At 70.7% G+C, this 112638-nt stretch carries 116 protein-coding genes; 33 read left to right on the top strand and 83 right to left on the bottom strand.

Annotation, left to right across the window (positions count from 1 at the left end):
- Positions 1 to 185: 185 nt before the first annotated feature.
- Positions 186 to 1475 (bottom strand): nitrate/nitrite transporter, encoded by a 1290-nt coding sequence (locus ACIBVP_RS23320; protein ID WP_396108355.1) that lies wholly within the window; start codon positions 1473 to 1475, stop codon positions 186 to 188.
- A 125-nt stretch (positions 1476 to 1600) separates the two neighbouring features.
- Positions 1601 to 2908, bottom strand: a complete 1308-nt coding sequence (locus ACIBVP_RS23315; RefSeq protein WP_396108581.1) for an MATE family efflux transporter — start codon at positions 2906 to 2908, stop codon at positions 1601 to 1603.
- A gap of 59 nt (positions 2909 to 2967) precedes the next feature.
- Here ACIBVP_RS23315 and ACIBVP_RS23310 point away from each other — a divergent pair, with 59 nt between their 5' ends.
- A complete protein-coding gene (locus ACIBVP_RS23310; RefSeq protein ID WP_396108354.1) occupies positions 2968 to 3489 on the top strand; it encodes a CGNR zinc finger domain-containing protein in 522 nt (173 codons plus the stop codon).
- Here the strand turns inward: ACIBVP_RS23310 and ACIBVP_RS23305 are convergent.
- Entirely contained in the window at positions 3486 to 4853 is a 1368-nt protein-coding gene (locus ACIBVP_RS23305) for a Gfo/Idh/MocA family protein (RefSeq protein WP_396108353.1), read from the bottom strand. The two genes, ACIBVP_RS23310 and ACIBVP_RS23305, sit on opposite strands and share 4 nt — an antisense overlap.
- Before the next feature lie 130 nt (positions 4854 to 4983).
- Between ACIBVP_RS23305 and ACIBVP_RS23300 the strand changes: the two genes are divergently transcribed.
- Positions 4984 to 5229 (top strand): hypothetical protein, encoded by a 246-nt coding sequence (locus ACIBVP_RS23300; protein WP_396108351.1) that lies wholly within the window; start codon positions 4984 to 4986, stop codon positions 5227 to 5229.
- Here the strand turns inward: ACIBVP_RS23300 and ACIBVP_RS23295 are convergent.
- The 16 genes from ACIBVP_RS23295 to rimP form a co-directional block, all read right to left on the bottom strand.
- The gene (locus tag ACIBVP_RS23295; RefSeq protein WP_396108350.1) at positions 5212 to 6075 is read right to left on the bottom strand and encodes an SIS domain-containing protein; all 864 of its coding nucleotides are present in this window, start codon (positions 6073 to 6075) and stop codon (positions 5212 to 5214) included. The two genes, ACIBVP_RS23300 and ACIBVP_RS23295, sit on opposite strands and share 18 nt — an antisense overlap.
- A gap of 123 nt (positions 6076 to 6198) precedes the next feature.
- On the bottom strand, positions 6199 to 7317 hold the full coding sequence (locus tag ACIBVP_RS23290) for an ABC transporter ATP-binding protein (RefSeq protein ID WP_396108349.1): 1119 nt from the start codon (positions 7315 to 7317) through the stop codon (positions 6199 to 6201).
- A gap of 155 nt (positions 7318 to 7472) precedes the next feature.
- A complete protein-coding gene (locus ACIBVP_RS23285) occupies positions 7473 to 8399 on the bottom strand; it encodes a carbohydrate ABC transporter permease (RefSeq protein ID WP_396108348.1) in 927 nt (308 codons plus the stop codon).
- Between the two features lie 73 nt (positions 8400 to 8472).
- Entirely contained in the window at positions 8473 to 9402 is a 930-nt protein-coding gene (locus tag ACIBVP_RS23280; protein ID WP_396108347.1) for a carbohydrate ABC transporter permease, read from the bottom strand.
- A 93-nt stretch (positions 9403 to 9495) separates the two neighbouring features.
- A complete protein-coding gene (locus tag ACIBVP_RS23275) occupies positions 9496 to 10719 on the bottom strand; it encodes an extracellular solute-binding protein (protein ID WP_396108346.1) in 1224 nt (407 codons plus the stop codon).
- Positions 10720 to 10855: 136 nt separating this feature from the next.
- The gene (locus ACIBVP_RS23270) at positions 10856 to 11839 is read right to left on the bottom strand and encodes a bifunctional oligoribonuclease/PAP phosphatase NrnA (protein WP_396108579.1); all 984 of its coding nucleotides are present in this window, start codon (positions 11837 to 11839) and stop codon (positions 10856 to 10858) included.
- Positions 11840 to 12120: 281 nt separating this feature from the next.
- Positions 12121 to 12564, bottom strand: coding sequence for a hypothetical protein (locus ACIBVP_RS23265; protein WP_396108345.1), 444 nt, complete (start codon positions 12562 to 12564; stop codon positions 12121 to 12123).
- 243 nt (positions 12565 to 12807) lie between these two features.
- Positions 12808 to 13209: a MerR family transcriptional regulator gene (locus ACIBVP_RS23260; protein ID WP_396108344.1), complete on the bottom strand. Its 402-nt coding sequence runs from the start codon at positions 13207 to 13209 to the stop codon at positions 12808 to 12810.
- Positions 13206 to 13520: a hypothetical protein gene (locus ACIBVP_RS23255; RefSeq protein ID WP_396108343.1), complete on the bottom strand. Its 315-nt coding sequence runs from the start codon at positions 13518 to 13520 to the stop codon at positions 13206 to 13208. The genes ACIBVP_RS23260 and ACIBVP_RS23255 overlap by 4 nt, the downstream gene beginning before the upstream one ends.
- Positions 13521 to 13563: 43 nt before the next feature.
- Complete coding sequence (locus tag ACIBVP_RS23250; protein ID WP_396108342.1) at positions 13564 to 14094, bottom strand: TetR/AcrR family transcriptional regulator; 531 nt, start codon at positions 14092 to 14094, stop codon at positions 13564 to 13566.
- A gap of 25 nt (positions 14095 to 14119) precedes the next feature.
- Positions 14120 to 14569 carry a 30S ribosome-binding factor RbfA gene (rbfA, locus tag ACIBVP_RS23245; protein ID WP_396108340.1) on the bottom strand — a complete coding sequence of 150 codons (450 nt, stop codon included), beginning with the start codon at positions 14567 to 14569 and terminating at the stop codon, positions 14120 to 14122.
- A 22-nt stretch (positions 14570 to 14591) separates the two neighbouring features.
- Positions 14592 to 14885 carry a DUF503 domain-containing protein gene (locus ACIBVP_RS23240; protein WP_396108339.1) on the bottom strand — a complete coding sequence of 98 codons (294 nt, stop codon included), beginning with the start codon at positions 14883 to 14885 and terminating at the stop codon, positions 14592 to 14594.
- Between the two features lie 67 nt (positions 14886 to 14952).
- A complete protein-coding gene (gene infB / locus ACIBVP_RS23235; RefSeq protein ID WP_396108338.1) occupies positions 14953 to 17892 on the bottom strand; it encodes a translation initiation factor IF-2 in 2940 nt (979 codons plus the stop codon).
- A 91-nt stretch (positions 17893 to 17983) separates the two neighbouring features.
- Positions 17984 to 18235, bottom strand: coding sequence for a DUF448 domain-containing protein (locus tag ACIBVP_RS23230; RefSeq protein WP_396108578.1), 252 nt, complete (start codon positions 18233 to 18235; stop codon positions 17984 to 17986).
- 136 nt (positions 18236 to 18371) lie between these two features.
- Positions 18372 to 19415 (bottom strand): transcription termination factor NusA, encoded by a 1044-nt coding sequence (nusA, locus tag ACIBVP_RS23225; protein ID WP_396108337.1) that lies wholly within the window; start codon positions 19413 to 19415, stop codon positions 18372 to 18374.
- Positions 19412 to 19945 carry a ribosome maturation factor RimP gene (gene rimP / locus ACIBVP_RS23220; protein WP_396108336.1) on the bottom strand — a complete coding sequence of 178 codons (534 nt, stop codon included), beginning with the start codon at positions 19943 to 19945 and terminating at the stop codon, positions 19412 to 19414. The genes nusA and rimP overlap by 4 nt, the downstream gene beginning before the upstream one ends.
- A 137-nt stretch (positions 19946 to 20082) precedes the next feature.
- Here rimP and ACIBVP_RS23215 point away from each other — a divergent pair, with 137 nt between their 5' ends.
- A complete protein-coding gene (locus ACIBVP_RS23215) occupies positions 20083 to 20538 on the top strand; it encodes a hypothetical protein (RefSeq protein ID WP_396108577.1) in 456 nt (151 codons plus the stop codon).
- Complete coding sequence (locus ACIBVP_RS23210) at positions 20535 to 21014, top strand: ferritin-like domain-containing protein (protein WP_396108335.1); 480 nt, start codon at positions 20535 to 20537, stop codon at positions 21012 to 21014. Before ACIBVP_RS23215 ends, ACIBVP_RS23210 begins: the two co-directional genes overlap by 4 nt.
- A 3-nt stretch (positions 21015 to 21017) precedes the next feature.
- Here the strand turns inward: ACIBVP_RS23210 and ACIBVP_RS23205 are convergent, their stop codons facing one another.
- Both ACIBVP_RS23205 and ACIBVP_RS23200 read right to left on the bottom strand, forming a co-directional pair.
- A complete protein-coding gene (locus tag ACIBVP_RS23205) occupies positions 21018 to 21767 on the bottom strand; it encodes a hypothetical protein (protein WP_396108334.1) in 750 nt (249 codons plus the stop codon).
- A gap of 61 nt (positions 21768 to 21828) precedes the next feature.
- Entirely contained in the window at positions 21829 to 22854 is a 1026-nt protein-coding gene (locus tag ACIBVP_RS23200; protein ID WP_396108333.1) for an aminotransferase class V-fold PLP-dependent enzyme, read from the bottom strand.
- 765 nt (positions 22855 to 23619) lie between these two features.
- Between ACIBVP_RS23200 and ACIBVP_RS23195 the strand changes: the two genes are divergently transcribed.
- A complete protein-coding gene (locus ACIBVP_RS23195; protein ID WP_396108332.1) occupies positions 23620 to 24003 on the top strand; it encodes a RidA family protein in 384 nt (127 codons plus the stop codon).
- Between the two features lie 12 nt (positions 24004 to 24015).
- The gene (locus ACIBVP_RS23190; protein ID WP_396108331.1) at positions 24016 to 24423 is read left to right on the top strand and encodes a secondary thiamine-phosphate synthase enzyme YjbQ; all 408 of its coding nucleotides are present in this window, start codon (positions 24016 to 24018) and stop codon (positions 24421 to 24423) included.
- Here the strand turns inward: ACIBVP_RS23190 and ACIBVP_RS23185 are convergent.
- Complete coding sequence (locus tag ACIBVP_RS23185; protein WP_396108330.1) at positions 24407 to 25441, bottom strand: ABC transporter permease; 1035 nt, start codon at positions 25439 to 25441, stop codon at positions 24407 to 24409. The genes ACIBVP_RS23190 and ACIBVP_RS23185 overlap by 17 nt on opposite strands.
- A 116-nt stretch (positions 25442 to 25557) precedes the next feature.
- On the opposite strand from ACIBVP_RS23185, the gene ACIBVP_RS23180 reads away from it, so the two are divergent.
- Positions 25558 to 26241 carry an HAD family hydrolase gene (locus tag ACIBVP_RS23180; protein WP_396108329.1) on the top strand — a complete coding sequence of 228 codons (684 nt, stop codon included), beginning with the start codon at positions 25558 to 25560 and terminating at the stop codon, positions 26239 to 26241.
- A gap of 75 nt (positions 26242 to 26316) precedes the next feature.
- Here the strand turns inward: ACIBVP_RS23180 and ACIBVP_RS23175 are convergent, their stop codons facing one another.
- Both ACIBVP_RS23175 and mtnA read right to left on the bottom strand, forming a co-directional pair.
- Positions 26317 to 28065 carry a proline--tRNA ligase gene (locus ACIBVP_RS23175; protein ID WP_396108328.1) on the bottom strand — a complete coding sequence of 583 codons (1749 nt, stop codon included), beginning with the start codon at positions 28063 to 28065 and terminating at the stop codon, positions 26317 to 26319.
- A 68-nt stretch (positions 28066 to 28133) separates the two neighbouring features.
- Complete coding sequence (gene mtnA / locus ACIBVP_RS23170; RefSeq protein WP_396108327.1) at positions 28134 to 29108, bottom strand: S-methyl-5-thioribose-1-phosphate isomerase; 975 nt, start codon at positions 29106 to 29108, stop codon at positions 28134 to 28136.
- A 32-nt stretch (positions 29109 to 29140) separates the two neighbouring features.
- Between mtnA and ACIBVP_RS23165 the strand changes: the two genes are divergently transcribed.
- The 3 genes from ACIBVP_RS23165 to ACIBVP_RS23155 all read left to right on the top strand — a co-directional run bounded on the left by ACIBVP_RS23165 (position 29141) and on the right by ACIBVP_RS23155 (position 32531).
- The gene (locus ACIBVP_RS23165) at positions 29141 to 29500 is read left to right on the top strand and encodes a VOC family protein (RefSeq protein ID WP_396108326.1); all 360 of its coding nucleotides are present in this window, start codon (positions 29141 to 29143) and stop codon (positions 29498 to 29500) included.
- A gap of 211 nt (positions 29501 to 29711) precedes the next feature.
- Positions 29712 to 30686 (top strand): serine protein kinase RIO, encoded by a 975-nt coding sequence (locus ACIBVP_RS23160; RefSeq protein WP_396108325.1) that lies wholly within the window; start codon positions 29712 to 29714, stop codon positions 30684 to 30686.
- Between the two features lie 405 nt (positions 30687 to 31091).
- Positions 31092 to 32531 (top strand): DEAD/DEAH box helicase, encoded by a 1440-nt coding sequence (locus ACIBVP_RS23155; RefSeq protein WP_396108576.1) that lies wholly within the window; start codon positions 31092 to 31094, stop codon positions 32529 to 32531.
- 425 nt (positions 32532 to 32956) lie between these two features.
- On the opposite strand, the gene cobA is transcribed toward ACIBVP_RS23155, so the two are convergent.
- Positions 32957 to 34156, bottom strand: coding sequence for a uroporphyrinogen-III C-methyltransferase (cobA, locus tag ACIBVP_RS23150; protein WP_396108323.1), 1200 nt, complete (start codon positions 34154 to 34156; stop codon positions 32957 to 32959).
- A 40-nt stretch (positions 34157 to 34196) separates the two neighbouring features.
- On the opposite strand from cobA, the gene ACIBVP_RS23145 reads away from it, so the two are divergent.
- The gene (locus ACIBVP_RS23145; RefSeq protein ID WP_396108322.1) at positions 34197 to 34754 is read left to right on the top strand and encodes a thioredoxin family protein; all 558 of its coding nucleotides are present in this window, start codon (positions 34197 to 34199) and stop codon (positions 34752 to 34754) included.
- Positions 34755 to 34786: 32 nt separating this feature from the next.
- Here ACIBVP_RS23145 and ACIBVP_RS23140 read toward each other — a convergent pair whose 3' ends face one another.
- The 8 genes from ACIBVP_RS23140 to ACIBVP_RS23105 all read right to left on the bottom strand — a co-directional run bounded on the left by ACIBVP_RS23140 (position 34787) and on the right by ACIBVP_RS23105 (position 43747).
- A complete protein-coding gene (locus tag ACIBVP_RS23140) occupies positions 34787 to 35587 on the bottom strand; it encodes a S1 family peptidase (protein WP_396108321.1) in 801 nt (266 codons plus the stop codon).
- Between the two features lie 175 nt (positions 35588 to 35762).
- Positions 35763 to 36965 carry an SAM-dependent methyltransferase gene (locus ACIBVP_RS23135; RefSeq protein ID WP_396108320.1) on the bottom strand — a complete coding sequence of 401 codons (1203 nt, stop codon included), beginning with the start codon at positions 36963 to 36965 and terminating at the stop codon, positions 35763 to 35765.
- A gap of 57 nt (positions 36966 to 37022) precedes the next feature.
- A complete protein-coding gene (locus ACIBVP_RS23130; protein ID WP_396108319.1) occupies positions 37023 to 38294 on the bottom strand; it encodes an ABC transporter substrate-binding protein in 1272 nt (423 codons plus the stop codon).
- A gap of 16 nt (positions 38295 to 38310) precedes the next feature.
- On the bottom strand, positions 38311 to 39408 hold the full coding sequence (locus ACIBVP_RS23125; RefSeq protein WP_396108318.1) for a branched-chain amino acid ABC transporter permease: 1098 nt from the start codon (positions 39406 to 39408) through the stop codon (positions 38311 to 38313).
- A 73-nt stretch (positions 39409 to 39481) separates the two neighbouring features.
- Entirely contained in the window at positions 39482 to 40378 is an 897-nt protein-coding gene (locus ACIBVP_RS23120; protein WP_396108317.1) for a branched-chain amino acid ABC transporter permease, read from the bottom strand.
- Positions 40375 to 42156, bottom strand: coding sequence for an AMP-dependent synthetase/ligase (locus tag ACIBVP_RS23115; protein WP_396108316.1), 1782 nt, complete (start codon positions 42154 to 42156; stop codon positions 40375 to 40377). The genes ACIBVP_RS23120 and ACIBVP_RS23115 overlap by 4 nt, the downstream gene beginning before the upstream one ends.
- Complete coding sequence (locus ACIBVP_RS23110; RefSeq protein WP_396108315.1) at positions 42153 to 42956, bottom strand: ABC transporter ATP-binding protein; 804 nt, start codon at positions 42954 to 42956, stop codon at positions 42153 to 42155. Before ACIBVP_RS23110 ends, ACIBVP_RS23115 begins: the two co-directional genes overlap by 4 nt.
- The gene (locus ACIBVP_RS23105; protein WP_396108314.1) at positions 42944 to 43747 is read right to left on the bottom strand and encodes an ABC transporter ATP-binding protein; all 804 of its coding nucleotides are present in this window, start codon (positions 43745 to 43747) and stop codon (positions 42944 to 42946) included. Before ACIBVP_RS23105 ends, ACIBVP_RS23110 begins: the two co-directional genes overlap by 13 nt.
- Before the next feature lie 147 nt (positions 43748 to 43894).
- Between ACIBVP_RS23105 and ACIBVP_RS23100 the strand changes: the two genes are divergently transcribed.
- The gene (locus ACIBVP_RS23100; RefSeq protein ID WP_396108313.1) at positions 43895 to 45034 is read left to right on the top strand and encodes an 8-amino-7-oxononanoate synthase; all 1140 of its coding nucleotides are present in this window, start codon (positions 43895 to 43897) and stop codon (positions 45032 to 45034) included.
- On the opposite strand, the gene ACIBVP_RS23095 is transcribed toward ACIBVP_RS23100, so the two are convergent.
- The 3 genes from ACIBVP_RS23095 to ACIBVP_RS23085 form a co-directional block, all read right to left on the bottom strand.
- Positions 45015 to 45461, bottom strand: coding sequence for a GNAT family N-acetyltransferase (locus ACIBVP_RS23095; RefSeq protein WP_396108312.1), 447 nt, complete (start codon positions 45459 to 45461; stop codon positions 45015 to 45017). The genes ACIBVP_RS23100 and ACIBVP_RS23095 overlap by 20 nt on opposite strands.
- Positions 45462 to 45489: 28 nt before the next feature.
- The gene (locus tag ACIBVP_RS23090; protein ID WP_396108311.1) at positions 45490 to 46269 is read right to left on the bottom strand and encodes a S1 family peptidase; all 780 of its coding nucleotides are present in this window, start codon (positions 46267 to 46269) and stop codon (positions 45490 to 45492) included.
- 157 nt (positions 46270 to 46426) lie between these two features.
- On the bottom strand, positions 46427 to 47026 hold the full coding sequence (locus ACIBVP_RS23085; RefSeq protein WP_396108310.1) for a TetR/AcrR family transcriptional regulator: 600 nt from the start codon (positions 47024 to 47026) through the stop codon (positions 46427 to 46429).
- Between the two features lie 69 nt (positions 47027 to 47095).
- Between ACIBVP_RS23085 and ACIBVP_RS23080 the strand changes: the two genes are divergently transcribed.
- Complete coding sequence (locus tag ACIBVP_RS23080; RefSeq protein ID WP_396108309.1) at positions 47096 to 47641, top strand: peroxiredoxin-like family protein; 546 nt, start codon at positions 47096 to 47098, stop codon at positions 47639 to 47641.
- Entirely contained in the window at positions 47638 to 48234 is a 597-nt protein-coding gene (locus tag ACIBVP_RS23075; protein WP_396108307.1) for a YHS domain-containing protein, read from the top strand. Before ACIBVP_RS23080 ends, ACIBVP_RS23075 begins: the two co-directional genes overlap by 4 nt.
- Here the strand turns inward: ACIBVP_RS23075 and ACIBVP_RS23070 are convergent.
- Positions 48209 to 49357 carry a hypothetical protein gene (locus tag ACIBVP_RS23070; protein ID WP_396108306.1) on the bottom strand — a complete coding sequence of 383 codons (1149 nt, stop codon included), beginning with the start codon at positions 49355 to 49357 and terminating at the stop codon, positions 48209 to 48211. The two genes, ACIBVP_RS23075 and ACIBVP_RS23070, sit on opposite strands and share 26 nt — an antisense overlap.
- Complete coding sequence (locus tag ACIBVP_RS23065) at positions 49338 to 50408, bottom strand: M48 family metallopeptidase (protein WP_396108305.1); 1071 nt, start codon at positions 50406 to 50408, stop codon at positions 49338 to 49340. The genes ACIBVP_RS23070 and ACIBVP_RS23065 overlap by 20 nt, the downstream gene beginning before the upstream one ends.
- Positions 50409 to 50536: 128 nt before the next feature.
- On the opposite strand from ACIBVP_RS23065, the gene ACIBVP_RS23060 reads away from it, so the two are divergent.
- From ACIBVP_RS23060 to ACIBVP_RS23050, 3 genes are all read left to right on the top strand, one after another.
- The gene (locus tag ACIBVP_RS23060; protein ID WP_396108304.1) at positions 50537 to 51073 is read left to right on the top strand and encodes a YbhB/YbcL family Raf kinase inhibitor-like protein; all 537 of its coding nucleotides are present in this window, start codon (positions 50537 to 50539) and stop codon (positions 51071 to 51073) included.
- A 38-nt stretch (positions 51074 to 51111) separates the two neighbouring features.
- Positions 51112 to 52476 (top strand): mycothione reductase, encoded by a 1365-nt coding sequence (locus ACIBVP_RS23055; protein WP_396108303.1) that lies wholly within the window; start codon positions 51112 to 51114, stop codon positions 52474 to 52476.
- 354 nt (positions 52477 to 52830) lie between these two features.
- Entirely contained in the window at positions 52831 to 53751 is a 921-nt protein-coding gene (locus tag ACIBVP_RS23050; RefSeq protein WP_396108302.1) for a choice-of-anchor P family protein, read from the top strand.
- Between the two features lie 240 nt (positions 53752 to 53991).
- Here ACIBVP_RS23050 and ACIBVP_RS23045 read toward each other — a convergent pair whose 3' ends face one another.
- The gene (locus ACIBVP_RS23045) at positions 53992 to 55512 is read right to left on the bottom strand and encodes a cobyric acid synthase (protein WP_396108301.1); all 1521 of its coding nucleotides are present in this window, start codon (positions 55510 to 55512) and stop codon (positions 53992 to 53994) included.
- Positions 55513 to 55547: 35 nt separating this feature from the next.
- On the opposite strand from ACIBVP_RS23045, the gene ACIBVP_RS23040 reads away from it, so the two are divergent.
- Positions 55548 to 56249 carry a hypothetical protein gene (locus ACIBVP_RS23040; protein ID WP_396108300.1) on the top strand — a complete coding sequence of 234 codons (702 nt, stop codon included), beginning with the start codon at positions 55548 to 55550 and terminating at the stop codon, positions 56247 to 56249.
- Between the two features lie 430 nt (positions 56250 to 56679).
- Here the strand turns inward: ACIBVP_RS23040 and map are convergent, their stop codons facing one another.
- From map to ACIBVP_RS23025, 3 genes are read right to left on the bottom strand one after another with little or no spacing between them, the layout of a single operon-like run.
- Positions 56680 to 57537, bottom strand: coding sequence for a type I methionyl aminopeptidase (gene map / locus ACIBVP_RS23035; RefSeq protein WP_396108299.1), 858 nt, complete (start codon positions 57535 to 57537; stop codon positions 56680 to 56682).
- Between the two features lie 10 nt (positions 57538 to 57547).
- Complete coding sequence (locus ACIBVP_RS23030; RefSeq protein ID WP_396108298.1) at positions 57548 to 59332, bottom strand: penicillin-binding transpeptidase domain-containing protein; 1785 nt, start codon at positions 59330 to 59332, stop codon at positions 57548 to 57550.
- A gap of 21 nt (positions 59333 to 59353) precedes the next feature.
- Positions 59354 to 60208, bottom strand: coding sequence for a GNAT family N-acetyltransferase (locus tag ACIBVP_RS23025; protein ID WP_396108297.1), 855 nt, complete (start codon positions 60206 to 60208; stop codon positions 59354 to 59356).
- An 80-nt stretch (positions 60209 to 60288) separates the two neighbouring features.
- On the opposite strand from ACIBVP_RS23025, the gene ACIBVP_RS23020 reads away from it, so the two are divergent.
- Positions 60289 to 60855 carry a dihydrofolate reductase family protein gene (locus tag ACIBVP_RS23020; RefSeq protein ID WP_396108296.1) on the top strand — a complete coding sequence of 189 codons (567 nt, stop codon included), beginning with the start codon at positions 60289 to 60291 and terminating at the stop codon, positions 60853 to 60855.
- A gap of 61 nt (positions 60856 to 60916) precedes the next feature.
- Positions 60917 to 61693 (top strand): alpha/beta fold hydrolase, encoded by a 777-nt coding sequence (locus ACIBVP_RS23015; RefSeq protein ID WP_396108295.1) that lies wholly within the window; start codon positions 60917 to 60919, stop codon positions 61691 to 61693.
- 44 nt (positions 61694 to 61737) lie between these two features.
- Here the strand turns inward: ACIBVP_RS23015 and ispG are convergent, their stop codons facing one another.
- Genes ispG through dxr form a run of 3 tightly spaced genes read right to left on the bottom strand, consistent with a single transcriptional unit; the run spans position 61738 to position 65352 of the window.
- Positions 61738 to 62895, bottom strand: coding sequence for a flavodoxin-dependent (E)-4-hydroxy-3-methylbut-2-enyl-diphosphate synthase (gene ispG / locus ACIBVP_RS23010; RefSeq protein WP_396108294.1), 1158 nt, complete (start codon positions 62893 to 62895; stop codon positions 61738 to 61740).
- Between the two features lie 9 nt (positions 62896 to 62904).
- Positions 62905 to 64131: a M50 family metallopeptidase gene (locus tag ACIBVP_RS23005; RefSeq protein ID WP_396108293.1), complete on the bottom strand. Its 1227-nt coding sequence runs from the start codon at positions 64129 to 64131 to the stop codon at positions 62905 to 62907.
- A gap of 6 nt (positions 64132 to 64137) precedes the next feature.
- Positions 64138 to 65352: a 1-deoxy-D-xylulose-5-phosphate reductoisomerase gene (gene dxr, locus ACIBVP_RS23000; protein ID WP_396108292.1), complete on the bottom strand. Its 1215-nt coding sequence runs from the start codon at positions 65350 to 65352 to the stop codon at positions 64138 to 64140.
- 90 nt (positions 65353 to 65442) lie between these two features.
- Between dxr and ACIBVP_RS22995 the strand changes: the two genes are divergently transcribed.
- The 3 genes from ACIBVP_RS22995 (at position 65443) to ACIBVP_RS22985 (ending at position 67711) form a co-directional block, all read left to right on the top strand.
- Positions 65443 to 65706: a DUF2631 domain-containing protein gene (locus ACIBVP_RS22995; RefSeq protein WP_396108291.1), complete on the top strand. Its 264-nt coding sequence runs from the start codon at positions 65443 to 65445 to the stop codon at positions 65704 to 65706.
- A 176-nt stretch (positions 65707 to 65882) separates the two neighbouring features.
- Positions 65883 to 66617, top strand: coding sequence for a sugar phosphate isomerase/epimerase family protein (locus ACIBVP_RS22990; protein WP_396108290.1), 735 nt, complete (start codon positions 65883 to 65885; stop codon positions 66615 to 66617).
- Positions 66614 to 67711, top strand: a complete 1098-nt coding sequence (locus tag ACIBVP_RS22985; protein ID WP_396108289.1) for a Gfo/Idh/MocA family protein — start codon at positions 66614 to 66616, stop codon at positions 67709 to 67711. Before ACIBVP_RS22990 ends, ACIBVP_RS22985 begins: the two co-directional genes overlap by 4 nt.
- Before the next feature lie 35 nt (positions 67712 to 67746).
- Here ACIBVP_RS22985 and ACIBVP_RS22980 read toward each other — a convergent pair whose 3' ends face one another.
- A complete protein-coding gene (locus ACIBVP_RS22980) occupies positions 67747 to 68346 on the bottom strand; it encodes a TetR/AcrR family transcriptional regulator (protein ID WP_396108288.1) in 600 nt (199 codons plus the stop codon).
- A gap of 16 nt (positions 68347 to 68362) precedes the next feature.
- Positions 68363 to 68719 carry an arsenate reductase family protein gene (locus ACIBVP_RS22975; RefSeq protein ID WP_396108287.1) on the bottom strand — a complete coding sequence of 119 codons (357 nt, stop codon included), beginning with the start codon at positions 68717 to 68719 and terminating at the stop codon, positions 68363 to 68365.
- A 34-nt stretch (positions 68720 to 68753) separates the two neighbouring features.
- Between ACIBVP_RS22975 and ACIBVP_RS22970 the strand changes: the two genes are divergently transcribed.
- The 6 genes from ACIBVP_RS22970 (at position 68754) to ACIBVP_RS22945 (ending at position 73149) form a co-directional block, all read left to right on the top strand.
- A complete protein-coding gene (locus tag ACIBVP_RS22970) occupies positions 68754 to 69251 on the top strand; it encodes a methylated-DNA--[protein]-cysteine S-methyltransferase (RefSeq protein WP_396108286.1) in 498 nt (165 codons plus the stop codon).
- A gap of 31 nt (positions 69252 to 69282) precedes the next feature.
- On the top strand, positions 69283 to 69882 hold the full coding sequence (locus ACIBVP_RS22965) for a sulfite oxidase-like oxidoreductase (RefSeq protein ID WP_396108285.1): 600 nt from the start codon (positions 69283 to 69285) through the stop codon (positions 69880 to 69882).
- Entirely contained in the window at positions 69875 to 70588 is a 714-nt protein-coding gene (locus ACIBVP_RS22960; protein ID WP_396108284.1) for an FAD-binding oxidoreductase, read from the top strand. The genes ACIBVP_RS22965 and ACIBVP_RS22960 overlap by 8 nt, the downstream gene beginning before the upstream one ends.
- 115 nt (positions 70589 to 70703) lie before the next feature.
- Positions 70704 to 71324, top strand: a complete 621-nt coding sequence (lepB, locus tag ACIBVP_RS22955) for a signal peptidase I (RefSeq protein ID WP_396108575.1) — start codon at positions 70704 to 70706, stop codon at positions 71322 to 71324.
- Positions 71325 to 71435: 111 nt separating this feature from the next.
- A complete protein-coding gene (locus ACIBVP_RS22950) occupies positions 71436 to 71909 on the top strand; it encodes an SRPBCC family protein (RefSeq protein ID WP_396108283.1) in 474 nt (157 codons plus the stop codon).
- A gap of 19 nt (positions 71910 to 71928) precedes the next feature.
- Positions 71929 to 73149: a cytochrome P450 gene (locus ACIBVP_RS22945; RefSeq protein ID WP_396108282.1), complete on the top strand. Its 1221-nt coding sequence runs from the start codon at positions 71929 to 71931 to the stop codon at positions 73147 to 73149.
- A 6-nt stretch (positions 73150 to 73155) separates the two neighbouring features.
- On the opposite strand, the gene rlmN is transcribed toward ACIBVP_RS22945, so the two are convergent.
- Positions 73156 to 74259, bottom strand: a complete 1104-nt coding sequence (gene rlmN / locus ACIBVP_RS22940; RefSeq protein WP_396108281.1) for a 23S rRNA (adenine(2503)-C(2))-methyltransferase RlmN — start codon at positions 74257 to 74259, stop codon at positions 73156 to 73158.
- 135 nt (positions 74260 to 74394) lie between these two features.
- Here rlmN and ACIBVP_RS22935 point away from each other — a divergent pair, with 135 nt between their 5' ends.
- On the top strand, positions 74395 to 75108 hold the full coding sequence (locus ACIBVP_RS22935) for a PadR family transcriptional regulator (RefSeq protein ID WP_396108280.1): 714 nt from the start codon (positions 74395 to 74397) through the stop codon (positions 75106 to 75108).
- Here ACIBVP_RS22935 and ACIBVP_RS22930 read toward each other — a convergent pair.
- From ACIBVP_RS22930 to rpsB, 6 genes are all read right to left on the bottom strand, one after another.
- Positions 75105 to 75848: a class I SAM-dependent methyltransferase gene (locus tag ACIBVP_RS22930; RefSeq protein WP_396108279.1), complete on the bottom strand. Its 744-nt coding sequence runs from the start codon at positions 75846 to 75848 to the stop codon at positions 75105 to 75107. The two genes, ACIBVP_RS22935 and ACIBVP_RS22930, sit on opposite strands and share 4 nt — an antisense overlap.
- 30 nt (positions 75849 to 75878) lie before the next feature.
- A complete protein-coding gene (locus ACIBVP_RS22925) occupies positions 75879 to 76775 on the bottom strand; it encodes a phosphatidate cytidylyltransferase (protein ID WP_396108278.1) in 897 nt (298 codons plus the stop codon).
- A gap of 15 nt (positions 76776 to 76790) precedes the next feature.
- Positions 76791 to 77348: a ribosome recycling factor gene (frr, locus tag ACIBVP_RS22920; RefSeq protein WP_396108276.1), complete on the bottom strand. Its 558-nt coding sequence runs from the start codon at positions 77346 to 77348 to the stop codon at positions 76791 to 76793.
- A 33-nt stretch (positions 77349 to 77381) separates the two neighbouring features.
- Complete coding sequence (gene pyrH, locus ACIBVP_RS22915) at positions 77382 to 78104, bottom strand: UMP kinase (protein WP_396108275.1); 723 nt, start codon at positions 78102 to 78104, stop codon at positions 77382 to 77384.
- Between the two features lie 96 nt (positions 78105 to 78200).
- Positions 78201 to 79016 (bottom strand): translation elongation factor Ts, encoded by an 816-nt coding sequence (tsf, locus tag ACIBVP_RS22910; protein WP_396108274.1) that lies wholly within the window; start codon positions 79014 to 79016, stop codon positions 78201 to 78203.
- Positions 79017 to 79051: 35 nt separating this feature from the next.
- Positions 79052 to 79894: a 30S ribosomal protein S2 gene (rpsB, locus tag ACIBVP_RS22905; protein ID WP_396108273.1), complete on the bottom strand. Its 843-nt coding sequence runs from the start codon at positions 79892 to 79894 to the stop codon at positions 79052 to 79054.
- 350 nt (positions 79895 to 80244) lie between these two features.
- Between rpsB and ACIBVP_RS22900 the strand changes: the two genes are divergently transcribed.
- Positions 80245 to 80763 (top strand): M23 family metallopeptidase, encoded by a 519-nt coding sequence (locus tag ACIBVP_RS22900; RefSeq protein ID WP_396108272.1) that lies wholly within the window; start codon positions 80245 to 80247, stop codon positions 80761 to 80763.
- A 17-nt stretch (positions 80764 to 80780) separates the two neighbouring features.
- On the opposite strand, the gene ACIBVP_RS22895 is transcribed toward ACIBVP_RS22900, so the two are convergent.
- From ACIBVP_RS22895 to ACIBVP_RS22800, 20 genes are all read right to left on the bottom strand, one after another.
- Positions 80781 to 81602 (bottom strand): FliA/WhiG family RNA polymerase sigma factor, encoded by an 822-nt coding sequence (locus ACIBVP_RS22895; protein ID WP_396108574.1) that lies wholly within the window; start codon positions 81600 to 81602, stop codon positions 80781 to 80783.
- Positions 81603 to 82161: 559 nt separating this feature from the next.
- Complete coding sequence (locus tag ACIBVP_RS22890; protein ID WP_396108573.1) at positions 82162 to 83133, bottom strand: tyrosine recombinase XerC; 972 nt, start codon at positions 83131 to 83133, stop codon at positions 82162 to 82164.
- A 78-nt stretch (positions 83134 to 83211) separates the two neighbouring features.
- Positions 83212 to 84438 carry a DNA-processing protein DprA gene (dprA, locus tag ACIBVP_RS22885; RefSeq protein ID WP_396108271.1) on the bottom strand — a complete coding sequence of 409 codons (1227 nt, stop codon included), beginning with the start codon at positions 84436 to 84438 and terminating at the stop codon, positions 83212 to 83214.
- A 137-nt stretch (positions 84439 to 84575) separates the two neighbouring features.
- Positions 84576 to 86081 carry a YifB family Mg chelatase-like AAA ATPase gene (locus ACIBVP_RS22880; RefSeq protein ID WP_396108270.1) on the bottom strand — a complete coding sequence of 502 codons (1506 nt, stop codon included), beginning with the start codon at positions 86079 to 86081 and terminating at the stop codon, positions 84576 to 84578.
- Positions 86081 to 86461: a YraN family protein gene (locus ACIBVP_RS22875; RefSeq protein WP_396108269.1), complete on the bottom strand. Its 381-nt coding sequence runs from the start codon at positions 86459 to 86461 to the stop codon at positions 86081 to 86083. Before ACIBVP_RS22875 ends, ACIBVP_RS22880 begins: the two co-directional genes overlap by 1 nt.
- A gap of 127 nt (positions 86462 to 86588) precedes the next feature.
- Positions 86589 to 86912 carry a DUF2469 domain-containing protein gene (locus tag ACIBVP_RS22870; protein WP_396108268.1) on the bottom strand — a complete coding sequence of 108 codons (324 nt, stop codon included), beginning with the start codon at positions 86910 to 86912 and terminating at the stop codon, positions 86589 to 86591.
- Positions 86909 to 87691: a ribonuclease HII gene (locus ACIBVP_RS22865; protein ID WP_396108572.1), complete on the bottom strand. Its 783-nt coding sequence runs from the start codon at positions 87689 to 87691 to the stop codon at positions 86909 to 86911. The genes ACIBVP_RS22870 and ACIBVP_RS22865 overlap by 4 nt, the downstream gene beginning before the upstream one ends.
- 29 nt (positions 87692 to 87720) lie before the next feature.
- Positions 87721 to 88632 carry a signal peptidase I gene (gene lepB / locus ACIBVP_RS22860; RefSeq protein WP_396108267.1) on the bottom strand — a complete coding sequence of 304 codons (912 nt, stop codon included), beginning with the start codon at positions 88630 to 88632 and terminating at the stop codon, positions 87721 to 87723.
- 91 nt (positions 88633 to 88723) lie between these two features.
- Positions 88724 to 89674, bottom strand: coding sequence for a signal peptidase I (gene lepB / locus ACIBVP_RS22855; RefSeq protein WP_396108266.1), 951 nt, complete (start codon positions 89672 to 89674; stop codon positions 88724 to 88726).
- 36 nt (positions 89675 to 89710) lie between these two features.
- Entirely contained in the window at positions 89711 to 90070 is a 360-nt protein-coding gene (gene rplS, locus ACIBVP_RS22850; RefSeq protein WP_396108265.1) for a 50S ribosomal protein L19, read from the bottom strand.
- A gap of 125 nt (positions 90071 to 90195) precedes the next feature.
- Positions 90196 to 90963 (bottom strand): tRNA (guanosine(37)-N1)-methyltransferase TrmD, encoded by a 768-nt coding sequence (trmD, locus tag ACIBVP_RS22845; protein WP_396108264.1) that lies wholly within the window; start codon positions 90961 to 90963, stop codon positions 90196 to 90198.
- On the bottom strand, positions 90964 to 91479 hold the full coding sequence (gene rimM / locus ACIBVP_RS22840) for a ribosome maturation factor RimM (protein ID WP_396108263.1): 516 nt from the start codon (positions 91477 to 91479) through the stop codon (positions 90964 to 90966).
- Positions 91479 to 91718 carry an RNA-binding protein gene (locus ACIBVP_RS22835; protein ID WP_075128707.1) on the bottom strand — a complete coding sequence of 80 codons (240 nt, stop codon included), beginning with the start codon at positions 91716 to 91718 and terminating at the stop codon, positions 91479 to 91481. The genes rimM and ACIBVP_RS22835 overlap by 1 nt, the downstream gene beginning before the upstream one ends.
- Complete coding sequence (gene rpsP / locus ACIBVP_RS22830; protein ID WP_396108262.1) at positions 91715 to 92167, bottom strand: 30S ribosomal protein S16; 453 nt, start codon at positions 92165 to 92167, stop codon at positions 91715 to 91717. Before rpsP ends, ACIBVP_RS22835 begins: the two co-directional genes overlap by 4 nt.
- Positions 92168 to 92314: 147 nt before the next feature.
- Positions 92315 to 93070, bottom strand: coding sequence for a lysostaphin resistance A-like protein (locus tag ACIBVP_RS22825; RefSeq protein WP_396108261.1), 756 nt, complete (start codon positions 93068 to 93070; stop codon positions 92315 to 92317).
- A gap of 61 nt (positions 93071 to 93131) precedes the next feature.
- Positions 93132 to 94196, bottom strand: coding sequence for an amidohydrolase family protein (locus tag ACIBVP_RS22820; protein ID WP_396108260.1), 1065 nt, complete (start codon positions 94194 to 94196; stop codon positions 93132 to 93134).
- A gap of 3 nt (positions 94197 to 94199) precedes the next feature.
- The gene (gene ffh / locus ACIBVP_RS22815; RefSeq protein ID WP_396108258.1) at positions 94200 to 95756 is read right to left on the bottom strand and encodes a signal recognition particle protein; all 1557 of its coding nucleotides are present in this window, start codon (positions 95754 to 95756) and stop codon (positions 94200 to 94202) included.
- Between the two features lie 379 nt (positions 95757 to 96135).
- The gene (locus ACIBVP_RS22810; protein WP_396108257.1) at positions 96136 to 98571 is read right to left on the bottom strand and encodes a [protein-PII] uridylyltransferase; all 2436 of its coding nucleotides are present in this window, start codon (positions 98569 to 98571) and stop codon (positions 96136 to 96138) included.
- Positions 98571 to 98909 carry a P-II family nitrogen regulator gene (locus ACIBVP_RS22805; RefSeq protein ID WP_184814642.1) on the bottom strand — a complete coding sequence of 113 codons (339 nt, stop codon included), beginning with the start codon at positions 98907 to 98909 and terminating at the stop codon, positions 98571 to 98573. Before ACIBVP_RS22805 ends, ACIBVP_RS22810 begins: the two co-directional genes overlap by 1 nt.
- Before the next feature lie 3 nt (positions 98910 to 98912).
- Entirely contained in the window at positions 98913 to 100238 is a 1326-nt protein-coding gene (locus ACIBVP_RS22800; protein WP_396108256.1) for an ammonium transporter, read from the bottom strand.
- A 169-nt stretch (positions 100239 to 100407) separates the two neighbouring features.
- Here ACIBVP_RS22800 and ACIBVP_RS22795 point away from each other — a divergent pair, with 169 nt between their 5' ends.
- Positions 100408 to 101013: a (2Fe-2S)-binding protein gene (locus ACIBVP_RS22795; protein ID WP_396108255.1), complete on the top strand. Its 606-nt coding sequence runs from the start codon at positions 100408 to 100410 to the stop codon at positions 101011 to 101013.
- Here ACIBVP_RS22795 and ACIBVP_RS22790 read toward each other — a convergent pair.
- The 8 genes from ACIBVP_RS22790 to ftsY all read right to left on the bottom strand — a co-directional run bounded on the left by ACIBVP_RS22790 (position 101001) and on the right by ftsY (position 111141).
- Positions 101001 to 102515, bottom strand: coding sequence for a phosphatase PAP2 family protein (locus ACIBVP_RS22790; RefSeq protein WP_396108571.1), 1515 nt, complete (start codon positions 102513 to 102515; stop codon positions 101001 to 101003). The two genes, ACIBVP_RS22795 and ACIBVP_RS22790, sit on opposite strands and share 13 nt — an antisense overlap.
- A gap of 2 nt (positions 102516 to 102517) precedes the next feature.
- Positions 102518 to 103888 carry an endonuclease/exonuclease/phosphatase family protein gene (locus tag ACIBVP_RS22785; RefSeq protein WP_396108254.1) on the bottom strand — a complete coding sequence of 457 codons (1371 nt, stop codon included), beginning with the start codon at positions 103886 to 103888 and terminating at the stop codon, positions 102518 to 102520.
- 58 nt (positions 103889 to 103946) lie between these two features.
- Complete coding sequence (gene alc / locus ACIBVP_RS22780) at positions 103947 to 105047, bottom strand: allantoicase (protein ID WP_396108253.1); 1101 nt, start codon at positions 105045 to 105047, stop codon at positions 103947 to 103949.
- Positions 105047 to 106366: an allantoinase AllB gene (gene allB / locus ACIBVP_RS22775; protein WP_396108252.1), complete on the bottom strand. Its 1320-nt coding sequence runs from the start codon at positions 106364 to 106366 to the stop codon at positions 105047 to 105049. The genes alc and allB overlap by 1 nt, the downstream gene beginning before the upstream one ends.
- The gene (locus ACIBVP_RS22770; protein ID WP_396108251.1) at positions 106363 to 107592 is read right to left on the bottom strand and encodes a DUF6986 family protein; all 1230 of its coding nucleotides are present in this window, start codon (positions 107590 to 107592) and stop codon (positions 106363 to 106365) included. The genes allB and ACIBVP_RS22770 overlap by 4 nt, the downstream gene beginning before the upstream one ends.
- Position 107593: 1 nt before the next feature.
- Entirely contained in the window at positions 107594 to 109159 is a 1566-nt protein-coding gene (aceB, locus tag ACIBVP_RS22765; protein ID WP_396108250.1) for a malate synthase A, read from the bottom strand.
- Positions 109160 to 109237: 78 nt separating this feature from the next.
- Positions 109238 to 109813: a nitroreductase family protein gene (locus tag ACIBVP_RS22760; protein WP_396108249.1), complete on the bottom strand. Its 576-nt coding sequence runs from the start codon at positions 109811 to 109813 to the stop codon at positions 109238 to 109240.
- 11 nt (positions 109814 to 109824) lie between these two features.
- Entirely contained in the window at positions 109825 to 111141 is a 1317-nt protein-coding gene (gene ftsY, locus ACIBVP_RS22755; RefSeq protein ID WP_396108247.1) for a signal recognition particle-docking protein FtsY, read from the bottom strand.
- A 100-nt stretch (positions 111142 to 111241) separates the two neighbouring features.
- On the opposite strand from ftsY, the gene ACIBVP_RS22750 reads away from it, so the two are divergent.
- Positions 111242 to 111745, top strand: coding sequence for a pyridoxamine 5'-phosphate oxidase family protein (locus ACIBVP_RS22750; protein ID WP_396108246.1), 504 nt, complete (start codon positions 111242 to 111244; stop codon positions 111743 to 111745).
- 207 nt (positions 111746 to 111952) lie between these two features.
- On the opposite strand, the gene ACIBVP_RS22745 is transcribed toward ACIBVP_RS22750, so the two are convergent.
- On the bottom strand, positions 111953 to 112456 hold the full coding sequence (locus ACIBVP_RS22745) for a hypothetical protein (RefSeq protein WP_396108245.1): 504 nt from the start codon (positions 112454 to 112456) through the stop codon (positions 111953 to 111955).
- Positions 112457 to 112638: the final 182 nt, after the last annotated feature.

Genomic DNA, 112638 nt, shown 5'->3' with positions numbered 1-112638 from the left:
TTCGAAGGCCGCAACGTCGCAGAGCGCAGGTTCAACCGGCTCAAGCAGTGGCGCGGGCTCGCGATCCTCCGCCAGGCGCCGTTGCGCTGTCGTCGCCGAACAGCCCGTACGCAGCAGCCCACGGCCCTTACCGGCACGCAGGTCCCGCCACGCGAGCCGGTGCGCGCCTGCCACCGGGCACAGCTCTAGGCCGGGGCGAGGTCCCACGCGCGGCGGCGGATCTGCACCGGGACCTCCTCGCCGCGGGACACCGCGTCGAAGACCGCCGCGCGGGCGCGGCGCCACCAGACCGATGTGCGCCACAGTCCCAGCGCCAGCACCGCCACCACGGACAGGAACGCGATCCGGAACGCGGTCGCCGTGGCCAGCGGTTCGGCCAGGTCCAGCAGCACGCCCACCGCCAGCGCCGAGACGGTGATGGCCACGAACCCGCCCACGTTGACCACGCCGGTCGCGGTGCCGACGCGGCGCAGCGGGTTGTAGTCGCGGGCCAGCGCGAAGCCGATCGTCGACGCCGGGCCGCCGAGGGAGAGGAACGCGAAGCCGGTCACCAGCAGCCACAGCGGTACCCGCCCGCCGGGCCAGCCCAGCAGCACCGCCCACACGCCGAGCGCGACGACGAGGTAGCCGACCACCATCGGGGTGCGCCACTCCGGGCGCCTGCTGATCACGGTGCCGACCGTGGGGCCACCCACGATCGCGCCGACGACCAGCAGCGACAGCAGCAGGCCCGCGGTCGCCGTGCCCGTGCCCTGCGCCTGCACGAGGTACGGGTAGCCCCACAGCAGGCCGAGCATCGCCGGCGCGAACATCGTCGAGAAGTGCACCCAGAACCCGAGCCGGGTGCCCGGCGTCCGCCACGCGTGGCTCACCTGCGTGAGCACCGTCCGCAGCGACTCGGTGCGGTCGACGGGCTCGGGCACGGCACCGACGGGGTTGTCCCGCACCCGCAGCACCAGCACGACCGAGTACAGCGCGGTCGCCGCGCCCGCGACGGCGAACGTCGCCGTCCAGCCGACGTTCGTGAGCAGCAGTGTCAGCGGCATCGTCGAGATGAGGTTGCCCAGCGAACCCAGCGCGGCGGTGAAGGCGGCGAGCACGGCGTACCTGCGTACGGGGAAGTGTGCGGCGACCAGGCGCAGCACGCTCACGAACGTCATCGCGTCGCCGACACCGAGCACGGCGCGGGCGAGCAGGCCCAGCGGGTAGGAGGTGGCGAACGCGAACAGCAGCTGCCCCAGCCCCATCAGTGCCGCGGCGACCGTGAGCACGCGCCGCGGGCCGTAGCGGTCGACCAGCATGCCGGTCGGCACCTGCATCAGCGCGTACACACCGACCTGCAGCACCGTGAACGTGCCGAGCGCCGCCGGACCGAGGCCGAACCGCTGGCTCGCCTCCAGGCTCGCGACCCCGAGCGAGGTTCGGTGGAACACCGCGGCCATGTAGACCAGTACCGCGGTCACCCAGATGATCATTGCCCGTCGGTAGTGCTGCGGGGCCAAGACTCTCCGTTCGCAGGGTCGTCGGGGGTTGTCCACCGAGTACAGCGCGACAGACCGCGAAATCGTTAGCGAAGCTAAACGTGCGCTTCACCACACGCTTACACGCGGACCGCTCCCGGCACGGCCCACCGGCCCGACCGGGTGCGGCCGACGACCGTGCCCAGGCGCACCACCATGAACAACGTCAGCCCGGTCCAGATCCCGGCGAGCCCCCAGTCGAACGCGAACGACAACCACACGAACGGCAGGAACCCGGTGATGGCGGCGAAGATCGTCGCCGTGCGGAGGAACGCGGCGTCGCCCGCGCCCAGCAGCACACCGTCCAAGGCGAACACCACTCCCGCGACCGGTTGCAGCGCGACGAAGAACCACCACGCGTTCGGGATCTCGCCGAGCACCGACGCGTCCGAGGTGAACGCGTGCGGCAGCACACCGGCGAGCGCGGCGAACACCACACCGAGCACGCACCCGAACACGAGCCCGTACCCGGTGACCTGCCAGGCGAGCCCGTTGGCGCGCCGATCGTCCTCGGCCCCCAGTGCCGCGCCGACCAGCGACTGCGCCGCGATCGCGAACGAGTCCAGCACCAGCGCGAGGAACGACCACAGCTGCAACACGATCTGGTGCGCGCCGACCGCTGCCGTCGAGTGGTGCGCCGCGACCGTGGTCGCGGACACGAAGCACGCCTGGAACGCGAGGCTGCGCAGCACGAGGTCCCGCCCGAGCGCGAGCTGCGCGCGCATCTTCGCCGGTTCGGGCCGCAGCGGCACCTGCTCCGCACGCAGTGCCCGCAGGAAGAACGTCGCACTGATGACCTGCGCGGTGACGTTCGCGATGGCGGAACCCTCGAGCCCCCAGTCGAACCCGTAGACCAGAAGCGGGCACAACACGGCGGAGATCCCGTTACCGGCCAGCACGTAGCGCAGCGGCCTGCGCGCGTCCTGCACGCCGCGCATCCACCCGTTGCCCGCCATCGTGACGAGGATGAACGGCGTGCCGAACAGCGCGATGCGCAGCCAGCTCACCGCCGCGTCGGCGACGTCCCCCTGTCCGGCAAGGAGGTTCGCGATCGGCGCCGCGAGCAGCTGGCCGACCGCGATGAGCGCGAACCCGACGGCGAGCGCGAGCCAGGTCGCCTGCACGCCTTCGGCCACCGCCTCCGAGCGACGGCCCGCGCCGTGCAGTCGTGCGGTCCGGGCGGTGGTGCCGTAGGACAGGAACGTCAGCTGCGTCGAGACCTGCGCGAGCACGATCGCGCCGACGGACAGCGCCCCCAGCGGCACCGCGCCGAGATGACCGACGACGGCGGTGTCGACCAGCAGGTACAGCGGCTCGGCGGCGAGAACCCCGAGCGCGGGTACGGCGAGGCCGAGCACCTGTCGCAGGGACACCCGCTCGACCACCACAAACTCCCGTAAGGTGTGCACCACACTTTCGCCCCTGACGGTAGCTGTAAGGACCAGGAATGGACAACGCCGATTACCTGGATGTGGCGCTGAGGTTGACGAACGCCACACTCGACGACGTGGCGGACCTGCGTGCGGCACTGCACGAGGAGCCGTGGTGGTCCACGCGCGCGGGCGAGTCCGACCTGGCCGCGCTGCGTCCGGTCGCCGAGGGCCTGCGCAGGACGCTGGCACACGCCGTCGCTGGCGACAACGACGGCGTGCTCAAGGAGGTCAACGCACTACTGGCCACGCACGCACCGGGCCCACGACTGTCGGCGGGCCACTCGGCCGAGCCGAACTGGCACATCCACATGGCCGACCCGGACGCGTCGCCCGCGACGGAGGTGGCGGCCGCGGCGGCGTGGGGCATCGCGCACGGCATCGTCCACCATGGACTCAACCGCTGGGGCCACTGCGCCGCCGCGGACTGCGACAACTACTACCTCGACACGTCGACCAACCGCGCCAAGCGGTTCTGCTCACCGCGCTGCGCGAACCGCGTGCACGTCGCGGCGTTCCGCTCCCGCAAGCGAACCTAGGCAGGCTTTTCCGAGTCGGTGCCCGGGTGCGGGGTCTGCCAGCGGCCGCGGGTGAAGTCGGGGAACTCGACGGACGCGCCCTTGCCCTTCACCGACAGCACCGACAGCGGGTACGGCGCGTTCCACGCGGCGGAGTCGTACACGTCGATGTCCGGCGGCAGTCCCAGCTGGAGCGTCTGCACGAGGCGCCACAGCATGATGTAGTCCATGCCACCGTGCCCGCCGGGGCCGGGGCCGACGTCGGTCCACAGCCAGTGGTCGTAGGTGGCGTACTCGTCGAAGGAACCCCACTGGTCGTTCGACTGCGCGGGCTCGAGGTAGATCCGCGGCGGGTAGTCCTCGAACACGCCCTTGGTGCCGGCGAGGTGGTTGAGCCGCGAGTACGGGTGCGGGTTCGACACACCGTGCACGATGTGGATCACGCGCCCGCGCGCGGTCTGGATCAGGCTCATCGTGACGTCGCCGTTGACGTAGGTCTCCTGCCACGTCGGGTCACCGGCCGGCATGTGCGCGGCGCGGTACTCGGCCAGGCCCAGGGCAGGCGTGCTCATGGAGGTCATCCGCACGAACCGGTCACCGCGGTTCAGGTCCATGTACGCGGCGACCGGGCCGAGGCCGTGGGTGGGGTACAGGTCGCCGTTGGTCGTGGTGTGGAACTTCCTGCGCCACTGGTCCTCGTAGTACGTCTTCGAGAACAGCAGTTCGCGCAGGTCGTGCAGGTAGGCGCCGGAGCCGTGGAGCAGCTCGCCGAAGAGGCCTTCGTGCGCCATGCGCAGCGCGCGCAGCTCGTTCCGCCCGTAGCAGCAGTTCTCCAGTTGGACGCAGTGCCGTCGCGTCCGCTCTGACGTGTCGACGAGATCCCACAGGTCCTTCAGCGTCAGCCCGATGGGGCACTCGACGCCCACGTGCTTGCCGGCCCGCATGGCGGCGAGCGCCATCGGCGTGTGCCACTCCCACGGCGTCGCGACGTACACGAAGTCCACGTCGTCGCGTTCGACCATGTTGCGGAAGTCCTCGTCGCCGCCGGTGTACACGGCGGGAGCGGGCTGCCCCGCGTCGGTGACCACCTTGGCCGCGGCGGCGGCGAACTCGGGCCGGATGTCGCAGAGCGCGGTCACCTTCGCTCCGGGTACGGCCAGCAGCAGCGGCAGCATCCCGCCACCGCGGTTGCCCAGCCCGATGATTCCGAACCGCGGGTTGGCGAACCCCTCGAACGGGACCCCGATCATCGACTTGCCACGCGCGGCGGGAGCGGCGGCGGTGTCCGCGTCGGCCACGCCACCGGTGGTGGCCGCGAGTCCGACACCCGCGATGGCCGCTCCACGCAACATCGACCTGCGTGAGATGCCCGACTGCTCACCCATTGCAAGATCCCCGATCTCTCGTGCGTGAAACCGCGCGCTTTCAAGCACTATCACACAGAAGCTCGTGGGAAAGCTACGGCCAATCGGGGTAGTCGGAAAATTCGATCGCGCACCTGGTCAGACTGGGCCCATGACGTGCGCGAACTGCGGCGGGACCGGCCCGCTCCGCCGGGAGCTGTGCGCCACCTGCGAGGCACGATCCGCCTGGGAAGCCCTGTCGGCGTCCGGACGAGCCGAGTTCGACGCGCTGCTGCGCGGGAAGAAGCACATCCAGGCGATTGCCGCACTCCGCGACCACGTCACCCCGCGCCCCAGCCTGCCCGCGAGCGTCACGCTGCTCGATCTGCGCGCGGCGGAGCTAGCCGAGGATGACTGACCGGTCCAGGTTGCGCGGCCGGTCCGGGTCCAGCCCGCGCGCTTCCGCGACAGCGTCGGCCACCCGGTGGGCACGGACCAGCGACACCAGCGGATCACCGTCGAACAGCTCGACGTGCGCACCGGTCCGGCGCACCTCGTCGACCAGCCCGGCGGGCGCCGTCCCGAACACCCACACCACCCGGCCGGGCGCGGCGATCGAGATCGGGCCGTGGCGGTACTCCATCGCGTAGTACGACTCGGTCCACGACTGCGTGGCCTCGCGCAGCTTCAGCGCCGCCTCGTTGGCCAGGCCGATCGTCCACCCCGTCCCCAGGAACGTCCACTGCTCCGCGTCGAGCAGCTCCGACGGCAGCGGGGTCGCCAGCTCCTCGGTCGCGGCGGCGGGCAGTCCGGCCAGCCGCTCCCCCACCGACGCGCGCAGCAGCACCAGCGCCGACGTGGCGAACCTCGTCTGCACCACCGACTTCTCGTCGGCGAACTCCAGCGCGACCACGGCGTCGGCCGCGGACGAGATCGGAGTCGCCGGGTCGGCCGTCACCGCGACGGACGGCACCGCCGTGTTCGCCAGCGCGGCCAGCACCTCGGTCGTCGTGCCGGACCTCGTCAGCGCCAGCACGCGGTCGTAGCGCCTACTCGCCGGGAACTCCGATGCCGCGAACGCGTCGGTCTCGCCGTGGCCCGCCGCCTCGCGCAGCGCCGCGTACGCCTGCGCCATGTAGTACGACGTCCCGCAGCCGATCACCGCCACCCGCTCACCGGCGGCGGGCAGCGCGTCGGCGGACACCTCCAGTGCGCGCTCCCACACCGACGGCTGGCTGGCGATCTCGTCCCGCAGGTACGTCATGACCCAATCCCCTTCTGCGCGATACTGCTTGTTTCATCCTACCTTCACGCACAATCACGCACATGGTCCCGGGCAGCAAAAAGCCCGGGACCACCAGGTGGCCCCGGGCTCTCGCACAAGGAATCAGTCGGGCAGGCGGTCACCGGTGTCGGCGTCGAACAGGTGCACCGCACCCGGCTGCGGCACCAGGCCGACCTTCTCGCCGCGCTGGAAGTTCGACATGCCCTCCGCGCGGACGGTGATCGGCGGCGGCGCGGCGGACTCCTCGGCACCGCCCTCGTCCGTGGCCAGCTGCGGCGCGCTCGTCGAGCAGTACAGGAACTGCTCGGAACCCAGCTCCTCGATGACCTCGATCGTGGCGGAGACGCCCTCGCCCGCCGGCTTCAGCAGCCAGCCCTCGGGCCGGATGCCGACGACGACCTTCGAGCCGGTCAGCGCGGACTTCTGGGCCGGGGTCAGCTCGATGGCCTGGCCGCCGATGACCGCACCCTCACCGTTCACGGTGGCCGGGATCAGGTTCATGGCGGGCGAACCGATGAAGCCCGCGACGAACAGGTTCTTCGGCTTGCCGAACAGACCCATCGGGGTGTCGCACTGCTGCAGGATGCCGTCCTTGAGCACCGCCACGCGGTCACCCATGGTCATGGCCTCGATCTGGTCGTGCGTCACGTAGATGGTGGTGACGCCGAGCCGCCGCTGCAGCGACGCGATCTGGGTACGGGTCTGCACACGCAGCTTCGCGTCGAGGTTCGACAGCGGCTCGTCCATGCAGAACACCTGCGGACGGCGCACGATCGCGCGGCCCATGGCCACGCGCTGGCGCTGACCACCGGAGAGCTTGGCCGGCTTGCGGTCCAGGTACGGCTCCAGGTCCAGCAGCTTCGCGGCCTCGAGCACACGCTCGGCCCGCTCCGCCTTCGGCATCTTCTTGATCTTGAGGTGGAAGCCGATGTTGTCCGCCACCGTCATGTGCGGGTAGAGCGCGTAGTTCTGGAACACCATCGCGATGTCCCGGTCCTTCGGCGGGAGGTCGGTGACCTCGCGCTCGCCGATGCGGATCGCGCCCTCGTCGACGCCTTCGAGGCCCGCAAGCATGCGCAGGGTGGTGGACTTGCCACAGCCGGACGGACCGACCAGCACGAGGAACTCGCCGTCCTCCACCTCGAGGTTGAGCTGGTCGACCGCGGGCCGGTCGGTGCCCGCGTAGTAACGGCTCGCGCCGTCGAAGGTCACTGTCGCCATGGTGATCCTTTCCATCCGCCGGTCGCAAGACCGCACCTCATCGTCGCGGCCCGGTACGAAACCGGCGCGCGAGCACAATCTAGAGCAACAAACAACTGAATACCACGATTCAGAATCACGAATTCGCTGAGCGGAGCCTGCGGAGCGAACATCGGCTACTTCACTCCGCCCGCGGTGAGGCCCGAGACCAGGTGCTTCTCAATCATCGCGAACAGCGCGACGACGGGCAGGATCCCGATGAGCGAGATGGCGAAGACGTACTGCCACGCCGACTCGTACTGACCGATGAACCTGGTCAACGCCACGGTGAGTGGCTGGTTGGTGTCGGTGGGCAACAGGATGAGGCTCGCGGCGAACTCGTTCCAGCAGGCGATGAACGTGAAGATGATCGCGGTGACGATGCCCGGCCACACCAGCGGCAGCATGATCTGCCGCATCGACTGGGTCCGCGAGCAGCCGTCCAGCCAGGCCGCCTCCTCGATCTCCTTCGGCACGGTCGCGAAGAAGCTGTGCATGATCCACACCGCGAACGACAGGTTGAACGCCGCGTTCACGAGGATCATCGCGAGCCAGGTGTCGTTGATCTCCAGCGTCACGAACTCGCGGAACAGGCCGGACGCCAGCACGGTCGGCTGCAGCATCTGCGTGACCAGCACGAGCAGCATGAACGGCAGCTTCAACCGGAAGTTGTGCCGCGCGGTGTAGTAGGCGGCGGGCAGGGCCGCCAGCAGCGCGAGCAACGTGCCGCCGAGCGAGATCACCACCGTGGACAACAGGTTGTCCGGCAGCGGCGTCTCCGGTGTGCCCCACATGTTGATGAAGTTGTCGAGCTTCACATCCGTCGGCAGGTACTCCGGCGGCACCTTCAGGATCTCCTGACGCGACTTCAGCGAGCCGGTCAGCATGATCAGGTACGGGGCGAGGAACACCAGCGCGACGACCACGCCGACGGCCGTCAGGCCCCAGCGCTTGGGCTCCTTCCTGTGCGGTGCGGCCGACGTGCCCGCACCGGCGACGGTCCTCGGCGGATCGAGAACGGCTCCTCGCGTCGACGTCATTGGTTCGCTCGCAAGCTCGCTCACGACCGCTCCTCGCAGGCTCCGAGCGGCCGCTCGCGGTCGCCCTGGTTCTGATGGTTCGCTCCGCAAGCTCCGCTCACGCCGACACCTCCCGCATTGGCTTGACCACCTTGAGGTAAACGCCGATCACGACGACGATCACGAGGAAGTTGACCACCGACAACGCGCTCGCCGTGTCGATCTGCCGGTCGTTCTGGATGAGCTTGAACATGAACGTGGTCGTGGTGTCCGCGTCGTTGCCGGGGATCGAGCCGGTCATGGTCTTGAGGATCGGCAGCGAGTTGAACACGTTGATGATGTTGATGATCGCGGCGACCGCGAGCGCGGGCCGCAGCATCGGGAACACCACCTGCCAGTACGTCTGGATCTTGCCCGCGCCGTCGATGGACGCCGCCTCCAGCACGTCGTGCGGCACGGTCTGCAGGCCGGACAGCACCACGAACGTCGTGAACGGTACGGACACGAACACCGCGACCGCCATCGCGGACAGGAACCCGGAGGTCGCGCTCTTGAGGAACCCGAACGGCTCGTCGAGGATCCCGATGTCGACGAGGAACTTGTTGATGATCCCGTAGAACGGGTCGAGGCCGTACACGAAGACCGTCGAGGTCATCACGACCGACGCCGCCCAGGGCACGATGATGACCATCCGCAACGTTTTGCGGCCGGGGAAGCGCTTGTTCAGGAACTGGGCGAGACCCAGCGAGATCACCACGGTCACCAGCACGACGCCGACGGTCCAGATCACCGTGTTGGTGAGGACCGTCGGCAGCGGGTCGAGGCCGAACACGCGGACGTAGTTCTCCACGCCAGCCCAGCCGCGGTCCTTGCCGAACCGGGACAGGTCGCGGAACGACGTGTAGATCATGTAGCCGACGGGGAAGATCACCACCCCGACGATCAGGAGCAGTGCCGGGGCCAGCCACGGCAGTGCTTGCAGCGTCGTCTGCCGGCGAGCCTGCCGCCGCAACGCCGCCGAACGAGCCTTGTTACCTGCTGTTGCCACCCGAGCACCCTCCTGGGTACCGGTGCGGGGCCCTGATCAGACAGGGCCCCGCACCGGCCGTCTTACCGTTATACGCCTCTGCCCAGCTTCCGCTCAGCCCTCGGCGTCGGCCTTGGCCTGGATCGACTTGAGGACCTCGTCCACCGACTTGGTCTCGATCTGGCCCACGTCCGACTTGAAGGCACCCGAGGTCTGGCCCCACGCCGGGTTGGTGGCCGGGTAGAACTTCGCGTCCGGCAGGGACTCGAGGAACGTCTTCAGCTCCGGCTTGGCCGCGGCCGCCTCGGCACCCGACTTGGTCGCCGGGATGAAGCCCTCGTTGTCGTTGAACTTGACGTAGTTCTCCTGCTGGTAGAAGAAGTCCAGGAACTTGGCGATCGCGTCCTGCTTGTCCTCGTCCTTGTTGAAGCCGACGAAGTAGTCAGCGACACCAAGGGTGACCGGCTGGCCGTCCTTGGTGGGGCTCGGCGCGATCTCCCAGTCGAGGTCCGGGTTCTTCTCGTTGATCTGGCCGACGATGGGCGGCAGGCCCTCGATCATGCCGATCTTGCCCTGGATGAACACGTCCAGCAGCGGCGTGCGGTCGGTCGCGCCCGGGTTCGGCTGGGTGGCGCCCTCCTTGATCATGCGCTGCATGAACGTGAGGGCTTCCTTGGCCTCCGGCGTCTCGATCGTCATCTTGCCGTCCTTCTCCCAGGACGCGCCCGCGCCGTACGCCCAGATGGACGTCTCGGCCTGGGCCTCCTCGGAGCCGAGCGGCATGCCGTAGCCGTAGACGCCGTTGCCGAGCGCGGAGATCTTCTTCGCCGCGTCGAGCAGCTCGTCCCACGTCTTCGGTGGCGCGCTGATGCCCGCCTGCTGGAAGAGGGTCTTGTTGTAGAACAGGGCACGGGTCGAGGCCACCGAGGGCACGCCGTAGGCGACGCCGTCGATCTTCGCGCTGTCGATGAAGGACGGCTCGATGTCGGCGTACGTCTCGGGCGAGACGATCTCCTCGGCCTTGTAGAGCAGGTCCTCGGACCCGTAGGCCGGGCCCGCCGCGTCGAGTTCGAGGATGTCGGGCGCCTTGTTGTTCTGGATCTTGGTGTCCAGCACGGTGTAGATGTCGTCCCAGCTCTGGGTCTCGAGCTTGACGTCGATGTTCGAGTTCTCCGCCTCGAAGTCCTTGACCAGCTGCTCCCAGTACGGCTTGGTCTTGTCGCCGTAGAGGGGCACGAGCAGCTCCAGGCTGACGTTCTCCCCGTCGCCGCCGCTGCCCGAGTCGCTGCCGCAGCCGGCGAGTCCGAGCGCCGCCGCGGTCACCACCGCGACTGCCATAGTGACGCGCCTCAAGATGTCCTCCGTTTCCGCCTGGCCGGTCCGGTCCGCCTGGCTGGGTCGCCGTCCCGGACCTTGGGACCCGAAACGGCGATTGGTTTATACCACTTGTTCACCCGAACGCCGCCCATCGTCTTCAAGTGGTTACGAGGGGCACCGGTCGGCGCAACATCTCCCGCACCCGCGCCACGACGTCCGCCGCCGTGCCGGTCGTCGTGAACCCGGCCGCGAGCCGGTGGCCGCCGCCACCCATCCCGACGGCGACGACCCGCACGTCGACCGCGCTTTTCGCCCGCAGCGACCCCGACCACTCACCGGGCGCCATCTCCTTGATGACGAGCGCGACCTCGGCCTCCGTCGTCGTGCGCAGGATGTCCACGACGGCCTCGACCTCCTCGAGCCGCACTCCCGCCATGTCGGCCAGGGTCACGGCGGTGTGCACGAGCCCGTGCCCGCCCGCCGCCTCGGGTTCCAGCTCGGCCCGGTCGAGCACGCGCGCCAGCATCGGCAGCCACGAGAACGGGTGCCCGTCCATCAGCTCCCGCGCGATGGCCGACGGGTCGGCACCGGCCTCGACCAGCCGGGCCGCCATCCGGTGGGTCTCGGCGGTGGCACGGCGGAACGAGCTGGTGTCGGTCACGAGTCCGGCGTACAGACACCGCGCGATGTCCGGATCGAGCGGGATGTCCAGTTCGTCGATCAACGCGAGCACGAGCACGGCCGTCGCCTCCGCGGTCTCGTCGACGACGTGGAGCGTGCCGTACCGGGTGTTGGAAGCGTGGTGGTCGACGACCAGCACGCGTCCGCTCGTGCCGACCCGGTCCTCGAGCCAGCCGAGCCGGGCCGCGCTGCCGGTGTCGAGTGCGACGAGCAGCGCGGGCGCGGCGGGCACCTCGGCCGCGGGCACCACCAGCCCGGCCGTGTCGAGCCCGCGCAGCGACTCCGGCACCTCGGCGGGCGGACCGAACGAGACCCGCACGGCCGCGCCCCGCTTCCGCAGGGCGAGCGCCAGCGCGAGGGCACTGCCGAGCGCGTCCGCGTCCGGGTTGACATGTCCGAGCAGGGTCACGTCGGCCGCGTCCCGGAGCAACTCCGCGGCGGCACGAAGATCGGCGGTCAGCACTCGGACAGCCTCACGCAACCACGCGGGTGGCGTCCAGTGGAAAGTCAGGGCACTCGCTCGACCAGGAAGTCGACGACCTCCGGGAGCACACGCGTCCAGGGCCTGACCAGGCAGTCCGTGCGACAGACCACCGACAGCCTGACCACGGACGGCATGTTCACCGACAACCCCGCCGATCGCCGCGCCCGGCTCATGACATTGACCGCCACCGGCCGCACCGCGGCGCGTGGAGGCGCGGCAGGCTCACCGACGCCGAACGCGATCAGCTGTCCGACCTGCTACTGGGTGGCGACACAGGGGGACTCGGCATCGAGCAGTAGGCCGTCCTTCTCGTTGTCCCGCAACGACATCCGGAAGCCGTCGGCCGGGCTCTCGACCCACACGTAGTGGCGCTCGGGGCGCAGATCGTCCAGCACCTCGAAGTCGTGGGTCTTCCACCAGCGCACCATCGCGTCGAAGGGGCGGTCGGCGTCGGTCAGGCCGCGCACCCGGTACGTGGTGCGGACGATCGCGCGTCCGGCGGGCTCGCCGCGGCACGGTCCGGAAACGGGTGCGGCAGCGGCCTCGAGTCGCGCCTCGGGCAGCGCGGCGGCGGCACGCTGGATGTAGCTCTCGACCCGTTCGTAGGCCTCGGACTCCGTCACCTGGTCGACCTCGCCGCCGCTACCGCACCCGGCGAGCACGATCCCGGCGGAGAGCACCGCGGGCAACAAGCGCTTCATGGCTCGCGGCGCGGTCCGCGCAGCGCCGTCGTGGGCATCGCTGTATGCCGAAACACTGCAACCACAGGGCACAACCCGCCTTCGTTGTGGTGCCGTCGCCCCCGGGACGGCACAGCACCTCGGATTCCGTAGTGGACACGTCCACCGCGGTGTGACGAGGATAGCCGCGCCGTGGTGCCAGAATCCGGGGAAATCGCGGAGAACGGCCGGCTCGCGGCCGCATCGTTGCTCACGACGTCGCGTTCAGTGACGGGATCGAGCCCCGTCGCCGAACGGCACCGGGCACTCCGGCTGTTCCGCGCACGCGACGAGGTCGTCGCACCCCGCCTCGAGCGCGGCCCGCAGGGTGTCGCGGACGACGGTCAGGTCGGCGATCCGCGCCTCCACCTCGGTGAGCTTCGACGTCGCACGCTCCGCCAGACCCGCCTGGACGCCCAGCAGCTCCGCCACCTCGTCGAGCGTGAAACCCAGCCGCTGCGCGGCTTTGATCACGCGCAGCACGGTCACCGCCGCCGGTTGGTACACCCGGTGCCCACCCAGCGTTCGCGCCGGTGCGGCCAGCAGCCCGCGGCGTTCGTAGTACCGGAGGGTCTGCGGGTTCACGCCGGCCGCGCGCGCGACCTCCCCGCTGCGCAACCCGGTCATGACGGCACCCGCGCCGCGAGCGCGTCCAGCACCTCGGTGTGCTGCTCCCCCACCGACACCACGAGGGTGAACTCGCCCGCCGCCACGATCAGGGTGAACGTGAAGAACGAACAGCACCGCGTTTCCCTGGCCGCGAGGCTTGCCGCGGTGCCCGCCAGTTCCTCGGACGCGGGGAACGCGATCCGCAGCTCACCGGGCGATGGCCGCGTCACCCCCGCAGCGGACGCGAACAGCGCCGTGAACTCGGCCTCCCGCAACGGCTGCTCCGCCGTCGGCAACGTGCACGCGGACGGCGCCCATGCCAACTCCATGACCTCACGGTAAGCCTGTACCCGGGTACCGGGTGCAAGCCTTTCAGTCGAGGAAGAGCGTTTTCGCCACGCCGCGGGCCGCGGCCGTCAGGTCGTCGCCGAGGCTCGCGGGTAGCGCGCCGGTCAGCCAGAGCGTCGCGAAGCCGTGCATCAGGGACCAGGCCGCGACCTCCGCGTAGTCGCTCGGCTTGTCGCGGGCGCCGCGGGCCAGGATCGCGCCCGCCCGGGACCGCGCGGCCGACAGTGCCGGATCGTCGCGGTGATGGGTGTCCGGGCGGAACATCACCTCGAAGTGCGCCGGGTGCGTCACCGCGAACCGGACGTACGCGACCCCCATCTCCACGAAGTCGTCACCCGCCGCCGCCAGCCCCTCGGCCAGGAGGTCGAAGCCCTCCTCGGCGAGCGCGGTCAGCACACCCGCCTTGTCACCGAAATGGTGCACCGGCGCCGCGTGGGACACGCCGGCCCGGCGGGCGAGGTCACGCAGGCTCACGTTGGCCGACCCGCCGGCCGTGATCGCGTCGACCGCGGCGGTCAGGACGGCGCGCCGCAGGTCCCCGTGGTGGTACGGCATGCAGGCGATCTTAACGCCGACAAGATCAGTCCTCGTCGTCGTCCTCGCGCGGCACGCGGTACGGGTCGGGGTCGCCGGCCGGTTTCGCGCCGTTGGCGAGCCGCGCCACTTCAGCGTCCGCGGCGGCCGCACGGGCCAGCAGGTCGTCGATGTGCTTGGCGTCCTCGGGCACGGTGTCGGCGACGAACGTGAGCGTCGGCGTGAACCGGACACCGGTCCCGGCGCCGACCATCGACCGCAGCACACCCTTCGCGGACTCCAGCGCGGCGGCCGCACCGGCCATGTCCGGCGCCGCGTCCAGCTTGTCGCCGAGCACGGTGTAGTACACGGTCGCGTCGTGCAGGTCTGCGGTCACCTTGGTGTCCGTGATCGTCACGCGGGCGAGCCGCGGGTCCTTCACCTCGTGCTCCAGCGCGGACGCGACGATCTGCGCGATCCGCTTGGCGAGCTTGCGGGCGCGTGGTGCGTCAGCCACGGCGGTCTCCTTCTACAGAAAGTCAGTCTTCGGGGCCCAGCCACCGGCGGCGCGCCGACAGGAGGTCCAGCTCCGGCCGTCCCGCGACCAACCGCTCGCACGCGTCCAGCACGTCGTCCACGTGCGACGCGTCGGCGGCCACCACGGCGACGCCGATCAGCGAACGCCGGTGCTTGTCCAGGTGCCCTGCCTCGGCGACGGTCACCTCGAACCGCTTGCGCAGCTCCGCGATGACCGGCCGCACGGCCGAACGCTTCTCCTTCAACGAGCGGATGTCGCCGAGCAGCACATCCAGCTCGAGAGCCCCCACATACAACGGAAATCCTCGACAGCGAGTAGATCCCGGCGCCGCCGCACAGCGGGCGGCGCCGGGATGAGCCAACTCAGTCGCGCGGCTTCTCGCGCAGCTCGTAGGTCTCGATGATGTCGTCGACCTTGAGGTCGCCGTACGAGCCGAGCGTCAGACCGCACTCGAAGCCCTCGCGGACCTCGACGGCGTCGTCCTTGAACCGCCGCAGCGAGCTGACCGGCAGCCCTTCCTGGACGACGACGCCGTCCCGGATGAGCCTGGCCTTCGCGTTGCGCCGGATCTCGCCGGACAGCACCATGCAACCCGCGATCGTGCCGACCTTCGAGGACTTGAACACCTCGCGCACCTCGGCGCGACCGAGCTCGACCTCTTCGTAGACCGGCTTGAGCATGCCCTTCAGGGCCTGCTCGATCTCGTCGATCGCCTGGTAGATGACCGAGTAGTACCGGACGTCGATGCCCTCGCGGTTGGCCTGCTCGGTGACCTTGCCCTCGGCACGGACGTTGAACCCGAGGATGATCGCGTCGGACGCGATCGCCAGGTCCACGTTGGCCTTGGTGATGCCACCGACACCGCGGTCGATGACCCGCAGCTCGACCTCGTCGCCCACGTCGATCTTCGTGAGCGCGTCCTCGAGTGCCTCGACGGTACCCGAGTTGTCGCCCTTGATGATCAGGTTGAGCTGGCTGGTCTCCTTCAGCGCGGAGTCCAGGTCCTCGAGGCTGATCCGCTTGCGGCGCTGGGCGTTGGCCGCGTTCCGCAGCCTGGCCGCCCGCCGCTCGGCGATCTGCCGTGCGGTGCGGTCCTCCTCGACCACCAGGAAGGTGTCACCGGCGCCCGGCACCGACGTGAAGCCGATGACCTGGACGGGCCGCGACGGCGTCGCCTCGGTGACGTCCTCGTTGAACTCGTCGACCATCCGCCGCACGCGGCCGTACGCGTCGCCCGCGACGATCGAGTCGCCGACCCGCAGCGTGCCGCGCTGGACCAGCACCGTGGCGACCGGGCCGCGACCGCGGTCCAGGTGCGCCTCGATGGCGACGCCCTGCGCCTCCATGTCCGGGTTGGCCCGCAGGTCGAGCGCCGCGTCCGCGGTGAGCACGACCGCCTCGAGCAGCCCGTCGATGTTGATGTTCTGGCGCGCGGAGATGTCGACGAACATGGTGTCGCCGCCGTACTCCTCGGCCACGAGCCCGTACTCGGTGAGCTGCTGGCGCACCTTCTGCGGGTTCGCGCCCTCCTTGTCGATCTTGTTCACCGCAACCACGATCGGCAGGTCAGCGGCCTGCGCGTGGTTGATGGCCTCCACCGTCTGCGGCATGACGCCGTCGTCGGCGGCGACCACGATGATCGCGATGTCCGTGGAGTTCGCACCACGGGCACGCATGGCGGTGAACGCCTCGTGACCCGGGGTGTCGATGAAGGTGATCAGGCGGTCGTTGCCGTCGACGTTGACCGCGACCTGGTAGGCGCCGATGTGCTGGGTGATGCCGCCGGCCTCGCCCTCGTGCACCGTCGTCTTCCGGATCGTGTCCAGAAGTCGCGTCTTACCGTGGTCGACGTGACCCATGACGGTCACGACCGGCGGCCGCGCCTGCAGCTCCTCCTCGCCACCGGCGTTCTCGCCGTAGGAGATGTCGAAGGAGTCGAGCAGCTCGCGGTCCTCCTCCTCCGGGGAGACGACCTGCACCTTGTAGTTCATCTCGGTGCCGAGCAGCTCGAGCACGTCGTCGGAGACCGACTGCGTCGCGGTGACCATCTCACCGAGGTGGAACAGCACCTGCACCAGCGACGCCGGGTTGGCGTTGATCTTCTCGGCGAAGTCGGTCAGCGAGGCGCCACGCGGCAGGCGGATCGACTCGCCGTTGCCCTTGGGCAGGCGAACACCGCCGACGCTGGGCGCCTGCATGTTCTCCATGTACTCCTGGCGCTTCTGCCGCTTCGACTTGCGGCCACGCCGGGACGGCCCACCGGGCCGACCGAACGCACCCGCCGCGCCACCGCGACCGCCACCGGAGCCGGGACGGCCACCGCCGCCACCGCGGAAACCACCACCGCCACCGGCCGGGGCACCGCCACCGCCGCCACCGGGACCGCCGCGGTAGCCGCCGCCACCGCCGCCACCACCGGGACGGAAGCCGCCGCCACCGCCACCGCCGCGCGGGCCGCCACCGGGACCGCCACGCGCGCCGCCACCGGGGCCACCGCGGGCGCCGCCACCGGGACCGCCACGGCCACCACCGGCCGGACGGGCAGGCCGAGGCGGCATCATGCCCGGGTTCGGCCGAGGCGGCATCGAGCCGGGCGAGGGCCGAGGACCGGACTGGGTGCCACCGCCACCGCCGCCCCCACCGGGACGCGGTCCGGACGCGGGCCGGTTCTCACCGGGTCGCGCGGCACGGTCGCCACCAGGGGCGCCCTGCCCACCCGGCCGCGGGCCGGGCGTCGGCCGTGCGGGCGGCGCACCCGCGCCGACACCGAACGGGTTGTTGCCCACCCGCGGCGCACGCGGGCCGGGCTTGGGCGACTGCGGCTTGGGCGGCACGACCTGGCCGCCCTGGTTGCCGCCGGGTTGGTTGTTCTGGGCGGCAGCGGGCTGCTGCTGCGCGGGCGCCGGCTTCGGGCCGGGCTTGGGCGCCGGGCGAGGCGCCTCGGTCGGTGCCTTCGCCGCGGCCGGCGCGGGCGCGGGCGGCTTGGGCGCAGCCGGACCGGGCTTGGCCGCCGGCTTCGGGACAACGGTCTGTGCCACCGGTTCGGTGACCTCCGGCTTGCTCGGCCTCGGCGCCGGCTTGGGCTGCGCTGGGGTTGGGGTGGATGACTTACGAGCGGGCTCGGACTTCGCCGACCCGCCTGCCTTGGGGTACGCGTCCCGCAACCTGCGGGCGACCGGGGCCTCCACGGTGGAGGACGCGGATTTCACGAACTCGCCCAGCTCCTTGAGCTTCGCGAGAACGTCCTTGCTGGTAACACCGAGCTCCTTCGCGAGCTCGTGTACTCGGGCCTTGCCTGCCACTGCTCTCCTCGTCCGAGTGAGGCCGGCGGCACTAGACCCGCGCGACCTCGTCCTATCGTCTGGCGTTCATGGCTTCAGCTTCACGGCTGACTCATGACGGGTCGACCTGCTTTCGTTCGTCCAGCCCGGTCCGGGAATGTCCCGTGCCGGTCGTGCGGTGAACCTGCGCCTCCAGCTGGCCCCGGAGGCGACCGGTGTCGAGCGGTTGGGTGACGCGCAACGCTCTCGCGAACGCACGCCGCCGCTCGGCTTTGCCCAGGCAACCGAGATCGGGATGTACCCACGCCCCGCGACCCGGAAGTGATCTTCGCAGATCGAGGGCGAGTTCCCCATCCGAAATCACGATCCGGAGCAACTCACCGGCCAACGCCCTGGTCCGGCAGCCGACGCAGGTACGCACCGGGCCAGTGGCCGGTGCGGACGCGTGCGTGGTCGCCGGTCCAGATCGATGAACCACTGATGAGTCTATCCCGTCCGTGTCAGTCAGCCGAACCCGATGCCGGTGCGACCTGCCCCACGTCCTTCGCGGGGGCCTCGTCCGGGTCAGCGGGTGCCGCGTCGCTGCGGATGTCGATGCGCCAGCCGGTCAGGCGCGCGGCCAGGCGGGCGTTCTGGCCCTCCTTGCCGATCGCCAGCGACAGCTGGAAGTCCGGCACGACGACTCGAGCGGTCTTCGCCCGTTCGTCGATCACGCGGACGGAGATCACCTTGGCCGGCGAGAGCGCGTTGCCGACGAAGGTGGCCGGGTCGTCCGAGTGGTCGATGATGTCGATCTTCTCCCCGAGCAGTTCGCTCATCACGTTGCGCACCCGCGCCCCCATCGGGCCGATGCACGCGCCCTTGGCGTTGACGCCGGGGACCGTGGACCGGACCGCGATCTTGGAGCGGTGGCCCGCCTCGCGCGCGACCGCCGGGATCTCGACGGTCCCGTCGGCGATCTCCGGCACCTCGAGCGCGAACAGCCGCCGCACCAGGTTCGGGTGCGATCGTGACAACGTGATCTGGGGTCCGCGTGTTCCCCGGCTCACCCCGAGCACGTAGCACTTGATGCGCGTGCCGTGCTCGTAGCGCTCACCGGGCACCTGCTCGACGGCGGGCAGCACGCCCTCGGTGTCGCCGACCTGGACCACGACCATGCCGCGGGAGTTGGCGCGCGCGTCGCGCTGCACGACACCGGCGACGATCTCGCCCTCCTTGGCGGAGAACTCGCCGAAGGTCTTCTCGTTCTCGGCGTCCCGCAGCCGCTGCAGGATGACCTGGCGCGCGGTGGTGGCGGCGATCCGGCCGAAGCCCTCCGGCGTGTCGTCCCACTCGTTGGCGGGCTCGCCGTCCTGCCCCACCTCGAACGCGATCACGCGGACGATGCCGGTGCGCCGGTCGATGTCGATGCGGGCGTGGGGCTGGTGGCCCTCGGTGTGCTTGTAAGCGGTGAGCAGCGCCGTCTCGATCGCCTCGATCACCGTGTCGAAGGGGATGTCCTTGTCACGCTCGATCGCACGCAGCGCCGCGATGTCGACATTCACCTCGACCCCTCCTCTTCGTGTGTCAGTTTGGCGATCTCGGCCGCGGGCGGCTCGGAGAACTCCACCTCGATGACGGCGTGCTCGACGTCTGCGTATGCCACGCGGCGTAACTGTCCGTCCACCAGCAGCTCGACCCCGTCGTCGGCGGCGTCGCCGACCCGGGCGAGGAACTTGGTGTCCGCCTGCTTCACCGCGACCTTGCGCAGGCGCGCGCGGCGCCAGTGCCTCGGCTTGGTCAGCGGGCGGTCCAGGCCGGGCGAGGTGACCTCGAGCGTGTAGGCACCGGAGAAGACGTCGTCACTCGCGTCGAGGGCGTTCGACACCGCCCGCGACACGTCGGCGATCTCGTCGAGGCCGACGCTGTTCTCGCCGTCGCCGGTGGCATCGACGACGACCTTGACCAGTTGCTTGCGGCCCGCCTGCTGGACGGCCAGTTCCTCGAGTTCGAAACCGGCGCGTGCCACGGCGTCCGCGACGACCGGCTCCAGCTTCTCGCCGGCGCCGCCTGCGCGTTGTCGCTGACCTGGCACGTGCCGCTCCCTGCTGTTGTGGACCTTCACCTTGCGTGGTTGCCAAGCGTATCTCGTCTGCCCCGACGCCCTGGCCCCGAGCAGGCCTGGTGCGTCCGACCGGGTGGCGGACCGGGCTGGCAGTATGACCGCCTGTGATGGTCACCCGTCGTGCCGCGCTGCGCCTCGGCGCACTCGCGGCCCTGGTCCCCGTGGTGGCGGCGTGCACGGAAGAGCCGCCCGCCCCGCCGCCTCCCGACCCGTTGGCCGACCTGGCGGCGAAGGCACGTGCCGACGCGGCGCTAGCCACCGCGATCGCGTCCGCGCAGCCCGCTGTCGCTGCGGCGGCGCAGGAGGTCGCGGCCGCGCGGACCGAGCACGCGAAGGTGCTGCAGGCCGAGGTGGACCGGGCCCGGCCGCCGGTCTCCTCGTCCGCGACGAAGCCGCCGGCCGCGCCCGACGTGCCGGCCGACGGGGTGGCCGCGCTGGTCGACGCGCTCACGACGGCGGAGAAGCAGGCCGCCGACCTCGTCCCGACCGTGCCGCGCCACCGCGCCGGGATGCTCGGCTCGGTGGCCGCGTGCTGCGCCTCTCTGCGGGTGGTGCTGACATGACCACACCGACGCCTGCCCCGTCGCAGGGACCGCGGTCGCTGCCCGACGACGCGGCACAGGCCACGCAGGACGCACTGGGCGCCGAACACGCCGCCCTGTGGGTGTACGGGCTGGTCAGCGCGTTCCTGCCCGCCGACTACGACAACGCGCTGCGGGAGGGGTCGAACGCCCACCGGGCCCGCCGGGACGCGACCGAGCTGCTGCTGAACGGCGCCGGGCAGAACCCGAGGTCCGCCGAGCCGGCGTACGTGCTGCCCCAGGAGGTGACGGACGAGGCTTCGGCGCTCGCCGTGCTGGTCGTGGTGGAGGCGGACGTGACGGTCGCGTGGCGCGCGGTGCTGGAGCGCACGGACGACAGGACGCTCCGCGCGGCCGGTCTCGCCGGGCTCACGGACGCCGCGGTGCGGGCCACGCGCTGGCGGGGCGCCGCCGGTCAGACACCGCGGACGCCGCCGCTGCCCGGTGCGCCCGGCTGAGTCTCAGCCGCCCGCGTCGCTCTCGACCTTCGCGGCGAGCCGCAGCGCGTCCTCGCAGGCCGGGTCGAGGATCTCGTCCTCGTCCTTCTTCTGGCCCGCCTCGTCGGCGCTCTGGTCCTTGGGGTCGAGGTCGGCCTCGACGATGACCACCTCGCGGCCGTTCTGCTTGGCCGCGTAGCCACCGCCGCCGGAGAGCCGGTCGAGCCCCTCGATCGTGACGGCGCCGTCACGCACCACGTCGCTGACGTTGCCGGACCCGTCCTCGTCGGTCAGGGCACGCAGCTGGGCGGCCTTCTCCTCGTCGGGCATGGTGACCACGGAGACGGACGCGTAGACCGTGCGCCCGTCGACCTCGGTCACGAACAGCTGCTGCGCGAGGTGGTCGCACGGGGTGGACTGGAGGTGCTTCTGGATGCGCCCGTAGGCGTGCGCGGCGCAGTCGGTGTCGGTCTGCGGCTCGGCCATGTCCGGGTGCGGTCCGAAGTCGAACGCGCCCTCGCTCCGCTGCTCGGTGCCGGGGTCCTGGTTCGCCGTGTTCTGCGGCTTCCCGTCGTTGATGATGTAGTACCAGACGACGCCGGACACGATCGCGACCGCGACGAGGCCCAGGATCCGCAGCCCCCACAGCAAGGCGGGATTCCCCGCTGGCCGGGGTTCGTCCTGCCGGAACTGGATCGGCGGTGGACGATCGGGGTTCCGCTGGGGACCGTTGGCGGGCCACTGGGGTTGCCCGGGGCGGTAGGGAGCCGACACGGGAGGCACGGTAACCGGACATACGTTTGTAAACCAGGGCGAGGTCCCGTTCGGGGTCCGGTCAGGATCTGGTAGCCAGCGCGTCCAGCACGCGGTCGACGTCGTCCTCGGTGTTGTAGAGGTGGAACGACAGCCGTGTCCTTCCCGCGCGCACACTGCTCACGACGTCCGCCGCGGACAGCCGTTCCCGCTGGTCACCGGTGAGGTCGAGGGAGATGATCGCGGATCCCGCCGGTGCCTGTCCCATCTCGGCGAGCACGGTGCCCGCGAGCTTGGTGCAGTGGCCGCGGATCACCTCCATGTCCTGCGCGGCGAGCCACTCCGTCGAGACGGCGGCGCCCAGCTGCGAGAACCAGGCGGGTGAGAGGTCCAGCCTGCGGGCATCGTCGGCGAGGCGCAGCGGCAGCCCGTAGACGCCTTCCCACGGGTCCTCCGCCGCGTACCAGTTGGCGAGGTGCGGAACGAGCGGTCGCGCGTCCGGGCGCACGGCGAGCCAGGCCGCGCCGCGGGGCGCGAACAGCCACTTGTAGCTGCCGCCGACCACGTAGTCGGCCCAGTCGAGCCGCGACGGCAGCCAGCCGACGGCCTGTGTGGCGTCCAGCAGTACGGGCGTACCGGCGGCACGGAGCGCGTCGAGGTCGGCGACCGCCCCGTCGGCCGACTGCACGACGCTCACGGCGACGAGGTCGGCGTCGGTGGCCGCGTCCGCGAGGCGGTCGTGGGGTACCTCGGTGACCGTTACCCCGCGGTGGTGTTGCGCGGCGAACGGGAACGTGACGCTGGTGAACTCGTTGCCGGCGGTCACCACCCGTGTTCCGTCCGGCACGCTCGCGGCGACCAGCCCGACCAGCTGCGAGACGCTGGCGCCGCTGGCCACGTGCTCGGGCGCCACACCGGTGAGCCTGGCCCAGGCGTTCCTGGCGGCGGCGACGTGGCGGTCGTACCGCGGCGGACGGGCGGCCCCGGTCCGCCATTCGTGGATCGCCTCGGTCATCGCGTCGGCGACCGCCGCGGACGGGATGCCGATGCTGGCCGTGTTCAGGTAACCGGTGGGCACATCGAACGCCTGATCTTCCCAAACACGCATCCCGTCTCCCAACAGGTTCCTGAAGCGACTGCACCACAGGCTCGCAGAAGGCTGCGTGTACACGCAGCCTCTTCAGCCTGCTTCGTCAACGCCTTTGGCGGACCAGCAGCACAGGCTCAGCACGAGACGGCCGCTTAGCGGTACTCTGGTACTCGCTCTGCTAGTGCTCTTGGGCTTACCAGCCCGGAGACGATGGCAATGGGCTTGCCAGCCCGCTCGGCGGAGCGTTGCACTTGGGTGTGCACACACGCGTCTGGCCGGACAGCTGTCTCGGCCCCCGAGAGACACGTGTGGTCCGGCGAGGGTGTCGATTCTGCAGAGAACCCGGACGCAATCCGGCTCGTCAACTCGGGTGGCGTGTCCGGGATAGGTGCGCCCGTGTGGGACCTCTTCAGGCAAGACCCGTGGCTGGTGCCAACCTCTCTTGGTCTGGTGCTGCTCGCGCTGGTGTGGCTCGTCTGGTTCCTCGTTCGGCATGCTGAACCCGACGACGACGTGACCATCTGGGCTCTGCCAATCCGCATCGCCATACGACGCGGGCGCAAGCAACGCGGTGCACGACGCAGACGCCGCACAGTCCGTCGGCGCTCCGGACTGTCCAGTAGTTCGGAGCAGAGAGGCGAATCCGAACAGTAGCCATGCCTGCGGCGTGCATGCCGAGCTGGCCAGAGGCGTACATGCCTCATGTCGCTAGAGCGTCAGGCACATCGAACTCAGCGCCGAAAACCTCTCGCACGATCCGAACCTAGCAGCGAAAATGCGGCCGTGATCACACCACTGGACCCGGCGGGCCTCCCCGCAGCGACCAGCACGTACACGCACGGAACCCTCGTGACCGGCGCGAGCCGCACGGTGTTCGTCAGCGGGCAGGTCCCGTGGGGCGACGAGGACGGCAAGGTCCCGGACACCTTCGTCGAGCAGTGCAGGATGACCTGGCGCAACGTGCTCACCGTGCTCGCCGAGGCGGACATGTCGGTCACCGACCTCGCCAAGGTGACCTGCTACCTCTCCGACCGCCGCCATCGCCAGGAGTTCATCGACGTCCGCGCCGAGTTCCTCGGCGACCACCGGCCCGCGCTGACGATCATCATCACCGACATCTACTCGCCGGAGTGGCTGCTCGAGATCGAGGCGATCGCGGTGGCGTGAGGTAATGGGGGCATGGAGACCACCGAGATCGAGGTGCGTACCGGCGGCCGGGAGGTCGTGCACGACCTGACCGGGGAGTGCGAACAGTTCCTGTCGTCGGTCGGCGCGGCCGCGGGGTTGCTGAACGTGTGGGTGCCGCACGCCACCGCGGGCATCGCGGTCATCGAGACCGGCGCGGGCAGCGACGACGACCTGCTCGCCGCGCTGCGCGACCTGCTGCCCGCCGACGACCGCTGGCGGCACAAGCACGGCTCGCACGGTCATGGGCGGGACCACGTGCTCCCCGCACTGATCCCGCCCTCGACCACGGTCCCGGTTGTCGATGGCCGCCTCGCGCTCGGTACGTGGCAGTCGATCTGCCTGGTCGACACGAACGTGGACAACCACACCAGGAACGTCCGGCTCAGCTACCTGAGCTGACCAGCTCCCGCGACTCGACCGGCGTCTCGACAGCCTTCCCCCGGCCCGGCCACGCCATCACGACGAGCCCGGCGACCGTCATCGACACGAGGACGATCACGCCGGTCCGCACGTCCGGCGCGTCCGGCACGCCCTGCAGGAGGCTGCGGAGGCCCTCCGTGGAGAAGCGGAACGGCGTCCACGACCACAGCAGCGTGCGGTAGGCCGGGTCGAGCATTTCCGGCACGCTGCCCGCGACGGCCGGCGCGAGCAGGTACAGCGGGCCCAGGATCGCGGCGGCGCGGAGGTGGAGCAGCCGCAGCAGCGCGCCCTGCACGGAGGCGAACGCGACGGCGGTCAGGAGCATGAAGCCGAGGACGTCGCCGCTCAGGTTCAGCGACGAGTCCCAGAGCTTCATCAGCCCGGCCACCGCGGCGGTGGCGAGCACGCTGACCGACACCACGAGCGTGAGCCGCGCGCCCGCGCCGGGACGGGTGCCGGGCCGCACCACCAGCAGGCCGAACGCCATGGCGGCGACCAGACCGCCGACCCAGAGGAGCGCACTGGCGGCCAGCGGCGCGGTCCTGCCCGCGGTGCCGGCGGCGTGGATCGTCTCGACCCGCGGCGGCGCCAGCCGCACGTTCTGCTGGGCCAGCGCCCCCGCGAGGCCCTGCGCGGCCCCGGTCAGCACCTGCTGCGCGACCTGCGTGCCCTGCGGGTTGACGGCCCCGGAGGTGACGATCTTCAGCGCGGGCCCGGCGTTCAGCTCCAGGATCCCGTAGATCTCCTTGTCCTCGAGCAGGTCACGGGCGCGTGCGGGGTCGGTGACCTGCCATTCGACGGCGTCGCCGCCGTGGCTCGCGATCCGGTCCGCGGCCTCGCCGAGCTGCGGCGGCGCGCCCTGCGGGACGGCGACCGCCAGCGGCATGTGGTCGGGCGCGACTGTCGCCTGCGCGCCGAAGGTGAGGAAACCGAGCACCGTGGCGACCACCGCCCCCACAAGGCCCAGCCCCACCGCGACTGTGGTCGGGTTGCGCATCTTCCCCTCGATTCATCGTTCGTTGAATTCAAGGGAGACCGTACGCCCGTCCCGCAACGTGGGTCAACTGATGTTGAATTTCTCTCGCTGTCGGTGGTGCATGTCACGATGGCGGAGTGAGAACGCTCGTGCTGTGGGACATAGACCTGACCCTCGTCGACTACTCGGGTATCGGCAGGCGCTGGTACGCGGACGCGCTGGCCGAGGTGGCCGGCGTGCCACTCGCGCACCTTCCCTCGTTCCCCGGCCGGACGGAACGGTCGCTGGCCCGTGAGTTCCTGACCGCACACGGCTTCGAGCACTCGGACGAGCGGGTGGAACGGTTCTTCGCGGCGCTCACCGCGCTGGCCGAACAGGACCGCGAGTCGTTGCCGCGGCTGGGTCGGGTACTGGCCGGGGCCCGGGAGATCCTGACGGAGCTGGCGTCCCGCGAGGACGTGGTGCAGTCCCTGGTCACCGGCAACCTCCCGGTGCTGGCGGGCTACAAGCTCGAGGCGTTCGACCTGCACCACCACATCGACTTCGAGATCGGCGGCTACGGCTCCCTGTCCGAGCACCGCCACGACCTGGTCGAGGCCGCGATCAGTCAGGCGGCGTCCAAGCACGCCACGGCCTTCGATTCGGTGGTCGTCGTCGGCGACACCCCGCACGACGTGGCAGCGGGCCTGCACCACGGCACGACGACGGTCGGCGTGGCCACGGGCCGCTACACGGTGGAGGAGCTGACCGAGTCGGGCGCACACGTGGCGCTACCGGACCTGTCGGACACCCCCGCGGTGGCGAAAGCCCTGCTGGCGTAAGGGGGTTTGGCCGCCTCTCCCCACGCAGCGAAACGGCCGCCGAGCGCGCTGCCCGGCGGCCGTTCCACAGTGTCGTCAGCCGCGCACCAGCGCGGTCAGGTGCGCCACCGCGTCGTCGACCGCGACCTCGGTCCGGTCCCCCGTGCCGCGGTCCTTGACCTCGACGACCCCGTTGGCCAGGCCACGCCCGACCACGACGATCGTCGGCACGCCGATGAGGTCCGCGTCCGCGAACTTCACACCGGGCATCGCCGTCCGGTCGTCGAGCAGCACCGAAAGACCGGCGGCGTCGAGGTCGGCGGCCAGCTTCTCGCCACCCTCGCGGATCTCGTCGCCCTTGCCCGCGATCACCACGTGCACGTCCGCGGGCGCGACCGAACGAGGCCAGATCAACCCCTGCCCGTCGTGCGACTGCTCGGCGATCACGCCGACGAGCCGCGACACCCCGATGCCGTACGAACCCATCGTGATCCGGATCGGCTTGCTGTCCGCCCCGAGCGCGTCGAGCCCGAACGCGTTCGCGTACTTGCGCCCGAGCTGGAAGATGTGCCCGATCTCGATGCCGCGCGCGGCGACGAGCGTGCCCTGCCCGTCGGGCGAGGGGTCACCCTCCCGCACCTCGGCGGCCTCGATCGTGCCGTCCGGTGTGAAGTCGCGCCCGCACAGCAGGTCCACCACGTGGTGGTCGGCCTTGTCGGCGCCGGTCACCCACGCGGTGCCGGTGACCACGCGGGGGTCGACGACATAGCGGACCCCGTTCTCCTGCAGGGCCTTCGGCCCGATGTAGCCCTTCACGAGGAAGGGGTGGGCGGCGAAGTCGGCCTCCTCGAGGATGGCCACGTCGCGCGGCGACAGCGCCGCCTCGATGCGCTTCATGTCGACCTCGCGGTCGCCGGGCACGCCGACCGCGAGCAGCTCCCACTTGTCCTCGCCGGGCCCACGGGTCTTCAGCAGGACGTTCTTGAGCGTGTCCGCCGCGGTGAACTCCCGGCCCAGGTCCGCGGAGTTGAGGAACGCGACCAGGGTCTCGATCGTCGGCGTGTCGGGCGTGTGGTGCACCTGCGCGGCGGGCCTGCCGTCGATCGGCTGCGCGGCGGGCGCGGGCGTCACGACGGCCTCCACGTTGGCCGCGTAGCCGGACTCCGTGCTGCGCACGAACGTGTCCTCACCGGTCTCCGCCTCGGCGAGGAACTCCTCGGACGCGGACCCGCCCATCGCGCCGGACATGGCGGACACGATCACGTACTTCAGGCCGAGCCGGTCGAAGATCCTGATGTAGGTGTCGCGGTGCTTCAGGTAGGACGTCGCGAGCCCGTCGTCGTCCAGGTCGAACGAGTACGAGTCCTTCATGAGGAACTCGCGGCCGCGCAGGATGCCCGCGCGGGGCCGTGCCTCGTCCCGGTACTTCGTCTGGACCTGGTACAGCACGACCGGGTAGTCCTTGTACGAGCTGTACTCCCCCTTAACGGTGAGCGTGAACAGTTCCTCGTGGGTGGGGCCGAGCAGGTAGTCCGCCTTCTTGCGGTCCTTGATGCGGAACAGGGCGTCGCCGTACTCGGTCCAGCGGCCGGTCGCCTCGTAGGGTTCGCGGGGCAGCAGCGCCGGGAACTGGATCTCCTGCGCGCCCATCGCGTCCATCTCCTCGCGGACGACGCGCTCGACGTTGCGCAGCACCTTCAGGCCCAGCGGCAGCCAGGAGTAACCGCCCGGTGCGACGCGGCGGACGTACCCGGCGCGCACCAGCAGCTTGTGGCTGGGCACCTCGGCGTCCGCCGGATCCTCACGCAGCGTGCGCAGGAACAGCGACGACATCCTGGTGATCACGGCAGTACTCCTTGTGCGGGAAACGTGCAGCAAAGGGTAGTGAACGACCCCCTGCCAGCGCAGGCGGGTTATGCGAGGCGCTCACCGGCGGCCGGCCGCACGAGCCGGTCCTCGGTCACGATCGCGGTGACGAGGTCGGCCGGGGTGACGTCGAACGCGAGGTTGAGGGTCGGCGTGTCCGGCAGCCCGCCCAGGATCTCCCGGCCGTCCCGTACCTCGATCTCGACGTCCGCGCCGGACGCCAGCGCGGGGTCGACGGTCGACTCCGGCGCGGCCACCAGGAACGGCACCCCGGCCCGAGCGGCGGCCAAAGCCAGCGGGTACGTGCCGATCTTGTTGACCACGTCCCCGTTCGCGGTGATGCGGTCCGCGCCCACCACCACCGCCTGTGCGAGCCCCCTGGCCAGCACGGTCGCGCCCGCGGAGTCGACGACGAGCGTGTGCCCGACACCCATCTCCGCCAGCTCCCACGCCGTGAGCCGGGCACCCTGCAGCAGCGGACGGGTCTCGTCGACGTAGACGTGGCGGAGCCGGTTCCGCAGGTGCAGGGACCGGACCACGCCCAGTGCCGTGCCCCACTCGACACACGCCAGCGCGCCCGCGTTGCAGTGCGTCTGTACCGCGATGGGTCCGTCGACCTGGTCGACCAGCCAGTCGGCACCCCGCTCGCCCAGCGCCCTGTTGCGCGCGGCGTCGGACTCGAGGATCGCCAGCGCGGTGGTGACCACGGCGTCCGGCCCGTCCGGCAGGTGGGCGACGACCTGGTCGACTCCCCAGGCGAGGTTCACCGCGGTCGGCCGCGCGGCCCGGAGAGCGGCCAGGTCGGCGTCCCGCCGTCCGGGGTCGCCGAGCACCGCCATGGCAGCCCCGAGGGCACCCGCTACTCCCAGCGCGGGAGCCCCCCGAATGGCCAACCGCCGGATGGCGTCGACCAAGTCCTCGACGGTGAAGATGTCCAGGACGACGACTTCGTTGGGTAGCTTCGTCTGATCGATCGCCACGATGTGGTGATCCCGCCAGTCAATGGTCCGCACGAGAGCCATTTTTGTCGGTGGTCGCCCGTAGCGTGCGCGACATGAACCTCGACATCGGCGGAATCACCATCGACAGCGCCGAACCCCGGCAGCTGGCGGAGTTCTGGACGAAGGCGCTCGACCTGGAGGTCGTGTTCGACGCCGACGGCTGGTACGTGCAGCTGCGGTCCCGCGGCGACGGGCGACAGGTGTACGTCGGCCTGCAGAAGGTGGCGGAGAAGCGGACGGGCAAGAACCGCGTGCACCTCGATCTAGCGACCGGCGACAGGGAGGGCGAGGTCAAGCGCCTGGAGTCGCTCGGTGCGACGGTGGGCGAGACACACGAGATGCCCAGCCTCACGTGGACGGTCTTACAGGACCCCGAGGGCAACGAGTTCTGCGTGGGGTCGCCACACGACTGAATAAATCGGTTGCTGCACGGCAGCGGGTCCTGAGAACCTGCGTGCCGTCGTTGACAGGCGCCGGTCGGTGATCGGCGGACAGCAGGGAGGTGCCAGTGGCTAGCAAGGTCGCCTGGACGTGGCACGCCCTCGTCCGCCCGTCCCACTGAGCAGTCGTCGCGACGCGCGCCTTGGTGGGGCGCTCACACATCTTCTTGAGGAGAACCCACCAGTGCGCAGGCACGATTTCGAAGACTTTCTGGACGACGAAAGCCCGTACGAGGAGCGCCGCTCCCGCCCACGCAGGCCGCGCCGCACGGAAGCCGAGTCCGACCCGATCCAGACGCGAGCGGGCCGGCTGACCGAACAGGAACGCATCCGGCTGGCGGCGGTCCGGGAGAACGCGGAGGCAGCCCCACCACTACCGGAGGGCGCCGACCGCTGGTCCACCTGGGCCGACAGCGAGCAGGGCCCGAGCCCGAGGCCGGGCTGGGTGGTGACGGAACTGGCCGCGGCCGACAGCGAGTTGGGAGTGCTGAAAACCGGCAAGGAAGCAGATGTCTACCTGATACAGCGGGCGGTGCCGGACACCGACCGCGGCTGCCTGATGGCCGCGAAACGCTACCGGTCGAACGAACACCGTCTGTTCCACCGAGACGCGGGCTACCTGGAAGGCCGCAGAATGCGCCGGAGCAGGGAGATGCGCGCGATGGCCAACCGGACGGCGTTCGGGCGCAACCTGATCGCGGAACAGTGGGCGGTGGCGGAGTTCGCCGCGCTGTCGCGCCTGTGGTCGATCGGTGCCCCGGTCCCGTACCCGGTTCAGCGCAGCGGCACCGAGCTGCTGATGGAGTACCTGGGTGACGAGGACGGTTCGGCGGCCCCACGCCTGGCGGAACTACGCCCGGCAGGCGAGGCGCTGGAGGACCTGTGGCACCAACTGACCGGCGTGCTGTCCCTGCTGGCGATCGAGGGCGTGACCCACGGCGACCTGTCGGCATACAACCTCCTGGTCCACGAGGGCAGGCTCGTCCTGATCGACCTGCCGCAGATCGTGGATCTGGTGGCGAACCCGAGAGGGCTGGAGTTCCTGGCCAGGGACGTGGCGAACGTGTCGGGCTGGTTCCGCTCGAAGGGCCTTCCGGAAGACAAGGCCAACCCCACGACGTTGACGGAGGAGCTGATCGAGGCAGCAGGCCTGGACTGACCAAGACCCGGGGGAGGTGACCCCCGCCGACCGGCACCACCCGGTCGGCGGGGCCCCCACCCACCCGCGGTGTGGCGAACGTCATGATCCGCATGCCGAGCCCGGAGCCGGGAATCAAACGCACGGTCCGGCCGTTCGTGCAGGGGGCGGGCCGTCCGGCCCCATGACCCGTCCTGGCAGGTGGCACGCGGTGCCGCGCGCCGTTCGACATCGGGGTCAAGGTAAACTGGAGATCGCACCGCGAGCGGACCCTGTGCCGCTCCCCCGCCCGGCGGAGAAGCGCCGGATCGGCAAGCGGTGACCACCACGTATTTCGGCGTAACGTGCGCCGGGCTCGTCCGTGCCCCTGATCAGATCAGGGTTCTCCGAGACGCGCCAAGTCCCGAGAGGACCTTAGTGACCACGATGCACAACCGGTCGGCGTCTGCCGGCCACCGCTCACGCAAGCCTCGCAGCCGAGTGAGCAAGAACAACTTCGACCGCCGCCCGCACGTCGACCACGCGCTGGCCTCGGCGTTCGACGAGATCCCCACCAGCCCCATCCCCGACATCGACTCGTTCGACGAGCTGGGGCTGCCCGCGAAGCTGTCCGCGGAGCTGGCGAAGGCCGGCATCACCAAGCCCTTCCCGATCCAGGCCGCGACGCTCCCCGACGCACTCGCCGGGCGGGACGTCCTGGGCCGTGCCCAGACCGGCTCCGGCAAGACGCTCGCGTTCGGACTCGCGCTCCTGTCCCGTCTCGACGGTGGCCGGGCCCGCCCGAAGCACCCGCGCGCGATCGTGCTCGTGCCGACGCGCGAGCTGGCCATGCAGGTCAGCGACTCACTGATGCCGCTCGCGAAGGCGCTCGGCCTGTGGTGCCGCACGGTCGTCGGCGGCATGTCGTTCGTGAAGCAGTCGGACGCGCTGCGCCGCGGTGTCGACCTGCTGATCGCCACGCCCGGCCGCCTGTCCGACCACGTCCGCCAGGGCACGTGCGTCCTGGACGAGGTCGCGTTCACCGCGATCGACGAGGCCGACCAGATGGCCGACATGGGCTTCCTCCCGCAGGTCCGCGCGATCCTCGACCTGACGCCGGACGGCCAGCGGATGCTGTTCTCGGCCACGTTGGACGGCGACGTGCAGCAGCTGGTCACCCGCTACCTGCACGACCCGGTGACGCACTCGGTGCAGCCCGCGAAGGCCAGTGTGACCACCATGGACCACCACGTGCTGCTGGTGTCCAAAGAGGACAAGCCGGCGGTGATCGCGGAGATGGCCGCCCGTGAGGGCCGCACGATCATGTTCCTCCGCACCAAACACCACGTGGACCGCCTGACCGCGAAGCTCCGCTCGATCGGCGTGCGCGCGGGCGCGCTCCACGGCGGCAAGACGCAGGGCGCCCGCAACCGAGTCCTCGGCGACTTCAAGGAAGGCTCGCTCCCGGTCCTGATCGCGACGGACGTCGCGGCCCGCGGCATCCACGTCGACGGCGTGAGCCTCGTCGTGCACGTGGACCCGCCCGCGGACCCGAAGGCGTACCTGCACCGCGCGGGCCGCACGGCCCGGGCAGGCGAGTCGGGCACCGTGGTCACGGTGGCGACCCACCAGGAACGCCGCACGGTGTTCCGCATGACCGAGCAGGCAGGCGTCCGCCCGAAGAGCACCAAGGTCACCCCGGGCGACGACGACCTGGTCCGCATCACGGGCGCCCGCGTCCCGAGCGGCGAGCCGATCGTCGAGCAGGAGCAGACGAAGCGCCCACCGCGCGCCCGCCAGGGCGGTGGCTACCGAGGCCAGGGCAACCGCAACCGCGAACGCTTCAACCCGCGCCGCGCCCGCTCGGACCGCAACCGAGACCGCTGACCCACCACACACGCGTCGGCCCCCGGCCCCCGAGCCGGGGGCCGACGCGCATCATCGACCCTCGCCCGCGAAGCGACACAACGAGCTGCGCCGATGCCCCGGAGGCGTCTTTCAGGACATCGAAGCGCTGCAGCACCCCGCGCAAGCCGGGCGCAAGCCCACAAAGACGGCCTGCCAAAGAAACCCCGAGACCCAAATCGGAAGGCCCCTCCCCGAGATCAGCCCTCCGGCGAGGAGGCCCGTCCGGCGGACCCCCACGGCCTCCGGCCCCCGAAATCCACGCTACCGAACGGCACCGACAATCCGGCGCGGTCACGCGACGAATGTGGACAACCGACCCCGCTGTGGACAACCAGCCAATCGACGACCGGAACTGTCGTTCCCCAACGGTACGCTGGAAATCGGGGGCCGGAGGCCGCCCAAGGTCACCCGCCCAGCGCGGCAACGGACCCGATCACGATGATCGCGGGCGGCCGAATCCCCTGTGCGACAACCTCATCCGCCAGCTTGTCCAAAGTAGACTTCACCACGCGCTGGTTCGCCGTCGTCCCCTCCTGGATCACCGCGGCGGGCGTGTCCGGCGCGCGACCGCCCTCCAGCAGCGCGGCGACGATCGCGCCCGCGCGTTCCACCGCCATCAGCAGCACCAACGTCCCCTTCAGCGCCGCCAACGCCTGCCAGTCCACCAACGAGGTCGGATGCCCCGGCGGCACGTGCCCCGACACCACCACGACCTCGTGCGCCACCCCCCGGTGCGTCACCGGCACACCGGCCACCGCCGGCACACCGAACGCCGACGTCACGCCCGGCACGACGGTCACCGGCACGTCCGCGGCCGCGCAGGCCAGCAGCTCCTCGAAACCCCGCCCGAAGACGTACGGGTCGCCGCCCTTGAGCCGCACCACGAAACGGCCTTCGCGGGCGTGGGAGATGAGCAGTTCGTTGATCGCGTCCTGGGACGCCGCGCGCCCGTACGGGAGCTTCGCCGCGTCGATCACCGTCACCGACGGGTCCAGTTCCTCCAGCAGTGCGCCCGGCGCCAGGTGGTCGGCCACCACCACGTCGGCCAACCCCAGCAGCCTGCGGCCGCGCACCGTGATCAGGTCCGGGTCGCCGGGGCCGCCACCGACGAGGGCCACCCCGTGCGGGCGCGTGCCCGCCACCGGGACGGCACCCGCCCGCAACGCGGACAGCAGCCCGTCCCGGACGGCGGCCGACCGGCGGAACGCGCCACCGGCCAGCACTCCGACGAGCAGGCCGTCGTGGTTGCCCGTCGCGGGGGTGACCGCCGTGCCCGCGGCGCCCTCGTCGGCGCGGACGCAGAAGACGTGCCGTCGCTCGGCCTCCGCCGACACGGCCTCGTTCACGGACCGGGACGACGTGCAGCACAGCACGTACCAGGCGCCTTCGAGGTCACCGTCGGCGTACGGGCGCTCGTGCCACCCGACCTGGCCGGACGTCGCCATGGCCTCCACCGACGGCGTCACCGACGGGGAGATCACCTCCACCCGGGCACCCGACGACACCAGCCTCGGCAGCCTGCGCTGCGCCACCGTCCCGCCGCCGACGACCACGACCCGGCGACCGGCCAGGTCGAGTCCGGCCAGGTAGTGCGACTCACTCATGGCCGACAGCATGCCCCACGGGCGTCGGTATCGTCGGGTCATGGTCGCCACACCTTCGACGATGGCCCCGCTCGGCAGCCCCGCACCCGCGTTCGAACTCGCCGAGCCGGACGGCACGACCTGGTCGTTCGACCGGGTCGCGGGCCCTCGCGGCACGCTCGTCGCGTTCGTCTGCAACCACTGCCCCTACGTGAAACACGTCGGGCCGCGGCTCGGGGCGCTCGCCGCGGCATGGCGGCGGCAGGGGCTCGGGGTGATCGGGATCAACCCCAACGCCGGTGTCCGCGACGACGAGGCACCCGAGCACATGGCGGCCAACGCCACGGCCTGGCAGTGGACGTTCCCGTACGTCGCCGACCCCGAACAGACCGCCACGCGCGACTTCCACGCCGCGTGCACGCCCGACTTCTTCCTCTACGACAGCGCGCGCACGCTCGTCTACCGCGGCCGCCTCGACGCCGCACGCCCCGGCAACGGGGTGCCCGTGACCGGGGACGAACTGGGCGACGCCGTCGCCTCGGTGCTCGCGGGCGAACCGGTCGACGTCGGACAACTGCCGAGCATCGGCTGTTCCATCAAATGGAAGGACCGCCCCTGACACCAGGAGCGGTCCTTCGCCTGAGGAGATGATCAGCCGATCTGGCCCTGCAGTTCGTCGTGGAACGCGGAGACCCGGCCGTACACGCCGTAGTAGTTCGGCTCGGCGCAGCCCTGGCCCCACGACACGATGCCGATCAGCTTGCGGGTGCCGTCAGCCGTGACGCCCACCAGCGGGCCACCGGAGTCGCCCTGGCAGCTGTCCTTGCCGCCCTCGGCCAGGCCGGCGCACACCATCGAGGCGGCGTCGAACTGGTCCGCGTACGACTCCGCGCAGGTGTCGTCCGCGACCACCGGGACGTCGACCTTGCGGAGCACGTCCGACGTGGACCCGCTCTCGGTCGTGCCCCAGCCGAGCACCGTGCTGTTCGCGCCTGCCGCGTACAGGTCCGCGTCGTCCGGCGACGCGAGCGGCAACGGCGCCTCGGCCAGCTCGGTGTCGAGCGTGAGGACCGACGCGTCGTTCTGCAGTGCACTGGAGTTCCACTCCGGGTGGATCCAGATGTCGGTGACACCCGCCGTGGTGCCACCGCCCGCGGACAGCGAGGTCCGGCCGGCCACGACCTGGATGTCCGCGGGCGAGCTGCCCTCGGTGCAGTGGGCCGCGGTCACGACCTTGTTCGGCGCGACGATGGTGCCGCCGCAGAACTGGAAGCCGTCCGGCGTGGTCAGCGCCACGGCGAACGGGTTCTCCTCGATGGTGGTCTCCTCGCCACCGATGATCATCGGCGTGACGTCGTCGGCGGCCGCGGTGGCCGTGCCGGCGATGCCGACCGTTGCGAGAGCCGCTGCGGCAACCCCGATCAGGCGTAGCAGGCGCCTTGCCTCAGCCATGCCTCTTCTCCCTTGTTCAGGCTCGTTGTGCCCACGAGCTGACTTATGGCTACAAGGCGCTCACAGCCCGCCACAACGGCAGAAGGTTGTAGGCCGGATGGGTGAACGCGGCCGAGAACAAGGCTGTGACCAGCGGGTTCGTCGCGTGGGATCGGCACCCGACGATCGGATGGACTTACCGCCGGGTGCCCCACAACAGCAACGTTGACGTGGCCGTTTCCACCGCGGCGCCACCGCTCGCGAGGCCGAGCAGTGGCGCCGAGGACAGCAGTCGCCCGTCCACCGCGTAGCCGCCGTCGGCGAGCGCGTCACGCGCGGGTCCGATGCTGCCCAGATCCTGTACCTCGACCACGATGCGGTCGGCACCGGCCGCCACGCACGTCTCCACCACGTCGGCGCGCGCGGTCCCCAGGTACACCCCGTCCGGTCGCGGCAGCCCGTACAGCGCCTCCGGCACGCTCCCGTCGATCAGCCGGATGTCGGCCCCGTGCCGTTGGGCGTTCGCGCGGAGCCGCACCAACCGGCCGGAGTCGTGCTCGACGGCGATCACCGCCGCACCCCGGCGTGCCGCCTCGATGGCGATCCCGCCCGCGCCCGCCACGACGTCCCACACGAGCGAGCCCGGCCGCGGCGCCAGCAACGCCTGTGCCAGCGCACACGCCTCCGGTGCGGCGCCGAGGTCCTCCTGGCGCACGGACGGCGCCCACCCCGCGAGCCAGCCCGGTGTGCCCACCCGGTCGAGGTAGGACAGGCACAGCACCACGTTCGGGAAGCGCCACGCGCGCCCGGCCGCCTCCGTGGGGTCCACGATGGACAGCTCCTCGGCGGGCCCGCCGACGTCCTCCAGCACCACGAGGGTCCTGCGCCAGCCCGCGAGCGCGGTGGCCAGTTCGGCGGGCCCGGCGTCCGGCCCGGTCAGCACACCGACCGCGGGCCGTGCCCGGCACAGGTTGGCCGCCTTGCGGAAGTCGACACCCCGCGCACTGACCACGCACACGTCGTCCCATGGCCGCTGGATGAGCGCCGCGACCCGTTGCACGTCCGTCACCCCGGGCAGGCACTCGGTCGGCAGTCCCCGGTCCCGCAGCGCACCCAGCGCGCCGAAGTACCCGGGGTCGCCGGGCACGAGCACCACGGCGGGCTCGCCCGCGGCGACCGCGGCCGCGAGCGCGTCCAGGGCCGTGTCGGGCAGGCCCGGCGCGCGTGGCACCTCGATGGTGCGTGGCGCTCCGGGTCCGCCACCCACTCGCGCGGTCGCGCGCACCGTGTTCAGCGCTGCCGCGAACCCGACCACCAGCCGCGCCGACGCGAGCGCCGGAGCGGCGCCGCACGGGAGCTGCCCCCCGGCGAGCCCGATCAGGGTCACGGTCGCCGCCATGTACCAATTCGACCACGAACGACATGAACGCGCGTGAAATTTTCGGACTAATCGTTATCAGAGATCGGCTTTTTTGAACTCGAACTCCTTGGCGGCGTCGGAGGAGAAGTTGTACTTGATCTTCTTCAGGCCGAACGGCTTGGCCGGGTCGACTCCGAAAATGGTGCTCGACCTGGGCGGGTTCCGGTCGGCCGCGGGCCCGTACCGGTAGTCGCCCGTCAGCCCGTCGAAGCTCACCGTGCCCAGCTCGGCCGACGCGCGCAGGATGCCCTCGCGGGACAGGTCACCGAGCTCGACGGCCTTCTCCAGCACGGCGGTCATCGCGCGGGCCTGGTTGTAGCCGAACGCGAAGTAGTAGTCCGGTTCCTGGTCGGGCGCGTGCTTCTCGGCGTCGCCGACCATCTGCGTCATGCCGGGCACGGAGCTGTCGCCCCATTCGGTGCCCTCGGACACGATCAGCACGGACTGCTGCATGTACGGCGCCACCGCGGACTTCGCGAGCGCACCGGTGTAGCTCGGCGACTGCCCGAACCACTGCGGCGCGAACCGGGCCTGCGCGGCGGTGCCCCAGATCTTCGCGGCGTCCGACGGCGTCGCGACGAGGAACACCATCTGGCAGCTCGCGCCCGCGAGCGCGCCGATCTGGCCGGCGTAGTTCTCGGTGCCGACCTTGAACCGCTGCGTGTTGGTGACTTTGAAGCCGTACTTCTCGGCGGCGAAGTCGATGCCCTGCTGGCCCGCCTCGCCGTACACGTCGTCCTGGATCATCGTGCAGATCCGGTCGCTCGTGGTGCCACCGCCGTCGTTGAAGTAGTACTCCATCGCGTTGATGGCCTGCACCTGGTACGGGCCGCCCACCGGCAGCAGGTTGTCCTCCCGCACCCACAACGCGTCCAGGGACGCGGGCGCGGCGAGGATCTTGTCCGTCCTGAGCTGCGGCAGCACGGCCAGGGTCGGCGCGGTGCCGAGCACCTGGGTGAACGCGACCACGTCGCTCTTGATCTTGTTGTACTTCTGGACCGCGATGTCCGTCTTGTACTGGGTGTCCTCCTGGACCAGCTCCACCTGGTACTTGCCCGCGACGCCGCCCTTGTCGTTCAGCGCCTCGAACCACACCTCGTTGCCCGCGGTCAGCGGCTGCCCGATCACGGCGACCGTGCCCGACAACGGGGTCAGCACCCCGAGCTTGATGGTCTTGCCGTCGAATCCGGCGGTGTTGCCGGGCGCGCCCGCCGAACCGCCGCCACCGCCGTCGTCCTCTCCGGCTCCCCCGCAGGCCGTGAGGGTGAGTGCGAACCCCAGTGCCAGGGCCGCGACCTTCCGTGCCATGTGACGCCTCCTTGCGTCAGTAGGAAAAGGGCCAGGCCTTGAAGTACGCCTTGACCCGGAACCAGATGCCGGCGAGGCCTCTGGGTTCGAAGACGAGGAACAGCACGATCAACAGGCCGAAAATGGCCTGGTTGAGGGCGAACACGGAGATGAACCCGTCACCGCCCGCCTCGGTGGCGACGCCGGGGATGGCGGAGCTGTACTCGTCGATGAGCGCGGGCAGCGCCCCGACGAAGATCGCGCCGAGGATCGACCCGAAGATCGTGCCGAGGCCGCCGACGATGATGATCGCGATGTACTGGATGGACAGCAGCAACGTCCAGTCGTCGGGGCTGACGTGCTGCTGGTAGGACCCGAAGAGCGCGCCCGCCATCGCGGCGATCGCGCTCGACACCATGAACGCGCCGATCTTGTACCGGCCCGCGCGCACGCCGATGACCTCGGCGGCCTGGTCGTGGTCCCGCACCGCGCGCAACGCACGGCCGGGACGGGTGCGGACGAGGTTCTTGGCCAGCAGGGCGATGATCGCGACCAGCGCCCAGACGAGCCAGAAGTAGCCCTGGTTGCGGGAGTAGTTCTCGCCCGCGATCTCGAGCGCGCCGAGGTCGACGGGCCCGATGGTGGCCTGCGCGCCGACGGACGTGCCGTTGTTGCCGCCGGTGACGTCGCGCAGGTTCCGCCAGAGGTGCTCGCCGATGAAGATCAGCCCGAGCGTGACGATCGCGAGGTAGTGGCCGCGCAGCCGCAGCGCGAACGGTCCGATGAGCCCGCCGAGCACGGCGCCGAGGGCGGCGGCGGCCAGCAGCCACACGGGAAGCGGCAGTTCGAGGTCACCGCCGACGACCGCGGCCACGTACGCACCGGCACCGATGAAGAACGCGTGGCCGAGCGAGATCTGCCCGCAGTAGCCGGTGAGGAGGTTGAGCCCGATCGCGCCGATGGCGGTGATGCCCGAGTAGATGAGGACCGAGAGCCAGAAGTCGTCCTGCACCACGGTCGGCAGGACGAGCAGCGTCACGAGCATCAGCGCGAGGCCTGCCTTGGCCATCGGCGAACCGAACAGCCGCAGGTCCTGCCCGTAGGAGCGAACCATGTTGCGGTGCGCCTTGCTCACGACTCCCCCTCGCAGGCTCCGGGGAGCCGCTCGCGGTCGCCCTGTGTCCGATGATTCGCTCCGCAAGCTCCGCTCATATCCGCCTCACGTCCTTGGTGCCGAGCAACCCGTACGGCCGGATCAGCAGGATCACGATCATGAGCAGGTACGGGACGATCAGCGAGACGTTCGCGCCCGCCCAGGAGAACAGCTGGTCCTGGTAGCCGCGGGTGAGCGCCTCGGCGAGCCCGATGATCACGCCGCCGAGCACCGCCCCCGCCGGTGAGTCGAGCCCGCCGAGGATCATCGCCGGGAAGGCGGCCAGCGCGATGAAGCTGATCGACGGTGACAGCCCACCCGGCCCCGCCGCGAGCGTGATGCCCGCGAGCGCGGCGAGCGCGGCGGCGATGGCCCACGACGTGGCGTACACCCGGCGCGCGGAGATCCCCTGTGCGAGCGCGGCCTCGGGGTCGAACGCGGTGGCCCGCATGGCCAATCCCATACGCGTGTACCGGAAGAAAAGGAAGAACGCGACGACGACCGCGGCCGTGATGCCGATGGTCCACAGGTCCCGGACGCCGAGCACGAGCCCGCCCGCCTCGACGGTCTGGATGTTCCACGGGTTCGACAGCGGGAGGTTGTCGAACCCCCAGATCGCGGTGATCAGCGGTTCGATGACGAACAGCAACCCGATGGTGATCATGATGACGGCGAACGGCGGCTGGCCCACCATCCGCCGCAGCACCAACCGTTCGACGCTCGCGCCCACGATGGCGGCGGCCGCGCACGCCAGCAGGATCGAGACCGCGAACGCGATGGCGAGGTTGTCGGCGAACGTGTAGCCGAGGTACGCGCCCAGCGCGAGCAACCCGCCCTGCGCGAAGTTGATGACGCCCGTCGACTTGTAGATGACGACGAACCCGAGGGCGACGAGCGCGTAGGTGGACCCGAGCGCGAGGCCCGCGAACACGTTGGTCAGGAAACCGGTCACCGGTACATCGCCTCGATCTCCGGTTCGAAGCGCAGCGCGAGCGCCGTGCGTTTCACCTTCTGCGTCGCGGTCAGCTCACCGTCCTCGTGGTCCAGTTCCTTCGCGATCAACGTGAAGCGCTTGACGCGTTCCACCTGCGCCAGTTCCTCGTTCACCGCGCGGACGACCTCGTCGATCAGCGCCCGCACCTCGTCCTTCGTGGTGAGGTCGGCGTACGTGGTGTACGGGATGCCCTTGCGGGACGCCCAGTTGCCCACCGTGTCCAGCTCGATGCCGATCAACGCGGTCAGGTACTTGCGGCGGTCACCGATGACGACCGCCTCACGGACGAACGGGGACACCTTCAGCCGGTTCTCGATCTCCGACGGGGAGACGTTCTTGCCGCCCGCCGTGATGATGATGTCCTTCTTGCGGTCGGTGATCCGCAGGAAGCCGTCCTCGGTCAGCTCGCCGACGTCGCCGGTGCGCAGCCAGCCGTCCTCGTCCACTGTGGACTTCGTGGCGACGGGGTCGTTGAGGTAGCCCTGGAACACGCCCGCCGAGCGGGTCAGGATCTCGCCGTCCCGCGCGATCCGCACCTCCACACCGGGCAGCGCCCTGCCCACCGAACCGAGGCGGATGTCGTCCTCGGGGGTCAGCGTGCAGATCGCGGTGTTCTCGGTCTGCGCGTAGCCCTCGCGGACCGGGATCCCGATGGCCCACAGGTACTCCAGCACCTGCGGCGCGATCGGCGCGGCGCCGGACAGCGGCACCCGCACCCGCGACATGCCCAGTTTCTCCCGCAGGGCGCGGAAGACCAGCACCTCGCACAGGCCGGCCACGACCCGGTCCACCAGCGACAGACGCCCGGCCATCCGGCGCGGTGCCACGCGGCGGCCCTGCCGCAGACACGTCCGGTACAGCATCCGCTTGAGCCGCGACGCGTCCGCCATGCGGATCTCCACCGTCGCCAGCATCTTCTCCCACACCCGTGGCACGCCGAGGAACACGGTCGGCTGCACGTCCCGCAGGTCGTGCGGGAACGACGGGCCGCCCTCGCCGAAGTTGACCACCGCGGGCACCCACACGCCGTCGATCACCGAGATCAGCCGCTCCGCCACGTGGCACAGCGGCAGGTAGCTCAGCACCTCGTCGCCCTGCCGCGTACCCAGCGCGACCGCCGTCTCGCCCGCCGCCACGAGGTTCGCGTGCGAGATCATCGCGCCCTTCGGCGGGCCGGTCGTGCCGGACGTGTACACCAGGATCGCGGTCGCGGCCGGGTCGAGTGCCGTGACCGATTCCTCGTACGCCGTAACGGAATCGGGTTCGTCCTTCTCGATGTCGGCGAACGTGAGCACCTCCGCGCGCACGCCGCGCGGGTCCATCACCACCACGTGCCGCAGCAACGGGAGCCGCTCGCGGACCTCCAGGGCCTTGTCCAGCTGCTCCTCGTCCTCGGCGATCAGCACCGACGTCTCCGAGTGCGCCAGCACGTACTCCACCTCGGCCGCGGGCGACGTCGGGTACACGCCCACCGCGCACGCGCCCAGCCCCTGCACCGCGAGGTCGGCGATCACCCACTCCGGCCGGTTCTCCGCGTGGATCGCGACCCGGTCACCGGGACCGACGCCCAGCGAACGCAACCCGGCCGCGGTGTTCGCGACCCGCCGCGCGTACTGCGCCCACGTCCACTCACGCCAGATCCCGCGGTGCTTCTCGCGGATCGCCACCTCGTCCGGCCGCTCCCGCGCGTGTTCGAGCAGCCGGGCGCAGAGCGTCCGTGCCGGTGTCCCCGTCATGCCGCACCCCCGAGATACGCCTCGACGACCTTCGGGTCGCGCTGGATCTCCTCGGGCGCACCCATCGCGATCGGCGTGCCGAAGTCCAGCGCCAGCACCCGGTCCGCCAGGTCCATGACCAGCCGGGTGTCGTGCTCGACGAGGATCATCGCCAGGTCCAGCTCACGGCGGACCTCCACCAGGTAGCGGGCCATGTCCTCGGTCTCCTCGACGTTCATGCCCGCCACCGGCTCGTCCAGCAGCAGCAGCGTCGGCGCCATCGCCAGCGCGCGGGCCAGCTCCGCGCGTTTCGCCACGCCATAGGGCAGCAGCCCGGCCGGGGTGCGGCGGTAGGGCTCCAGCTCCAGCAGCTCGACGATCTCCTCGCACGCCGCCCGGTGGTCGACCTCCTCGCGCCTGGCGCGGCCCCACCACACCATCCCGGCGAGCATGCCGGTGCGCATCAGGTGGTGGCGGCCCAGCATCAGGTTCTCGATCAGCGTGAGCTGCTCGAACAGGCCGAGGTTCTGGAACGTCCGGGCGACGCCCATGCCGGCGATGGTCGCCGGTGAGCGCCCGTTGAGCCGTTTCCCGTCGAGGGTGATCGTGCCGCGCTGCGGGCGGTAGACGCCGTTGAGGCAGTTGAAGATCGACGTCTTGCCCGCGCCGTTCGGGCCGATGACCGCGAACAGCTCACCGCGGCCGACGGTGAAGCTGACACCGTTGAGTGCCGTGACGCCACCGAACCGCAGCGTCAGGTCCCACACCTCCAGAAGAGGCGCGCTCACGGCGTCCTGGTTCGCCCCGCTCACGCGCTCCATCGCTTCTTCCTCCGGTAGCTCTTGACCTCGGCGAACGACCGACGACCCGAGTCCGGCGCGGACCCGAGGTAGAACTCGCGGATGTCCTCGTCGTCCAGCAGCTCGGCGGCCGGGCCGTCCCGGACGACCTTGCCGACCTCCAGGACGTAGCCGTAGCTCGCGATGGACAGCGCCATCACGGCGTTCTGCTCGACCAGCAGCACGCTCGTGCCCTGCCCGTTGATCTGCACGACGATGTCGCGGACCTGCTCGACCAGCCGGGGCGCGAGCCCCAGCGACGGCTCGTCCAGCAGCAGCAGCCTCGGCCGGGCCATGAGCGCGCGGCCGATCGCGAGCATCTGCTGCTCGCCGCCGGACAGGTACCCGGCCGTGCTGCGGCGGCGCTGCGCGAGCACCGGGAACAGATCGAAGACCCTGGTCACGTCCTCGCGGTACTCGGCCTTCTTCCTGGAGTGCCCGCCCGCGCGCAGGTTGTCCTCGACCGACATCTCGGCGAAGACCCGGCGTCCCTCCATGACCTGGGCGACGCCCCTGCGGACGACGTCGGCGGGGTCCGCGCCGGTGAGGTCGTCGCCCGCGACGGTCACGGTGCCCTTGGTGATCTTGCCGCGGTGCGCGACGAGCAGGCCGGTGACGGCCCGGAGCAGGGTGGTCTTGCCCGCGCCGTTGGCGCCGAGCAGCGCGACGATCGCGCCGTCGGGCACGTCGAGGGAGAGGCCGCGGAGGACGAGGACGACGTCGTCGTACACGACCTCGAGGTTGTTGACCGACAAGACCGGCACCATTGCCATCGCCACTCCGGGGTTGTGACGTCGATCACGGCAGAACCGGACGGTAACCGCCCAAATCCCCCCGGGCAAGGATCACGCCGAACTGTTATCCACCTGCCAACAAGGGCTCGATCAGGTCGCGACGGGCGGGGTGTCAGACTCGACGGCGTGACCTCGGTTTTCGACTGGCTCGACACCCGCGCGGACGAACGCCGCCGCGCCGGGCTCACGCGGCAGCTGCGACCCCGCCGCGCCGACTCCGACGTGCTGGACCTCGCGGGCAACGACTACCTCGGCCTGTCCCGCGACAAGCGGGTAACCGGCGCCGCCGCGGCCGCCACGCTGCGCTGGGGCGCCGGTGCCACCGGGTCTCGCCTGGTCACGGGTACTACCGAGGCGCACATCGAGCTGGAGCACGAGCTGGCGAAGTTCTGCGGCACACAGGCCGCGCTGGTGTTCTCGTCGGGCTTCATGGCGAACATGGGGGCCGTGACCGCCCTGTCCGGCAAGGGCTCGGCGATCGTGACCGACGCCTACCTGCACGCGTCGCTGATCGACGGGTGCCGCCTGTCCCGCGCCGACGTGGCGGTGATGAAACACGGCGACGTGGGGGCCGTCACGCACGCGCTCAAGACACGCCGCACCGAACGGGCACTCATGGTGACCGACTCGGTGTTCTCTGTGGACGGTGACCTGGCTCCACTGCGCGAACTGCACGAGGCGTGCCGTGCGCACGGCGCCGCACTCGTGGTCGACGACGCACACGGCCTCGGCGTGCTCGGCGACGGGGGCCGTGGCGCGGTGGCGGACGCGGGCCTGATCGGCGAGCCGGACGTGGTGACCACCGTGACGCTGTCGAAGGCACTCGGCGCGCAGGGCGGCGCGGTGCTGGGCCCGCGCCGGGTGATCAAGCACCTGATCGACTCGGCCCGCAGCTTCATCTTCGACACGGGCCTGGCCCCGTCGAGCACGGCGGCCGCGCTGACGGCGCTGAACCTGCTGAAGGAGGACCCGGCGCTGCCGGAGCGGGTGCGCGAGGTGGCGCTGACCTTCGCGTTACGGCTGCGCGACGCGGGCCTGAAGGTCACCGACCCGGCCGCGGCGGTGGTGTCGGTGCTGGCCCCGTCCCCGGAGCAGGCGGTTCAGTGGGCGGACGACTGCCGCGCGTCGGGCGTCTGGGTGGGCTGCTTCCGGCCCCCGTCGGTCCCGGACGGCATCTCCCGCCTACGCCTGACCGCCCGCGCCGACCTGTCGGATGCCGACATCGACCGGGCGATCGACGTCATCGTCAAGCACGCGCCCCGGTGACCGCGGCACGGCGCATCGTCTGGTGTTCGATGCCGTCCTCGAGGTAGCGGTCGCCTTCCGGGACGAAGCCGAAGCGGGCGTAGAAGTCGAGGGCGTACGTCTGCGCCGCCAGCACGGCGGCCTCGTCGCCGACGCGGTCCATCGCCGCCTTCATCAGCAGCGCGCCAAGGCCGCTGCCGCGGGCGGACAGCGCGGTGCAGACGCGGCCGATGCGGTGCGTACCGTCGTCGTCGCGGAGCAGGCGGAGGTAGCCGAGCACCTCGTCGCCCGGCCGCCACCACACGTGCACGGTCGACGCCGACAGGTCGCGGCCGTCCAGCTCGGGGTACGGACACTCCTGCTCGACCACGAACACGTCCACCCGCAGCCTGAGCAGCGGGTACAGTTCGGCGGCGGTGATCTCGTCGCCCTTCGCGGAGTACAGCACGAACCCTGGATATCAGATCCGCCGACCGTCACGCACTCGCCGGCCGTGGAAGGGCGTCCCAGACCTGGTCCTCCAGCACGTCCCGGTAGACCGCCAACCGCGTGTACACGCCCGGTTTGCCCGCCGCCGCGCAGCCCTCGCCCCACGACGTGATGCCGGCCAGCTTGCCGTCCACGACCAGCGGGCCGCCCGAGTCGCCCTGGCAGGAGTCGACCCCACCCTCCGGGAGCCCGGCGCACACCATGCTCTGCGCCTTGTACCCGGGGTAGGCCTTGGCGCAGGCGGTGTCGGCCATGACCGGCACGCTCGCCTTCAGGAGGTACCGCGACGGCTGGCCGTCGGCGGCGACCCGGCCCCAGCCGAGGATCAGGCCCGGTTGCCCGACCTTGTACAGCTCGGCGTCGTCCTTCCTCGGGAGGGCGAGCGGCTCGTACGGCACCCGATCGGTCAGCGTCAGCACCGAGACGTCGTTGCCGGAGCGGACGTCGGCGAAGTCCGGGTGGACCCAGATCTGCTTGGCCGGAGTGGCGATGCCCGCCGTGCTCTCCTTGTCCTCGCGACCGGCGACCACGACGATGTCGCTCGGCTGCTTGCCCACCGTGCAGTGGGCGGCGGTGACGACCTTGTTGTCGTCGACGAGGGTGCCGCCGCAGAACTGGAAGCCGTCGGCGGTCGTCAGGTACACGACGTAGGGGTGGTCGGCGATGCTGGCCCGGTCGCCGCCGACGATCTGCTGGTTTCCCTGGTCCGCGTTCGCCTGCGTGATCCCGACCGCGACGGCGGCCGACGCGAGCACGGCGGCGAACATTAGGCGAGTGACCCGCGAGGTCGCCCCCATGTGTCGTCTCCTCACTGTTGGGTCTCTCGACCCTCTCGGTTGGGCGTGGCGATGGTCAACTCGACCTTGTAGCTGGACCGGGTGAACTTGCGCTCGGCGACCGCCGGACCTTCACCGCGACCCACCCCTAACCGAGACCGCGCAGCACGACCTCCAGTCCCTGGTGGAACTCCGCGTCACCGGTCACCTTCCGCGCCTGTGCCGCGGTCTCCGCCAGCAGCGGGAACCGCTCCTGTGCGGCCATGATCGCCGTGCCCGCACCGGACAGCGGGCCGTAGTGCTCGTTCTGCAGCATGCCGAACAGGTACGCGATGATCGTCCGCTGCGCGATCACGCGCCGCTCCCCCGCGAACCCCGCGTCGGTCAGGATCGCAAGTGTCGCCTCGATCAGGACCATGGACGACGGCACGGCGTGGCGGTGCCGCAACAGCAGCGGCACGACCGCCGAGTGCGCGAGCACCTCCTTGCGCATGCGCGAGAGCAGCTCGGTGATCCGTGCCCGCCAGTCCCCGGGCGGCACGGTCAGGTTGACACCGGACAGGACGTGGTCGACGACCAGGACCTCCAGCTCGTCCCTGTCGGTGACGTAGCGGTACAGCGACATGGTCGCCATGCCCAGCTCCTTCGCGACCGCGCGCATGGTGAGCGCGTCGAGGCCGTCGCGGTCGACCACCGCGAGGGTGGCGGCCGCGAGGCGGTCCGGGGTGAGCGAGCGCGGCCGGGGCACGAGTTGACAGCGTACGCGATACGCGCATACTCGTAGATGTACGTTGTACGCCTACACGAGGAGGACCACATGGAGCACGTTGCTCCCAGACGGCTCGTGACGGTCACGGGCGGGCCGGTGCGGGTGCCGGACCCGGATCGGCTGACACACCTGCAGTTCCGCCGCTTCGCGGGCTGCCCGGTGTGCAACCTGCACCTGCGGTCGTTCGTGACCCGGCAGCGCGACGTCGAGGCGGCGGGCGTCCACGAGGTCGTGCTGTTCCACTCGACCGTCGCCGACCTGCGCCCACACGTCGCCGACCTGCCGTTCGACGTGGTCGCCGACCCGGAGAAGGCGCTGTACCGCGAGTTCGGCGTCGAGTCCGCGCCGAGGGCACTGCTGCACCCGAAGGCGTGGCCCGCGATCGTGCGTGCCATCGCGGTCGCGCTGCCGGACGTGGTGCGCAAGCGGAAACCCGCCCCCAGGCCCGAAAGCGGGCGTTTCGGGTTGCCCGCGGACTTCCTGATCGCGCCGGACGGCCGCGTGCTCGCGAGCCACCACGGCACCCACGTCTACGACCAGTGGTCGGTCGACGAACTGTTGAACCTGTTGCCAGTGAAGGAGAACAAGCCATGATGACCGTCGAGGTGTTCACCCGCCCGGGCACACTCACCGCGGCACAGCGCGAGCGGCTGGGCAACCTGCTGCTGACCGAGTTGCTCGCGGGCGACAGCGCGCCGGACGCCGTGCTCGACAAAGCCCGCACGCTGACCAACGTCCTGGTCCACGAGCCGGCGGCGTGGGTGACCAACGGCGAGGAGCCGCGCTACCTGGTCCGCCTGACCGTGCCCGGCTCCTGGAACAACAAGAGCTTCGGCGAGTACATGATCCCGAAGATCACCGAGGCGATCGCGGCGACCGAGGACGATCCCGGTCGCCTGTACCGCGAACCGCACTGCCAGGTGCAGATCGTGGGCCTGAAGGAGCACGCCGTCGGTGCCCTCGGCCGCCCGACGAACTCGGCCGACATCACCCGCCTCATCACCGACGACTACCGCGCCTCCGGCGAACACCGGGAGGCCGCGCCGGGCACGGCGATCGACCCGGTGTGCGGTATGACCGTCGACCTCGCCACGGCGACCCTCACCCTCGAGCACGACGGCACGCTCTACGCGTTCTGCGCGCCGGTCTGCAAGAAGGTGTTCAGCGAAGAGCTGGCAGCGCGCTGATCACCTCGTCGAGGTAGCGGTCCCGCTCACCCGGCGGGCCCCAGTTGTCCTCCAGGCGCGTCACGAACACCGCCCGGGCGGGGACGCCCGCCTCGGCGTAGGCGACCAGCTTGTGGTGTCCGTCGAGCACGACGGACACGAGGAACCGTTCCGGGTACGCCATCTCGACATGCCGGTCGTCCACCCACCCCCACAGCAACGCGGCAGGCCGGGCGCCGTGCTCGATCGCGGCGCGGTGGACGGCCACGGTGTCCGGGTCGCGCCGCTCACTGGACGGCATGACCACGCCGTAGGTGGGCACGGGGCCCGGTATCCGGCGACGCAGCTGGAAGTGCCCTGTGCCCGGCCAGAACGGCTCGTCGTCGGTCTCTTGCCGTTCGTCGTGGCGCCGCTGCCACCACGACGCCGCGGGGTCGTGCACCAGTTCCAGGTCGAGGTCGAGCAGGTGGAGCCGGTAGTGCCCACTCGGCAACGCGACCAGCATCGGTCGCAGCGCGTCGACGAGGTCGTCATCGAGCGCGGTGACGTCGGCGATCCGGTCACGCAGTCGCGCGGACACGGAGGCGACCTCGCCCGCCGGCCAGCCGGTGAGCGCGATCAAGGTCTCGCAGGTGCCGCACGTGGATCCGACGTCGTAGACCGGCACTCCGTCGATCAACAGCGACCTGTTCCAGCGCGGCCACGCCTTCTGACGGAAGCCGACGCGGAACCTGCCGAGACCGTCTCGGAGCGTGAGGTCGGCGCGGGTGGCACCGACCGCGCCCACCCTGATCTCGGGCCGGGCGGGTGCGGTGAGGTCGATGTTCGCCCACGCCTGCCGCAGGTTGTCCGGATCGGTCACCAGCGGATCGCGACCGGTCAGCCGGACCAGCGCGTGGTGGGCGGCCCAGTCGACGTGCTCCAGCAGCGCGGGCACGACCGACGGGTCGCCCAGCATCTCCAGCGCCACCACGAACGCGGCATGCTCGGCCCCCTTCAGCGTCGGCAAGACCGCGGCGATCGGCCCGCTGTACTCCCGCGCACCGCGACGGCCCAGCGCGATCGCCGCGTCCGCCCGGCGTTCCGGGTCCGTGAGCAGCTCACCGAGCCGGCTGGTGGTCAGGTCATCGATCGTCGCTGACATTCGGCTCGTCCTCGCTCCGGCCGCCGAAGCGGCTGAACACCTTGCCCGCGGCACCCGACATCGCCTCGCCGACGTCGGCGAGGACCTTGGCGAGCGGGTCGGTCGAGTTGGACCAGGACTCCTTGTACGACCGGCCCGCCGACTTGATGTCGTCCATCATCGACGACGACGGCTGGTCGTCGCTGCGCCGCAGGTAGTCGCCGGCCAGGATCGCGCGGTACTCCTCCGACGCGGCCCACCGCTGCAGCTGCGCGGCACGCACGACGGCGAACGGGTGGCTCATGTTCTCGACCGTCATCAGCTTCAGGATGCTGTCGCGGATGTCGTCGACCTCTTCGTACTCCTTGGCCTGCTGCATGAACTCCGGGATGTCGATGTCGGACATCGACGTGCCACCGGCCATGTAGACGTGCTGGCGCAGCGCCGCGGCCGGGTCCTGCGAGCACAGCAGACCGGCGCGGTCGGCGGTCAGCTCCGCCTTGCGGTACCACTCCATGAGCGCCGCGATGACCGCGCGCAGGCCGAGCGCGCCGATCGGCACCCACTGGACGGTGGCCTGCAGGCGCAGCAGGCGCATGAGCAGCGTCCGCAGCACGTTGTGCCCGGACAGCACGTGCCCGGTCTCGTGCCCGACCACCACCCGCAGGCTCTCCAGGTCGAGCGCCTCCACCAGCCCCGTCGTGAGCACGATGAACGGCTTGTCGATGCCGATCGCGTACGCGTTGGCGACCGGGTGCCGGGTGACGAACAGGTCCGGCGTGGTGTCCAGGTCGAGCGTCTCGGCGCAGTCGAGCCGCAGCCGGTTGATCTTCGGGTACTGGTTCTCCCCGACCCGGATCGCCGACGCGACCGCGAACAGCCGCTCGGCCCGTTCGTTCCACATGCCCGCGACGGCCTTCAGCACCGACGCCACCCCCGGCACGGCCCGCAGCGTCGCCATCGCGCCGCGGTCGGCGGGGTGCTCGTAGGCCCGCGGGCTGATGCCGCGGAAGCGCACGCGTGTCGACGAGGTGGGCTCGATGTCGGTGTTCGTGTCGCTGTTCTCGGTCACTGTCGTCTCCCCTCGATCCGTGCGGCCCAGCCTATGCCCGACGAGGTGAACAGCGAGTCGGTTCGCGCGGGGCTAGGGTGGACGCGCCCCCGAAGTGATCATCGGAGTGATCCCCGAATGGAGATGCGATGAGCCTCGAGCGTCCCACCGCACCGGACCCGTACTCCCTGCTCCCCGCCACCGGCTCGTTCACCGTGACGTCGGCCGACGTGGCGGACGGACAGCAGCTGCCCGACAGCGCCGTGCACGACAGCGCGGGCGGCCAGAACTCCTCGCCGCAGCTGTCGTGGGAGGGCGCGCCGGACGGGACGAAGAGCTACGTGGTCACGTGCTTCGACCCGGACGCGCCCGTGCCCGGCGGTTTCTGGCACTGGATCGCGGTGAACATCCCCGCGTCGGTCACGTCGCTGGCCGCGGGTGCGGGCGCCGACGACGCGAGCCTGCCCGGCGACGCGTTCCACGTGCGCAGCGACTTCTCCACCCGCGCCTACGGCGGCGCCGCGCCGCCACAGGGCGACGTGCCGCACCGCTACTACTTCGTGGTGCACGCGGTGGACGTGGAGAAGCTGGACGTCGACGAGAACGTCTCGGCCGCCGTCGTGAGCTTCAACCTGGCGTTCCACACGCTGGCGCGGGCCGTCATCACACCCACCTACCAGCACTAGCAGGAATCCCCGCGAGCCGGTGCGGGTTGAATGACCATGTGACGAACTACGACCTGGTCATCATCGGCACCGGCTCCGGCAACTCCATCCTCGACGAGCGGTTCCGCGACTGGCGCGTCGCGATCGTCGAGAAGGGCACCTTCGGCGGCACGTGCCTGAACGTGGGCTGCATCCCAACGAAGATGTTCGTCCACCCCGCCGACCTCGCCGCCACACCGGCCGCCGCGGCACGGCTCGGCGTCGACGAGACGCTCGACGGCGTCCGCTGGGCCGACATCCGCGACCGGATCTTCGGGCGGATCGACCCGATCGCCACCGGTGGCCGCGAGTACCGCGTCACGCACCCGGACAACGCGAACGTGACCGTGTACGAGGGCACCGCGCGGTTCACCGGGCCGCGAGAGCTGGACGTCGACGGCACGCGGATCACCGCGGACCGGGTCGTGCTCGCCGCCGGGACGCGGCCGGTGCTGCCGGACGTGCCGGGCCTCGACGAGGTCGGCTACCACACCAGCGACACGATCATGCGGCTGGAGACGTTGCCGCGCAGGCTGGTGATCATCGGCAGTGGGTTCGTGTCGGCGGAGTTCGCGCACGTGTTCTCGTCGTTCGGCGTCGAGGTGACCGTCATCGCCCGGTCCGGCGCGCTGCTGCGGCACGAGGACGGCGACATCAGCTCGCGGTTCACGGAGCTGGCCGCCGGAAAGTGGGACGTGCGCCTGAACCAGAAGGTGCTCGGCGCCTCCCGCGACGCGGACGGCATCCGGCTGGACCTGGACGGCGGCTCGCTGTCGACGGACCTCGTGCTCGTCGCGGTCGGCCGCACCCCGAACTCGGACCTGCTGAACCTGCCCGCCGCCGGGATCGAGGTGGCCGACAGCGGGCACGTCGTCGTGGACTGCTTCCAGCACACCACCGCGAACGGCGTGTGGGCGCTCGGTGACATCAGCTCGCCGTTCGAGCTGAAGCACGTCGCGAACCACGAGGCCCGCGTCGTGCAGCACAACCTGCTGCACCCGGACACGCCGATCGAGTCCGACCACCGGTTCGTGCCGCACGCGGTGTTCACGTCGCCGCAGGTGGCGTCGGTGGGGATCACCGAGGAGGAGGCGCGCGAGCGCGGCGTGGAGTACGTCACCGCGAAGCAGGACTACGCCGGCATCGCGTACGGCTGGGCCATGGAGGACACGACCGGATTCGCGAAGCTGATCGCCGACCCGGCGACCGGGCAGCTGCTCGGCGCGCACATCATCGGCCCGCAGGCGTCGACCCTGATCCAACCGTTGATCCAGGCCATGAGCTTCGGGCTGGACGCGCGAAAGATGGCACGCGGCCAGTACTGGATCCACCCGGCGATGCCGGAGCTGGTGGAGAACGCGCTGCTGAACCTGGCGCTGGACTGAGTCCTTATCAGAACGGTTCCGACGCCATTCCTCGGGCTCGGCCCTTCTTGTCGATTCAGAACAATTGAGAGTGATCCGCGTCACGTAAACGTGACGCGTTCGTGATCGAGCGCGTCACTCCTCCGAGTGAGCAGGACACCCGATTGGCCCAGCGCAACCGCCCGCGGAGCAGAGTCGCCTTCCGCATAGTCGCTGATCATCGTACAAATATAACGAATCGATAACGGTGATCGGAAATTGTGGGTGACACTTCTGAGCAAACACTCACTCCTGTCCGTGAATTGACTTCACCGTCGGTAATCACAATTCTGAGGACCTTCCGTCGGGGAACCAATCCGCAGACGAACCCTGGAGATGACCTTGCGTCGTACCCGCATGCTCGCGACCGGATGCGGCCTCGTGGGCGTCGCCGCGCTGGCAGCGGTCCTCACCGCGCCGGCGGCCGCCGCCGACAAGGGCCCGACCGGCTCGGCCTACGCGCTGTCCGTCAAGACGACCCTGCTCGACAAGCCGCTCGTGAAGATCGACCCGCGCCCGGTCGCGGTGTACCCGCGCGGCGGCCGCGACTCACTGGTCGAGGTCGGCCCCAACGTGGCCGGTCTGGTGACCGCGAACGTCCTCAACGCGTCCTCCGTCCTCAAGGGACGCAGCCTGGTCAGCGAGGCCAGCATCGCCGAGGTGGTGGTCAGGAACATCCTGAGCGCGTCGATCGTCGAAGCCGAGTGCGTCGCGGGCCCGTCCGGCGTGAGCGGCACGTCCGCCATCGCCGACCTGACCGTGCTCGGCCAGAAGATCGACGTCACCGTGCCGGGCGAGATCGACGTGCTCGGCATCGCGAAGGTCCGCATCAACGAACAGATCCGCAAGGGCGGCGCCCTCACGGTGAACGCCGTGCACGTGATCATCGGCGGCCCGGTCGGCAACGTCACGAGCGCCGACATCGTGCTGTCGCAGGCGAAGTGCGCGTGGGCGGGCGGCACCGTCCCGACCACCACCACGAAGCCGCCCACCACCACGACGACCCCGCCCGGCGGCACCACGGAGCCGCCGACCGGCACGACCGAGCCGAGCGAACCGACCTCGGGCACCACGTCGGACGACGCCGGGCCGAGCACGTCGACGCAGGGCTTCACCAAGACGGCGAACGACGACGACCTGGCCGAGACCGGCGCGAGCGGCATCCTGCCGATCTCGTTGGCGGGCCTGACCCTCCTCGCCGCGGGCGGCACCGCCCTGGTCATCACGAAGCGCAGGCGCGCCGCGAACCAGGACTGACGTCGCGACCAGCCGCGGCGGTGGGCCCCGGTCCCCACGGACCCCACCGCCGTGGCTTCCGCTTGCGTCGGTGCCGTGGCCTCCGGCCCCCGGTTTCCATTCTCCCAGAGGCCACCGACATCACCCCGGGCTTGACAAGCCCGGAACGTCGGTTGTCCACAAGTCCTTACTTAGAACCAAAAACTGTCACCTGGTCCCGGTAAGCTGGCAACCGGGGGCCGGAGGCCACTCGTGGCATCGTCAGCGGAGCGCTCCCGGCACCTCGTGCCGACTCACCACAAGCCCCGGCAGGTCACGCCGCGGACCGTCCTCGATGAGCCGCGCCAGCGCCGCCGTGTCGAGGTGCTCCGCGACGAGGTCGCCGAGCACGTCGAGCTGCGCGGCCCGCGCGGCGGCGGCGGACGTGTCCGGGGCCGGGACGAACCCGTCACGGCCCGCCCGTTCCGCCGCCCACCGCAGTACGTGCCTGCGAAAGGCGTCGTTGTCGAGCAGCCCGTGCCAGTGGGTGCCCAGCACACGATCGGTCCAGGCCCCTTCCTCTGTCCCGTCGGCCCGCTCGACGAGCGAGGGCGTGCCCTGCCGGACGACCCGGCCGTGGTGGATCTCGTAGCCGCTGACCGGGTGCCCGCACGCGGTCCCGGCCGGCCGGGCCAGGGTCTTCTCGACGGCGAACTCGACGTCGAGGTCGAGCAACCCGAGCCCGGCAACCTCCCCCGCTCCGGACTCGACGTGGTCGACGATGCGGGTGCCCAACATCTGGAACCCACCGCAGATGCCGACCACCGGGAGGTTCGAGCCGACGATCGCGTCGGCGATACCACTGTCCCGCAACCACTTCAGATCATCCACAGTGGACTTGGTGCCGGGCAGCACGACGAGGTCGGCGTCCGCCAGCCGGGACGGCTCGGTGACGAACCGGACCGCGACGCCGGGTTCGCAGGCGAGCGCCTCCACATCGGTCGCGTTGGAGATCCGCGGCAACCGCACGACAGCGACCCGCAACCACTGGTCCCCGTGCGGCGGACGTGGACGTCCGATGACGCCGTCCGCCGCGTACGACAGGGAGTCCTCGGTGTCGAGCCACAGCTCCTCGCGCCACGGCAGCACCCCGGCCACCGGCCGCCCGGTGACGCCGGTTAGCCAGTCCAGGCCCGGTCGCAGCAGGCCGGGATCGCCGCGGAACTTGTTGATCACGAACGCCTGGATCATGGCCTGGTCGGCCGGATCGAGCACGGCGAGCGTGCCGAAGAGGTGCGCGAGCACCCCACCGCGGTCGATGTCGCCCACGACGAGCACGGGCAGGTCGGCGGCACGCGCGAGCCCGAGGTTGGCGACGTCACCCGCGCGGAGGTTGACCTCGGCCGGTGAGCCGGCGCCCTCGCAGACCACGACGTCGAACTCGCACCGCAGTCCGTCCAATGTGGACAGCACGGTGTCGCCGAAATCACGCTGCCGGTAGTCCCGCAGCGTGCCTGCGGGCTTACCGAGGAGCACCACCTGCGAGCTGCGGTCCGAGCCGGGCTTGAGCAGAACGGGGTTGAAGCGAACGCTGGGTTCGAGCCCGGCCGCCCGGGCCTGCATGGCCTGCGCCCGCCCGATCTCCCCGCCTTCGACGGTGACGGCCGAGTTGTTGGACATGTTCTGCGCCTTGAACGGCGCGACCCGCACGCCCTGCCGCGCGAGCCACCGGCAGATCCCGGCGGCCAGCACGCTCTTGCCCGCGTCGGACGACGTCCCGGCGACCAGCAGCGCTCCCCGCATCCGCGTCCTTCCGTTCACCTGCCATCATCGCGGTCATGCCCGCGACACCGGTCACCGCAGTTCTGGTGCACAGCCCGTTCCTCGGCCCGGCGAGCCTACGTCCACTGGCCGACGCGCTCGCGTCGCTGGGTCACCCGGCGGTGCTGCTGGACCTGCGACCGTCGGTGGTGGCGCCGCCCGTGCACCAGGTGCTGCTCGGCGCGTTCGCCGACGCGATGAGCGGGGAACCGCTCGACGGCCCGGTGGTACTCATCGGGCACAGCGGGGCGGGGCCGCTGCTGCCCGCGTTCGCGGACTCCCTCGAGGACGAGGTGGCGGGCCTGGTGTTCGTGGACGCCGGCCTGCCGACCCCCGGCCGCTCGTGGCGGGACACGGTGCCCGCCGCGCTGTACGCGGAACTGCGGGCCCTGTCACGGGAGGGCCAGTTGCCGCGCTGGCAACGGTGGTTCGACCCGGACCCACTCGAGTCGCTGGTCACGGACCCGACCCTGCGCGCGGAGATCGCCGACGAGGCACCGGAGGTACCGATCGCGTTCCTGAAGGAGGAACGCCCGGACGTGACGTGGACCGGCCCCGCAGGCTACGTACAACTGTCGGCCCCCTACGAACAAGACGCGACAACGGCGGAATCAAGAGGCTGGCCAACCCGCCGCCTGCCCACCCACCACCTGGCCCCCGCAACAAACCCAACCCCAGTAGCAGAAGCAATCCTAGAACTCCTAAAAACCCTGCTATAACCCCGCGAGTCACGCGGCAGAACACACCGAGTTGCACGTTTCGTGCAGAGAGAACCAGCACAAAACACACAACACACCCCGCCCGACAACGCGACTCGCGCTTCACAGACACCGCGAGTCACGTCCTTATACACACCCAACCGTCGAGTTCGTGCAGAAGGAACCCGCACGAAACGTACGACTCACCCTGTCCGAGAACGCGACTCGCGCTTCACAGACACCGCGAGTCACGTCCTTATACACACCCAACCGTCGAGTTCGTGCAGAAGGAACCCGCACGAAACGTACGACTCACCCTGTCCGAGAACGCGACTCGCGCTTCATAGATACTGCGAGTCACGTCCTTATACACACCGAACTGTTGAGTTCGTGCAGGGCGGGTCTGCACGAAACGTGCGGCTCGGCATGTTCTGGGGCGTGACTCGCGGGGTTACGGGAGGGTTAGGATTTCTGCGCCGTTGTCGGTGACTACCAGTGTGTGTTCGAACTGGGCGGTCCAGCTCTTGTCCTTGGTGGTGACGGTCCAGCCGTCGTTCCAGATGTCGTAGTCGATGCCGCCCAGGGTGATCATCGGCTCGATGGTGAAGGTCATGCCCTTCTCGATGACCGTGTCGACCTTGGGCTCCTCGTAGTGGAGGATCACCAGGCCGCTGTGGAAGCTTCTGGCGATGCCGTGGCCGGTGAAGTCGCGGATGACGCCGTAGTCGAAGCGCTTGGCGTACGACTCGATCACCCGGCCGATCACGTTCAGGGCGCGCCCGGGCCTCACCGCCTTGATGGCGCGCATCGTGGCCTCGCGTGTGCGTTCCACCAGCAGGCGCGCCTCCTCCGACACGTCGCCGGCGAGGAACGTCGCGTTCGTGTCGCCGTGGACGTCACCGATGTACGCCGTCACGTCGATGTTGACGATGTCGCCGTCCTCGATGCGGGTCGTGTCCGGGATGCCGTGGCAGATCACCTCGTTGAGCGACGTGCAGCACGACTTGGGAAAGTGCCGGTAGCCGAGCGTCGACGGGTACGCGCGGTGGTCGAGCAGGAACTCGTGCACGATCGCGTCGATGTCGTCGGTGGTCGCGCCCGGCTTGACGGCCTTGCCGCCCTCCTGCAGCGCCTGCGCCGCGATCCGGCCCGCGACGCGCATCGCCTCGATCACCTCGTCGGGCTGCACCCACGGGTCCGTGTTCCGGGCAGGCGCGGGTTTGTCGACGTACTCCGGCCGCGGGATGGACGACGGGACCGGGCGACGCGGTGACTGGACACCGGGCTTCAACGGGGCGCGAACGGGCATGCACCCCAGCCTAAGACAGGCCCGACAGGAACCTGGTCGCGGCCACCACGGCCTTGCTCGACTTCTCCGCCCCCGTCAGCAGCACCGCGAACGCCAGGTCACCGCGATACCCGACGAACCAGCCGTGCGCGTGCGTCCCGTCGCCGTACTGGGCGGTGCCGGTCTTGCCGTGCAGGTCCGGGAACACCCGCAGCGACGGTGTGATCCGCACCATCTCCCGCATCATCCCCCGCACGCCGTCCAGCACCTGCGGTGACACCGGCTCGACCTGCGTGTCCGCCTCGGTCGTGGCACCGCGCAGCAGCGTCGGCGTCGGCATCTTGCCCGTGGCGACCGTCGACACCAGCAACGCCATCCCGAACGGGCTCGCCACCACCTTGCCCTGGCCGAACCCGTCCTCGGCCCGCTCGACCACGTTCGACGCGGGCGGCACCGAGCCGGTCACCGTGGTGGCGCCGGGCATTACGAAGTCCACGCCGAGACCGAGGCTCTTCGCCATGTTCGTCAGCTCCGACGGCCCCATCCGCGTCGCGAGCTGCGCGAACGTCGTGTTGCACGAGTGCGCGAACGCGCTGGACAGCGGGATCGTGCCCTTGTCGAACCTGCCGGAGTTGGGGATCACGCGGCCCTCGACGGTGATGGTCGCCGGGCAGCCGACCTTCGTCGCGCCGGTGACCTTGCCGGTGGCCAGCGCCGACGCCGCCGTGACGATCTTGAACGTCGATCCCGGCGGATAGCGGCCCATCAGCGCGACCGGGCCCTCCTTGTCGGCGACCGCGTTCTGGGCGACCGCCAGCAATTCCCCCGTCGACGCCTGCATGGCGACGATCATCGACGGCGTCTTCTCCAGGTCCACCGCGGCCTGCGCGGCGTTCTGCGTCGCGACGCTCAGCGTGGTGGTCGCCGCCTTCGCCGGCTCGGCGGCCTTGGCGTACAGCTCCTCGACCTCCGCACCGGTCGGGTCGGTCGTGATCACCCGCCAGCCCGCCTTGCCGGTCAGGTCGGCCTCGACGACCTTGCGGAGGCCCGGCAGCAGGGTGGGCGCGAACTTCTTGTCGTCGGCGAGCAGCCGCGGCGCGGACGTGAACCGCACCCCGGGCAGGTCGTAGATCCTGGGTTTCACCAGGTCGTAGTCGCCCTGTCGCAGCGCGACCACCTGGTAGGGCTGCCCGGCGGGAGTCTTGCCGGCGCCCGCGAGGATCGACGCCTGCGTGATCGTCCGGTCGAACCCGTTCAGCGCGGTCGCGAGCGCACCGGCGACGGACCGCACGTTCCCGGCCTTCTCCTTCTCCAGCAGCACGGAGATGACCCGGTTCGGCGCGAGCACGAGGTTGCCGTCCCGGTCGAGAACCGGCGCCAGGTCCGGCTCCTCGCCCTGCACGGCGATCGCCTGCTGCTGCGACAACTTGGGGTGGATGACCGTCGGGGTCCAGTGGACCTGCCATTCGTCGTTCGACTCACGCAGCTCGATGTGGCTCTCGTAGGTCCACTGCCTGCCCGCACCGAGGTCCCAGGTGACCGAGTAGGCGACGTTCGCGGTCGACGAGCCGTCGGCCTGGTTGACCTCCTCGACCTTCGTGCGCACCGACTTGGGCTCCAGGGCCGCGCGCACGGCGGCCATCTGGTCCTTCGCGCTGTCCGGCGAGTCGGTCTCCCCGGCGGCCCCGTCGAGGTCGCCCTTGGCGAACGCGCTGAGGAAGGCGTTCGCCGTGTCGCCCGGTTGCGGGCCCGACATGCTGCAGGCGACGAGCGGTGTGACGAGGACCAGAACAGCCGCCAGACGGGTGACACGCACGACGGCGAGTATGCCGGAAGATCAGAACAGAACGGTGGCGTACTGGCCCACGCGAGTGAAGCCGATACGTTTGTACGCCGACAGGGCGACCACGTTGTAGGCGTTCACGTAGAGGCTCGCGGTCCGCCCCAGCCCGCGCACGAGCCGGTCCACGACGGCGGCCGTGCCGGTCGAGCCGAGGCCGTGACCACGACGGTCCGGGTGCACCCAGACGCCCTGGATCTGGCCGACCGCCGACGACAGGGCGCCGATCTCCGCCTTGAACACGACCTCGCCACCCTCGAACCGGGCGAACGCGCGGCCAGCGGCGATCAGCTCGGCGACCCGGGCGCGGTAGCTCGCGCCACCGTCACCCGCGCGGGGGTCGACGCCGACCTCCTCGATGAACATCGCGACCGCGGCGGGCAGGTAGCGCTCCAGCTCGTCCGGACGGACGGGCCGCACCAGCGGGTCCGGCGCGATGGCGGGGACCTTGCCGGTCGACATGAGCGGCTGGTCGTCCCGCACCTCGCGGGCCGGGCCCCAGTCCAGCTCCAGCTCCGACCACAGCCCCATCACCTGCTCGGCGGGACCGACCACCGACGAGCACATGCGCCGCCGCCGCAACGCCCGGTCGGCGAACGCGCGCAGCGCCGACCGGTTGCCGTGCAACGGGATCAGGTTCGACCCGACGAAGCACAGCGAGTCGAGGCGGCCACCGCGGAACCCACGCGGCTCACAACCCCACAGCTCACCGCCCAGCCGCCAGGGATCCATGCCGAGGTTCTCGATCCGAGACGCGACCATGCACGACGCGACGGGATCCGCCATGAGCATCGCGCGCACGGCCAACCGATCCCGCTCGTCGAGCAGCCGCGCTCCAGCAAGCCGCAACACGTACTCCAGCGTGCCAGATGAACGGTCGGCAAGACAGTCGACCCGCGATGAGTTCCGCGCGCCGCGGCAGTCTGACAGGCATGGGCAAACTCACCTACGGCATGAACGTGTCGCTGGACGGCTACATAGTCGACGCGAACGGCAACTTCGACTGGAGCGAACCGAGCGCCGAACTGCACCAGTACTGGAACGACCGGGAGCGCGAGATCGCCGTCGCACTGTACGGGCGGCGGATCTACGAGCTGATGTCCGCGTACTGGCCGACGGCCGACCAGGACCCGGACGCCGACGAGATCACCCTCGACTTCGCCAGGGTCTGGTGCGCGATGCCGAAGGTGGTGTTCTCGAAGACCCTGGAGTCGGTGGACGGGAACTCCCGGCTCGAACGCGGGGACGTCGTCGAGGTCGCGACCAGGCTGAAGGCCGAGACCGACGGCCTCATGGAGGTGGCGGGCGCGACGCTGGCGGCCCCGCTCGTGCAGGCGGGGCTGGTGGACGAGTTCCGGGTCGTGGTCAGCCCGGCCGTGGTGGGTGGCGGCACGCCGTTCTTCCCGGTGCTGTCGTCGCACATCCCGCTGCGGCTGGTGGAGCACCGCGCCTTCGCGGGCGGGAGCGTCCTGCTGGGGTACGAGGCGGTACGCGGCTGATCGGACATACTGCCGTCCATGACCGGAACCACTGAACCCGGCACGGGCTACGCCGAGCTGGGTGACCTGCGGATGTACTACGAGGTCCACGGCGAGGGCGGGACACCCCCTGCTCCTGCTGCACGGTGGCCTGTTCGACATCGACCAGCAGTTCGGCGCGGTGCTGCCCGGGCTCGCGGCGGGTCGCCAGGTCATCGCGTGCGACTTCCAGGCGCACGGCCGCACCAACGACGTCGACCGGCCGCTGCGCAGCGCGGACCTGGCCGGCGACGTGGTCGGCCTGCTGGGGCACCTGGGGGTGTCGACGGTCGACGTGTTCGGCTTCAGCGTGGGTGGCGCGGTGGCGCTGTACCTGGGGATCCACCACCCGGAGCTGGTGCGCAGGCTCGTGGTCTCGTCGGTGTCGTTCCACCCGGACGGCGACCGGCCCGAGAACAGCGAGGCGGTCGGCGAGATGACCGTCGACATGATCGCGGGCACCCCGATGGAGGCGGCGTACCTGGCCAAGTCGCCGCACCCCGACAAGGAGCACCTGCAGACGCTGCTCACCAAGCTGGGCGGCTACGACAAGGGCTTCGCGGGCTGGTCGGACGACCAGATCGCCGACATCCAGGCGCCGACCCTCATCACGGTCGGCGACTGCGACGCGGTGAAGCTCGAGCACGCCGTGAAGTTCCTGCGGCTGCGCGGCGGCGACGTGAACGGCGACTTCGTCGGCGTGCCGAGGTCCCAGCTGGCGGTCTTCCCCGGCACGACCCACTTCTTCGGCCTGGCGAGGACCGAACTGGTGGTGGACGTGGTGACGACGTTCCTCGACGCCCCGGAGCAGGCGGACTAGCCGCGCGACCGCGCCCCGGCGGCGAACGGGCTGGTCGGCCCGTCCTAGGAGACCGTGACGGTCGGGGTGCCCGCTTCGGCGGCCTCCCCGGCCTCCTCCGCGATGCGCATGGCCTCCTCGATCAGGGTCTCCACGATCTGGTGCTCGGGCACGGTCTTGATGACCTCGCCCTTCACGAAGATCTGGCCCTTGCCGTTGCCGGACGCCACGCCCAGGTCCGCCTCGCGGGCCTCACCTGGCCCGTTCACGACACAGCCCATGACGGCCACGCGCAGCGGGATCTCCATGCCATCGAGGCCCGCGGTGACCTCGTCCGCCAGCTTGTAGACGTCCACCTGCGCGCGCCCGCACGACGGGCAGGACACGATCTCCAGCTTGCGCGGCCGCAGGTTCAGCGACTGCAGGATCTGCGTGCCGACCTTGACCTCCTCGACGGGTGGCGCGGACAGCGACACGCGGATGGTGTCGCCGATGCCCTGCCGCAGCAGCGCGCCGAACGCCACCGCCGACTTGATCGTGCCCTGGAACGCCGGGCCCGCCTCCGTGACGCCGAGGTGCAGCGGGTAGTCGCACTGCTCGGCCAGGATCTCGTACGCCCGGACCATGATCACCGGGTCGTTGTGCTTCACCGAGATCTTGATGTCGTGGAAGTCGTGTTCGGCGAACAGCGACGCCTCCCACAGCGCCGACTCGGCGAGCGCCTCAGGCGTGGCCTTGCCGTACTTCTTGAGCAGCCGGGGGTCCAGCGAACCGGCGTTGACGCCGATGCGGATCGGGGTGCCGTGGTCGCGCGCGGCGGCCGCGATCTCCTTCACCTTGTCGTCGAACTTCTTGATGTTGCCCGGGTTCACGCGCACGGCCGCGCACCCGGCCTCGATGGCGGCGAAGACGTAGCGCGGCTGGAAGTGGATGTCGGCGATGACCGGGATCTGCGACTTGGCGGCGATCGCGGGCAGCGCCTCGGCGTCGTCCTGCGACGGGCACGCCACCCGCACGATGTCGCAGCCCGCCGCGGTCAGCTCGGCGATCTGCTGCAGCGTCGCGTTGACGTCCGCGGTCAGGGTGGTGGTCATCGACTGCACGGAAATCGGGAACTCGCTGCCGACCCCGACCTTGCCGACCATCAACTGACGGGTCTTGCGCCGCTCTGCCAACACGGGCGGAGGCGTACCCGGCATGCCCAGCATGATGCCCTCGGTCATACGTTCAGCCTACTGGCCGATACGGATCGGGTTCACGATGTCCGCTGTGATGGTCAGCAACATGACCGCGCCACCTATGAAGATGAACACCATGGTGACCGCCGACAACTTTGTGTAGTCGACCGGGCCGCCCGCGGGTTTGCCGCGGAGCTTGCGCAGCCAGTCGCGGATCTTCTCGTAGAACAGCACCGCGATGTGGCCGCCGTCCAGCGGCAGCAGCGGCAGCAGGTTGAACACGCCCACGAAGAAGTTCAGCGTGGCCAGGAGCAGCAGGAACAGCTCCCACACGCCCCGCTCGACGGCGTCACCACCGATGATCGACGCGCCGACGACGCTGACCGGGGTGTCGGGGTCGCGCTCACCGCCGCCGATGGCCTCGATGACCTTCGGGATCTTCTCCGGGAACGCCAGCAGGCCCTCCCAGACGCGGACGAACATGGTGCCGGTGAACTCGAGCGACCCGCCGACGGCGCTGGCCGCCGTGTACTGGTAGACGGGCGTGCTGGTGACGCCGATCGCGCCGACCTCGACGAGCTTGTTGTCCTCGGTGTTGTCCGGGGTGTCGTCCGGTGCCACGCGCTGGACGGTCTGGATGTCGATCGTCACCGTGCGCTCGGTGCCGTCGCGGAGGATCACGAACTCGTGCGCACCGGAGAGCTGCTGCACCCGCGCCACCACGTCCGACCAGGTCGGGGTGGCCTTGCCGTCGATGCTGACGATCTCGTCGCCGGGCCGCAGGCCCGCGTCCCGCGCGGGCGCCGGGTCGCTCGGGCCGCACTCGGCGTACTCGTACGTCTTCACGTCCTGGGTCGACGCGGCGCAGTCGGTGCCGCTGATGACCGGGGTGCCCGCCACGTTCGGCAGGCCCATGGTCGCGGCCATCAGGTACAGGATGATGAACCCGAGGATGAAGTGCGTCACGGAGCCCGCGACCATCACGACGAAGCGCTTCCACGTCGGGTAGCGCCACATCGCGCGCGGCGCCTCGTCCGGCGTGACCTCGTCGAGCGCGGTCATGCCGGCGATGTCGCAGAAGCCGCCCGCGGGGATCGCCTTCAGTCCGTACTCGGTCTCACCGCGCCGGAAGGACCAGATCTTCGGGCCGAAGCCGATGAAGTACCGCCGCACCTTCATGCCGAAGGCCTTGGCGGCCCACATGTGCCCCGCCTCGTGCAGTGCCACCGACACGCAGATCCCGAGCGCGAACAGCACGACCCCAAAGAGCCATGTGAGCAAGTTCCGTCAGTCCTTTCCTACCCCGCCGCGAGACAGCAGCTCACGGGCGCGGGCACGGGCCCAGTCCTCCGCCGCGAGCACCTCGTCGACGCCTGCCGGCTCACGGTGCCAGTCGGACGCGTCGTCGAGGACGTGTTCGACAGTGTCCACAATCGCGGTGAAGGCCGTGTGTCCTTCGACGAAGCTCGCGACGGACTCCTCGTTCGCGGCGTTGTAGATCGCGGGCAGGCAGCCGCCCGCCGTGCCTGCCTGCCGGGCGAGCCGCACCGCCGGGAACGTGTCGTCGTCCAGTGGCTCGAACGTCCACGCGGTCGGCTCGGCGAACGTCGCGGGCCGCGCCGCGCCCGGCACCCGGTCCGGCCAGCCCAGTGCCAGCGAGATCGGCAGCCGCATGTCCGGCGGGCTGGCCTGCGCCAGCGTGGAGCCGTCGGTGAAGGTCACCATCGAGTGGATCACCGACTGGGGGTGGACGACCACGTCGATGCGCTCGTACGGAACGCCGAACAGCAGGTGCGCCTCGATCAGTTCGAGGCCCTTGTTGACCAGTGTGGCCGAGTTGATCGTGATGACCGGGCCCATGTCCCAGGTCGGGTGGGCCATCGCGTCGGTGACGCCGACACCGGCGAGGTCGGCGCGCCTGCGGCCGCGGAAGGGGCCACCGGAGGCGGTCAGCACGAGCCGCGCCACCTCGTGGTCCTGCCCGCCGCGCAGGCACTGCGCGATCGCGGAGTGCTCGGAGTCGACCGGCACGATCTGGCCCGGCTTGGCGGCCTTCAGCACCAGCGGACCGCCCGCGATCAGCGACTCCTTGTTCGCCAGCGCGAGCGTGGCGCCCGTGTCGAGCGCGGTCAGCGTCGGCGCGAGGCCGCGGGACCCGGTGATCGCGTTCAGCACGATGTCCGCCGGAACGGTCTCGATCAGCTCGGTGACCGCGTCGGGCCCGGCGAGGACGCGCGGCATGGCGAACTCGCCGCGGTCGTAGCCGCGTTTCTGCGCCTCGGCGTAGATCGCGAGCTGGACGTCCTCGGCGGCGGTCGCCCGTGACACGGCGACGGCACGGACCCGGTGCGTGAGCGCCTGCGCGGCGAGCGCGGCGGGGTCCGCGCCGCCGGCGGCCACGCCGACGACGTCGAAGCGGTCGGGGTTGGCCGCGATCACGTCCAGGGCCTGGACGCCGACCGAGCCCGTGGACCCCAGTACGAGCACGGTGCGTTGGTTCATCGCACCCCATTGTTCCCGACGCCCTCGAACGCGCCGGTCCGGGGCGTTGTGGGAGCATGAGCACGAAGTTCCGAACGCCGAGGAGGGGACGTGGCAGGCTCACAGCTGCAGAAGCGGGCCAAGAACGCGGTCGACCCGCACGAGGAGCCGTCGGCGCCGTGGGGCTGGCACGGCAGCTTCCCCCGTGGCCGTGAGATCGGCGGCTGGATCACCGCGATCGCCGTCTTCGCGATGGCCTTCATCGGCAACCACATCGCCGAGACCGAGCGGCTGTGGCTGCTGGGCATCGGCGCGTTCCTCGTGATCTACCTGATCTGGGCGCGCGTGCGGCAGCGCACGGCCTGGCGCCGCTGACATCTCTTGACAGCACCGGCCAGCCCGCGGCACGTGTCGCGGGCTGGCCGGTGCTGTGCTTCGCGCTCACTCCCCCGACCTTCCCCCGAGAAAGTTCTGGCGTGAATTTCTACCACCTGGTAGAAAACTATGAGAGCGCTTCCATACCGCGGGCACAGTCCTAGGGGAGAGTGGTCATGAGCAAGCTTTCGGTACAGCTGTACTCCGTCCGGGAGGCGTTCGGCGGTGATCCGGACGGCACCCTCGCCAAGCTGGCGAGCATCGGATTCACCCAGGTCGAGCCGTTCGGACTGGTCGAGCGCGCGGACGTGCTGCGCACGGCGCTCCCCGAGCACGGGCTGACCGCGCCCACCGCGCACGCGAAGCTGATCGGGGTCGACCAGGACGAGGTGTTCGCGGCGGCCGTCGCGTGCGGGGTCGCGACCGTCATCGACCCGTTCGTGCCCGACGAGCAGTGGCGCACCGAGTCCGACGTCGCGGCGACCGCCGCCGCGCTGAACGCGGCCGCCAAGCGAGCCGCGGACCTCGGCCTGGCCGTCGGCTACCACAACCACTGGTGGGAGCTGCGGAACACGATCGGCGACCGGACCGCGTTCGAGGTGTTCGCCGACCAGCTCGATCCGGAACTGGTGCTGGAGGTCGACACGTACTGGGCCGCCGCGGGCGGGGCGGACGTGCCCGCGCTGCTGACCGCGCTTGGCTCGCGGGTCACGGCGCTGCACGTCAAGGACGGTGACCTCGCCACCGACGCGAGCGGTCAGGTGCCCGCCGGGCAGGGCCGTGTGCCCGTCGGCGACGTGCTCGCCGCCGCGCCGGACGCGCTGCGCGTCATCGAGTTCGACGCCTACGCGGGCGACATCTTCGAGGGCCTCGCCGCGAGCCACTCCTACGTCACCGGCCTCGCGCGATGACGGGGCCCGTGGGCGTCGGCATCATCGGTGCCGGCGTCATCAGCGACACCTACCTCGAGAACCTCACGTCGTTCCCCGACGTCCGCGTGCTGCGGATCGCCGACCTCGACACCGCCCGCGCGGCGGCGCAGGCGGACAAGCACGGGGTCCCCCACTCCGGCACGACGGCCGAGCTGCTGGCCGACCCCGAGGTCGAGCTGGTCGTGAACCTCACGATCCCGGTCGCGCACGTGGAGATCGGTCTCGCCGCACTCGACGCAGGCAAGCACGTGTGGGCGGAGAAGCCCCTCGCCCTGGACCGCGCGTCCGGCCGCAAGCTGCTCGACCGGGCGCGGGAGAAGGGCCTGCGGGTGGCGAGCGCACCGGACACCGTGCTCGGCGCGGGCCTGCAGACCACGCGCCGGGCGATCGACGAGGGCCGCATCGGCGAGCCGAGGACGGGGCTCGCGATCTTCCAGACCCCGGGTCCGGAGAGCTGGCACCCGGCGCCGGAGTTCCTGTTCCAGGCGGGCGGCGGGCCGCTGCTCGACATGGGCCCGTACTACCTGACAGCGCTGGTGCAGCTGCTCGGCCCGATCCACCGGGTCACCGGCGCGGGCGGCCGGAACCGGGAGACCAGGGTGATCGGCTCGGGGCCGCGCGCCGGCACGGAGTTCGCGGTGACGGTACCGACGACGGTCACCGCACTGGTGGACTTCGAACGCGGCGGGTCGGCGCAGGTGGTGCTGAGCTTCGACTCGGCGCTGCGGCGCATCCTGCTGGAGGTGACCGGCACACGGGGCGCGGCGGTGGCCCCGGACCCGAACGGGTTCGACGGCCCGACGCTGGTCCACCCGCTCGGCAGCACGGAGCTGACGGAGCTGCCCGCGGTCGGCCACGGCGCGTCGCGGGGCACGGGCGCGCTCGAACTGGCACGCGCGATCCGTGCCGGCGTACCGGAACGGGCGTCGGGCGAGCTGGCCTACCACGTGCTCGACGCGATGCTCGCCATCGAGGAGTCGATCGGCTCCGGCGAGCCGGTACGGGTGGAGAGCACGGTGGCGGTGCCGCCCGCGCTCCCGGAGGACTGGGACCCGTACGCGCGAACCCTGTGACCGGACCGCGCTGAAGGGGTCCTTCAGTGCGTCCGCTACAGGGGATCGGCCAGCACGCTGTCCAGGAAGTGGCGCAACGTCCCGACGAGGTCCACCTCGTCCGGGACGGTGAGCCACTGCACCTGCAACCCGTCCATCAACGCGACGAACGTGAGCGCCGCGGCGGCGGGGTCGACGCCGTCGCGCAGCTCACCCAGCTCGGCGAGCACCCGGAACGACTCGAAGGTGGACCGGCGGGCGATCCGGTAGTGCCGCACGAAGTAGCCGTGCGCGGGGTGGTCCGGCGCGACTGCCTCCGCCGCGAGCCGGGAGTACAGGTCGACGATCCCGGGGTGGGTGACGTTGTGCTCGGCGAGCGCGATGAAGTGCCGCAGCACCTCCCGGCCTGGTGGCGCGTCGAGTTGCTCCCGTTCGGCGTCCTCGGCGTCCCGCCGCTCCAGGACCGCGGCGAGCAGGGCTTCCTTGGTGGGGAAGTAGTACAGCAGACCCGCGTGCGTGATCCCGGCCCGTTTGGCCACCTCCCGCAGCGACGACCCGTGGTACCCGGCCTCCCCGTACACGGCTACGGCCGCCGTGAGGATGTCCTCCCGGCGGATCCGGCCCTTGGGGTAACCCCCGCCCTCGGCGGTGCGCACCCGCCCATCATGCCGGTCATGGCAGGACCGAACGCACTGCCTCCTCGCTGCGGCCCACGACGGTGGTGCCGTCGTCGGCGGTGATGATCGGACGCTGGATCAGCTTCGGGTTCTCGACCAGCGCGGTGATCCACCGGGCACGGTCGGCCGGGGTGCGGGTCCAGGACTTGAGGCCGAGTTCCTTGGCGACCGGCTCGGTCATGCGCGTGATGTCCCACGGCTCGAGGTCGAGGCGCTTCAGGACCTTCGTGATCTCGGCGGCGGTCGGCGGGTCCTCCAGGTAGCGGCGCACGGTGTACCCGGCGCCCGCCGCGTCCAACATGGACAGCGCGGACCGGCACTTCGAACAGGCGGGGTTGACCCAGATCTCCATCTCACGTCTCCGTGCGTCGGGGCGTCTACGAGGCATGAAGGTATACGCGACGCCCGGCACGATCACGCACACCGTCCTCGACTCCCCCATCGGCGGCCTCACGGTGATCGCCGACGACGGGGTAGTGACCGGGCTCTACTTCCCCGACCACTGGGGGCGGCCCGACCCTCAGATGGGTGTGCGCGACGACGACGCCTTCGCCGAGGTGGCGCGGCAGCTCGGCGAGTACTTCGCCGGGACACGCTCCTCCTTCGACCTCCCCATGCGTGCCGACGGCGACGACTTCCAGCGGGCGGTGTGGGCGCAGGTCGCGAAGATCCCGGCCGGTGGGACCACCACGTACGGCGACATCGCCGCCGCGCTGGGCGCGCGGGCGCGGGACGTGGGCGCGGCGGTGGGCCGCAACCCACTGTGCGTGCTGGTGCCGTGCCACCGGGTCGTCGGCCGGGACGGGAAGCTCACCGGGTACGCGGGAGGGTTGCGGCGCAAGCGTTTTCTGCTGGATCTCGAGGACTGGGGCCGACTGTGGTGACGCGTGTCCGCGAGGGGTAGCGTCTGCCTCGATGAGCATTGTGAGCAGGGGTTTTCACGGTCGTCGCGAACCGGCGGCGGCCGATCTCCCGCCCGGCCAGTACCTCACGCGGGACTTCCCCGTCCTGCAGGCCGGGCCGACGCCACGGGTCGACCTCGACACATGGCAGTTCACGATCAGCAACGAGGCTGGCGCGAAGTACACCTGGTCGTGGCGAGAGCTGCTCGCCCTCCCGAGTGAGAAGACCACCACCGACATCCACTGCGTGACCAAGTGGTCGAAGCTGAAGACGACGTGGGAGGGCGTGTCCCTCGACACGCTCTTCGAGAACGTCGAAATCGCCGCGGACTACGCGCTTGTCCACTCCTACGGCGGCTACACCACGAACATGCCGGTGGCGGACCTGCTCGACGGCAGGGCGTGGATCGCCTACCGCTACGAGGGCGAGGACCTCACGCCCGAGCACGGCGGCCCCGCCCGGTTGCTGGTGCCGCACCTGTACTTCTGGAAGTCGGCGAAGTGGGTCACGGGCATCGACCTGCTGCACGACGACGAGCCGGGGTTCTGGGAGCAGCTGGGCTACCACAACTACGGCGACCCGTGGCGCGAGCAGCGCTACACCGATGACTGAGGCGCCGGTGCGCCGCCGCACCCGGTGGCTCGCGGCGACCGTGCACACCGTCCGTTCCGAAACGTCGGTCGCCCGCACGATCGTGCTCGACGTGCCCGGCTGGCCAGGGCACGTCGCCGGTCAGCACGTCGACGTGAAGCTGACCGCCGCCGACGGCTACAGCGCCCAGCGCAGCTACTCGCTCGCCGCGCCCGCCGACGGCGAGCGGATCGAGCTGACCGTGCAACGGGTCGAGGACGGTGAGGTGTCGCCGTACCTGGTGGACGAGGTGCTGCCGACGGACCAGATGGAGATCCGCGGTCCGGTCGGCCGCTGGTTCACCTGGCACGCGACGGAACCCGGCCCGGTGCTGCTGGTGGCGGGCGGGTCGGGGATCGTCCCGCTGATGGCGATGGTCCGCGCACGCGCGCGGGCCGGGAGCAGGGCGCCGTTCACGCTCGTCTACTCGACCCGCGGACCGTCGGACGTGTTCTACGCGGACGACCTGGCGGCAACGGACGTCGACACCACGATTCTGTACACGCGTACCGCCGTGGGCACCCGCCCGGCGGGCCGGATCACGGCGGCGGACCTGCCGGAGGTGACGAACGCGCGCGTGTACGTGTGCGGCCCGACCGGTTTCGTCGAGACGGTGTCGGACCTGCTGCTGGCACGCGGCCACGACGCGGCGCACATCCGGACGGAGCGGTTCGGCCCGACCGGATGACGACATGGTCGTCGACGCGTCTCCGGCGAACACGAGGCAGGTTCATGTCAGGTGAGTCGGACGCCAGCATGTCGTTAGAGATTGGTGAGGCCGCACCGCTACCGTCCGTGAAGTGATGAGGATCGTGCTCGCGGCGGCTGTGACGCTGGCCGGGTTGATCGTGGTGCTGGGGGCGATCGTGCTCGCGCGCCCGAGTTACGTCGATGTCGAGGTCGCGGGCGCGGCGATGGCGCCGACACTGCGGGCGGGCGACCGGGTGGCGGTCGACACCGAGGCCGGACCGCGCCGCGGCGACATGGTCGTCGTCGACGTGGCCGCGCTGTCGGACCGGTCCGAGGGGCTGAGCATCCTGCGGGTCATCGGCGTCGGCGGGGACCGGTTGGAGTGCGCCGACGGGCGGCTCACCGTCAACGGCGCGACCGTCCGCGAGCCGTACGCCAGCGGCAAGGGCCCCGACTTCACCGTCACCGTGCCCGACGGCACCGTCTTCCTCGCGGGCGACGCGCGTGACAACGCCGTCGACTCCCGCATGTCCACCGGCGACGCGGACCGCGGTGCGATCCCCGTCGACGCCGTCGAGGGCCGGGTCGTGGCCGTCAACGGCACGGTGCTCGACGGCAGCCAGGGCTGGCTCGTCTGGGTCGCAGGCGGAGCGGTCGTCGCGCTCGCCGGGCTCGGGTGGCTCATCGTCGGCCTGCACCGCAGGACCGCGCTCCCCGCCCGGCCGGCCGACTGACACCCCCGTTGACCTCGGGCGCGGGGAACTCCGCACGTTGGAATGTTCCGGTGTGACAAGCCTTCTGGCTACCTTGCGGTGACGGTTCCCCTTCGCCGCAACGGAGATGTCGTGATCATCAAGCCGAAGCACACGATGTACCAGACGACCGTCCTCGAAGCAGGCCCGGACACGGTCTGGGCAGAGGTCCGCAACGTTCTCAACCTGGTGAAGATCCTGTTCGGGGACACGGTCGGCGACATGACCTGGGTCGACGGCGGCTCGCCGGACCTGGTGCCGTCGCGGTACGAGTTCAGGATGCTGCACAACGGGGGTCTCGTGCAGCAGGAGGTCGCCGGGCGCAACGAGGTGGAACGTTCCCTCACCTACCGGACCACCGCGCCGGTGCTGTGCCTCTACGACTACGTCGCCACCTACCGCATCCTGCCGGTCACCAACGACCCCGGCCGGAGCTTCATGGAGTACTCGCGGGAGTTCATGGTCACCGACGACGCCGAGCCGGAGATCGTCGAGTCGCTCATGACCATGATGGACCACCAGATCAGCGCCGTGCGGGACTACTTCGCCACCCCGAAGCCGCAGTGACCCGAGCGGGGGCGAAACGATGTCGATCACCGTGGACGCCACGTCGTCGAGCGAGGTTCCGTTCCTGAACGTCGTCGACCCGGGGTTCACCTTCGGCGCGCCGGAGGTGGCCGAGGCACAGGCGAGGAACTGGTACGCCGACAGCCCGGTCGGGCTACTCGTACTGGGCTACGCCGAGTCGCACGCGTTGCTGCGGGACCAGCGGCTCGACCACAACGGCAAGCGCTTCATGGAGATGAACGGCGTCCTCGACGGACCGATCTTCGACTGGTTCGTCCCCATGATCATGAACCACGACGGGGAGCACCACCGCAGGCTGCGCAGCCTGGTGGGCAAGGCCTTCACCCCGAGGATGATCAGCGGGCTGCGGCCGTTCGCCCGGGCCGAGGCGCAGCGGCTGGCCGAGCACCTGGCGTCCGCCGGGGAGTGCGACTTCATCGAGGAGTTCGCCAACCCGCTGCCGCTCGCGGTCATGAGCGAGATGCTGGGCGTGCCACCGGAAGACCACGACATCTTCCACACCTGGACGACGGACATCGGCCTGGTGTTCGGCATCGCGGTCGACCCCGGCGTGCGGCCTCGCGTCGAGTCCGCGCTCGTCGGCCTGAACGGGTACATCGACGGGCTGATGGCGGACAAGCGGGCCAGGCCGGGCGACGACCTCATCTCCGCGCTGGTGGCCGCCCAGGACGACGACCAGCTGATCACCAAGGAAGAGCTGCGCAACCTCATCGTCACGTCGGTGTTCGCGGCGCACGACACGACCCGCCACCAGCTCGCGAACGCGATGGTCGCGTTCGCCGAGCACCCCGACCAGTGGCGCCTGCTCGGCAGCAGGCCCGAGCTGGCGGACCAGGCGGTCAACGAGGCCATGCGGTGGCTCCCGTCGTCTCCGACCATCTACCGGTTCGCCGCGCAGGACTTCGACTACCAGGGCCTGCACATCGCGAAGGACACGTTCCTCACGATGTGCGTCGCCGTCGCCCAGCGCGATCCCCGCGTCTTCCCCGGCGGCACGACGTTCGACATCACCGCCGGCCACGACGCGCCGCTCCTCCAGTTCGGCGCCGGTCCGCACCACTGCCTCGGCATCGCGCTCGCCAAAGCCGAACTCGCCGAGGCACTGCCCGCACTCGCGCACCGGCTGGGCCCACCGGAGTTCGCGGGTCCCTTCACCTGGCGGCCAGCCATCGGAATCCACGGCCCGAACACCCTGCCACTGTGTTTCGGCCGTTCCTAGGGTGCGTCAGCCCTCCGCGGCGAGCTGACCGCAGGCGGCGGCGATCTCCTGCCCGCGCGTGTCGCGCACGGTGCAGGCAACGCCACCCTCGTTGACGCGGCGCACGAACTCCCGTTCCACGGCCTTGGGCGACGCGTCCCACTTCGAGCCCGGCGTCGGGTTCAGCGGGATCACGTTCACGTGCACGTACTGCGCGAGGTGCTTGCGCAGGCGCTTCGCCAGCAGGTCAGCGCGCCACGGCTGGTCGTTCACGTCGCGGATCAGCGCGTACTCGATCGAGACCCGCCTGCCGGACGCGTCCGCGTAGTACCGCGCCGCCTCCAGGACCTCGTCCACCGACCACCGGGTGTTCACCGGCACCAGCGTGTCGCGCAGCTCGTCGTCCGGGGTGTGCAGCGAGACCGCGAGCCGGACCTGCATCTTCTCGTCCGCGAGCTTGCGGATCGCCGGGGCGAGGCCGACGGTCGACACGGTCACCGATCGCTGCGAGATGCCCAGACCGGACGGGGCGGGCTCGGTGATCCGGCGGACGGCCGCCACGACGCGCTTGTAGTTGGCGAGCGGCTCGCCCATGCCCATGAACACGATGTTCGACAGGCGGCCGGGGCCACCCAGCTCGCCGTCACGCATCGCGGCCGCCGCGGTGCGGACCTGGTCGACGATCTCCGCGGTCGACAGGTTGCGCATCAACCCGCCCTGGCCGGTGGCGCAGAACGGGCACGCCATGCCGCAGCCCGCCTGACTGGACACGCACAGCGTGGTCCGGTCGGGGTACCGCATGAGAACGCTTTCGAGCAACGTGCCGTCGTGTGCGCGCCAGAGCGTCTTGCGGGTGGTGTCGTCGTCGCAGCTGACGTGGCGGACCACGGTCAGCAGCGGCGGCAGCAGCGCGTCGGTCAGCTGCGTGCGGGAGGCCGCGGGGATGTCGGTCATCGCGGCGGGGTCGGCGGTCAGCCGGCCGAAGTAGTGGTTCGACAGCTGGTTCGCGCGGAACGGCTTCTCCCCCAACTCGGCGACGGCAGCGCGCCGCTCCTCCGTGGAGAGGTCGGCGAGGTGACGGGGTGGCAGGCCGCGCTTGGGCGCGTCGAAGACCAGAGGCAATGCGGTCATAACCACTCCATTGTCCCACGGCCGCCGAACTGCCCTGGTCAGAGGCCAATTTCGTGCCGAACGTTGCATCGCGATAGTTTCCGATATATCGTGAACCTATCGCGATACCACGCGATACATCCACAGGGAGGAACCATGCGACACCATCACCACTTCAGGGGTGATCCGGGCGCCTTCGGTGACCCGCGCCCCCACTTCCACCCGGCCGAGGCACGCGGGGGCGTGCCCTTCCCGCCGTTCCCGCCCGGGCCGCCCGGTCCCGGTGGTCCGTTCGGCCCCGGTTTCGGCGGGTTCCCGGGGTTCCCCGGCTTCCCCGGTGCCGACCGCATGCGGCGAGGCCGCGGCGGCCGCGGTCACGACCGGCAGGGCAGGGGCCGCCGGTCCCGTCGCGGCGACGTCCGCGCGGCGATCCTCGCGCTGCTCCTCGAGCGGCCCATGCACGGCTACGAGATGATCCAGGAGATCAAGGAGCGCAGCGGCGACCTGTGGCGGCCAAGCCCGGGCTCGGTCTACCCGACGCTCCAACTCCTCGCCGACGAGGGCCTGATCAACGACGAGGGCCAGGGCTCGCGTCGCCTGTACGCGCTCACCGACGAGGGCCGCACGGCCGCCGAGGCCATCGAGACCCCGCCGTGGGAGGAGATCGCCCGCGACGCCGACCCACGTGACGTGAACCTGCGCGACGCGATCGGCCAGCTCATGGGCGCGACCATGCAGGTCGTCCAGGCCGCGAGCGACGAGCAGAAGAAGCGGGCCATCGAGGTCCTCAACAACGCCAGGCGCGAGCTGTACGCGATCCTCGGCGAGGCCCCAGCCACCGATGAGGACGACGAGACCGACGAAGACTAGGTGATCAACCCGGTCGGCTTTCGCCTGGTGAGCAACCGGTAGCCGACGGGGAACTCCAGCCCGGGGACCTCCCGGGCCGCTCGGTCCGCCACGCGTGACGAGAACTCGATCCGCAGGACGGACTCCAGGCTCGTCCGGTCCGCGAACCGCCACCGCGTCTCGACGGTCCGGCAGTCGAACCCCATCCGCTCGAAGAACCGGTCGACCTCGACCGGGTCGTATTTCGGCAGGTCGGCGCGCATCCAGTCGCCGTAGGGCCGGTGCCGCACGTCGAGGTCGACGACCACCAGTACGCCGCCGGGGCGGAGCACGCGCTCCGCCTCGGCGAGCCCCTGTTCACAGCCGGGGCCGAAGAAGTACGCGGTCCGGGCGTGCGCCACGTCCACACTCGCGTCCGGCAGCGGCAACCGCTGCGCCGACCCGGTCAGCACCTCGATCGTGGGCAGCAGCGTCACCCGGTCCTGTGCGAGCCGGACCAGCGGCTCGTGCGGCTCCACCCCGATGACGCGCCGCGCGGTCGCCGCGAACCTCGGCAGGTGGAAACCGGACCCGCAGCCGATGTCCAGCACGTCGCGACCGCGCCAGTCGGCGATCGTCGTCAGGACACGCCAGATGTCGTCGTGGACGTCCTGCGCCCGGTTCTCGATCTCGTAGACGTCCGGCCAGTGCCAGATGTTCGGGCTCGGCAACGTCTCGGCGCCGCGACGTACCGCGGCGAGGCGCTCACGGGCGCGCGACATCAGTCCCACACCGTCCAGCAATACCACCGGCTAGCCGGTGATGAACAGGCTCAGCAACAACCAGGACACCACGGCGGACGGCAGCAGCGAGTCGAGCCGGTCCATCAGACCGCCGTGGCCGGGCAGCAGCGTGCCCATGTCCTTGATCCCCAGGTCCCGCTTGATCAGCGACTCCACCAGGTCGCCGACGGTGGCCGTGCACACGATCGCGGCGCCGAACACCGCACCCTGCCACCACTGGCCGTCCAGCAGGAACGTCACGGCGAGCGTCCCCGCGAGGGTGCCGACGAGCATCGAACCCGCGAAACCCTCCCAGGACTTCTTCGGGCTGATCGTCGGCGCCATCGGGTGCCTGCCGAGCTTCGCGCCGGTCGTGTAGCCGCCGACGTCGTTGCACACCACCACGATCATGAAGCACAGCACCCGCGCCACGCCGTCCTCGGCGACCACCAGCATCGCCGCGAACGACGCGAACAGCGGCACGTACGCGGCGGTCAGGATCGACGAGCTGACGTCCCGCACGTAGTTGTCCGCGCCACCGCGGAACCGCCAGACCAGGCAGGCGAGGATCGTCACGACGAACGCCGCGAGCAACCCGTTGCGGCCGAACGGCCACGACAACCAGACCATCGCCTGGCCGCCGACCAGTACCGGCCACAGCGTGACGCGGATGTCCGCGCCACGCTTCAGCGCACCCGCCAGCTCGTAGGTGCCCATGGCGACCGCGACCGCGACGATCCCGACGAAGATCTGCCGCACGGTCAGCAACGACACCAGCACAGCGCCGCCGAGCAGAACGCCGACGGCGATCGCGGCCGGCAGGTTGCGCCCGGCCTTCTGGGCGGGGGCGGGCGCCGGCTCGGCCGCGTCGCCGGTCGTCACACGGTTCTCCTCGACGGGTTCTGACCCGGTGGGTGCGCTGATCATGTCCATGTACCGGGCTCAGACCTCGAGCAGTTCCGCTTCCTTGTGCTTCACCAGCTCGTCGACCTGCGCGACGTACTTGTCGGTGAGGTTCTGCAGCTCCTTCTCGGCGCGCGTCACCTCGTCCTCACCCGCCTCGCCGTCCTTCGCGATGCGGTGCAGCTCCTCGTTCGCCTTGCGCCGCACGTTGCGGATGGCGATCTTCGCGTCCTCGCCCTTCGCCTTGGCGACCTTCACCATCTCCTTGCGGCGCTCCTCCGTCAGCTGGGGGATGACCACGCGGATCAGCGCGCCGTCGTTGGTCGGGTTGACCCCGAGGTCCGAGTCGCGGATCGCCTTCTCGATGGCGGCGAGCTGGGTGGCGTCGTAGGGCTTGATCACCGCCATCCGCGCCTCCGGAACGTTGACACCGGCAAGCTGGTTGAGCGGGGTCGGTGCACCGTAGTAGTCGACGACGATCCGGGAGAACATGCCGGAGCTGGCGCGGCCCGTGCGCACGGAGGCGAGCTCCTCCTTGGCGTGCGACACCGCCCTCTCCATCTTCTCCTCGGCGTCGAAGAGTGTTTCGTCGATCAAAGCCTGCTCCTGTTTCTCATCAGCTCCGCGCGGTCAGGGAGTACTGACCACGGTCCCGATCCTCTCACCACGCACCGCGCGGGCGATGTTCCCCTCGGTGAGCAGATTGAACACGATGATCGGCATGTTGTTGTCCATGCAGAGGCTGAACGCCGTGGCGTCGGCGACCGCGAGCCCGCGCTCGAGCACCTCGCGGTGCGTGATGTGCTCGAACATCTTGGCGTCGGGGTCGGTCTTCGGGTCGGCGGTGTAGACGCCGTCGACCGCCTTGGCCATCAGCACGACCTCGCAGCCGATCTCCAGCGCGCGCTGGGCGGCCGCGGTGTCGGTGGAGAAGTACGGCATGCCGACGCCGCCCGCGAAGATCACGACACGGCCCTTCTCCAGGTGCCGCTCCGCGCGGCGGGGGATGTAGGGCTCGGCGACCTGGCCCATCGTGATGGCGGTCTGCACGCGGGTGTCGATGCCGAGCTTCTCCAGGAAGTCCTGCAGCGCGAGGCAGTTCATGACGGTGCCCAGCATCGCCATGTAGTCGGCGCGGTCGCGGTCCATGCCGCGCTGCGACAGCTCGGCGCCGCGGAAGAAGTTGCCGCCGCCGATGACCACGGAGACCTGGACTCCCTCGCGGACGACGTCCGCGATCTGGCGGGCGACCGTCTGGACCACGTCGGGGTCGACACCGACCTCGCCGCCACCGAACATCTCGCCGCCCAGCTTGAGCAGCACCCTGCGGAATCCGTGTCGGGTCAGTTCCATGTGTCTCCCCTCAGTGGTCGGTCTTCCTACAGGCGAATGCCCCGCCCTCAGTGCTGCATCGAGGGCGGGGCACCGCCTGGTGTCCAGGCTGGGAGATCAGGACTGGCCGATCTCGAAGCGGGCGAACCGGGTGACCGTCACGCCCGCCGCGTCGAGGAGCGCCTTCACGGTCTTCTTGGAGTCCTGCACCGAGGCCTGCTCGTTCAGCACGACGTCCTTGTAGAAGCCGTTGATCCGGCCCTCGACGATCTTGGGCAGCGCGGCCTCCGGCTTGCCCTCCTCGCGCGAGGTCTCCTCGGCGATGCGGCGCTCGGCCGCGACGACGTCCTCGGGCACCTCGTCACGGGTGACGTAGCGCGGCTTCATCGCGGCGACCTGCATGGCGGCGCCGCGAGCGGCCTCCGCGTCGTCACCGGTGTACTCGACCACGACGCCGACGGTCGGCGGCAGGTCGGGGTCGCGGCGGTGCAGGTAGGTGGTGACGGCACCGTCGAAGACGGCGACCCGGCGCAGCTCAAGCTTCTCACCGATCTTGGCGGACAGCTCCTGCACGGCGTCCGCGACGGTCTTGCCGTCGAGGTCGGCCTTGAGGAGGGTGTCCAGGTCGGCCGGCTTGGTGGCCTTCGCGGCGGCGACGATGCTGTCGGCGAGACCGGTGAAGTCGGCGTTCTTCGCGACGAAGTCGGTCTCGCAGTTCAGCTCGATCATGACACCGCCGTCGGCCGCGACCAGGCCGTTGGCGGTGGTGCGCTCGGCACGCTTGCCGACGTCCTTCGCACCCTTGATGCGCAGGAACTCGACAGCCTTGTCGAAGTCGCCGTCGGACTCGTCGAGGGCTTTCTTGCAGGCCATCATGCCGGCGCCGGTGAGCTCACGGAGCCGCTTGAGGTCGGCCGTGGTGTAGTTAGCCATTGTGGCTCTGTCCATCCTTCTTTCGGGTAGGTCGCTTACTCGGAGGCGGCAGGCTTCTCCGCGGCGGCGTCGCCGCCACCGGCGGGGGCGTTCTGGCCGACGAGGAGCTCCTGCTCCCACTCCGGGAGCGGCTCGTCCGAGACGCCCGGCTGCGGCTTCTCCTCGCCGTCCGGCACGCCGTTGCGGACACCCGAGCGGGCCATCAGACCCGCGGCCGCGGCCTCGGCGACGACCTTGGTGAGCAGCGCGGCCGAGCGGATCGCGTCGTCGTTGCCCGGGATCGGGTAGTCGACCTCGTCGGGGTCGCAGTTGGTGTCGAGGATCGCGACGACCGGGATGTTCAGCTTGCGAGCCTCACCGACGGCGATGTGCTCCTTCTTCGTGTCCACGATCCACACGGCCGAAGGCACCTTCGCCATGTCGCGGATACCGCCGAGGGTCCGCTCCAGCTTGTCCTTCTCGCGGGTGAGCATCAGGATCTCCTTCTTGGTGAGACCCTGGAAGCCGCCCGTCTGCTCCATGGACTCCAGCTCCTTGAGGCGCTGGAGACGCTTGTGGACGGTGGAGAAGTTGGTCAGCATGCCGCCGAGCCAGCGCTGGTTCACGAAGGGCATGCCCACGCGGAGCGCCTCGTTCGCGATCGCTTCCTGCGCCTGCTTCTTCGTGCCCACGAACAGGATCGAACCGCCGTGCGCGACGGTCTCCTTGATGAACTCGTAGGCGCGGTCGATGTACGACAGCGTCTGCTGCAGGTCGATGATGTAGATGCCGTTGCGCTCGGTGAAGATGTAGCGCTTCATCTTCGGGTTCCAGCGGCGGGTCTGGTGCCCGAAGTGCACGCCGGAGTCGAGCAGCTGCTTCATGGTGACGACGGCCATGGCCTGGTTCGCACCTTCTTCTTCTCTTGCGCGCCGGAGGGTGGTGCCGACGCGGTGTCGGTTGCCGCGGAGAGCGTTTTGCCGTCCGCCCTGGTGCCGGTGCCGGCAGCCGGACCCTCGACTGTGGTGCTGCGTCTCGGGACCGCCGGATGCCGCTGCCGCGAGGCAAGCGCACTGGCACGCGAAGTCGACCCGCGTTGCCACGAGCCGCGCAAGCAGTGTACGCGGTCCGCCCGAGGCCCGCCGACACCGGCCACCGCTAACCGGGCAGTTGTCCACAGCCCACCCGGTTGTCCACAGGCCGCCCCCGTCACCCCGCCCCTGTCGGCCCTCCCGTGCATCGTTGACCCATGCCGACCTTCCTGCTCGTCCTCGCCCTCCTCGTCCCCACGACCAGCGCTTTCCCGCCGAGCGCGACCGGCCCGGAAACCGCACGCCACCAGCCGGTGGACCGATTCGTGTGGCCGCTCGCCCCTCCGCACCCGGTGGTGCGGCCGTTCCGGCCACCGACCACCCCGTACGGCCCCGGCCACCGCGGCGTGGACCTGGCGGGCCGCCCCGGCGACCCGGTCTCGGCGGCGGGCGACGGCGTGGTCGTCTACGCGGGTCAGCTGGCGGGACGGAGTCTGGTGTCGATCAGCCACGCGAACGGCCTGCGCACCACGTACGAACCGCTGACCCCGGCGGTGTCCGTCGGCGCCCGGGTCCGCGGCGGCACGGTCATCGGACACCTGGCAGCCGGTCACGTGGGCTGCGAGGACGCGCCGGCCTGCCTGCACTGGGGCGCACGCCGCGGCGACGAGTACCTCGACCCGCTCGGCCTGCTGTCCTCCGGCCGTGTGCGGCTGCTGCCGTGGGACGGCGGCTAGCCGCGTCCAGGGCTCGGCTACGTCTCGGTCTTCTCCAGCAGCTTCGCCCGCAGCCGGAGCACCGCACGGGTGTGGAGCTGGCACACGCGCGACTCCGTCACGCCGAGGACCCGGCCGATCTCCGCGAGGGTGAGGTTCTCGAAGTAGTACAGGGTGACGACGACCCGGTCCCGTTCGGCGAGGTGGGCGATGGCCTGCGCGAGCTGACGCCGGTTGTCCTGGTCGACCAGCAGCGCGACCGGGTCGAGGGCCTCCTGGTCCTCGAGGATGTCCGCGAGCGGCGTCGACCCGCGGCCGGCGGCGGCGAGCTCGTCGAGCGCGACGACGCTGGTCAGCTGCAGCTGGGCGTACACGTCCCGCAGCTCGTGCAGCGACAGCCCCAGCTCCTCGGCCAGCTCGGCGTCGGTCGGGGTGCGGCGCAGCTGCGCGCCGAGCCGTTCGAGGGCGCGTTCCACCTCGCGGGCGCGGCCGCGCACCGAGCGGGGCACCCAGTCCTGGGCCCGGAGGTCGTCGAGGATCGCACCGCGGATGCGCTGCATCGCGTACGTCTCGAACTTCAGCCCGCGCTCGGGCTCGAACTTCTCGATGGCGTCGACCAGCCCGAAGATCCCGGACTGGATGAGGTCGGCGACCTCCACGTGCGCGGGCAACCCGGTGCCGACCCGGCCCGCGACGTACTTCACCAGCGGCGCGTAGTGCAGCACGAGCCGGTCGCGCAGCCGCTGTTCGCGACGCTCGCCGTACTGCCGCCACAGCGCGACGATGCCCGCCTCGACGTCGTCGAACGTCCGTTGGTCGCCGGGCAGTACCCCGGCGGTCTGCCCGAATCCGAAGGTCACCGAGTGCCCGTTGACCTCGATCACGTCCCGCTGCGAGGCGCCGTTCACCGCGGCGTCCCCGGCGAGCGGCGCCCCATCCAGCGCGGCACCAGCACCAGCGTCTCCCCCAGACACGTGCGCACTGTCGATCCCGTCCCCGCCCCCGGAGACGAGCCCTTCACCAGCCCTGCCACCTCCACCCAGATCGTCCGCGACCACTCCGCCGCGCGACTCCCCTGCGCGGGTGTGGTCGGTTCCAGTGTCAGGCACGTTCCGCTTCCCGGCAGCTTCGCCGACCTTCCTGTCGAGGTGCTTGCCGTTCGGCGGGGCGCCCGTCGTGCCGTTCGCGCGCGCGGTCGGGCCGGGGTGCCGAGTGCCGTTGCGGTGTGTGCCGTTGGTCTGGCCGTCACCACGCGCCGTGTCACGTTCCGTGTTCCGCCTCGGCTGGGCATCGCCGTGCTCGCGCGGCCCCGATGTGCGTGGGCCGGGCGCGACGGCCGTGCGCACGCCGCCGCGCCGCGCGTTGTCGACCTGCGCCCTGCTGCCGGGCGCCGAGGACGTCCGCAAACCTTCCCCGGGCTCATCGGGAACGGGGGTGGGTTCGGTCATGGATTGCCTTCAGCCGTTCGACGGTCACGTGGGTGTAAAGCTGCGTAGTCGCGAGCGTAGCGTGACCGAGTAGCTCCTGGACGCTACGAAGATCAGCACCACCTTCGAGCAAATGTGTCGCAGCAGAGTGACGCAGACCATGCGGTCCCATGACGGGAACACCCGGAATTGCGTGCAACGCCTCGTGCACGATACGTCGAACGCTGGCCGGTTGGAACCGGCCGCCGCGTGCGCCCAGTAACAACGCGGACGGTGACGTCGGCCTCGCGAGAGCAGGCCTGCCGTGCCGCAGCCAGTCGGCAACCGCACGCGCGGCGGGCTCGCCGAACGGCACGGTGCGCTCCCTGCCTCCTTTCCCGAACACCACGACCAGGCGCTTTTCGAGGTCGACGTCGGCGACGTCCAGACCGCACAGCTCGGACACGCGGATACCCGTCGCGTACAGCAACTCCAACAGAGCGTGGTCACGGAGAGCGACCGCGTCCCGTTCGGCGGCGCCCTTCCTCGACGCCTCCATGATCTCGCCCGCCTGGTCCTGCCGCAGCACCGACGGCAGCGTGCGGTGCGGCCGCGGCGACGCGAGCCGTGCGCCGGGGTCGTCGGCCAGCCGCCCCCGCTGGTGCGCCCACGCGGTGAACGTCCGCGCGCTCGCCGATCGCCGCGCCATCGTCGTGCGGCTCACCCCGGCCGTCCGCTGCGCGGCCAGCCACGCCCGCAGTGCGGTCAGGTCCAGGGCCGCGAGGCCCCTCCCCTGGCTCCGGTCGATGCTCCGGTGGCCGCCGACCGTCGGCAGCCCGTGCAGGAACCCGAGCAGCGACACCACGTCCGCCACGTAGGCGCGGACCGTGTGCGCGGACAGGCCGCGTTCCAGCCCGAGGTGCCGTTCGTAGTCGGCGACCACCTCACCGACGTCCGGGGGGAGTTCCTCCCTGATTCGGTGCAGGTCGACCCGCGCGCGTGACTCGGACACCCATTTCACGCTGGGGCATCGCGTCGGTGCGGTCAAGTACCGCCACGCACGTCACACGTGCCGGGCACCTCCCTTCAGTTTCCGCCAGCCCTCGTCGCCGCGTTCGGCGTGACCGGTGATCTCGAGTTCGATCAGCAGCGTGCGCACCCGGTCGAGCGGGATCCCGGAGTCGACCGCGACCTGCTCGGGGTACTTGTGTTTCCCCAGGTTGAGCGCGTCGTGGACTCGCAGGGCCTGGTCACCGAGCCCGTCGGTGTCCCGCTTGGGTCTCTCCGGTGCGGGGTCGAGGTTCGCGCCGACGGGGCCCGCCGCCTCGATGATCTCCGCGATCGATCCGGCGACCACGGCCCCGCCGGTCCGCAGCAGGTCGTGGCAGCCGACGGACATCTTGGAGGTGATCGGTCCGGGCACCGCCATCACGACCTTGCCGAGGGCCGCCGCCGTCGTCGCCGTGTTGCGGGCGCCGCTGCGGTCTCCGGCCTCGACGACCACCGTCGCGGACGACAGGGCCGCGATGAGCCGGTTCCGCACCAGGAAGCGGTGCCGGGCGGGCGTGACGCCCGGCGCGTACTCACTCACGATGAGCCCGGCCGCGGCGATCCTGTCGATGAGGCTGCCGTGCGGGGCCGGGTAGGCGATGTCGATCCCGCAGGCGAGCACCGCCACGGTCGGCCCGCCGCCGACGATCGCGCCGCGGTGCGCGGCGGCGTCGATCCCGTAGGCCGCGCCGGACACCACCGTCATGCCCGCCTGGATGAGCTGGTGCCCCAGCTCGGTCGCGACGTACTCGCCATAGGGAGTGGCGGTCCGCGCACCGACGACCGACACCGCACGGTCGAACAGGTTCGCGACCTCCGCGGTGCCACGGACCCACAACCCGAGCGGCTGCCCGGACCCGCGCAGCCCGCGGTCGGTGGGTGGGGCGAGGCACAGGAGCTGCCACGCGGGCCAGTCGGGATCCTCGGGCACGACGAGGCGCCCGCCCATCTTCTCCGCGGCGGCGAGATCCGCCCCGGCGAGATCGAACTCCCGCCGGGCCTCGGTCTCGTGCAGGACGGCTTCGGGCACCTCGCCCCGGCGCACACGGTCGGCTGCCTCGACCGGCCCGACGACGTCGACGAAGGCGTGCAAGGCCAACGCCGGCGGCTCGGCGACACGCGTGAGGTAGGCCCGGGCGAGCATGACCTCCTCGCCCACCGAGGCGGTCATGCCGCTCTCCTGCTGCCCGGTGCGGCGGAGGCGGCACAGCAGGTCACGGGACCTGGCGGTGGTAGCCACGGGTGCGTGGAGCGTCGACACAGACGCGGGCAGAAGCTGGGCGTGGTGTCGAGCCGCGGGGACTGGTTGCTGGCGGGGATTCGCATGGACGGTTCCTTTCCGGTCGTTGTGCGGAGGTGTCGTTCTGGTCAGGCGGCTCAACGTTCGCGCAGGTCCAGGGCTTTCGCGACGTGTTCGGCGCCGGGTTGGCCGGCTCCGGCGAGGTCGGCGAGGGTCCACGCCACGCGGAGACAGCGGTCCGCACCCCGGGCGGTCACCGCGCCGGAGTTGAGGCTCTGGTCCAGGAGGGCGTTGACCGCTCTGGGCAAGCCGAACTCGCGCCGCAGGGTCGGGCCGGGTACCTCGGCGTTCGTGAGCCAGCCGTACTTCTGCCAGCGTTCCGCCGCGCGGGCCCGCGCCTCCAGGACGCGAGCACGCACGACGGCGGTCGACTCCGGCAGCGTCGGGTCGGCCCTGGACAGCGCGGTGATCGGACGCATCTGGACACGGAGGTCGACCCGGTCCAACAGCGGGCCGGAAAGCCGGGACAGGTACCTGCGTTTGGTGTTCGGAGCGCAGACGCAGTCGAAGTCGCGTGCGGGAGCGCATGGGCACGGGTTCGTGGCCAGCACGAGCTGGAACCGCGCCGGATAGCGGGCCACGCCGTCACGCCGGGCGAGGCGGATCTCGCCCTCCTCCATCGCCGTGCGCAGGGACTCCAGTCGATTCGGGGCGAACTCGCACGCCTCGTCGAGCAGGAGCACGCCACGGTGCGCCGCACTGATCGCACCCGGTTTCGCCAGCCCGGTGCCGCCACCGACGAGTGCGGGCACCGTGCACGAATGGTGCGGAGCGATGAACGGCGGTGTGACGACCAGGGGCGACTTCGGGGACAGCAGCCCGGCGATCGAATGGACCGTGGTGACTTCCAGCGCCTGTTCGTGCGTCAGCGCGGGCAGCAGCCCGGGGAGCCGGCGCGCGAGCATCGTCTTCCCGGTGCCCGGTGGACCGATCAGCAGCAGGTGGTGGCCGCCCGCCGCCGCGACCTCCAGCGCCGACCGCGCTTCGGGTTGGCCGAGCACGTCCACCAGGTCCGGTGCCTGCTCCGCCTGCGCGGGCGGGTGTGGGTGCGCCTTCCTGAGCGTGTCGGGTTCCCCGCGGAGCCAGTCCAGGACCTCGGTCAGGTGCTCGGCTCCGAGCACCTCCAACTCGGTGACCAGCGCGGCTTCCGCCAACGTCTGGGCAGGCACGATCGCTCGCCTGATGCCGGCTCGCCGAGCGGCGATCAACGCGGGCAGCACGCCTCGGGCCGGCCTGATCCGCCCGTCCAGGGCCAGTTCGCCGAGGAGCACGGTCCGGTCGAGCCGCTCCGGCGGCTCTTGGTCCGCTGCCACCAGGACAGCGCAGGCCAGCGCCACGTCGTAGCCGGAGCCGCCCTTCGGCAGGGCTGCCGGGGACAGGGCGAGTGTGACCAGTTCGTCGGGCCACTTGCGTTGGCTGTTGCGGACGGCCGCCCGGACGCGTTCCTTGGCCTCGTTCAGGGACGCGTCCGGGAGGCCGACGATCTGGGTTCTCGGGCGGCCACCGCCGATGTCGGCCTCGATCTCGACGAGGACGCCGTCCACGCCGAACAGGGCCACGGACCAGGCTCGTGCCAGGGGCATCACAGAACGCCCCTCAGGTGGCTGACCTTCGGGTCCTCACCCGGCGGCCAGAGGATCGACACGATGTCGTGGCGCGTCGGGACGTGGGGCACGCCGTGGTCGGCGCGCCAACGCCGGGTCAGCCTGCGTATTCGGGCCGCCTTGGCGTCGTCCACCGCTTCCGCCGGTGGGCCGTAGTTGTCGGTGGTCCTGGTCTTGACCTCGCAGACCACGAGTGTCGTGCCGTCGGTCAGGACCAGGTCCAGCTCGCCCTCCGGGCAGCGCCAGTTCCTGGACAGGACCGTCAGGCCCTGTTCTTCCAGGTAGCGGGCCGCGAGTGTCTCACCGCGGTCGCCCGTGCGCAGATGTGCCGGTCTCGGGTTCGTCGTCTCAATCGCCATGCCCATGACCTTGCCCCGCGGGCACGGTCACGGCCACGAGCCGATGATCAACTGTGGACAACTGCTCGGGCTGTGGACAACTCGGCTGTTCGCAGGTCGCGGCGACCGGTTCTGTCGGTGGGGCGTGCTATGAGCCGAACGGGCCCTCTTCTGGCAGGCGCAGCTCCGGCTTGTCCAGTTCCTCGACGTTGACGTCCTTGAACGTGATGACCCGGACATTCTTCACGAAACGGGTGGGCCGGTACATGTCCCAGACCCAGGCGTCGGACATCCGGACTTCGAAGTACACCTCGCCGTCGGAGTCCCGCACCTGCACGTCGACGCCGTTGGCCAGGTAGAACCGTCGCTCGGTCTCCACCACGTACGAGAACTGCGCGACGATGTCGCGGTACTCCCGGTAGAGCTGCAGCTCCATCTCGGTCTCGTACTTCTCGAGGTCTTCCGCACTCATGCGGTTTCGCGCTCCTCCTGGTCGACGGGCGTCGGCGCCTGGCCCGGCAGACTCCCGACCCGACCATTCTGGACCACGGCGGCCGCGGCCACACTCAAGGCCACCGGGTGTGGCGCTCGCAAGCCGTGCGCCATGCCCGCCGACGCCACGTTCACGAACGACCACCGGTGCGCACTGCTCGGCCCGTGGACCGTCAGTGCGGCACTGTGAGAGCCGGTGCAGTAGCCCTTGTGCTCGTCGAAGCCGTACTGCGGGAACTCCTCGTGCAGGTCGGCCATCATCCGGTCCCTGGTGACCTTGGCTAGGACCGAGGCCGCCGCCACGCACGCCACCGCCTGGTCACCCTTGATGACCGGCATCGACGGCGCGGTCAGGCCGGGCACGCGGAAGCCGTCCACCAGCACGTATCCCGGGTGGGTCCGCAGCCGTGCGATCGCTCTGCGCATGCCTTCGATGTTGCAGACGTGCACGCCCTTGACGTCGACCTCCTCGACCGGGATGACCACGATCGCGTAGTCGAGGGCCCGCCGGACGACCAAGTCGTACATCTTCTCGCGGGCCGCGGCCGTCATGAGCTTCGAGTCGGTCAGCCCTTCGAGTCGCGCAGAATCACCCGGTCGGAGGACACACGAGGCCACGACCAGCGGACCGGCACACGCGCCCCTGCCCGCCTCGTCGACCCCGGCGACCGGGCCGAGCCCACGCCGGTCGAGCGCCGACTGCAGCGCCCAGTTGCCCGACTCGCGGCGCAGCACCGGACGCGGCGGGCCGGGTTCCAACCACCCCGGACGCACCCGTCGAGCCACTCTCACTTGCGCACTCCAGTAGATCTGATCGCCCTGCGGACCCGCTTGCCGAGCCACACGGTCGGGAACGCGGCCGCGAAACCCAGGCCGAGCGGCACGAACGGCATCGCCGCGTTCGTCACCGCGCTCTGCGGGTTGTGGTCGCCCACGCCGCGCCAGCGCGACGGCGGCAGCACGATGTAGCGCGCCTTGCCGATGACATTGTCCACCGGCACGAGACCGTTCTCGCCACCACCGCCCTGGTAGCGCGAGTCACTCGAGCCGTTGCGGTTGTCGCCGAGCACCCACAGCATGCCCTCGGGCACCGTGATCGGCGGGAACGGCTCCTGCGTGTTGTCGCCTGGACCCCAGTAGATGTACGGCTCGTCGAGCGGCTTGCCGTCGACCACGACCCGGTTCTGCTCGTCACAGCACTCGACGGTCTGCCCACCGACCGCGATGATCCGCTTCACCACGTCGTCCTCGTTGGGGGACGCGAGACCGAACGCGGCGCCGACGTCCTGCAGCCACGACACGAAGCCGTTGCTGGACCGGTCGGCGGTGAACTCGGACTCGTTCCACGTGCTCGGCCGCTCGAAGACCACGACCTCGCCCGGCTCGGGGTCACCGAAGCGGTAGACCAGCTTGTCGACGAGCACCCGGTCGCCGTAGCACCCGGGGCAGCCGTGCAGCGTTTCCTCCATCGACTGGGAGGGGATCACGAACACCCGCGCGAGGAAGGTCTGGATGAACAGGGTGAGCAGCAGTGCGACCCCGATCAGGATCGGGAGTTCCTTCCAGAACGAGCGCTGCTTCTTCTTGCCCTTGGCTTTTCGCCCCGAGGTGGTGGGATCGCCGGGTTTGTCCTGATCAGCCGGGCCGTCCCCCTCATCCTCGTTGTCCCTGCTGTCTCCGGAGCGTGCGACGTCGACCACTAGAGCAGGGTACCGGTGTGGATGTCGGGCGCCGTGGAGCGCATGCAGGGGTGTTGCCTACCAGCGACGGAGCGACGAGCCGGGCTCACCGCTACGTGCGGCGGCGGATCTTGCGGGTCAGCCACAGCGTCGGCCACGCGGCCAGCAGCCCCAGGCCCAGCGGGGCACCCTGCTGCCAGGCCGGGGCGCCCAGAGCCACGACCTCGGACGTCTGCGGGTTGTGGTCGCCGACGCCCCGCCAGCGCGACGGCGGCAGGACGATGTAGCGGGCCTTGCCGATCACCTTGTCGATCGGGACGACGCCGCGGAGACCGCCACCGCCCTGGCAGCGGGAGTCACACGAGTCGCTGCGGTTGTCACCCATGACCCAGAGGGTGCCCGCCGGGACGGTCACCGGGTCGAACCGTTGACGGGCGTCCGGGACGCCGTTCTGCCAGTAGACGTACGGCTCGTCCAGCGGCTCGCCGTCCACCAGGACGTGCCACTCCTCGTCGCAGCACTGGACGGTCTGGCCGCCCACCGCGATGACGCGTTTGACGAAGTCGCGTTCGTCCGGCGGGGCCAGGCCGATGAGTGACCCGACGTACTGGATGCCGCGGACCAGGACGTTCTCCGACTTCGGGGCGTGGACGTCGTTCTCCGTCCAGGTCGCCGGACCTTCGAAGACGATCACGTCGCCCGGTTCCGGGTCGGAGAAGTCGTAGACGAGCTTGTCGACCAGGACGCGGTCGCCGGTGCAGCCCGGGCAGCCGTGGAGGGTCTGCTCCATCGAACCGGACGGGATGGAGTACACCCGGCCCAGGAACTGCTGGATCAGGAACGTCAGCACCAGGGCGACCGCGAGCAGCGTGAGCAACTCACGCCAGAGCGGCTGCTTCTTGGGTGGCCTGCGGTGCTTGCCGTGCGGCTTGCCGATCTTCCGGTCCGCCGTGCCGCCCCCAGGTCGCGACGCCGGAGTGGCTTCGGCGTCGCGAGCCTTGGGGATCAGGTCGGTGCGCTCCGGATCGTCCTCGGGAGTCGGAGCGTGCACGGGATTGGCCACACGACCCAGGCTACCGGGCTGTACGGAAAATGCAGGTCAGGCCGTGGGGGCCGTCTCGCGCTTCTCCTTGATCTTGGCGGCCTTGCCGCGCAGCTCACGGAGGTAGTACAGCTTGGCGCGACGGACGTCACCGCGGCGGTCGACCTCGATCTTGGCGATGTTCGGGGAGTGCACCGGGAAGGTGCGCTCGACGCCGACGCCGAAGGAGATCTTGCGGACGGTGAAGGTCTCGCGGATGCCACCGCCCTGGCGACGGATCACGACGCCCTTGAACACCTGGACGCGCTCACGCGAGCCCTCGATGACGCGGACGTGGACCTTCAGCGTGTCACCCGGGCGGAAAGCCGGGATGTCGGAACGCAGCGACTTGGCGTCCAGGGCGTCCAGGGTGTTCATCGGTGTATCCGTCCTCAACTGTTGTTCGTTCATCCCAAGGCGCGGCACTGGCACGTGGTCAACCTTGGGGAGTCCGTGTGAGTGCGCCCAGGCATCACCCCGGTCGCAACAACCGGTCCAGTATGTCAGACCGATTTCCCCGGGTCGTCATCGGGATCTCGGACGCGTGCCAGATGGGCCAGGTCGTGCTTGTCGAGCGCGTCCGTCGGCAGGGCCGCCAGCAGGTCGGGGCGGCGGTCGAACGTCCTGGTCAGGGCCTGGTCACGCCGCCAGCGCGCGATCGCGCCGTGGTTGCCGGAGCGGAGCACCTCCGGCACCGGGAGGTCCCGCCAGATCTCCGGCCGCGTGTAGCTTGGGCCCTCGAGCAGGCCGTCGGAGAACGAGTCCTGTTCGTGGGACGCGGGGTTGCCGAGGACGCCGGGCAGGAGCCGGGCGACGGCCTCGACCATCACCATGACCGCGACCTCGCCGCCGACCAGCACGTAGTCGCCGATGGAGACCTCGTCGACGGTCATGCGGCGGGCGGCGTCGTCGAGCACGCGCTGGTCGATGCCCTCGTAACGGCCGCACGCGAACACCAGCCAGTCCTCGCGGGCGTACTCGTGGGCCATGGCCTGCGTGAACGGGCGGCCCGCCGGCGTGGGCACGACCATCCGGGGTGTCCCGGAGGCGCACAGCTCGTCGAGCGCCTCGCCCCACACCTGCGGCTTCATCACCATGCCGGGACCGCCGCCGTAGGGGCTGTCGTCGACGGCCTTGTGGACGTCGTGGGTCCAGCGGCGCAGGTCGTGGACGTCGACGGACAGCAGGCCGCGCTCGATCGCCCGGCCGAGCAGCGCGTGGCGGAGCGGGTCGAGGTACTCGGGGAAGATCGTGACGACGTCGACCCGCATCTAGAGCAGGCCTTCCGGCGGGTCGATGACCACTCGGCCCGCCTTCACGTCGACCTCGGGAACGATCGCGCGGACGAACGGGACGAGGGCCTCCGTGCCGTCCTCTTTCCTGACCACCAGCAGCTCACCGGCAGGGGCACGCGCGATCTCCGACACCGTGCCGATCGGCGTGCCGTCGGTGAGCACGGCGGCGAGGCCTTCGAGCTCGTGGTCGTAGAACGCGTCCGGGTCGTCCGACGGCGCCAGCTCCGCCGCGTCGACCAGCAGCTGGGCACCACGCATCGTCTCGGCGACCGTGCGGTCGGGGACCTCGTCGAAACGCACGAGGAGACGCCCGGAGTGGGGACGGGCCGTCGTCACCGTCACCGGGCGGACAGAACGGTCCCGGAGCCGCGCCGTGAGCACGGCTCCGGGAGCGAAGCGTTCGTCGGGCACGTCGGTGTGGATGTCGACGGCCAGCTCACCGGAGATGCCGTGAGCCTTGGCCACCCGCCCGACCAGGAGCAGGTCAGCCATTACTGGTCGGTGTCGACGACGTCCACTCGGATGCCTCGGCCGCCGATACCGGCCATGACGGTGCGCAGCGCGGTGGCGGTGCGGCCGCCCCGGCCGATCACCTTGCCGAGGTCATCCGGGTTGACGTGCAGTTCGAGCGTGCGACCACGGCGGGTGGTCACCAGCTCGACGCGCACGTCGTCCGGGTTGTCGACGATGCCGCGCACGAGGTGCTCAAGGGCGTCCGCGAGGAAACTCACGCGTCTTCCTTGGCACCCTCATCCGACTTCTCGTCGGCCTTCTTGGCGTCGGCCTTCTTGGCGCCACCCTTCTTCTTCGGGGTGGTGGCCTCGGTGGTCGGCTCGCTGCCGGCCTCCTTGAGGGCCTGCTCGAACAGCTCCTGCTTGGAGGTCTTGGCCTCGGCGACCTTCAGCGTGCCCTCGGCGCCCGGCAGGCCCTTGAACTTCTGCCAGTCACCGGTGATCTCCAGGATCCGCTGCACCGACTCGGTCGGCTGCGCGCCGACACCCAGCCAGTACTGCGCACGCTCGGAGTCGACCTGGATGAAGCTGGGCTCCTCCTTCGGCCGGTACTGGCCGATCGTCTCGATGGCCTTGCCGCTGCGGCGGGTGCGGGCATCCGAGACGATGACGCGGTAGTACGGCGCCCGGATCTTGCCGAGACGCTGCAGCTTGATCTTGACTGCCACGGGTTGTGGTGCTCCTCTTGATCATGTTCGGGCATCGGTGAGCCGCGTGGGGATGCGGCCCGCTGGTGCCCCAAGTTGATGGCGCCCTGGCACGGTGAGAGGGTCCGGCCACGACGGACAGCTAGCCATTATGCCAGGACGGCATATTCAGGCGGGCATCGCCCCGACGGCGACGAGCAGCGTCGCCACCGCGGGCAGGAAGTTGTTGACCTGGTGGGCGACGATGCTCGCGCCCAGACGGCCCGTGAACAGCCTGGCCAGGCCGATCGGGATGCCGATGACCAGCAACAACGACGTGCGCAGCGGTTCGAGGTGGCTGACCGCGAAGATGATGGTGGTGAGGACGAACACGGCCCAGCGGCCCCACTTGAGCCGTTCGAGCGCGCCCCACAGCAGGCCGCGGTAGATGATTTCCTCGCAGACCGGGCCGATCAGCCACACGAACAGGAACATGGCGATCGCGAGCGCGATGGGCATGCGCTGGTTGTCCACCAGGGCACCGACCGCGGACTGGGCGTTCTGGTCGCCGACCAGGTTGGTCCACAGGAACGCGGCGACCGTCGTGCAGATCAGGCCGATGAGCCCCCACTTGAACCCGGCCCTGACGTCCTCGGCACGCATCGACCAGCGCAGGTCGATCCGCGGGCCGTTGCCGCGCAGCTTGGTGACGAGCAGCGCCACGCCGGTCGCGAGCACCGTGGGCACCATCGTGCCGATCACGATGACCGAGGGTGACCCGACCGCTTGCGGCGCGACCGCGCTGACCAGGGCGCCGATGACGACCGCCGACAGCACGAAGACCGCGAACACGAAAAGGAACGCGCCGAAGCCCCATTTGTGGGTGCGTACCTCCGAGGGTTCGGCGACGTCGGGCGTGGGCGTCGCTTCCCGCTCGGTCGTCACCTACCTCAGGGTAGTGCGTCATCGACCGCCGAACCCGATGGATCAGGCGTCAAATGACGGTCTAAAGAATGACACGGCCGCGCAGCACGATCCGGCTCGGCGCCCGCAGGGCCGCCAGATCCGCGGTCGGATCGGTGTCGTAGACGATGACGTCGGCCGCCGCGCCCTCCTCGATGCCGCGGAAACCCAGCCAGTCGCGTGCCTGCCACGACGCGCTGGCCAGCGCGTCCGTGCGGGACAGGCCCATCTCGTGCAGGGCGACGACCTCGTCGACGATCCGGCCGTGGGCGATGCCGCCGCCCGCGTCCGTGCCCGCGTAGACCGGGACCCCCGCTTCCACGGCCGCGCCGACGGTCTGGCGGACGCGGGCGTACAGGTCCAGCATGTGCCCCGCGTACACGGGGTACTTGCTGGCACCGGCCGCGAGGCCGGGGAACGTCTCGATGTTGATCAGCGTGGGGACGAGCGCGGTGCCGTGGTCGACCATGAGGTCGATCGTGTCGGCGGTGAGGCCGGTGCCGTGCTCGATGCAGTCGATGCCAGCGCGGATCAGGCCGGGTAGCGCGTCCTCGCCGAACACGTGTGCGGTGACCCGGGCGCCCGCGTCGTGGGCGACCTTGATCGCCTCGGCCAGCACGTCGTCCGGCCACAGCGGGGCGAGGTCGCCGACCTCGCGGTCGATCCAGTCGCCGACGAGCTTGACCCAGCCGTCGCCGTCGGCCGCCTGCTCGGCGACCGCGGCGGGCAGCTGCGCCGGGTCCTCCAGCTCGTCGCTGACGTACCGGATGTACCGCTTGGGCCGTGCGATGTGCTTGCCCGCGCGGATGATCCTCGGCAGCTCCAGCTTCTCCTGCAGCGGCCGGGTGTCGAGCGGGGCGCCGCAGTCGCGGACCAGCAGCGTGCCCGCGTCGCGGTCCATGAGCGCGTGCTGCTCGGCCTCGTCCAGGTCCTCGGCGGCGAGGCCGATGTGGCAGTGCGCGTCGACGAGACCGGGCACGAGGAAGCCGCCGTCGGAGATCGTCTCCGCGTACGGGACCGGGGTCAGGCGGATGCGTCCGTTGACGATCCACAGGTCGCGGGTCTCGCCTTCGGGGAGCACCACGCCCCGCAGGTGCAGAGCCGGCATGCCTCAGTTGTCCTTGGGCTTCTTCGGGAACTTGAGCTTCGACGGGTCGAAGCCGGGCGGCAGGCCCTGGTCCAGCCCGGCGAGACCCGGCGGCAGCTCGCCCTGGCCGGGCGGCATCTTCGACAGGTCGGGCATACCGCCGGGGAACGCGGGCATCCCGCCGCGCACCTTCGGTGGCGTCGGGCCCCGCCCCTTGCCCTTCTTGCCCTTCTTGCCCTTGCGCGACTTGCTGCCACCGCGGTTGCCGCCGGGGAAGCCGAAGCGGCCCGCCATCTGCTGCATCATCTTGCGGGCCTCGTAGAAGCGGTTCACGAGGTCGTTGACCTCGCGGATCGCGACGCCGGAACCGCGGGCGATACGTGCGCGACGGGACGCGTTGATGATCTTCGGGTCGTTGCGCTCCGCCGGGGTCATGCCGCGGATGATCGCCTGCAGCCGGTCGAGGTGCTTGTCGTCGACCTGCGCGAGCTGGTCCTTCATCTGGCCCGCGCCCGGGAGCATGCCGAGCAGGTTCGCGATCGGGCCCATCTTGCGGACCGCGAGCATCTGCTCCAGGAAGTCCTCCAGGGTCAGCTCGCCGGTGCCGATCTTGGCGGCGGCGGCCTCGGCCTGCTCCTTGTCGAACGCCTGCTCGGCCTGCTCGATGAGGGTGAGGACGTCACCCATGCCGAGGATGCGCGACGCCATCCGGTCGGGGTGGAAGGCGTCGAAGTCCTCGAGCTTCTCGCCGTTGGAGGCGAAGAGGATCGGCTGGCCGGTGACCTCGCGGACCGACAGGGCGGCACCACCGCGGGCGTCGCCGTCGAGCTTGGTGAGGACCACACCGGTGAAGCCGACGCCGTCGCGGAACGCCTCGGCCGTCGTGACGGCGTCCTGACCGATCATGGCGTCGACCACGAACAGGACCTCGTCGGGCTGCGTGGCCTCGCGGATGTTCGCGGCCTGCCGCATCATCTCCTCGTCGACACCCAGCCGGCCGGCGGTGTCGATGATGACGATGTCGTGCTGGGCGCGCTTGGCCTCGTCGATCGAGCGGCGGGCCACGTCGACCGGGTCGCCGACGCCGTTGCCCGGCTCCGGCGCGTAGGTCGGGACACCGGCGCGCTCACCGACGACCTGCAGCTGGTTCACCGCGTTGGGGCGCTGGAGGTCGCAGGCGACGAGCAGCGGGGTGTGGCCCTGGCTGGTCAGCCACCGGGCGAGCTTGCCGGCGAGCGTGGTCTTACCGGAACCCTGCAGACCGGCGAGCATGATCACCGACGGCGGGTTCTTCGCCAGGTTCAGCCTGCGGGTCTCGCCGCCGAGGATCTTGACCAGTTCCTCGTTGACGATCTTGACGACCTGCTGGGCCGGGTTCAGCGCGCCGGAGACCTCCGCGCCCTTGGCGCGTTCCTTGACGGCGGCGATGAACGTCCGGACCACCGGAAGCGCGACGTCCGCCTCCAGCAACGCGATCCTGATCTCGCGCGCGGTGGCGTCGACGTCGGCCTCGGACAGCCGGCCGCGGCCGCGGAGGTTCTGCAGGACCGACGTGAGCCGATCGGAAAGAGTGTCGAACACCCTGTCGAGGGTAGCCGGTTGGGTGATCCGGTCGCCGGGATGGGCCCGACCCCTCGACGGGCCCAACCCCGGCCTACCCAGTCGCGCACCCTCCCCGATGCGCAGGTGAAGCCTCTCCTTTCGAGCACCGAGAGGGCAGCGCGAACTCCCCCGGTTCGAGGTAGGGGTAACTACTCAACTCCGCGAGTCGCGCCCCAGACACCGCGAGTCGCGCTCTGGAACACCGCGAGTCGCGTTCCCGGACACACCGAGTTGGTGGTTCCGTGCACACGCAGATGGCCCGGCACCTACACGAAACCGACAACTCGCTATGCCTGGGCACGCGACTCGCCCTGTCTGGGAACGCGACTCGCGGTGTTTGGGGGCGTGACTCGCGGGGTTAGCAGGTGGTTAGGACTGCTTGTTCTACTTGGGTTCGCCAGGTTTTGTTTGTGGTGTCGCCTGTGGTGTTGGCCAGGCTGAAGCTTGAGATCGCTGTGCCGCCTACCTGCATGGCGCGGGCCCACAGGACGTTCGCGCCGCAGCGTTCCAGGGCGTCCGCGACGCCGTGGAGGAGGCCCAGGCGGTCGGCGGCCCTCAGTTCCAGCACCACGTCCTTGCTGTCGGCGCCGCCGTCCGCCTCGTCGTCGAACCAGAGGATCCGGGGCTCCGGGGGGTCGTCCTGTTCCGAGGCGTAGTCGCGTTCCTTGGCGGCCAGTTTGTCCGCCAGCGGGAGGGAGCCCGTCACCGCACGCGTGAACTGTTCGCGCAGCAGCGCCGCGTCCGGCAGGGAGCCGAAGCGCGGGGACACCGAGAACACGTCCACCGCCGCGCCGGCGTGGGAGCGCAGTTCCGCCGCGTGGACCTTCAGTGAGTGCAGGGCCAGCACGCCCGCCGCACGGGACAGCAGGCCGGGGCGGTCGGGGGCGACGAGCGTGATCGTCGCGTAGGAGCGGTCGGCGGAGATGATCACGTCCGGGGTGCCGGACGCGGCGACCCTCTCCGCCAGTGACCGCTGTTCGTCGGTCAGCGGGGCGGGTGGTTCGTGCCGCTCCCCCGCCATGAGCCGCCGCGCCCTCGCCACCAGGTCGGCGACCAGCGACGCCTTCCAGTCCGTCCACACGCCGGGGCCGGTCGCGAGCGAGTCGACCTCCGCGAGGGCGTGCAGCAGCTCCAGCAGCACCGGGTCGCCGTCGAGGGTGTCGACGACGCGCTTGACGGTCGCCTCGTCCTCGATGTTGCGGCGGGTCGCCGTGTGCGGGAGCAGCAGGTGGTGACGGACCATCGCCGACAGCGTGGCGACGTCCGGGGCCGCCAGCCCGAGCCGCTCGCCCACCTGCTTCGCGAGTGCCGCGCCCACGACCGAGTGGTCCTGGTGGCGGCCCTTGCCGATGTCGTGCAGGACGGCGCCGATCAGCAGCAGGTCCGGCCGGGACACCCTGGTCACGAGCTTCGCGGCGTTGGCGGTGGCCTGCACGAGGTGCCGGTCCACGGTCCACACGTGCGCGGCGTCACGCGGCGGCAGGTCACGGACCGCGCCCCACTCGGGGAACAGCCGCGCCCACAGCCCGGTCCGGTCCAGCGCCTCGATCACGTCGATGAGGCCCTCGCCGGCGCCCAGCAGCGACACCAGCTCCTGCCGCACGTCCGCGGGCCACGGCGCACGCGGCTCCGGCGCGGACTCGCCCAGCCGCGACAACGTGCCGGGCGCGATCGGTCGGCCCGTGCGGGCGGCCGCCGCGGCGACACGCAGCAGGAGACCCGGGTCCTTGCCCGGGTCGACGTCGCGGGCGAGCGTGACCTCGTCACCGCTGAGCACGACCCCCTCGGCCAGCGGACGGCGCTGCGGCTGGCGGCGCAGCACGCCGAGCATCCTGCGTGCCTGGCGGGACGGCTGGATCGCGCGGAACGCCACGTCCAGCGCGTACGCGACCGCACGCCCTGCCCCGGACAGGGCCCTGGCCAGCGCGAACCGGTCACCGATGCCGAGCACGGACGCGATCTCGTCGCCGTCCTGCGGCATGAGCACGTCGCGGGGCCGGCCCGCGATGCGGCGGAGTTCGGTGCGGGTGTCGAGAAGCAGCCTGCGTGCCTGCGACACCTCCCCCGACGGCCGGTCGACCAGCTGCGCGAGGGCGAGCGCGTCGAGCAGCGCCAGGTCGCGCAGGCCGCCGCGGCCGTGCTTGAGGTCGGGTTCCACCCAGTGCGCGACCTCGCCGCTGCGCTGCCAGCGGGCACGTGCCGAGGCGGCGATGTCGTCCACCCGGCGCCGCACACCGGTGCGCCACGCCTCCCGCGCGGAGTCCGCGAGCTGACGGGTCAGGTCGGCGTCCCCCGCGAGGTGCCGCGCGTCGAGCAGGCCCGTCGCGGTGCGCAGGTCGTCCGAGGCGACGGAGATCGCCTCGGACACGGTCCGCACGGAGTGGTCGAGGCCGACGCCGGAGTTCCACAGCGGGTACCAGAGCTGTTCGGCGACCTTCTCGACGCGCCCGCCCGCCTTGCCGTCGTGGACGAGGACCAGGTCGAGGTCCGAGTACGGCACGAGTTCGCGGCGGCCCAGACCGCCGACGGCGACCAGCGCGATCCCCGTCGTGTCCGAGCCGATGCCGGCCTGCGCGGCGTGCACGGTGAGCCAGAACTCGTGCAGATCGGTCAGGGCCTCCCGCAGGACGTCCGGACCGAGCCGGCCCGCCTGGTGCACAGCGCCTGATGGTTCGCTCCGCAAGCTCCGCGAAGAGCCCCGGCCGAGCAGCCGGTCGCGGGCCAGCACCAGGTCGGCAGCAGTGGGGGCGGCCGGGACCTCGCGGGCGGCCGCCCCCTCCCCCTGAGGCACCATCAGAGCGCGTCTGTGCCGCGCTCCCCGGTGCGCACCCTGACCACGGTGTCCACCGGCGTGACCCAGACCTTGCCGTCTCCGATCTTGCCGGTCCGCGCGGCCTCGACCACGGCCTCCACCACCTTGTCCCCCAACGCGTCGTCGACCAGGACCTCGACCCGCACCTTCGGCACGAAGTCGACCGAGTACTCGGCACCGCGGTAGACCTCGGTGTGGCCCTTCTGCCTGCCGTACCCCTGGACCTCGCTGACCGTCATGCCCAGCACGCCGACCTGCTCCAGCGCGGCCTTGACGTCATCGAGCGTGAACGGCTTGATGATCGCCGTAACCAGCTTCATGGTTCAGCCTTCCTTGCTCGCCTTTGCCGGGACCTTGTTACCGGACAACGCGTCCGCCGCCCTGGAGATCGGCGACGACCCGCTGCGCAGACCGGAGAACTCGTACGCGCTCTCCGCGTGCTCCGCCTCGTCGATGCCGGTGACCTCCTCCTCGTCGGAGACGCGCCAGCCGATGGTGACCTTGATCAGGTAACCGATGATCAGCGTGACCACGAAGGAGAACGCGAGCACGGCGAGCGCGCCGACCGCCTGCTTGCCCAGCTGCGTGGCACCGCCGCCGTAGAACAGGCCGGACACGCCCGTGTCGTTGACGTAGGTCGTCTGGAACAGGCCGATGGCCAGGGTGCCCCACAGGCCGCCGACCAGGTGGACGCCGACCACGTCGAGCGAGTCGTCGAAACCGAACTTGTACTTGAGGCCGACCGCGAGAGCGCAGAACGCACCCGCGAGCACACCGATGAGCAGCGCGCCCCAGGTGTCGACGAACGCACAGGCCGGGGTGATCGCGACGAGGCCCGCGACGACACCGGACGCGGCGCCGAGGCTGGTGGCGTGCCCGTCGCGGAGCCGCTCGATGAGCAGCCAGCCGATGATCGCGGCGGCCGTGGCCGAGAAGGTGTTGATGAACGCGACACCCGCGAGCCCGTTGGCCGCCAGCGCGGAACCGGCGTTGAACCCGAACCAGCCGAACCACAGCAGACCGGCGCCCAGCATCACGAACGGCAGGTTGTGCGGCTTCATCGGCTCCTTGGGCCAGCCTCGGCGCTTGCCGACCACGATGGCGAGCGCCAGGGCCGCCGCACCGGCGTTGATGTGGACCGCGGTGCCACCGGCGAAGTCGAACGCGACGAGGTCGTTGGCGATCCAGCCGCCGACGTGCCCCGAGTCGTTGCTGAAGTCGAACACCCAGTGCGCGACCGGGAAGTACACGATCGTGGCCCAGAGGCCCGCGAACAGCATCCAGGCGCCGAACCGGACCCGGTCGGCGATCGCACCGGCGATCAGCGCGACGGTGATGACCGCGAACATCGCCTGGAACGCGACGAAGGCCGTGGTGGTCAGCGCGTCGGAGTTGCCGATCAGGCCGGAGAGGCCGATGTACTGGGTGACGTCACCGATGAGACCGCCGCCGACGTCGTCGCCGAAGGCGATGGAGTAGCCGTAGATGACCCACAGCACACCGACGACGGCGATGGCTCCGAAGCACATCATCAGCATGTTGAGCACGCTCTTGGTGCGCACCATGCCGCCGTAGAAGAACGCCAGCCCCGGTGTCATCAACAGCACCAGGGCGGCACTGGTGAGCAACCAGGCCGTATTCCCTTCCACGCTTTCCTCCTCCGCTTTGCGGGCATCGACTTGCGGAGGAGCATTCAAAAACCACGTTTCGCAGGATCGCGTGGTGTGTTTCACAGTGGTGAACTGTCGGAGCGTTCGTGTTACGAGCACGTTTCCGAATCCGCACCGCTACTCTCACGTCATCGCCGGTCCGCAGCCCGTGCCCGCCGTCGCGGTCACCGACCCCGCCTGGCTCGCCGACGCGCTCGCCGCGACAGCGAGCCGGTTCGCGCTGACCGACTCGGCGACCACCGGTGTCCTGTGGTGGTACTCGGCCAGCTCGGTGCTGCTCGGCCCGGTCGCCGGGACGTACGTGGCGGGTGGCCGGGTGGCCGATCCCGCGCTGGCGTCGATGACGCTGTTCCCGCACCCGGACGGGCGTCTGCTCGACGCCCGCTCGTCGTCCACTGTGGACCGTGCGGAGGCGCCCGCGCGCACCGCGGCCGTGGTCGCGACGTGCGTCGACGCGGTCGCGGCCGCGTCGGGGGCGAGCACGCGCGCGTTGTGGGCGATCGCGACCGACTCGCTCGCCAACCGGGTGCTGTGGGCGGGGGGCACCGCGGCCCACGCGGTCGAGCTGGCGGCTGACGACCGGTTCCCTGTGCCGCGGTACGTGACGGTCGACGGGCAGCCCGCGGTGCGGCGGGCGTCGTGCTGTCTCGTGTACGAGTCACCGGGACAGCGGAAGTGCGTCAGCTGCCCACGCCAGAGACCGGACGACCGGGTGCGGCGGATGCGGGCGGCGCTGCGCGGTCAGGGGACGTAGACCGCCAGAGCGCGTTCGCGGACGCGGAACGTGAAGCGGCGGCCGAGCGGACCGACCTCACCGTCCAGCGCGATCCTGCGGTGGCCGTCGAGGAGGACGACGTCGACAGAGGACACCTCGGCGTGGCGGTACACGTGCGACGTCGCCAGCGTGCCGGTGAGCGACGCGAGCAGGAACCGGGCGCGGGAGTACGGCACGTCGGCACGCAGGTAGCGCACGTCGAGCTTGCCCGCGGCGAGCGAGGGGCGGCGGGCCGCGCCGAAGCCCTTCGGCTCGTAGGGTCCGTTGCCGACGAACAGCATCCACACGAGGCGCTGGCGCCCGTTCAGCAGGATGCTGAGCGGTTTGGCGCTGCGCAGTGTGCGGGTGGTGGCGAGCAGCACGGCCGCCCACTTGGGCCAGCGGGCCTGGAGCTTTTCCCGCAGGCGCACGGTTTCCGGGTAGCCGCCGAGGCTCGCCGTGTTCACGAACACGACCCGTTCGACCTCGCCGGCGCGGTCGACGACGTCGACCGCGCCGGTGTCGCACACGACGACCGAGCCCGCGCGCGACGCGGCCTGTGCCTCGTCGAGGTTCGCGATGCCGACGTCGCGGGCGAAGTGGTCCAGCGTGCCCGCGGGGACCAGCACCAGCGGCAGGCCGTGGTCGACGGCGATCCCGGCCACGCACGCGACGGTCCCGTCCCCGCCCGCGGCGCCGAGGGCCCGGACGTCGTCGTTCTTGATCTTCTTCGTCAGTTCCCCGGCCACGTCCAGGTCCGGCACGATCTCGACGACGTCCGCGCGGGGCCACGCCTTGCGGACCTCCTCGCCCGCGTCGCCGCTCGACCCGGCGCCGGGGTTCACCACGAACACGAGGCCCTTGCCGTCGCCGAGTTCCGCCGCGGTGTCGCGTCGCCGGGGGCCGACGGGCAGGTCCTTCCGGTGTGGCCACCAGTGGCGGGTCGCGTAGGCGGCGCCGACGCCGATGGCCGCGCCCGCGACGACGTCCGACGGCCAGTGCACACCGGTGTGGACCCGGCTGTACGCGACGGCCGCGGCCACGGGGAACACGGCGGCGCCGACGCCGCGGTGCTCCATGGCGGCGGCCGAGGCGAACGCGAACGCGGACGCCGCGTGCCCGGACGGGAAGGACGACGACGTCGGTCGTTTCGTCATGCGCCGGTAGACCGGCAGGAGGTCCGCGGCCGGGCGGCGGCGGGGAAAGAGGTGTTTGCCGACGGCGCTCGCGGCGAAGCTCGCGAAGCCGATGGCGGCGACACCACGCGCTCCGGACCGCCGGGTGGCGCCCTTCCCGGAGATCAGCAACGCGGCGATCGCGAACCACAGCTTGCTGTGATCGGCGGCGCGGCCGAGCGACTGGAAGCCCTTGTCCGCCCGGGTACGAGGAAGATGACCGCTGCGCCGGACGAGTTCGGCGTCGATCCGACCAACCCGGCGAAAGCGACGCCTGAACAGTGTCCGCACGGCGGAGGAGTACCGCGAACCGGCTGCGCGAAACATCATCAGTCGACGACGAACCACTGTCCGCCCTGGAACGACAGCACGGCGTCGCCGAGGTCGCTCGAGGTGAACGGGACGGCGGCACGGACCGCGGTGGCCGGGATCTGGACGGTCGTGCCCTGTGCGGTGACCTCCGCCGGGTCGACGGCCGCGGTCTTCAGCGCCGCCTTCTGCGCCGCGGACATCATGGACAGCGTCACCGGCATGGTCTGTTCGCACGGCCCGAAGCCCTGGTCCTCGGCCTGCTTCGCCGCCGGGCCCGCGATCTCGCACATCGTCGGCACGTCCTCGGCCCCGATGGCGTGCAGGAACTGTTCGTACCGCGCGATGGCGCCCTCGGTCGTGGGCCCCGCCTGCGTCGTGGTCGTGGTCGTGGTGGGGGCCGTGGTCGTCTTCGAGGCGGGCGGGCCGACCGTCGCGGTGAGGTCGAGCGTGGTCGACAGGCCCCAGTGGTCGGACTCGTGACTGACGAACCGGACCGTGTCGGTGGTGGCGACACCGCGCACGAGGATGTAGTCGATGCGCTTCGTACCGAGGTACTTGCGCTTCTCGTTGCTGGTCGGGCCCTTGTCGCGGGCGACGTCGGTGTACCCGTGGGTGTCCATGAACGCGCGGATCGCGTCGACTGTCAGCCGGTTCGGGTACGGCTGCCCCGGCACGAAGTCGATGGTCTGGTTGAAGTCGCCGGTCAGCACGGCCGGGTCCGTGTTCGCCTCGGTGACCTCCTGGATCCGCCGCACGTCCGCGGCGCGCTCCGGGTCGGGCACCTCGTCGAGCGCGAGGTGGGTGTTGTAGACGGCCACCGGGCCGGCCGCCGTGGTGATCTCGGCGCCGACGAACGACCGCCCGCCCGAGGGCAGCATGATGCCCTGGTCGGCGTTCTTCCCGTCGTCCTTCCTGCCGTCGTCGGTGAGGGGTTTCTGCGCGGTGACGCCGTCACCGATGCGGATGAGCTGCGCGTTGCCCGCGGGCACGTTCTGGTAGCCCGGCCGCGGGCCCGGCTCGCCGTCCTCGCCCTTGTAGTAGGAGGCGTCGACGGAGTACCCCCAGTTCAGCTGCCATTCCTCGCCGGTCCTTTTCCCGAGGATGTCGCGCAGCTCGCGTGCGGCGGGCAGGGCCATCTCCTGCAGGTTCGCCACGTCGCCGCGCTGGCCGAGGATGTCGTCGGCGAGGAGTTCGAAGTCGGCTGTGGTCGCGTCCGTGCCCGCCGAGTCGCCCGCGCTGTTCTTGTAGCCCATGGCGGCGTTGAGGTTCACGATCCGGACCTCGTCGTCGTGGACGGCGCCGGTGGGTCTCGCCGGCGGCGTGCTCTCCTCGCACCCGGCGACGAGGGCAGCCGCGACGGCGGTGAGCACAACCAGTTTCCTCGACACGCGCCCATCATCGGGGAGACCGGGCGCGGCCTGCCAACCGAACACACCTCTGACGGGTCTACGTGTGCGGCTCCTGTGCGGCCGGGATCTCCGTGAACGGGCGCCTCGCGACCAGATCGGCGGCCTCGGTGACCGGCAGCCCGGCCTCGACGAGCGCCGCCGTCGCGTCGCTCGCCGGGAGGGTGTTGAGCCACCGGCACACCAGGTCCGTCTGCCCCGTCTCGGTCAGCGCGCCGTGCAGTCGCAGCCGGGCCATGCCGCCGTCGGGGTAGACGTCCATGCGGACGTGGGTCACGGCGGGACCCCGCAGGCGGAAGCGGTGCCGGGTGTCGGGCTGCAGGCGGGTTCTGGGCAGCAGTTCCACCCAGTCGTCGCCGACGCGCCCGGTGAGCGACGCCCAGCCCGGCGCGTTCCCCTTGAAGTGGCTGGTGTCCAGCTCGGCCATGCGCACCACGCCCTCCGCGGCGAGCCGGACCGAGATCCAGTCGTTGTCGTCGTCGCGGCGCCGGGCGGTCTCCCAGCCCTCCCCCATCACCTGCGCGAAGCCGGGCGCGATCAGGTTCGCGGGCGAGGAGTAGAACATGTTGCTGCAGCCGTCGATCGTCGCGCCGTGTTCCAGCGCGGCGAGGTCCAGCGACGCCAGGTCGAGGAACCTCGGGTCGGCGACCGGTGTGCCGTGCACCCGCAGCCGCGCGACCCCGCCGTCGGGGTCGATGGTCAGCCGCACGTGCGTGTACCGCTGCGGGTCGGCGACGTCGAACGGGTTCTTCGTGTTGCCCAGCAAGGGAGAACGCGGCACGAGCGGTTGCCAGTCCGCGTCCGCCAGCTCCTCGGGTGACGGGTAGCCGTCCACCGACGCGCCCTCCACCCAGCAGAACGGCGGGTAGTTGCCGGTGAAGTACGCGGTGTCCACGACGATGCCGGACACCACCCCGGGCAGCCCGAGCCGGACGACGGCCTGGTCGACGCCCGGCTCGCGGCGCCTGCGGGTCTCCCAGCCGTCGTAGATCTGTCCTTTGTGGCCGAAGGTGGCGGGCTGGAACACCGGTTCCTGCGGGCGGATCAGGTTCTCCCGCTCGGCGAACAGCTCGTCGTTGGCCCACAGCACGCTGCCCCCGGCCCGGCGGGACGCGAGATCCGGTAACCCCGTGAAGTCCATCAGCGCTCCAACAGCTTCCCGTGCGGAATTTTTCCGGTGACGTCGCGGCCGCGTAACCACGTCCGCCGCACGACCCCGGTCAGTGTGCGGCCGTGATAGGCGGAGACGGCGTTGCGGTGGAACAGTTCCGCCGCGTCCACGGTGAACTCGGCGTCGGGCGCGAACACGCACAGGTCCGCGTCCCGGCCGGCGGCGATGGCACCCTTGGCGGTCAACCGGGCCAGGTCCGCGGGTGCCGCCGACATCCACCGCACCACGTCGGCCAGCGCCACCCCGCGCCGCCGCGCCTCCGTCCACACCGCGGGCAGTCCCAGCTGGAGCCCCGCGATGCCGCCCCACGCCTCGCCGAAGTCGCCGGTGCCGAAGCATTTCAGGTCGGCGGTGCACGGCGAGTGGTCGCTGACCACGCAGTCGATGACGCCGTCCGCGAGGCCCTGCCACAGCGCGTCCCGGTTGGCGGCGTCGCGGATCGGCGGGCAGCACTTGAACTGCGTGGCCCCGTCGGCGATCTCCTCGGCGGTCAGCGTGAGGTAGTGCGGGCAGGTCTCGACGGTGATCGCTACCCCGTCGCGGCGCGCGGCCGACAGCATCGGCAGCGCGCCCGCCGACGACAGGTGGAGCACGTGCACGCGGGCGCCGGTGCGCCGCGCGAGGTCTATGAGGGTGGCGATCGCGCGGTGCTCGGCCTCTTTCGGCCGGGACGCGAGGAAGTCGCGGTAGGCGCGGCCGTGCGGGTCCGGCGCGTGCTCGATGAGGTCCGGGTCCTCGGCGTGGACGATCATCAGCGCGTCGATCCCCGCCAGCACGTCGAGCGCGTCCCGCAGCTCACCCGTCGACAGGTGGCCGAACTCGTCGACGCCGGAGTGCAGCAGGAAGCACTTGAAGCCGAACACACCCGCCTCGTGCAACGCGGGCAGCCGCGCCAGGTTGCCGGGCACCGCACCGCCCCAGAAGCCGACGTCGACGTGTGTGCGGCCGAACGCGGTGGCGCGCTTGACGTCCAGCGCCGCCACGTCGGTCGTGGGCGGCACGCTGTTGAGCGGCATGTCGAGGAGCGTCGTGACCCCGCCCGCCGCGGCCGCGCGGGTGGCGGTCGCGAAGCCCTCCCACTCGGTGCGGCCGGGGTCGTTCACGTGCACGTGGGTGTCGACCAGGCCCGGCAGCAGCACCTCGTCGTCGGCGAGGTCGACGAACACGGGCCCGTCGAGCTCCGGCTCGACCGCCACGATCACGCCGTCGGCGACGCCCACGGCACCCGGCCGCTCCCCTTCCGGCGTGATCATCCTGTGCGCGCGGATGACGAGATCCGGTGGTGTCACAGGGGCTCCCGTCTGACCAGCCTGCCCAGCTCGTCCTCGGTCAGCCCGCACAGCTGCTCGACGTCGGCGGCGGACAGCGCACCGCAGTCCAGTGCCCGCCGCATGGACATCGCGAGCGCCTGCGCCGTCGCGGGTTCGTCCAGGACACCCGCGTCGGCCTTGTGGACATAGGCACGCAAGCGTTTGGCGTCGGCGGCCGCGTTGCCGAGGTAGAACGCGTAGTTGGCGGCGTAGCGGGTCACGAGCTGCGCCGGGTGCAGGTCCCAGCCCTGGTAGAAGCCGTGCGTCAGCGACCGCAGTGTGAACCCGAAATGCGTGCGCCATGCCGTGTGGACGGCATCGCGGTCGCCCACCGGCAGCACGTTCGTGGAACCGTCCGACAACCGCACCCCGGTGCCCGCGGCACTGACCTGCATGACGTGCCGCGCGAAGTCGCACGCCGCGTGACCGAGGTGCTGTTCCGAGGCGGACAGGCCACACGCGGCGGTGTAGTCGTAGGTGCCGAAGTGCAGCCCGGACACCCGGCCCTTGCCCGCGGTGATGAAGCCCGGGATGGCGAGCGCGCCCGACACGTCCACGATGGACTGCGTGGTCTCGATCTGGATCTCGAACCGCAGCCGGCCCGGCGGCAGGTCGAGCCGGTCCTCCAGCACCTCCAGGAGTTCCACCAGTATCGCGACCTGCTCGACGGCGGTCACCTTCGGGAAGGTGAGCACCAGCCCGGCGGGCACCTCGGTCAGCTCGGTGAGGAACAGGTCGAGCGTGCGCACGCCACGCTCGAACAGCTCGAACGACTTGAACCGGATGCCCACCCACGGAGTCGCCATCGTGGTGGCCAGGCCCGCGCAGCGGACCACGTCGGCGTCCTCGTCGGCGGCGGGCCGCAGGCCGTAGCCGTCCTCGAAGTCGATCCGCAGGTCCTCGACGGGTTCCCGCCGCAGCTTCGCGACCACCTTTTCGTGCACGGGTTCCGCCAGGTCGGGCGGCATGCCCAGGACCTGCGCGAACGCGTGCGGGCCGGGTGCGTGCTCCGCCAGCGCCGCGAGGGCGGCCGCGCCCCAGCGCGCGGGCAGGTCGCCGGTGACCTGGTCGGCCGGGACGTAGCACGTGTGCACGGGCTGCCGCCCGCCCGCGTCACCGGGGTAGCGCGCCGCCCGCGCGGCGTCCACCTCGGACAGCCGGCGGGCGAGCCCGGCGAGCAGCGACCCGTCCAGGGACGTGCGCACCTCAGATCCGCTCGTAGGCGGGCAGAGTCAGGAAGTCGGGGAAGTCGTCGGCCAGCGCGACCTGCTCGAACAGCTCGCACGCCGGTTCGAGGTGTGCGAGGCCGTCGAGGTCCGCGCGGACGTCGGCCAGCAGCTCACGCACCAGGTCGGCGGTGACCGTGGCACCGGTGTCGAGCTTGACGTCGTTGCGCACCCACTGCCACACCTGCGAGCGGGAGATCTCGGCGGTCGCCGCGTCCTCCATCAGGTTGTGGATCGCGGCCGCGCCGTTGCCGCCCAGCCAGGACGCGAGGTAGCGGACGCCGACGTCGACCGCGGCCCGCAGGCCCGCGGCGGTGGTGTTGCCGGGGGTCGACCTGACGTCGAGCAACTGGTCGGCGGTGACGGACACGTCCTCGCGGAGCTTGCCGAGCTGGTTCGGGTCGTCGCCGAGGACAGCCGTGAACTCCTCGTCGCAGATGGACACCAGGTCGGGGTGCGCGACCCACGAGCCGTCGAACCCGTCGCCCGCCTCGCGCCGCTTGTCGTCGTGCACCTTGGCGAGCGCCTTCTCGGTGACCTCGGGGTCGCGGCGGTTCGGGATGAACGCGGCCATGCCACCCATCGCGAACGCGCCCCGCTTGTGGCAGGTGCGGACCAGCAGCTCGGTGTAGGCCCGCATGAACGGCGCGGTCATGGTGACGTCGTTGCGGTCGGGCAGCGTGAAGTCGGCACCCGCGTCGCGGAAGTACTTGATGATGCTGAACAGGTAGTCCCAGCGGCCCGCGTTGAGGCCCGAGGCGTGGTCGCGCAGCTCGTAGAGGATCTCCTCCATCTCGAACGCGGCCGGGATCGTCTCGATGAGGACGGTGGCGCGGACCGTGCCGTGCGGGATGCCGAGGGTTTCCTGGGCGTGGGTGAAGACGTCGTTCCAGAGGCGTGCCTCGAGGTGCGACTCCATCTTGGGGAGGTAGAAGTACGGGCCGCTGCCGCGGGTGAGCAGTTCCCGCGCGTTGTGGAAGAAGTAGAGGCCGAAGTCGACCAGTGCGCCGACCGCCCGGCGGCCGTTCACCTCGATGTGCCGCTCGTCGAGGTGCCAGCCGCGGGGCCGCATCACGATGACGGCGTGCTCGTCGCCCTTGAGCGCGTACTCCTTGCCCTCGGGCGAGGTGAACGCGATGGTCTTGCGGACCGCGTCGGCGAGGTTGACCTGCCCGCCGACCACGTTCTCCCAGTGCGGGGTGTTGGCGTCCTCCAGGTCGGCGAGCCACACCTTGGCGCCGGAGTTGAGCGCGTTGATCGCCATCTTCCGCTCGGTCGGCCCGGTGATCTCCACCCGGCGGTCCCGCAGGTCGGCGGGCGCTTCCGCGACCCGCCACTCGGACTCGCGGACGTCGCGGGTGCCGTCGAGGAAGTCCAGCCTGCCGGTCCGGGACGCCTCCTCGCGGCGCGTCGCGCGGGCTGCCAGCAGCTCGTCGCGCCGGGCGGCGAACCGCTCGTGCAGACCGCCGAGGAACTCCAGCGCCTCGGGGGTGAGAATCTCCTCGCTTCGCTCGACGGCACCGCCGAGCACCTGGATGTCGACCATGACCTACACCCTAGGTCCCCCATGCCCTGAAAGACGCTCTCGGGACGCTCAACGTCCCGAAAGCGTCTTTCAGGGCGTTCACCAGCGGCCGTGGTGGACGACCTCGTCGACCGGGCGGCGGGTGCGGCTCTTCGGGGAGCCGGACTGCTCGGGTTCGTCGGAGTAGCCGATGGCGATCGCGCCGATCGGCTCGTGGTCGTCGGGGACGCCGTAGCGCTCGCGGAACGGGCCCACGTCCTCGGGCTGGATGCCGAAGTACAGCGCGCCGAGGCCCTGGTCGACGGCCGTCTGCAGGATCAGCAGCGTGGCCATGCCGGTGTCGATGTGCCAGAACGGGACGGGCCAGCGGGCCTCGTCGCGGTCGGTCCAGCCCTTGTCCGGCTCGGCGTAGCGGTCCAGGTACACCCGCTTGCACGACAACGGCACGATCAGCAGCGGCGCGGTGGACACCCCGTTGCCGTGCGGGCGCAGCGCCCAGAACTTCGCCAGGTCCTCGCCTTGGAGCACGAGGAACGCCTGCCCCTGCGAGAACCCGGCGGACGGGCCGCGGGTCGCGTTGTGCAGGATCCGGTCGAGGACCTCCTTCGGCACCGGGCGGTCGGCCTGGAAGCGGCGGACCATCCTGCGCTTGCGGACGACGTCCTGGAACTCCATCGAAGCCCCTCTCAGTTCAGCAGCGCGTCGACGAACGCGCCCGGCTCGAACGGCGCCAGGTCGTCGGCGCCCTCGCCGAGCCCGACCAGCTTGACCGGCACGCCCAGCTCGCGCTGCACCTGGAAGACGATGCCGCCCTTCGCGGTGCCGTCGAGCTTGGTGAGCACGATGCCGGTGATGTCGACGACCTCGGCGAACACGCGGGCCTGGGTGAGGCCGTTCTGGCCGGTGGTGGCGTCGAGGACCAGCAGGACCTCGTCGACCTTGGTCTGCTTCTCGACGACCCGCTTGACCTTGCCCAGCTCGTCCATCAGGCCGGTCTTGGTGTGCAGGCGGCCCGCGGTGTCGACGAGGACCGCGTCGACACCGGTCTCGACGCCGCGCTTGACGGAGTCGAACGCGACGGCGGCCGGGTCGGCGCCTTCCTTGCCGCGCACGACCTCGGCCCCGACCCGCTCGGCCCAGGTGGCGAGCTGTTCGACGGCCGCGGCGCGGAACGTGTCGGCCGCGCCGAGCATGACCGTGCGCCCGTCGGCGACGAGCACCCGGGCGAGCTTGCCGGTGGTGGTGGTCTTCCCGGTGCCGTTGACGCCGGTGACGAGCACGACCGCGGGCAGCTTCGTACCGTTGTCCTCGTGCGGGAGCGCGCGGACGGCCCGGTCCATGTCGGGGTGCAGCGCGTCGACGAGCACGTCGCGCAGGAGCGTGCGGGCCTCGTCGGCGGTGCGTACCTTGCGGCTGACCAGCTCCTCTCGGAGCCGCTCGACGATCTCGGTGGTGGTGGCGGCGCCCAGGTCGGCGAGCAGCAGGGTGTCCTCGACCTCGGTCCAGGAGTCCTCGTCCAGGTCACCGGCGCCGAGCAGCCCAAGCAGGCCCTGCCCGAAGGCGGAGCGGGAACGGGAGAGACGGCCACGCAGCCGCTCCAGCCGTCCGGCGGTGGGCTCGATCTCCTCGATCGGGGCGGGTGGCTCGGTCGGCGCGACCTCGTCGACGACCGCGGGCTCGGCCGGGACGACCTCGGGGCCCGCTTCGACGGCGGCCTCGGCCTGCGCGGGCGCGACCTCCTCGACCGGCTCGGGTTCGGTGACCGGTTCGTCGGCTGCCGGCTCGGGCTCCGGCTTCTTCGGCGGGGCGGCCGTCTTGGGTCCGCCCTGTGTGAAGCTGATGCCGCTGCCCGCCTGGTAGCCACCCTTGGCGGGCTTCTCCTCGACCTGCGGCTTCTCCGTCAGGTTGATCCGCCGCCGCCGGTTCAGCACCACGCCCGCGACCACGGCGAGCGCGAGCAGCACGACAACGGCGACGATGATCACGATCACGGTGCTCGACACGTCGCCATCCTCGCATCACCCCACGACGGGGTCGTCAGCGGCGATGAGTTTTCCGGACGGACGTGGTCCACATCGTCACATCACGACCGAGGAGTGACCGATGGCACCTGTAACCGAACTCGACCCGCGGTACAGCGAGATCACCGAGGCCTTCCCGTGGCCGGAGGCGCGGGAGCTGCTGGTGCGCGCGGAACTGTGCTGGCTGTCCACTGTCCGCCCGGACGGTCGGCCGCACGTCACCCCGCTGCCCGCGGTCTGGCACGACGGCGCGCCGCACATCGGCACCGGCCCCGACGAGCGCAAGGCCCGCAACCTCGCGGACAACCCGCACTGCGTGCTGACCACCGGCAAGAACGAGCACTGGACCGGGGTGGACGTCGTGCTGGAGGGCACCGCCCACCGGATCACCGACGACGCCACGCTGCGCGAGCTGGCCACGGCCTGGACGGCGAAGTACGGCAGCTTCTGGACCTACGACGTCGCGGACGGCATGTTCCGCCACGCGGACGGCGGCGGCGCGATGGTGTTCCGGATCGAACCGGTCGTCGCGTTCGCCTTCACCAAGGGCAAGGGGAACTTCGGCCAGACCCGCTACCGCTTCTGACCGGTCAGCGGGCGAAACGACTGTCTCCACTCCAGTCGATCTGTCACGCATCCGATCCGGAAGGCCGCCATGCCCGTGCGTCCGGCCGCCATGCGGTGGTGGAGGAGGATGAAGTCGGGACGTTGTGACTGCATGTCGATCCATTGGGGCGCCGGTGTGACCGGATCACCGACGTTTCGTCGAGCGTCAATGCGGTGGTTGGTCGGCTCACTCCGCACTCACCACATCGAGAGCGGCCCGGACCGGAACGAAGACGCCGAGATCGCGCGCGAAAGCGAGGAGTTGGCCGGGACGCGCGTCACCGCGACGCAGATAACGGCGCATAGCGCCGAACGCCAGCGATTCACCCAAGCGGTGACGAAGACGCATGACGTCGACGATGGTCCGCTCGGGGCCGTAGACACGGGCATTCTCACCCGGCGCGGCTTCCACCATGGACACGCCCACTTCGAACGTCGCTTCGGCGAACCGGAAAATCTCGGTCGGCGGATGGTCGATGCGGGGCGGTCGGCTCGGTCGTGGCACGGCGATCTGCACCGCGGAAGGGATCTCATCGGTCATGTCGTGCACGACCAGCGCGGAAACGCAACACACGACGGCGACCGGAGCGCGGTAGGCGACCGCGAGCAGGTCCGGCCAGCGCGGCGGAGGTGCGTCAGCCTGCCGAAACACACCACGGGACAGTTCGACGAAGCCCCCGTCGTCGCGCAACCGGTACAGGTCACGCGGATGGAGTCCGAACCCGCGCGCGGTTTGCGTGGTGAAGGTCCGCGGCAGCGAACGGGTCGGGGGGGGGGGGGGGGGCCCGCCCCCCCCCCCCCCCCCCCCCCACCAACACAACCCACACCCACGACAAACCCCACCCCCCCCACGGGAGCAACACGTAAAACAAA

This window comes from Actinophytocola sp. NPDC049390 (assembly GCF_044466355.1).
Lineage (GTDB): Bacteria > Actinomycetota > Actinomycetes > Mycobacteriales > Pseudonocardiaceae > Actinophytocola.
This window is presented reverse-complemented; position numbering and strand designations above follow the sequence as displayed.

Bases quoted from the DNA above. Each gene is read 5' to 3' on its own strand.
- ACIBVP_RS23320 (WP_396108355.1), bottom strand. From the start codon at position 1,475: ATGATCATCTGGGTGACCGCGGTACTGGTCTACATGGCCGCGGTGTTC.
- ACIBVP_RS23310 (WP_396108354.1), top strand. From the start codon at position 2,968: ATGGACAACGCCGATTACCTGGATGTGGCGCTGAGGTTGACGAACGCC.
- ACIBVP_RS23305 (WP_396108353.1), bottom strand. From the start codon at position 4,853: ATGGGTGAGCAGTCGGGCATCTCACGCAGGTCGATGTTGCGTGGAGCG.
- ACIBVP_RS23300 (WP_396108351.1), top strand. From the start codon at position 4,984: ATGACGTGCGCGAACTGCGGCGGGACCGGCCCGCTCCGCCGGGAGCTG.
- ACIBVP_RS23295 (WP_396108350.1), bottom strand. From the start codon at position 6,075: ATGACGTACCTGCGGGACGAGATCGCCAGCCAGCCGTCGGTGTGGGAG.
- ACIBVP_RS23290 (WP_396108349.1), bottom strand. From the start codon at position 7,317: ATGGCGACAGTGACCTTCGACGGCGCGAGCCGTTACTACGCGGGCACC.
- ACIBVP_RS23275 (WP_396108346.1), bottom strand. From the start codon at position 10,719: ATGGCAGTCGCGGTGGTGACCGCGGCGGCGCTCGGACTCGCCGGCTGC.
- ACIBVP_RS23265 (WP_396108345.1), bottom strand. From the start codon at position 12,564: ATGAAGCGCTTGTTGCCCGCGGTGCTCTCCGCCGGGATCGTGCTCGCC.
- ACIBVP_RS23260 (WP_396108344.1), bottom strand. From the start codon at position 13,209: ATGACCGGGTTGCGCAGCGGGGAGGTCGCGCGCGCGGCCGGCGTGAAC.
- ACIBVP_RS23255 (WP_396108343.1), bottom strand. From the start codon at position 13,520: ATGGAGTTGGCATGGGCGCCGTCCGCGTGCACGTTGCCGACGGCGGAG.
- ACIBVP_RS23250 (WP_396108342.1), bottom strand. From the start codon at position 14,094: ATGCCGTACCACCACGGGGACCTGCGGCGCGCCGTCCTGACCGCCGCG.
- ACIBVP_RS23215 (WP_396108577.1), top strand. From the start codon at position 20,083: ATGGTCACCCGTCGTGCCGCGCTGCGCCTCGGCGCACTCGCGGCCCTG.
- ACIBVP_RS23210 (WP_396108335.1), top strand. From the start codon at position 20,535: ATGACCACACCGACGCCTGCCCCGTCGCAGGGACCGCGGTCGCTGCCC.
- ACIBVP_RS23200 (WP_396108333.1), bottom strand. From the start codon at position 22,854: ATGCGTGTTTGGGAAGATCAGGCGTTCGATGTGCCCACCGGTTACCTG.
- ACIBVP_RS23190 (WP_396108331.1), top strand. From the start codon at position 24,016: ATGGAGACCACCGAGATCGAGGTGCGTACCGGCGGCCGGGAGGTCGTG.
- ACIBVP_RS23185 (WP_396108330.1), bottom strand. From the start codon at position 25,441: ATGCGCAACCCGACCACAGTCGCGGTGGGGCTGGGCCTTGTGGGGGCG.
- mtnA (WP_396108327.1), bottom strand. From the start codon at position 29,108: ATGGCTCTCGTGCGGACCATTGACTGGCGGGATCACCACATCGTGGCG.
- ACIBVP_RS23165 (WP_396108326.1), top strand. From the start codon at position 29,141: ATGAACCTCGACATCGGCGGAATCACCATCGACAGCGCCGAACCCCGG.
- ACIBVP_RS23155 (WP_396108576.1), top strand. From the start codon at position 31,092: ATGCACAACCGGTCGGCGTCTGCCGGCCACCGCTCACGCAAGCCTCGC.
- cobA (WP_396108323.1), bottom strand. From the start codon at position 34,156: ATGAGTGAGTCGCACTACCTGGCCGGACTCGACCTGGCCGGTCGCCGG.
- ACIBVP_RS23145 (WP_396108322.1), top strand. From the start codon at position 34,197: ATGGTCGCCACACCTTCGACGATGGCCCCGCTCGGCAGCCCCGCACCC.
- ACIBVP_RS23140 (WP_396108321.1), bottom strand. From the start codon at position 35,587: ATGGCTGAGGCAAGGCGCCTGCTACGCCTGATCGGGGTTGCCGCAGCG.
- ACIBVP_RS23135 (WP_396108320.1), bottom strand. From the start codon at position 36,965: ATGGCGGCGACCGTGACCCTGATCGGGCTCGCCGGGGGGCAGCTCCCG.
- ACIBVP_RS23130 (WP_396108319.1), bottom strand. From the start codon at position 38,294: ATGGCACGGAAGGTCGCGGCCCTGGCACTGGGGTTCGCACTCACCCTC.
- ACIBVP_RS23115 (WP_396108316.1), bottom strand. From the start codon at position 42,156: ATGACGGGGACACCGGCACGGACGCTCTGCGCCCGGCTGCTCGAACAC.
- ACIBVP_RS23110 (WP_396108315.1), bottom strand. From the start codon at position 42,956: ATGGAGCGCGTGAGCGGGGCGAACCAGGACGCCGTGAGCGCGCCTCTT.
- ACIBVP_RS23105 (WP_396108314.1), bottom strand. From the start codon at position 43,747: ATGGCAATGGTGCCGGTCTTGTCGGTCAACAACCTCGAGGTCGTGTAC.
- ACIBVP_RS23090 (WP_396108311.1), bottom strand. From the start codon at position 46,269: ATGTTCGCCGCCGTGCTCGCGTCGGCCGCCGTCGCGGTCGGGATCACG.
- ACIBVP_RS23080 (WP_396108309.1), top strand. From the start codon at position 47,096: ATGGAGCACGTTGCTCCCAGACGGCTCGTGACGGTCACGGGCGGGCCG.
- ACIBVP_RS23075 (WP_396108307.1), top strand. From the start codon at position 47,638: ATGATGACCGTCGAGGTGTTCACCCGCCCGGGCACACTCACCGCGGCA.
- ACIBVP_RS23070 (WP_396108306.1), bottom strand. From the start codon at position 49,357: ATGTCAGCGACGATCGATGACCTGACCACCAGCCGGCTCGGTGAGCTG.
- ACIBVP_RS23060 (WP_396108304.1), top strand. From the start codon at position 50,537: ATGAGCCTCGAGCGTCCCACCGCACCGGACCCGTACTCCCTGCTCCCC.
- ACIBVP_RS23050 (WP_396108302.1), top strand. From the start codon at position 52,831: ATGACCTTGCGTCGTACCCGCATGCTCGCGACCGGATGCGGCCTCGTG.
- ACIBVP_RS23045 (WP_396108301.1), bottom strand. From the start codon at position 55,512: ATGCGGGGAGCGCTGCTGGTCGCCGGGACGTCGTCCGACGCGGGCAAG.
- ACIBVP_RS23040 (WP_396108300.1), top strand. From the start codon at position 55,548: ATGCCCGCGACACCGGTCACCGCAGTTCTGGTGCACAGCCCGTTCCTC.
- map (WP_396108299.1), bottom strand. From the start codon at position 57,537: ATGCCCGTTCGCGCCCCGTTGAAGCCCGGTGTCCAGTCACCGCGTCGC.
- ACIBVP_RS23020 (WP_396108296.1), top strand. From the start codon at position 60,289: ATGGGCAAACTCACCTACGGCATGAACGTGTCGCTGGACGGCTACATA.
- ispG (WP_396108294.1), bottom strand. From the start codon at position 62,895: ATGACCGAGGGCATCATGCTGGGCATGCCGGGTACGCCTCCGCCCGTG.
- dxr (WP_396108292.1), bottom strand. From the start codon at position 65,352: ATGAACCAACGCACCGTGCTCGTACTGGGGTCCACGGGCTCGGTCGGC.
- ACIBVP_RS22990 (WP_396108290.1), top strand. From the start codon at position 65,883: ATGAGCAAGCTTTCGGTACAGCTGTACTCCGTCCGGGAGGCGTTCGGC.
- ACIBVP_RS22985 (WP_396108289.1), top strand. From the start codon at position 66,614: ATGACGGGGCCCGTGGGCGTCGGCATCATCGGTGCCGGCGTCATCAGC.
- ACIBVP_RS22975 (WP_396108287.1), bottom strand. From the start codon at position 68,719: ATGGAGATCTGGGTCAACCCCGCCTGTTCGAAGTGCCGGTCCGCGCTG.
- ACIBVP_RS22970 (WP_396108286.1), top strand. From the start codon at position 68,754: ATGAAGGTATACGCGACGCCCGGCACGATCACGCACACCGTCCTCGAC.
- ACIBVP_RS22965 (WP_396108285.1), top strand. From the start codon at position 69,283: ATGAGCATTGTGAGCAGGGGTTTTCACGGTCGTCGCGAACCGGCGGCG.
- ACIBVP_RS22960 (WP_396108284.1), top strand. From the start codon at position 69,875: ATGACTGAGGCGCCGGTGCGCCGCCGCACCCGGTGGCTCGCGGCGACC.
- lepB (WP_396108575.1), top strand. From the start codon at position 70,704: ATGAGGATCGTGCTCGCGGCGGCTGTGACGCTGGCCGGGTTGATCGTG.
- ACIBVP_RS22945 (WP_396108282.1), top strand. From the start codon at position 71,929: ATGTCGATCACCGTGGACGCCACGTCGTCGAGCGAGGTTCCGTTCCTG.
- rlmN (WP_396108281.1), bottom strand. From the start codon at position 74,259: ATGACCGCATTGCCTCTGGTCTTCGACGCGCCCAAGCGCGGCCTGCCA.
- ACIBVP_RS22935 (WP_396108280.1), top strand. From the start codon at position 74,395: ATGCGACACCATCACCACTTCAGGGGTGATCCGGGCGCCTTCGGTGAC.
- ACIBVP_RS22930 (WP_396108279.1), bottom strand. From the start codon at position 75,848: ATGTCGCGCGCCCGTGAGCGCCTCGCCGCGGTACGTCGCGGCGCCGAG.
- ACIBVP_RS22925 (WP_396108278.1), bottom strand. From the start codon at position 76,775: ATGATCAGCGCACCCACCGGGTCAGAACCCGTCGAGGAGAACCGTGTG.
- pyrH (WP_396108275.1), bottom strand. From the start codon at position 78,104: ATGGAACTGACCCGACACGGATTCCGCAGGGTGCTGCTCAAGCTGGGC.
- tsf (WP_396108274.1), bottom strand. From the start codon at position 79,016: ATGGCTAACTACACCACGGCCGACCTCAAGCGGCTCCGTGAGCTCACC.
- rpsB (WP_396108273.1), bottom strand. From the start codon at position 79,894: ATGGCCGTCGTCACCATGAAGCAGCTGCTCGACTCCGGCGTGCACTTC.
- ACIBVP_RS22900 (WP_396108272.1), top strand. From the start codon at position 80,245: ATGCCGACCTTCCTGCTCGTCCTCGCCCTCCTCGTCCCCACGACCAGC.
- ACIBVP_RS22880 (WP_396108270.1), bottom strand. From the start codon at position 86,081: ATGCCCCTGGCACGAGCCTGGTCCGTGGCCCTGTTCGGCGTGGACGGC.
- ACIBVP_RS22875 (WP_396108269.1), bottom strand. From the start codon at position 86,461: ATGGCGATTGAGACGACGAACCCGAGACCGGCACATCTGCGCACGGGC.
- ACIBVP_RS22870 (WP_396108268.1), bottom strand. From the start codon at position 86,912: ATGAGTGCGGAAGACCTCGAGAAGTACGAGACCGAGATGGAGCTGCAG.
- rplS (WP_396108265.1), bottom strand. From the start codon at position 90,070: ATGAACACCCTGGACGCCCTGGACGCCAAGTCGCTGCGTTCCGACATC.
- trmD (WP_396108264.1), bottom strand. From the start codon at position 90,963: ATGCGGGTCGACGTCGTCACGATCTTCCCCGAGTACCTCGACCCGCTC.
- rimM (WP_396108263.1), bottom strand. From the start codon at position 91,479: ATGGCTGACCTGCTCCTGGTCGGGCGGGTGGCCAAGGCTCACGGCATC.
- ACIBVP_RS22820 (WP_396108260.1), bottom strand. From the start codon at position 94,196: ATGCCGGCTCTGCACCTGCGGGGCGTGGTGCTCCCCGAAGGCGAGACC.
- ACIBVP_RS22810 (WP_396108257.1), bottom strand. From the start codon at position 98,571: ATGGTGCCTCAGGGGGAGGGGGCGGCCGCCCGCGAGGTCCCGGCCGCC.
- ACIBVP_RS22805 (WP_184814642.1), bottom strand. From the start codon at position 98,909: ATGAAGCTGGTTACGGCGATCATCAAGCCGTTCACGCTCGATGACGTC.
- ACIBVP_RS22790 (WP_396108571.1), bottom strand. From the start codon at position 102,515: ATGTTTCGCGCAGCCGGTTCGCGGTACTCCTCCGCCGTGCGGACACTG.
- alc (WP_396108253.1), bottom strand. From the start codon at position 105,047: ATGGACTTCACGGGGTTACCGGATCTCGCGTCCCGCCGGGCCGGGGGC.
- aceB (WP_396108250.1), bottom strand. From the start codon at position 109,159: ATGGTCGACATCCAGGTGCTCGGCGGTGCCGTCGAGCGAAGCGAGGAG.
- ACIBVP_RS22760 (WP_396108249.1), bottom strand. From the start codon at position 109,813: ATGGAGTTCCAGGACGTCGTCCGCAAGCGCAGGATGGTCCGCCGCTTC.
- ACIBVP_RS22750 (WP_396108246.1), top strand. From the start codon at position 111,242: ATGGCACCTGTAACCGAACTCGACCCGCGGTACAGCGAGATCACCGAG.